This is a genomic window from Serratia grimesii (assembly GCF_900186025.1).
Taxonomy (GTDB): Bacteria; Pseudomonadota; Gammaproteobacteria; order Enterobacterales; family Enterobacteriaceae; genus Serratia; species Serratia grimesii.
Window position 1 is genome coordinate 4620323 of record NZ_LT883155.1, and the last position, 115343, is coordinate 4735665.

The following is a 115343-nucleotide window of genomic DNA, read 5'->3' on the forward strand; positions in this document are numbered from 1 at the left end:
GAAATCGAACTGCAGCTTACGTAGCAAGGCGTCGAAGCTCACCAAACGCAATAGCTGCCCAGCGCGCCCACCACCCATACTCTCGATCTCACCTTTGCCCATGTTGACCTTCAACGCACCGCTGAGGGTGCTCATTTGCGGTTTCCACGGTTGCCCATGCCAATACAGATCAAAATCAATGTCATAAGGCGCGCCTTTCAACGGCGTGGTGATGCCGAAGAAAGCGGCGGTTTCATCAATTTTTCCACCCAGCAGCTTGCCTTTCAGCGAGCTGCGTTCTTCCTGGGCGTTCTGCTTCCACAAGCCGCTGGCGGTCATGCGCCCTTTGCCGGTATCGACCAAGCCATGCTCCAGGGTCAGGGTATCACCCTGATTGGCCAGATCCGCCTCCACCTTGCCGAGGTTTTGCCCCATGACCCAGCACGACTTGCAGCGTAGCATCAACGACGGCCAGTCACGGAAAGAAACCTTTTCTGCCGTCGCCAGCGGGTTGGTCGCCGCCGCCGCCGTCCCTTTGCCATCGCTAAACTGCGGATTGTAATAGAGATAATTGATATCGGCACGCCACGGTCCACGATCCGTCACCCGCAGACTGCCGTCGACTTCTTCACCCTTGGCGCTGACCAGAGTGCCGCCGAGCTGTTTTTCGGCCGAGAGCGTCAGCTTGTGCCAGGCCTGGCCGCCCCACAGCAGTTGCGGTGTTTTCAGCGCTACGGTGGTCGGGAAGTTGAAGCCACCCACCTGGCCCGAGCCACCGCCTTGTTTTAACGCCGGTGCCATTAACCCCAGCCACTTTTCACCGTCCAGTGGCGGCAGGTTGAGCGTCAAAGATTTACCGGCCGGTAAAGGTGGCGTTCCACCGCCTTCGGTTTGCCATGCCGCTCGTGCCAGCGTCACCTGCTGTTTGGCAAAGGTCCATTCGCTGTTGAAATGGTTCTGCTTGCCGGCGCTGCCGGTCAGCATGAAGCCATTCAGGCCACCTTTCACTTTTACACTCAACGGCAGTGGCTCACCCGCCGGTTTATCTAGCGGAGAAGGTAAGTGACTGCTTACTTTTTTGAGGTCTGCATCAATGCCGATGTCATAGCTGGCGTTGCCCTTATGCGGCAAGGTAATGGCAATCTGGCCCTGCCAGGGCGCGCTGCCACTCAGGGCATCGGCGACTTCGTGCGGAATACCGGGGAATTTACCCGGCTGCCAGTCAGCCTTCAGACCCACATTGACCTTGTAGTCGCTTTGACCTTCCTGTGTGGTGAAGTTCACCGCAACCGGCTGCCCGAACCAGTTGGCCGACAGGCTATCACTGGTCAGGTTGCCGTTATCGAAGCGGAACTTGCCGCTGACTTTTTTCAACTCACTTTCGATCGGCTTAACCAGCAATGAGTTGTTGTTTAGCGCCACCTCACCCGTAGCGCGCACCAGCTCGCCGTTCAAGGGGATATCGAGATGTAAGCGCCCACTGACATTACCGCCAATCTGCAGCTCATTCAGTGCAGCGCCCAACGAATCATGCAGCGGTGTCTGCTCGAAATAGTCATGGATTTCCGCGCCCTGACCCGCCACGTCAGCGTCAACCAACAGGCGTTCCTTCAGGTAGTCCGGAATGACGGCGGTAACATTTTTGCCATCGACTTTACCCAGCTTGGTCTGTGGCGCATTCATCCACAGCCCTTCATTGGCAAAATCGAGATCGATAGCCAGGTCGGTCAATGCCGGCCAGTCCGGTTGGAATTGGAAGGTCGAATGGCGCAGCGGGACAAATACCTCAAACTGGCCTTCATGTTTACGGTAAGGGAAATGCTGCGGGTCACCGTTGTAGAGCAGCGTGGCGTTATCCACCTGCCCGCCCTGAATGGCACCGCTGAGGTAGTCCACCAGGTGCTTGCCCATCAAGGGTTCCGGGAAGTAACGCCAGGCGTCTGCGGCATCATACAGGCGGATACCGGCCAGAATGCTCAGCCACGGGTCGCCCTTGGCCGGCTGCTGGTAGCGGAAATCACCGTTCACCCACAGCGATTTGGCTTTCACATCCAGATTTTTACTTGCCAGCTCCCAGCCTTGTGGGTTATTCAGCCAGGTTAACGCACCGCGCGCGCTGCTGACTTCCAACGGGGCGCGGAACATGTCGCCGTACGGCAAGGTGCTGTCGTTGAGATCAAGCTGCAGGCGGCCATTTTCTACACCGCCACTCAGCGCGCCAGAGAAATGATTTATCCCCGGCAACAGTTTCCACGGCTGCCAACTGACGTCCTGCCAACGGGCCTGAAAACGGGTTTTTTCCGGCTGTTTCAACGGAATATCCAACGCCAATGCATTGACCTTGCCTTGCGGTTGCAAATCGTTCCAGCGCTCCAGCACGTCTGGGCTGAGGAACGAGAAGGTCGGCAGCAACGCCGCCAGCCGTTCTAGCTGAATATTGGTGGCGCGTACGCGCAGTTCTTCAGTCTGCCCCGGCCCCATAAACTCGGTGTTTTCGGGAAGCCACAACGAGGAAAGCCGGCCCTGCGGCCAAGCCTGACCGTCAGTGGTCAAATTGAGCTGTGGTACATCCACCTGCCAGCCGGTGCCCTGACGGCTTAGCGTTAATGCCAGGTTGTCCACGTCCAGTCGGTGTTGCTGGGCACCTACGCTCCAATTGGCCGCGCCTTGCTTCAACAATGCATTACCGCCGGCGATCTCACCGTTCTGGATCTGTAACCAGGCAGCCAAGCTAAAATCGGCGCTTTCCAAACCGGTATTGGCACGCAACCAGCGAGTAAACCAAGGTTTCATGTCGATATTATCGGCCTGCATATAGACCGTACCGGTATTCAATAATCCCTGATTATCACGCAGGTCCATACGCAGTTGCACCACGCCATGCTGCCCGTTCAGCGTCGACAGGCTGATCTGCCCTTCGGCACGGTGACGATCACGACCGTTAAGCCAGGTAAGCTGAGGGACTTCGAATTCGGCACGGGCACCAGCGGGTGTCAGGAATGAGAGACGGCTATCACGCAGGTCGAAATGATCCAACTGATGCAACAGCAGATCAGTAATCTTACCCGGTTCGATGGTGCTACCTTGATGTTCATCCCCACCCAGCGTGGTGTTCAGATCAAACTGGAGTTGGTAAAAGGTGAGATCGCGAAATTGCCAGCGCCAATGCAGCAGCGACTGCCACACGTCTAGCGCCAGCGTAACACGTTCAATATGCAGGTTACTTTTGGGCAACGTGGCACGCACGTTGCGCATTTCAAGCTGTGGGCCGAAGGTTTCCCAGCTCCCTTGCATGAAATCGACCTGCACAGGCACACCGGAAAGGCCTTCGACCTTTGCCAGTATTTGAGGGCGGTAGTTGTTCAGCTCAGGCAGTGCCAAACGTAATCCGCTGATCAGCAACGCCACGACTACAATCAGACTGGCGCCTGTAGCTAACAAAATCCCAGGCAGTCGCCTCACGCAGTTCTCCTTGCTTCCGCTGCCTGGCAACGGGAATATCTATGCACGGTGGGGCTCAGCATGCTGAGCCCCACCGATGCCGGACTTTGGCCACCAACAGGCGGACTACATCATGACAACGTCAAACTGTTCCTGGCTGTACAAGGGTTCGATCTGTACCTTCACCTGCTTGCCAACAAAGATTTCCACTTCCGCCAACGCATGAGATTCTTCGCTTTTCAGCGCTTCCCCCACCGCCGCAGACGCGTATACCAGAAAACGATCAGAATCATAAGCATGGTGCACGCGCACAATTTCACGCAAGATTTCGTAGCACACGGTTTCCACTGTTTTCAATGTGCCGCGTCCATGACAAGTAGGACAATCATGACACAGCACATGTTCAATGCTTTCACGTGTACGTTTACGCGTCATTTCAACTAAGCCTAGCTGAGAGAAGCCGTTAATCGTGGTTTTTACCCGATCTTTACTCAGTGCCAACTCCAGCGAATGCAATACCCGGCGCCGGTGTTCGTCATTGTTCATGTCAATGAAGTCAATGATGATTATGCCGCCCAAATTGCGCAGCCGCAGTTGGCGGGCAATAGCTTGCGTTGCTTCGATATTGGTATTGAAGATGGTTTCGTCGAGGTTACGATGGCCGACAAAAGCGCCGGTATTGATATCCACGGTGGTCATCGCCTCGGTCTGATCGATAATCAGATAACCGCCGGACTTCAGTTCCACCTTGCGCTCTAGTGCGCGCTGTATCTCATTTTCGACATCGTACAGGTCAAAGATTGGCTGGCTACCGGTATACAGCTCCAGCTTGGCAGTGATATCCGGGATGTACTCACCGGTAAACTCCACCAACAGATCGTGAGTCAGACGAGAATCCACGCGGATCCTATCCAGCGCCGCACCGGCGAAATCACGCAGAATGCGCTGCGCCAGGGCCAACTCACCATACAGTTTGTATTTGGTCTGGTTACGTTTTTTACGCTCCATCACCTTGGTCCACAGGCGCTTGAGGAAGGCAGCATCCTGCGACAGTTCTTCTTCACCAATACCTTCCGCCGCGGTGCGAATGATAAAACCACCCAGTTCATCGCAATAACCGGCAACGGCTTTTTTCAGGCGATCGCGCTCGGCTTCGCTTTCAATACGCTGCGAAACGCCAACGTGCGCTGCACCTGGCATAAACACCAGGTAACGCGAAGGTAAGGTAATGTCGGTAGTCAGGCGTGCGCCTTTAGTGCCTAGCGGATCTTTCACCACCTGCACCATCAGATCCTGCCCCTGGCGTACCAGTTCGGCAATATCCCGCACGTGGAAATTCTTCTGCTCATCACCAGCAACACATTCGGTGTGTGGCATGATATCGGAGGCGTGCAGGAAGGCCGCTTTATCCAGGCCGATATCGACGAAGGCCGCCTGCATGCCTGGTAACACGCGACTTACGCGCCCTTTATAAATATTGCCGACGATGCCGCGCTTGGATTCGCGCTCGATATGGATCTCTTGCAGGATGCCGCCATCAATATAGGCAACCCGCGTTTCAGACGGTGTGATATTAACCAGTAGCTCAGCTGTCATGCCCTCTCCTCAGAACCGGTCGATAATGGCAACACCCATCAACCGGTTCTTACATCACGTAATGCGACAAAATTACTGAGCAGCTCATGTGTTTCGACTAACGGCAAGCCCATCACTGCGTGATAACTGCCGGTTATCGTTCTGACGAAACAACCACCCTTTCCTTGAATTCCGTAGGCGCCCGCTTTATCCATCGGTTCGCCCGTTGCAATATAGTCGCAAATATCCTGCTGTGACAGGTTGCGGAATGTCACGTCTGTCACCACTAGCTGGCACAGAACATCATGGTGATCGGCGATCGCCACGGCGGTCATCACCTGATGTTGTTTACCCGACAACGCCGCCAGCATTTCTGCCGCATGCGCTTCGTCACGAGGTTTTTCCAACACCCGGCCATTGAGCACAACAATGGTATCAGCACCCAGTACCGGCCAATCTTTCTGCGCCAGTGCCACGCCCGCTCTGGCTTTATCCTGCGCCAAACGGCGCACATAGACTTCTGCTGCTTCCCCTTCACGCCGCTGTTCTTCTGTATCCGTCAGAATGATTTCAAACGGGACGCCCAAAAGGGTCAGTAATTCACGTCGACGGGGAGAACCGGAGGCCAGATAAAGCGAAGTCATTGATATACCCTTACTGTACGGCGAACTGACGGCGGATTTTGCGCATCAGCAGGAATAACCACGGCCACAGGATGCCGTTTACCACACTACTCCAGAACACCTCTGGGCGGAAAGAGACGTTGATCACTAAAAACTCGGCCCAGAACACCACAACGTCCATAGCCAGTGATAACAGCACGACAATCAGCGCCTGTTGCCAAAGCGCCATATTGCGGAATAACTGGAATTTGAATGCCACCAGGTAGGCAATGATCCCCAACGCCAGTGCGCGTACGCCCAACGTGGAGCCGAGGATCAAATCCATAATCAACCCCAGTACAAAACCTGTACCGACGTTAACCCGGTGTGGTAATGCCATCACCCAGTAGATCAGGATCAAAGCCAGCCAGGACGGTCGAAACATGTAGATCTGTTCCGGCCAGGGCATGATTTGCAGCACCAGAGCCACCAAAAATGACAGCCAGATTATCCAGCGCCCGTTGCTGCGGTAGCGGTTCATTGCGCAACTCCAGTGGCTGGTGCGGCAGCTTGCGGCACAGCAGCCCCTGTTGCCGGTGCCGGCACAGGCAACGGTGGCCCCATAGCATCAGCAGCTGGCAAAACCTGCGGCATCATTTGCATCAGGCGCTCATTGGCAACGCGATGCACTTCGTCCGGCGGCAACGGCATATCACCGTTGCGGTCAGCGCCCCATAACAACAGCAGATAGCGCAAACGTTGCAGGCCAGCTGTTGGCCGCGCCTGAATCACGGTATAGGCACGTTGATTATCCACTTTAACCGAGGACACAACGGCCACTGGGTAGCCTTCCGGGAAGCGTCCACCCAGGCCAGATGTGACTAACACATCACCCACGCGGATGTCAGTGTTGTTCGGCAAATGCTCAAGCTGTAAATCGTCTGCACAACCACTGCCTGCAGCGATAACGCGAATATCGTTACGCAGTACCTGGATCGGCAGCGCGTGTGAAGCATCACAGATGAGTAATACGCGACTGGTCACCTTCGCCACAGCAACGACTTGGCCAACAACACCTTTATCGCTGATGACAGGTTGGCCTTCATAAACGCCATTGTCCGAACCTTTGTCGATCACCACCTGATCGCTGTAAGGATCGGAACCAGTCGAGATCACCTGGGTGACCATTTTATGTTCGTCCTGGCGCAGCGGTGAGCCTAATAGCTCGCGCAAGCGGGCGTTTTCCTGCTTGAATTGACCAAGAAGAAGAATATCGCTGTTTTTCAGCAGCAGTTCCTGCCGCAGAGCTCGGTTTTCAAGCTCCAGCTGTTGGCGGGTAGCCAGCGTTTCTGAAACGCTGTCCAAAACTTTACGTGGCCCATTGGCCAGAAAATAGAAAGGGCTAACGGCCGTGTCCATGTAGTTACGTATTTTCACGAACGTACCGAGACGGCTATCAGCAACGATCAGGCAAATCGCCGCAATCACTGCCAAAAAAAGTCGTAGTTGCAGAGAAGGACCCCTGCTAAAAATCGGCTTCATAAATTATGCGTGTTCCTCGACAACAGAAAGAGGAACCGTACCTGATTTTCGCTTTGCGCAGTCATCCGATACGATTCCTCCTTCCTGGGGCTGACTATTCTTCGCTGAACAAATCGCCGCCATGCATGTCGATCATTTCCAACGCCTTGCCGCCGCCGCGAGCTACGCAGGTCAGCGGATCTTCTGCCACGACTACCGGAATACCGGTTTCTTCCATCAGCAGGCGATCCAGGTTACGCAACAGTGCGCCACCGCCGGTCAACACCATGCCACGTTCGGAAATGTCGGAAGCCAGCTCCGGCGGACACTGTTCCAGTGCCACCATCACCGCACTGACGATACCGGTCAACGGCTCTTGCAGGGCTTCGAGGATTTCATTGGAATTCAGGGTAAAGCCGCGTGGCACGCCCTCAGCCAGGTTACGGCCGCGAACTTCGATTTCATGCACTTCATCGCCTGGATAAGCAGAACCGATGCCGTGTTTGATACGTTCGGCGGTTGCTTCACCAATCAGTGAGCCATAGTTACGACGCACATAATTAATGATGGCTTCGTCGAAACGGTCACCACCAATACGCACAGAAGAGGAGTAGACGACACCGTTCAGTGAGATCACGGCCACTTCAGTGGTACCACCACCGATATCCACCACCATCGAACCTGTTGCTTCAGAAACCGGCAGACCTGCACCGATTGCCGCAGCCATAGGTTCTTCAATCAGAAACACCTCACGTGCACCAGCCCCTTGAGCGGATTCACGGATGGCACGGCGTTCAACCTGAGTTGCGCCGACCGGCACACACACCAGCACGCGCGGGCTTGGCCGCATGAAGCTGTTGCTGTGAACCTGTTTGATGAAATGCTGCAGCATTTTTTCTGTCACGAAGAAATCGGCAATAACGCCGTCTTTCATCGGACGAATAGCCGCGATATTGCCGGGTGTACGTCCCAGCATCTGTTTAGCCTCATGACCCACGGCCGCAACGCTCTTGGGTGAACCGGCACGATCCTGGCGAATGGCAACCACCGACGGTTCGTTCAGTACAATGCCTTGCCCTTTAACATAAATCAGGGTATTGGCGGTACCCAAGTCGATGGACAAGTCGTTGGAAAACATGCCACGAAATTTCTTAAACATAACTAAAGGATAATCCTGCAAGCTGGGGGCGGAAAATAAAATCCGCCTACTTTACCAACCACACGAAGCAGCGACAAGGCGCAAAAACGTTCTACTTCGGTGAAAAATAGTCTGTATTGTTTCTGCTCGAATGCACGGAAATTGGATGAGGCCTGAATTCCCTGAACAAAGGCTCAGTTTACCACCCTGTCAGCGCACGAAACGGCGTAACACAGCTCATAAAATCTAACATATTCCCTGATTGCCGCTGGTGGTAAGCACCTACCAACGCTCAACAGAAAAGGACTGACAAGAGCCTATATCAAATAGGCGTCATTGTCGCAGGCAGTTTGGGGATAATCCCAAAATGACAGATAAAATAGCCCAGATGAATTGGCGCTCATTCTACGTCAATTTTTGCCAGGCATTCAGGTTAAACGCGATAACGGCGTGAATATTTTTTACGCCCGACGTCTATTGGCTCTGGAGACGCGAAAAAGTCGCCCTGCCCACCGAGGATCCCGCGTTCTTTCAACGTTTGCCATTCGTTGCGCGTCCGCACACTCGCAGCAAAAACCTGAGCGCTGGTGCCTTCACAAGCGCCGGTCAGGCTCTGAACGAACAGCTGATTTTCATCACGCTTATCAATACTCCGCACCAGACCAGGGTGAAGCTTAACCAGCTCTACCGGTAAGGACTTGATATAAGAGGTACTGACCACGGTTAATCCCGCTTGAGAAACCACCAAACGGCAGCCCAATCCTGAGAGCAATCTCAGCACCGGGCGCAAACGGTCGATATGTTGACACACATCTGCCTCTGCAAGTTCAATCAGAATTCGCCGACGATGACTTTTTTCACACTGTAACAGGCTATCACGCAGCCAGCGCTGGAAAGTACGCTGCAATAATGAATCGACACACAGCGTAAATGCGAATGTTTCTTCAGGCCACAATGCCAACAAAGGAAGGATCCGGCTAATCAGCTGACGATCGTAACTTTCCGCCAGCCCCAACTGCTGCACTAACGGCATATATTCAGATGGCAGCAGTTCCTGAGTCCCGTCATAAATCCGACTCATGATCTCACGATGATGGACTTCCCCTTCCACCGTCACCGCCGGCTTCTGATACAAGCGCGGGCCGCCCTTCGCCAGCACTTGTTCCAACAGGGTCCGCCACTTGACGCTGCCGCGCCCTTTTTCCGGTACCTGGCTGTCGTAAACGTACCAGCCATTTTCCCCCTGCAGCGTGGCATGACGCGTCGCCTGTTCGGCGAAATCAATCACCTGTTCGGTAGTTTGCCCGCTACGGTACGCCACGATGCCTATGTGCAAAAACGCTTCGCGATCGATAAGTGCTGTTGAAGGTAAAGCATCAATCGCGTGAACCAGCTGCGAAGCAATACCATCCGCTTCTTTCAAGGTGCGGTGCGGTAAGAGAACGGTGAAATCACTGTGAAAATAGCGTGCCAATAGCGCCGCCGGGTAGCGCATCACGAAGGTCGACAGCAGGTTAACCAGTGAATACATCAGTTCTTGCACTGCACTGTTACCGTGAATTTCGCGCAACGTGTCGAAATCAGGTAACCGCACCATCATAACAATGCCGTGCGAGCCCACCTCCTCCAACTGGGTAGTGAGCTGGTTATCAAAGAACAATCGGTTGTTTAGTCCGGTTTTGGCATCCTGAGCGGCAAAGGCACGGATCAACGTATCAACACGGCTGCGTTCCTCGCGCGCTTCCGCCAGGTCCGCCAATAGACGATCGAGTGCACCGCTAACGTTCGCGGGCCACTCGCGCACATCACCTTGCATCACGCTCTCTCGTTCACCATTCAGAATGCGGCGTGCACGTCGCTCGAGCCGATCCTCGCCGTCGGCCTGTTCCCGCAGCCAACGCAGGCTGAACAGCAGGATCACGACCATTACGACAATCGACAGCGTCACTGCGGCAGTTGATTGCAGCGAACGCACGTCGCTGGCGAAAGGATCAACATACGTAATCGTCAGTGATGCACCAGGGTGCTGCATTAGGGGCTGGGTGACTTGCCGATAGCCGTTCAGCGGCTCCCAGGGCACTTTTACCGTGGGTAATTTATAAGAGAGAAGATTACTGCTACTGGTATCTACACTGACCGCCACAATACCGAGCGGGCGCATCACCAAAGGCAACCATTGTTTCTGCTCTTGGGGGGATTCACGCACCATCGCCTGATCGAGCGAGGTCATCAGTGAGTCGAAACGACGCTCCAGACGATCTTGGGTGACGTAGAAAAAGCTGTATGAGCAGCCCATCAGCATCAAAAACATCGCCAGAGCAACAAGCAGGGTGATCAATGCAGAGAGTTTGGTGGTGAATCGCATCCCTGTGCCTTGTCCGTTATGGTTACGTGAATTTTCACCTTTGGAAGTATAAAGGCCCCGAATCCTCTCAAATGAATCCAACACAATACCTTGATATTTTAATGAGTAACTGGCTCAACCCAAGGATATCCACCAGCCGATCTTGCCGCTCAAGCTATCAAGCATCGCCAACGAAGAAAACCTTCAATCATCATTTTTTGTCCTTTATCAGGACATAAATTTCTTATTATGCATATAGTCATTTAAATCTGATTCAGTCATCTATGGCAAAAATGCAAACGAGAGGAAGAGTGACATGCGCGCACTGTTATTGGAACAACAAGACGATCAAACTCTAGCTCACGTCAAAGATATCAGCAGCGATCAATTGCCCGACGGTGACGTGACGGTAAACGTCAATTGGTCCAGCATTAACTATAAAGATGCGTTGGCGATCACCGGTAAAGGCAAGATCGTGCGCAATTTCCCGATGGTGCCCGGCATCGACTTCGCCGGTACGGTGCATCATAGCCGCGACGATCGCTTTAAAGAGGGTCAAAGCGTGGTACTTACCGGCTGGGGCGTGGGTGAAAACCATTGGGGCGGCCTGGCAGAACAAGCGCGGGTCTCCGGCGAATGGTTGGTACCACTCCCAAACGGGTTAGATGAACGTAAAGCAATGATCCTTGGGACTGCCGGTTTTACCGCCATGCTGTGCGTGATGGCTCTGGAAGAAGGCGGTGTACATCCCGATGACGGCAACATTTTAGTTACCGGTGCCAGTGGCGGCGTAGGCAGCACAGCGATCGCCATTCTTGCAGCACTGGGCTATCACGTTACGGCGATCAGCGGCCGTGAAAGCAATATCGAATATTTGAAAGCGCTTGGCGCCAAAGAGGTGCTTTCACGCAGCGGCTATCTCGAAGCCCCGCGTCCACTCGAAAAGCAGCTGTGGGCGGGTGCTGTTGATACGGTGGGTGACACACTGCTGGCACGCGTGTTGGCGCAAATGAATTATAACGGTACGGTCGCCGCTTGCGGCCTGGCTGGGGGTTATCACCTGCCGACCACAGTGATGCCATTTATTTTGCGCAATGTTCGCCTGCAAGGTGTCGACTCGGTACACACACCGCTGCACCGCCGTCAAACCGCTTGGGAACGCCTGGCCGGTATCCTGCCAGACAGCTTCTATCAACAAGCGACTCAAGAAATCACGTTAGAACAGGCACCGGCTACCGCTGCCGCACTGCTGGCTAACCAAGTTACCGGCCGTACCCTGGTGAAAATCCGCTAACCCCAGTGCCCCTCCGGCAACGGAGGGGACATCCGCCTGCGAAATTTCATATTTTCCCGTGGCCCCTCGCATATGGCGTGCTTTCACGCCATGCTTACTCAATATATCCCCTATGAATGTCGAGTTGTTGCGTTGTTAACAGCCCCTTAAAAGCCATAGGGATGAGATGCGGAGAAAATGCCATGAATAAACAACGAAAATTAACCGAAGCCGATGTCACACCCGAAACCGTGTTTTATCAACGGCGTAAAGTGTTGCAGGCATTAGGCATCACCGCCGCTTCATTAGCCTTGCCCACCCATGCACGGGCTGATTTGCTGTCATGGTTCAAAGGCCACGATCGGCCAAAGGCACCACCGGGCAAACCGCTGACGTTCACCAAGCCCGCCGCCTGGCAAGCCCAACTGGCACTGACGCCGGAAGATAAAGTTTCCGGCTACAACAATTTCTACGAGTTCGGTCTCGACAAAGCCGATCCAGCCGCTAACGCTGGCGGGCTGAAAACCGAAGGCTGGAAAGTGCGCATCGACGGCGAAGTGGCTAAACCCATCACGTTGGACATCGACGATTTAATGAAGCGCTTCCCGTTGGAACAGCGTATCTACCGCATGCGTTGTGTGGAAGCCTGGTCAATGGTCGTGCCCTGGATCGGCTTTGAACTGGGTAAATTACTCAAGCTGGCGGAGCCAAACAGCAATGCTCGCTACGTCGCCTTCCAAACACTGTACGACCCGGAACAGATGCCGGGCCAGAAAGACCGGTTTATCGGCGGTGGTCTTAAGTATCCCTATGTCGAAGGGCTGCGTCTTGATGAGGCGATGAATCCACTGGCATTGCTGACTGTCGGCGTATACGGCAAGACACTGCCACCGCAAAACGGTGCACCACTACGACTCATTACCCCGTGGAAATACGGTTTTAAAGGTATTAAGTCCATTGTGCACATCCGTCTGGTGCGCGATCAACCGCCGACGACCTGGAATGAATCTGCACCAAATGAATACGGTTTCTACGCTAATGTGAATCCACATGTCGATCACCCACGTTGGTCGCAAGCCACCGAGCGCTTTATCGGTTCAGGCGGTATTTGGGACGTTAAACGCCAGCCGACACTTCTGTTTAATGGCTACGCCGATCAGGTCGCGTCGCTGTATCGTGGCTTGGATCTGCGGGAGAATTTCTAAGTGCGCTTGACCCTAACTCACATTAAATGGATCAAGGTCGGCATTTATCTGGCGGCATTTCTGCCTTTCCTCTGGCTGATGCTGTCGGTAGACCAAGGATGGTTCAGCGCCGATCCTGCCAAAGATATCCAGCATTTTACCGGCAGAATGACGCTAAAATTGCTGCTGGCAACCTTAGCGATCGCGCCGTTGGCACGCTACACCCGCCAACCGCTATTGATACGCTGCCGACGCTTGGTCGGACTGTGGTGTTTTGCCTGGGGCACACTGCATCTGATAAGCTACTCGACGCTTGAACTGGGGCTAAGCAATATCGGCCTGCTGGGGCGCGAACTGGTCACCCGTCCTTATTTGACACTCGGCATTATCAGTTGGTTGATCCTACTGTCGCTGGCCGCAACCTCAACGCTGTGGGCGATGCGCAAACTGGGCGCCAAATGGCAAATATTGCATAATTTGGTGTATCTGGTGGCCATTCTGGCACCGATTCACTACCTGTGGTCGGTCAAAACCTTTTCACCGCAGCCTTTCATTTATGCTCTGCTGGCGGTAATACTGCTGGCGTTGCGATACAAGAAATTCCGCAATTGGTGGCGTTAACAGGTGGAACTTTTCTGTGTTCTACCCCTCATAATGCGATAACGTCACCGTCAGTTTGCTGATTTAGGGTTGAATATCTTCGCTGATAAGACCAGTATTTAGCTGCGAATTGCTACGATATCGTTATAATGCCCGACCTTGTTCCTGTTCTCAGGGTGAATTTTCCCCTTAACAGGTGACAAATCGGTGACGTCGGGTTATTTTCTACGATGATGGTTTTATTGCCGGAGATACCAGCACAATGGCGGATAAGTTTCACATTTTGCTTCTAAACGGCCCCAATCTGAATCTGCTGGGGACGCGTGAGCCGGAGAAGTACGGCAGCACGACGCTAACAGAAATTGTTAACGGATTGGAAAACCAGGCATCCGCACTGGATATCACCCTGAGCCATCTGCAGTCTAACGCCGAATATGCGCTGATCGACCGCATACATGAGGCGCGCGGCAATACAGATTTTATTCTGATCAACCCTGCCGCGTTCACGCATACCAGCGTGGCGTTGCGTGATGCGTTGCTGGCGGTGCAGATCCCGTTTATCGAGATCCATTTGTCCAACGTGCATGCCCGCGAGCCTTTCCGCCATCACTCTTACCTTTCCGACATTGCGGTAGGTGTGATTTGCGGCCTCGGCGCGGATGGCTACACATTTGCTTTACAGGCAGCGGTTAACCGTCTGTCGAAAACCCACTAATTGCTACGCAAAAAGAGTACGGAATCACACTCATGGATATTCGTAAAATCAAGAAACTGATCGAACTGGTTGAAGAATCAGGTATTTCTGAACTGGAAATCTCTGAAGGCGAAGAGTCAGTTCGCATCAGCCGTGCCGCTCCGGTACAGGCTTACCCAATGATGCCGCAGGCATATGCAATGCCGGCACAGCAGCAGCCAGCTCTGGCTACCGCCGTTGCCAGCGCACCAGCTGAAACGCCTGCAGCACCAGCGGCCATGAGTGGCCACATCGTCCGTTCCCCAATGGTCGGCACTTTCTACCGCACGCCAAGCCCGGATGCGAAAGCCTTCATCGAAGTCGGCCAGAAAGTGAATGCAGGCGACACGCTGTGCATCGTTGAAGCCATGAAAATGATGAACCAGATCGAAGCGGACAAATCCGGCGTGGTGAAAGCCATTCTGGTAGAGAACGGCCAACCGGTAGAATTTGACGAGCCACTGGTCGTCATCGAATAACGAGGCGAACATGCTTGATAAAATTGTTATCGCCAACCGTGGCGAGATCGCGCTTCGTATCCTGCGTGCTTGTAAAGAGTTAGGCATCAAAACTGTTGCCGTACACTCCACAGCCGATCGCGATCTGAAACACGTACTGCTGGCTGACGAGACTGTGTGTATCGGTCCTGCGCCATCAGTTAAAAGCTATCTGAACATCCCGGCTATCATCTCTGCGGCGGAAATCACCGGCGCAGTGGCGATTCACCCGGGTTATGGCTTCTTGTCTGAAAATGCCGACTTCGCCGAGCAAATCGAGCGTTCTGGCTTTATCTTCATTGGCCCGAAAGCCGAAACTATCCGCCTGATGGGCGACAAAGTTTCTGCTATCAACGCCATGAAGAAAGCCGGCGTACCTTGTGTTCCTGGCTCCGATGGCCCGCTGACCGACGACATGGACAAAAACCGTGCCTTCGCTAAGCGTATCGGTTATCCGGTGATCATCAAGGCATCAGGCGGCGGCGGTGGCCGTGGCATGCGCGTTGTGCGCAGCGACAAAGACCTCGAGCAATCCATCACCATGACCAAAGCGGAAGCCAAAGCGGCTTTCAATAACGACATGGTTTACATGGAGAAATACCTGGAAAACCCACGCCATATCGAAATTCAGATTTTGGCTGACGGTCAGGGTAATGCCATCTATCTGGCCGAGCGCGACTGCTCCATGCAACGTCGCCACCAGAAAGTGGTTGAAGAGGCTCCGGCACCAGGCATCACCAGCGAAATGCGTCGTTATATCGGCGAGCGTTGTTCGAAGGCCTGTGTGGAAATCGGTTACCGCGGCGCAGGTACTTTCGAGTTCCTGTATGAAAACGGCGAGTTCTATTTCATCGAAATGAACACCCGTATTCAGGTTGAACACCCGGTTACTGAAATGATCACCGGTGTGGATCTGATCAAAGAGCAGCTGCGTATTGCTGCCGGTCAGCCACTGTCGATCAAACAGGACGAAGTGAAGGTGCACGGCCACGCGGTGGAATGCCGTATCAACGCCGAAGACCCGAACACCTTCCTGCCAAGCCCAGGCAAGATCACCCGTTTCCATGCACCAGGTGGTTTCGGCGTGCGTTGGGAATCTCATATTTACGCCGGTTATACCGTACCGCCGTACTATGATTCCATGATCGGCAAACTGATCACTTTCGGTGAAAACCGCGACGTGGCGATTGCCCGCATGAAGAACGCCCTGGCTGAGCTGATCATCGATGGCATCAAAACCAACGTTGAACTGCAACAAAAGATCATGAGCGACGAAAACTTCCAGCACGGTGGCACCAACATCCACTATCTGGAGAAGAAGCTGGGTCTGCAAGAAACCTAAGGCAGGCTTTTCGCATCGCCTGACAGAAGGCCGGCTAATCACCGGCCTTTTTCTTTTTCATCTCAGGCACGGTAACGGCTTGGCAAAATCCGGCCTTGCCGTAGAATTCCTTACCTTTGGCAAAACCATCACCGTAAACCTATGGGGAACACGGATGGACAAACGCTTTATTCAAGCCCACCGCGAAGCACGATGGGCACTCGGCCTGACGCTACTTTATCTGCTGGCCTGGTCGTTGGCGGCCTATCTACCCGATAACGCATCTGGCGTTACCGGTTTGCCACACTGGTTCGAAATGGCCTGCTTATTGGTACCGCTGTTGTTTATCGGCCTGTGCTGGCTGATGGTGCGTGGCATATTCCGTAATATTTCATTGGAGGACGGCGATGCAAACTGAAGTCATTCTGCCGCTGGTTGCCTATTTGCTTCTGGTGTTTGGGCTGTCGGTTTACGCCTACAGCCGACGCCAGACGGGCAATTTCCTCAGTGAATATTTCCTTGGCAGTCGATCGATGGGTGGCTTCGTACTGGCGATGACGTTAACAGCGACCTATATCAGCGCCAGTTCGTTTATCGGTGGCCCTGGTGCGGCTTATAAATATGGCCTTGGCTGGGTGCTACTGGCAATGATCCAACTGCCGGCCGTATGGTTATCGCTCGGTGTGCTGGGCAAGAAATTTGCCATTCTGGCGCGGCGCTACAACGCTATCACCCTCAATGACATGCTATACGGCCGTTACCAAAGTCGACTGTTGGTCTGGCTAGCCAGCCTGAGTCTGTTGGTGGCGTTCCTGGGCGCCATGACGGTGCAGTTTATCGGTGGTGCGCGTCTGCTGGAAACCGCTGCAGGTATCCCGTACGACACCGGCCTGCTGATCTTTGGCCTCAGCATCGCGCTGTACACCGCTTTTGGCGGTTTCCGCGCCAGTGTGCTAAATGACGCCATGCAAGGGTTGGTGATGTTGATCGGCACCGTGCTGTTGTTGATTGCCGTTATCCACGCCGCAGGTGGCCTGCACAGCGCCGTAGATAAACTGCACCAGATTGACCCGGCACTGGTGTCACCTCAGGGCGGTGAACAGATCCTTAGTCTGCCGTTTATGGCATCGTTCTGGATCCTGGTGTGCTTTGGTGTGATTGGCCTGCCACATACTGCGGTGCGCTGCATTTCGTACAAAGATAGCAAAGCAGTTCATCGTGGCATCATCCTCGGTACCATGGTGGTGGCGGTGCTGATGTTTGGTATGCACCTGGCCGGTGCGCTGGGACGTGCTGTGCTGCCGGATCTGAAAATCCCGGATCAGGTGATCCCAACGCTAATGATCACCGTGTTGCCGCCGTATGCTGCCGGTATTTTCTTGGCCGCGCCGATGGCGGCGATCATGTCGACCATTAACGCTCAACTGCTGCAATCTTCCGCCACTATTATTAAAGATCTCTACCTTGGTGTGCGTCCTCAACAAATGCAGAACGAGCGTTTGATCAAGCGTTTCTCCAGCCTGACTACGCTCGTACTTGGCCTGTTGGTGCTACTGGCGGCCTGGCGGCCACCAGAAATGATCATCTGGCTAAACCTGCTGGCGTTTGGTGGCCTGGAGGCGGTATTCCTGTGGCCGTTGGTATTGGGCCTGTACTGGGAACGCGCCAACGCGCAGGGTGCCCTTAGCTCAATGGTTACAGGTGCGGTATGCTATACGCTATTGGCCAGCTTCAAGCTGCAGTTGGCAGGGTTGCACCCTATCGTGCCTTCACTGCTACTGAGCTTGCTGGCGTTTTATATCGGTAACGTCGTCGGCGAAAAACGCCGAGTGGCGTCATCATTACCCTCTTAAAGAGAATTGTTATGCCTTGGATCCAACTCAAACTGAATACTACCGGCAGCCAGGCAGAAGACCTGAGCGATGCACTGGTTGAAAGCGGTGCGGTATCGGTGACCTTTCAGGACACCCACGACAACCCGGTGTTCGAACCGCTGCCAGGCGAGACCCTGCTGTGGGGCGATACCGATGTGATCGGGCTGTACGATGCTGAAACCGATATGACCGACGTGGTGGCAATGCTGGAACAGCATCCATTACTGGGGACCGGTTTCCACCACAAGATCGAACAACTGGAAGATAAGGACTGGGAACGCGAATGGATGGATAACTTCCACCCGATGCGCTTTGGTGAACGTCTGTGGATTTGCCCAAGCTGGCGTGATGTGCCCGATCCTGACGCGGTCAACGTGATGCTGGACCCAGGTCTGGCGTTCGGTACCGGCACCCACCCAACCACCGCGCTTTGCCTACAATGGCTGGATGGCCTCGATCTGGCCGGTAAGACTATTATCGACTTCGGCTGTGGTTCAGGCATCCTGGCGATTGCCGCCCTGAAGCTCGGTGCGGCGCGCGCTATCGGCATCGATATCGATCCCCAAGCCATTCAGGCCAGTCGTGATAACGCGCAGCGTAACGGCGTTTCAGAGCGTCTGGAACTATATCTGCCAAAAGACCAACCTGCCGATCTGCTGGCTGACGTCGTCGTCGCCAACATCCTGGCCGGCCCATTACGCGAATTAGCGCCACTGATCGGCTGTCTGCCGAAGTCCGGCGGCTATCTGGGGTTATCTGGCGTATTGGCCACGCAGGCTGCAAGCGTAGCTCAAGCCTATGAAGACAAGTTCACACTCGATCCGGTCGCAGAACGCGAAGAATGGTGCCGTATTACAGGCCAACGTAAGTAATTAAGCCTGTCGTCCTGATAAAAACCACCGATAACTTAGCGTGTTACGGTGGTTTTTTATTCTGTTCTACCACGAAGCAACCATGCTTTTATCCGCAAGTATTAGCACGGCGCTTCGCCGGAACCGCCAGACTCTTCGCCATAATGCCCAGTACGTAATCCCAGCATAATTAGGTCTATTCTCAACGGAATCCCCTGATAGATGCCGTATATTGCGGCCTATCTCTGGCTGAATCGAGACTCATTACAGATAAAATTCTGTTGTGTGGGGAATATTTTACAGCACACAAATTAAACGATTTTCGTCAACTCATTGTTAAATATATATAATATTTTTATTAATCCTGACGAGACGCATTTTGATTGCCGAATAACGGCCAATTGGTCAAAGTTTGGCCTTTCATCTCAACGCAAAAATGCGTAATATACGCGCCCTTGCGGACACAGTATGGTTACTCTTTGTCTATGCGCATTGGACACCACCAGCTTACAAATTGCCTGATTGCGGCCCCGATGGCCGGCATTACAGATCGCCCATTTAGAACCCTATGTCATGCAATGGGTGCTGGGATGGCTGTATCCGAAATGCTCTCCTCCAATCCGGAGGTGTGGCGGACGGATAAGTCGCGTCTGCGTATGGTACATAGCGATGAACCAGGGATCCGTTCCGTGCAGATTGCCGGATGCGACCCAGATGATATGGCTGCCGCTGCACGTATTAACGTGGCCAGTGGTGCGCAGATCATCGACATCAATATGGGATGCCCGGCCAAAAAAGTGAACCGGAAGCTTGCAGGGTCTGCATTACTGCAGTACCCGGACCTGGTTAAACAGATCCTCCACGCAGTGGTTAATGCTGTGGATGTGCCGGTTACGCTTAAGATTCGCACCGGCTGGGCGCCAGAACACCGTAACTGTGTAGAGATTGCCCAACTGGCCGAAGATTGTGGTATACAAGCCCTGACTATTCATGGCCGAACCCGTGCCTGCCTGTTCAACGGCAACGCGGAGTACGACAGCATTCGGGCAGTTAAGCAGAGTGTTTCCATTCCGATTATCGCGAATGGGGACATTACTGACCCGCATAAAGCCAGAGCAGTGCTCGACTACACTGGGGCTGATGCCCTGATGATAGGCCGTGCTGCTCAGGGGAGACCCTGGATCTTCCGGGAAATCCAGCATTATCTGGACACTGGGGAACTGCTGCCCCCTCTGCCACTTGGCGAGGTTAAGCGTTTGTTGATAGGGCATATTCGGGAATTGCACGGCTTTTATGGCCAAGGCAAGGGATTCCGGATTGCTCGTAAGCACGTATCCTGGTATCTCCAGGAGCACGCCCCGAATGACCAGTTTCGGCGCACATTCAACGCCATAGAGGATGCCAGCGAACAGCTGGAGGCGTTGGAGGCATATTTCGAAAATCTTGCGTAACAAAAAAGAGCTGACAGAACTATGTTCGAACAACGCGTAAATTCTGACGTACTGACCGTTTCAACCGTGAACTCACAGGATCAAGTGACTCAAAAGCCTCTGCGTGACTCGGTTAAACAAGCACTGAAGAACTATTTTGCTCAACTGAATGGTCAAGACGTTAACGACCTGTATGAGCTGGTATTGGCTGAAGTTGAACAGCCACTGTTGGACATGGTGATGCAATACACCCGTGGCAACCAGACCCGTGCCGCCCTGATGATGGGCATCAACCGTGGTACGCTGCGTAAGAAATTGAAAAAATACGGCATGAACTGATACTAGTCAGTTAGCATGTTGAAAAGGCGCAACCTCGAAAGAGGCGGCGCCTTTTTCTTATGTGGTGTTATATCAATCTTCTGTCAATACGAATGAGAATATTCGTATGCCACTCTACCTTTAGAGCTCGTATTGTGTGGTATAATACACATTCCTAGAGCCGCCTTCGCTGGCCTACAGCCATCCCTCCGAAGCCTGATAGCAGCGCGAACCGCCCTTCGAGTGTAAAGATTTAGTCAATTATGGAATCTGGCTAAACGATAGTGATGTCTGGGTGTCTGAGTGGTTGTATCGCAATTGAGTGGATCTTTATGCGTTACAGGTTGCTGCCCCTCTTAATGCATAAATGAGTTCATATGAAGCGTCCGCAAAAATTCAAATTGGCCCTGCTACATCCGCGCTACTGGTTTACGTGGTTCGGCCTGGCTTGCCTGTTCCTGCTGGTTCAACTCCCCTACCCGCTGCTGCACAAGCTTGGCGTGTGGATGGGACGTACCTCAATGCGGTTCCTGAAACGCCGGGTTTCTATTACCCGTCGTAACCTGGAACTGTGCTTCCCAGACATGGACGTGGCGCAGCGCGAGCGCAAAGTGGTCGGCAACTTCGAATCCCTCGGTATGGGCCTGCTGGAAACCGGCATGGCCTGGTTCTGGTCAGATAAGCGCGTCAAACGCTGGTTCAACGTTTCCGGTATCAACCACCTGAAAGTCGCACAGCAGAATCAGCGTGGCGTTCTGGTCATTGGTGTGCACTTTATGTCGCTGGAGCTGGGTGGCCGTGCCATGGGGCTCTGTCAGCCGATGATGGCAATGTATCGCCCGCATAATAATAAAGCGATGGAGTGGGCGCAAACCAAAGGCCGTATGCGTTCCAACAAGGCCATGCTCGATCGCAAAGATCTGCGTGGTATGGTTCAGGCCCTCAAACGCGGTGAAGCCGTGTGGTTCGCTCCGGATCAAGATTACGGCCCACGTGGCAGCGTGTTCGCACCTCTTTTTGCTGTCGATCAGGCGGCCACCACCAGCGGCACCTTTATGTTGGCACGTATGGCTAAACCCGCGCTAGTGCCGGTCGTATTGATTCGCCGTGAGAAAGGCCGTGGTTATGATTTGCTGATCCAACCCGCGCTGGAGAATTATCCTATTGGCGATGAGATCGCCGCAGCGGCTTACATGAATAAAGTGGTGGAGCAAGAGATCATGCGCGCTCCAGAACAGTATATGTGGCTACATCGTCGCTTCAAAACCCGGCCAGCCGGCGCCCCGTCGCTGTACTGAGCAAAACCTGATTTCCAAGCCCGGCCAACGCCGGGCTTTTTTGTGCGCCGCGTTTAAAAAACTGCGGATTGGCGATCGGCTTTACTGTAACCTCCTTTTTTACCCGCACAGGAAAAGGAAATGATGAAAGCTCAAGTTCGCATTGCTCTGGTCGGTGATTACCTTCCTCAGGCCGTCTCTCACCAGGCCATCCCTATTGCTCTCCAACTCACTGCTGCACACCTTGACGTCGATATTCAATCCCACTGGCTACCTACAGAGAGCATTACCGCTACCTCAGTACTGCAAGATTTTGATGCGATCTGGGTAGTCCCTGGTAGCCCGTACAATCATGATGACGGTGCCTTTATGGCTATCCGCTATGCACGTGAGCAAAACATCCCCTTCCTGGGTTCCTGCGGCGGATTCCAGTATGCCATTGTGGAATACGCCCGTAACGTCATGGGTTGGCATGATGCAGGCCATGCAGAGACTGATAGTGGCGGTCGATTGGTCATTGCCCCGCTGAGTTGTTCGTTAGTCGAAAAAAGCGGCACGATCATTTTCCAGCCGGATACGCTGGCTGCACGCACATATGGCAAGCTTGAAACGCACGAAGGCTATCACTGCAATTTTGGTGTTAATCCGGAGTTTGTCGCCGATCTACAGCAGCACCCACTCATTATCAGCGGCCACGACAGCGAAGGTGATGTGCGATCGGTAGAACTGCCAGGGCACCGTTTTTACGCCGCCACACTGTTCCAGTCCGAACGGGCCGCATTACGCAACGAACTGTCCCCGCTGGTCGTAGAACTGATCAAAACTGCCGCAACAATTTGATCGTCAAAGATTGAGATACCATGGGGCCACGCCATCGTGGCCCCATGAATAAGGGTATCTTCACAAAAAATTAGTAAATTGACTTATTATAAAAACATATTATTCATCCCAATTTAATTTAATTGTCATTTTTACGCCCACCGTTAAACTCGTGTATATAAACACCCACCAATAATTAAATAAGTAGATAAAACTCTTATTTATTACTAAATGATATATCATTAGCAACTCTGATACTTAAAGTGGCCTGGCAATCTATCGATGACAATTTGGCAAAATTTAAATAGAGAACCCGGTACGTACGCACACTTATCCTTACTGCAAAAAATCGAGATAAAGTCGAAATCTGGCATCACTGCACTGTTGACAAAACCTCATCCAAACACAGTACACACACCATAAAAAAATCTTAAAAAACAGATAAATACAAAACAAAAAGACGACATAATCGTCATCGCAACGGGATATTTATAAGATGATAAACCCTTTTTAATTGCTATTGATATTATGAAAATTAAAATACAAAAAATCCAAATCATTTAATTTAATATAAATTAAATTCAAATCATTTTCATAGACAATTAAAAATGTTTAATGTGAAATTGGGCGAATCTAATATCACCTCTTATAATGTTCGAGTACTTACCGACTACGCACCTATTTAAGTCGATTATTTCCTATATTTATGGAGGTGGTTCCGTGTCCGCTTATTCTCTCACGACGGTACAACAGGCCGTATGGTTAGATCAGACCTTAAACCCTGATATTCCAATGTATAATGTAGGATGCCTCTGGCGCGTGGATAAGGAGATTTCTTTCCCACTGTTTAAAGAAGCTATCCAGTATATTCAGCAACAGCATGATGCGTTACAAACCGCGCTGAAGGAAACACCACAAGGCGTCATTCAACACCCACTCAGTCAAAAATCCATTGAACTTCACTATAACGATTTTTCACAACAGAAAGATGCAGCCAGTCAGGCACAGAACCATCTGCGGGAAATATTTATCCAACCTTATCAACTCTATGAAGACCTGTTATGGCGTTGCCATTTAACCAAAATCGACGATTCAACAACGCTATGGTTATTAGCATCCCATCACCTGATTGCGGATGGTACGTCGATCTCGTTACTAAGCCGAATGATTATGGATCGGTATAAGCAGCTAAAACTGGGAGAGAAGAGTGAAATAAGTTACTCACGTTACAGTGATTTCGTGGTTAGCGATCTCGCCTATCTTCAGTCATCACGCTATCAGCGCGATCGGGATTGGTGGCTCGAACGTTTCGCAGCGGCTCCGCCATCCGTATTGGAACGCCGCCCCAATTACACCGAACAGCAAACCTATCCCAGCAGCCAAATCATAAAGCGTTTGCCACAAGAACGTTTCTTGCAGTTGGAGCGCTATGCCGCTCATCACGGCGGCTCGGCAATGCACTTCATGGTAGCTCTGCTTGCCAGTTGGTTCGCACGCATTTGGCAGGTGGATAATGTCACCATCGGGGTGCCAGTGCATAACCGCAGCACCAGCGATCATAAGCAAACGCTTGGCATGTTCTCCTCCATGATTCCGCTTAATATCAACGTTGACGTACAGCAACCCTTTTCCCACCTGTTGCAGCACATTGGCAGCGAACTGCGTAAATGCTACCGTCATCAGCGGTTCCCTATCGCCGAACTTAACCGCCAACTGAACCTGCATCAACAGGGAAGACGTCAGCTATTTGACGTCAGCTTTTCGCTGGAAGTCTTCCCGACTGACATTGAGCTGGAGGGGAGTCAGTTTAAAGTTGAGAACATGCATCATGGCTACGAACAATTGCCATTGGGCATCTACTTACGTCACTACCACCCAGGCGATGACCCAGTACTGGAGTTCAATCTCAATCAAGCCTGGTTTAGCCATGAAGACGCGGAGCGTATTGCCAACCGCGTGGTGCAAATGCTTGATACCTTGTTAGATGGCGAAGTTAATCTGCCACTGGGACAACTACCACTGTTACTGCCTGCCGAGCAGCAACATATTTTCCACGAATGGAATAATACGCAGCAATCCTGGGCTATGCCGCAGGGCATACATCAATTTCTAGAACAGCAGGTATTACGTACACCAAACGCACCTGCGCTGTGCTATGAGCAGCAGCAGATAAGCTATTTGCAGTTGAACCAGCAGGCAAATCAGTTTGCCGGGTATCTACGCCAGCAAGGGATACGGCCTGATGATCGCATCGCCGTTTGCGTCAATCGCAGCCCAGAAATGGTGATAGCACTGTATGCCATTTTGAAGTCTGGCGCGGCCTATGTCCCCATTGATCCCGATTACCCGCAAGATCGTTTGCGCCATATGCTGCAAGATTGTGGTGCGAAATACATCCTGATTGACCCGGCAGGCGAACAGGCATTGAATCCCATCCTTGATATCGCTATTCCACGGCTGCACCTACAACATGATAGCCATCTGTGGCAGCAGGAGCCCAAGGATAATCTTACGCCGCAAGTGTCTGACCCACAGCGCAGCCTGGCATATGTGATTTATACCTCCGGTTCGACCGGAAAACCCAAGGGTGTAATGAATGAACACCGCGGAGTTATCAATCGCCTGCTTTGGATGCAGCACGCGTATCCGCTGACGCACGACGATGTAGTATTGCAAAAAACGCCGTTCAGTTTTGATGTCTCGGTTTGGGAGTTCTTCTGGCCGCTCATGGTCGGCGCACAGTTAGCGATTGCCAAACCTGGCGGCCATCAAGACCCCGACTATCTCGGCAGCTGTATCGCACAACACCGCGTAACCACATTGCATTTTGTCCCATCAATGCTGCAACTGTTTCTGCGGCACGGCGAAATGGCGCAGTGCGGTTCCTTGCGCCGTATTATGTGCAGTGGCGAGGCATTGCCGCTTGCCACTGTGCACCGCTGCCTGCAACAGTTACCTCAGGCGGAATTGCACAATCTCTACGGACCAACGGAAGCCGCCGTGGATGTTTCCAGTTGGCAATGCCACCCTAATGACGAGCGGACATTGGTGCCTATTGGCAAACCAATTGCCAATACGCAGCTCCATATTTTGGATGCCCAGTTACAACCCCTTCCGCCTGGCGTAGCTGGCGAGTTACATATTGGTGGTATTCAGGTCGCACGCGGTTACCTGAATCGTCCAGAGTTAAACGCAGAACGTTTTATTGCCGATCCTTTCAATCCTGATCCTCAGGCACGTCTGTATAAAACGGGTGACCTCGCACGCTGGTTGCCGGATGGCAACATCGAATACTTGGGCAGAAATGATTTCCAGGTCAAGATCCATGGAGTGCGTATCGAACTGGGCGAAATCGAGCAGCAACTACGCCAATGTGAAGGCGTCGAGGATGCCGCAATACTGGCAAGAGAAGATGGGCACGGAGGAAAACGCCTGGTGGCTTATGTTGTCGCTCCGGATGAGGGCTCACATTCAACACAGTGGCGCCATCAGCTACAGCAACACCTGCCAGATTATATGGTGCCTTCTACCTTTGTCAGACTAAAAGCTCTACCACTCTCGCCCAACGGTAAGTTAGATCGCAAAGCCTTGCCGGCACCCGCAGCGACCACGCAGGTTTCGTTGCAATATGAAGCCCCTCAAACTGCATTAGAGCAACAGCTTGCCGCATTGTGGTCGGAACTGCTTGGCGTCGCGCAGATTGGTCTTGATGATGATTTCTTTGAACTCGGTGGGCATTCGCTGCATGCCATTCAACTTTTGGTCAAGCTGAAGCGCTGTGGCTATCCGGTGGTCATAAAAACCCTGTTTGCTCACCCAACGTTGCGCGCTCAAGCACGCGCATTGACGGCAGAAACGGTCTCTGATGCCACCGCCCCGATTTCTGCGGCTCCTCTGCAGCAGCTACTGGCGCGGCTAAATCAAACCAACTTTAACTTTAAACAGGTGATGCGTCTTAATCGGACCATTGCCGCCGACGATATCTGGATGGTTCATCCCGCGGTAACCGGATGCGATATTTACCATGATTTGGCTATCTCGCTAGAGGGCTCTTTCAACGTATTGGGGCTCAACAACCACAATTTGTTTATCCACCCGCATATCACCTCATTGCGCGAACTGGCATCCCATTATCTCGGTCATATGAAGCTGTCACCCACCCGCCCTGTGCGCCTTTTAGGTTGGTCGCTGGGAGGGCTCATTGCTCTGGAAATGGCCGCGCAGCTTGAAAGTCGAGGCTTCCGTGACATCCAGGTATTTTTGCTGGATACCTTCTATCAAACGGCCTTCCAGATACGCAGCGAGCCGGGTTTGCTGGCGGCTATGCTGGCTATGCTAGGCATTGAGGGTGACGCTGCGGCAAGGGCATTGCGTGCGGAGCCGACAGAACTCTCCCTGAATAAGGAAACGCTCAGCGCTCCCTTGCAACACGCGCGCATTACGCTCTTCAAGGCAACCGAAGACGTGAATTTGAGTATGACCGACCAGGGAGATGGGCAAGAGCTTTTGGCGATTGCGGACAATGGGCTATCTTCGATTAGTCATCATTTGCACATACAGCCTCTGGCCTGTAACCATCACTCCATTATTTTCAGCCATGACGAAATCGGCCGCGTGTTGCGTGAGTCTTCACGATCTCCCGCTATATCGACCGATATCCGTTGAACCTAACCTACCTGCGGCGCACGTTGCCGCAGGTTTACCACATCAGCTGTCCAATCAAAGGTGCGGCAATAACCGTAATAATCCCTGCTAACATCATCACCAGACTGGATACAACACCCTCTTCTTGTCCCATTTCATACGCCTTCGCCGTGCCGGCACCGTGCGATGATGCACCTAGCCCAGCTCCCTTCGCGAGGCTACTGCGTACAGCCAGCCGCAAAAATAGGATGTCGCCCACTGCCATGCCAAACACGCCGGTGATCACAACAAACAGTGCCACCAGATCCGGTTGGCCCCCCATTTGCTTGGCGGCCTCCAGCGCAAATGGTGTGGTTATGGAGCGCACAGCCAGACTGCGCTGAACCTCTTCCGGCAACGTTAGCACGCGAGCAAGCCATACCGAGCTGTAAACTGCAACCAACACTGCCGTCAGTACCCCAGCGCTGAGCGACAGCCAGTGACGACGGATAATATGCAAATTCTCGTATACCGGTACCGCAAAGGCGATAGTGGCGGGCCCCAACAACCACAGCAACCAGTGTGTTTCGCCAATGTAATCCTGATATGAGGTGTGGGTCACCACCAGCAACAGCACCAGGATCATCGGTGTCAGTACCAGCGGCATCAACAGCAGAGTACGGCGACGGCGATAAAGCTTTTTATTGGCGAAATAGAGCGCCAATGTCGCCAAAAAACAGACAATACTGAGGATAAAATCATTCATCGTGCTGCTTCCGGCGACGTAACCAGACCTCCAGCCGATAGACACGATCAACCACCAACCCCGTCGCTCCCAGCGTCAACATGGTACTAATCGCAATCACCAAAAAAATCTTCCAGCCTTCGACCATCAGCAATTGGGCATAGTTAACCACGGCGACCACTGCCGGTACGAAAAACAGCAACATCTCAGCCAGCAACCAGCGAGAACCGGCCTTGACCCAGTTCAATGGCAAAATGCGCAGCAGGATTAGCGCCAACATCATCAGCATGCCGACAATGTTGGCAGGCAGCGGCAGATGAAACTGTTGTACCAGCCGATCGGCGAGAAGAAATAACCCCGCATACAAAGCAACCTGGATTGGCACCTGTAGTCGATTCAACACGTTGGGGGCAGCATGGCGTAACGCCAGTAACATGGAAACTAACCTCAAACAAAAATTCACGGTTTACAGTATACGCAGCCAGGAAACCTAGCCTGAAATGAATTAAAATCATTAATATCATGCCATCAGGGAATAGTTTCCCGCCGGTATTGCCCCTGAGGAGAACCCAACGTGGATGTCCGCACTCTGCGCTACTTCGTGGAAGTCGTGCGCCAGCAAAGCTTTACCCGCGCAGCAGAAAAGCTGTTCGTCACCCAACCGACCATCAGCAAAATGCTACGTAATCTGGAAGAAGAGTTAGAGTGCACGCTGCTGATCCGTGAGGGGCGTAAACTGCATCTGACCGACAGCGGCCAAGCGGTATATCAGCGTGGGCTGGCAATCCTCGATGAGTTTCGCCAATTGGAAGCGGAGCTGGAAGACATTAGCTCGGTCAAAAAAGGCGTATTGAGACTGGGTATTCCGCCAATGGTTGGCCGACAGATCGCCGATTTGATCCGCCAGTTTCGTCAAACCTATCCCGGCATTGAGCTGAAAATCTCCGAGTTGGGTGGGTTGTCGGTTGAGCAAGCCGTGATGTCGGGTGAGTTGGATTTGGCGATGACCATATTGCCAGTCGATTCGGAACAACCATTGACGTTCTTACCGCTACTCGACCATCCGATGTGTGTCGTCACACCGCGTACCCCACATTGGCTTAATCGCACCAGCATCAATATCACTGAATTGGCCGAATGGCCGATCCTGATTTATAACGAAGACTTTTCACTCTACAAAATGCTGATGAAGGCTTTCCGTCAGGCGGGTTTTGAGCCACAAATTGCCGTCCGCAGCGGACAGTGGGATTTTCTTGCATCCATGGTACAGGCTGGGGTTGGCATCGCCACTCTACCGGAACCGGTCTGCCAATGGCTGGATAAGGAGAACCTGATCTGGCTGCCCCTGGAGCCGCGTATGGAATGGAAAGTCGGATTGATCTGGCGTCAGGGCAGTTACCTGTCGCACAGTGCCCAAGCGTGGATCGCCTGCTGTCGCGACTATTGGCCACCTGCTAAATAAAAAGGGCCGCTTCCGCGGCCCCGTTGGCATTACCCTTCGCGCTCTATCAGCAGCGCTTCCAGCAGGTCGAGATCGTGCAACAGCTTTTGCAGCGTCTCATTACTGATTTTCTGCGTGGCACGCAGGTGGTACAACTCACCCCGTTCCGCACGCAGCGCCGTCAGGCGGAAACGTCGCTCAAGGTTTTCCAGCATCAGCGCATTTTCGATATCGTCTTTGGTGGTAATACGCCGCCGCAGCGTCCCTACCACACGCGAACTGATCTCTTTCAACACCTGTGGATCAATGTTTTCTTCGGTATCAACAGCCAACCGTTCTTCCATTTTGTTGATACTTTCGATCGCCACTTCCGCCGCCATGGCAATCGCCATCCGTTCTTCACTCTTGCTGGCGCTCTTGTCCGCCACCTGTACCCCGCGCAATAACAATGGCAGCGCCATGACGCCGGCCATCAGTGAAAGCAAGATGACCCCGGCAGCAATAAACACCAGTTGGTAACGCGCCGGGAAAGCCGTTCCATCACTCAGTAACAGTGGAATCGACAGCACACCGGCTAACGTAATCGCCCCACGCACTCCGGCGAACGATGCGACCCACAGTTCACGGGTGGTGTAATCGCCAAACTGCAACGGCCGTTTTTTCATAAAGCGGCGGCTGGCGTTTTTCATCAACCATAGCCAGGTGAAACGCAGCACCAGTAACGCGGCGTAGATAATGGCGACATCGGCAAACAGGTACCAGGTCTGTATGGTCGGATCCAGCTCTGCCTGCAAGATAGAGGTTTCCAGGATCCCCGGCAGTTGCAAGCCCAACATGATGAAGACCATGCCGTTAAACACAAACTCCAGCATCGCCCAAACGCTGTTGGCGCGCAGGCGCATCGCCAGTGGGGCGTTGCGGATCACGCCAGATTGGCTGATGGTCATCCCCGCAGCAACAGCGGCCAAAATACCAGAGACGCCGATGTGTTCGGCAATCAAATAAGAGGCAAACGGTAATAACAGCAGGAATACGATTTGCGTCGCCGGGTCATCCCCACTCCAGCGGCTCATCACACGCAGTGATTTACTGTAGAGCCAAGTGACTGCAACCCCAGCCAATAGGCCGCCAATCGCCACTTTGAGGAATTCGAGCGTCGCTCCCCCCACGGTAAACACCATGGTCCCCATTGCCACTGCAATCGCAAACTTAAGTGACACCAGGCCGGACGCGTCATTCATCAGCGCCTCGCCTTCCAACACGCCCATGATCGGCTTCGGTATACGCCCTTTACCGACGATACCGGACAGCGCCACGGCATCGGTTGGTGACAGTACAGCAGCCAGCGCAAACGCTGCCACCAGCGGGATACCCGGTACCATGGCGTAAATCAGGTAACCGACGCCAACCACTGTAATCAGGACCAGCACCAGCGCCAGACCAAGGATTTCTCGTCCGTGGTGCAGGAATTCTCGCGTTGGGGTTTTCCAACCATCAGCAAACAGCAACGGTGGAATAAACAATACCAGGAACAATTCAGGGTCGAAATCGACGTGTAACCCGAAATGCGGCCAAGCCAGCAGGGCCCCGATACCGATTTGCATTAACGGTAGTGGTACCTGGAACGGCAACATGCGCGTTACCACCCCTGACAAGGAGACCACCAAAATTAAAATGAGGATTGTAAAAAAGATTTCCATGCTTTCCTTAGACTCTAGGGTTCAGACTACATCTCTGAGTATGCCCCGATAGTAGATCACTTTTTTTACAGCGGTTAAAGCTTGTTGTGCCTTTCAAATTGCAGCACAGGCAGAAGGAGACTTATCTGAAGCGGAGATAAAACATCCCCCGCCGAAACGACGGGGGAAACGACAATGCGATTAGATCGCCCAGCCGCCAGCATAGAACGCCACCAGGGCCACGGCGATCACGACGGTGCCAATATTCAGTCGGCGCCATTCGCCCGAGAAAATACGGCCAATGACCAATGCGCTAAAGCCCAACATGATGCCGGTCACGATGTTACAGGTCAGCACGATAAATACCGCACACAGAAGGCCGGACATGGCATCAACAAAGTCGTTGAAGTCCAGTTTGGTGACGTTGCTCAACATCAGCAGACCGACATACATCAGCGCTGGTGCGGTAGCATAAATCGGTACCAGATAAGACAACGGTGACAAGAACAAGATCAACAGGAACAACAGACCTACTACGGTCGCTGTCAGGCCGGTTTTACCGCCAGCCGCAGTGCCCGCAGCAGATTCGATATACACTGCCGCTGGCGCTGCACCCACCAGGCCGGAAAAAATGCTGCTCAGGGAGTCCGAGGTCAGCGCTTTACCACCGTTGATGATCTGCCCATCTTTATCCAGCAGGTTGGCCTGACCGGCCACCGCGCGAATAGTACCGGTTGCATCAAACACCGCCGTCATGACCAACGCCAACACGCTTGGCAATACCACAGGCTGCAATGCGCCCATAATATCAAGACTGAAGATCAATGACTTGCCGTTAGCATCCGTCAGACTAGGCATCGCGAACAGGCCCTGATATTTCACCGCCGGGTCAAACAGCAGACCGATGATCGAAATGGCGATAATCACCAGCAGGATACCGCCAGGTACGCGCAACTTTTCCAAACCGAAAATCACCGCCAGCCCGAGCAACGTCATCACAACCGGGAAAGAGGTAAATGCACCCAGCGCCACAGGCAAACCATCCAGCGGATTTTTCACCACCAGGCCCACGCCGTTAGCGGCGATCAGCAACAGGAACAGGCCAATACCGATACCGGTGCCGTGCGCCACGCCCATCGGCAAATTGCGCAGGATCCAGGCACGAATGCCGGTTACCGAGATAATGGTAAAGAGCACGCCCATCAGGAATACCGCGCCCAGCGCCACAGGAATGCTGATGTGCTGACCCAATACCAGACTAAAAGCGGTAAACGCGGTCAGTGAAATCGCACAACCGATAGCCATTGGCAAATTTGCCCACAGACCCATCAGTAACGATCCAAGACCCGCGACCAAACAGGTCGCGACAAACACCGCAGTTGGTGGGAAACCCGCCTTGCCGAGCATACTCGGCACGACAATCACCGAGTAAACCATCGCCAGGAAGGTGGTTAACCCCGCCACCACTTCCTGACGCACGGTGCTGCCACGCGCAGAAATATTAAAATAACCATCAAGCCCGCCTTTTGGTTTAACGGCGTTGTTCGCTTGAGAATTCGACATGTTGCTGTCCCCTGTGTTTCATTGCCAGCCCGTTTCAAAAGGCTTGTTATTCCGCCCACGCCTGTTCATTACGGTATCGTTTCCGTCACGTTTGCTTCATTGCTCTTCACTCATGTCGCCAATCGGCATTACATAAAAGGCAAACGTTTAACTCCCATTGCGTGGTGCGAGTGATTTATGGTGGTTTATTCAAGGCAAACGATTATCCAGCCTTCTATACCCTCTGATCAACCAAAGATCGCGGCAATTTATGCAAAAAGCATGGGGAACCATCATTATTGAAAATACGGTATTTGTCACATAGGTAAATCCGATGGGAACACCCCCCTATCGGGGGGCAAAAACAACTACTGAGTTCGCACTGCATTTTCATCCATGTACGTCAGTTCCCAGATATGTCCGTCCAGATCCTGGAAACCATGCCCATACATAAAGCCATAATCTTGCGGTTGATTATAGGTATTGCCACCCGCGGCGATGGCTTTGCGTACCAGAGCATCTACCGCCGCACGATTGGGTTGAGACAGACACACCAACACTTCAGTGGCCTTTCTGGCATCAGCAATCGGATTCGGGGTGAACATTTTGAATTTGTCATGGGTAAGCAGCATCACATAAATGCTGTCGCTTACTACCATGCAGGCGGCGGTGTCGTCGGTAAACTGTTGATTAAAGCTGAAGCCCAGCTGGGTGAAAAACGCAATAGATGCGGGCAGATCGCCCACCGGCAGGTTAACAAAAATTTGCGTAGCCATGGGCTACCTCCGATGAAGAGTGACCTCATCGAGTATAGCCCATCGCCTCAGTTCAGCAGATCATAAGGCCCACCCTGCTCCAGTGCGCGCTGATAGGCCGGACGTGAATGAATACGCTGCAGATAACCACGTAGTTTCGGGCAACCGTCCAGTGCGCCGCGTGCCGCCATCGCTTCCAGTGGGAAACTCATTTGGATATCTGCCGCACTGAACTCATTACCGACAAACCAGGTACTTTTACTCAGGTGCTGTTCCAAATAATCGCAGTGCGGGGCAATCTGTTTGTCCAGATATTCACGCTGCACGCCTTTGCCAATCGCGCCCGCGACTGGCCTTAACAGCCAGGGGATCGGTGGCTGACCCAAACGGCTGAACACCAATTTCATCACCAGCAACGGCATTAGCGAACCCTCGGCATAATGCAGCCAATACCGGTACTGCTGACGGGCATGATAGTCGGTGGGAATAAACTGCCCCTGCGCGTCGTAGGCTTCCTGCAGGTATTCAATAATGGCGCCGGATTCCGCCAGCGTCAGATCACCATCGACAATCACTGGCGACTTACCCAACGGATGGATCTTCTTCAAAGCCGGTGGTGCCAGCATAGTTTGTGGATCACGCTCATAGCGCTGTACCTGGTAGGGCACATCTAACTCTTCCAAAAACCACAGGATGCGCTGCGAGCGCGAGTTATTTAGATGGTGCACAATAATCATAAAGATTGCCCCTTTAAGGATTCTGCTGACTTAAAGGGTAGTGGCGATTTTTCCAGCGCGCCACCGCAAGCCGTACTGCGCAAAAATAAGTCAATTTATTTGACTGAGATACTCAAAACTCTCCGATTTTCTCTTCAAACATGTCGGCCTATTATCTAACACATCGAGAGGTAACAACCTCTCACCTAAAAAATACCCTGAGGATTGAATCATGAAAAACATCAAAATTTTTGCTACTGCTCTGCTGCTGACTACCGCTTCTTTCGCTAGCGTTGCCGCTGACCAACCAACCAGCCAACCTGCTGCCGACGCCCAGAAAATCGGTGTCGTATCCGTTAGCGGTGCTTCTAACCTGAGTGCATTGGAAAGTGAATTGGCTAACAAGGCTGCAGCATCAGGCGCTAACTCTTACCGCATCATTGCTGCCGGCGGCCAGAACAAACTTTACGGTACCGCAGAAATCTTCAACTGATCGTCAGACAGTTAACTGACGGAAGAAAGAAGCCCCGAAAGGGGCTTTTCTCGTTTTTAACGGGCGTCAAAACGTGTGGCCAGCTTCTGCTGCCGAAATTGTTCGGTAATATAATCGACGAATACTCGGGTTTTGGTTGGCAAGAATTTGGTGGTGGGAAAGTACAGACACAAACTACCGCGATCGACATACCAACCTGGCAATACCCGTACCAAGCGGCCACTTTCCAGGTAGGGCAAGGCATTTGGCATACTGATAAGTGCAATACCCAATCCCATTTCCGCCGCCTGGGCCGCCGCTTCCGGCTCATTCACCGTCATTTTTATCACCATTGCCGGTACCCGCTGTTCATTATCTGCGTTTCTCAACGGCAGGTTGCGAATTCGCCCTGTTTGCGGCGAACGGATAAAAATACCCGCATGTTCCACCAACTGCTCTGGCTGCTGAAGTCGTGGGTGGCGTTGCAGATACTCGACAGAAGCGACCAAAACGCCGTGTGCCGGTGCCAATTCGCGTGCGATCATGCCTTGCGCCAGCTCGATGCCGCCGCCCATCGCCACATCGAAATGCTCGCCGATCAGATCCACCTGACGATTATCAAAATGCCAGTCAGGAACAATAGCCGGATATCGCGCCAGAAATTCCGGCAACATTGGCAGCACAAAATGCAGACCAAAGGCGGTCCCCATACTGACCTTCAATGTCCCAACAGCGACTCCACCGCTGCTACTCAAACCTTTCAATGCGCACTGGATCGACAGTAATCCGCCGCTAACCTCCTGCAAAAAACGTTCACCCTCTTCAGTCAGAGTCAGCTTGCGCGTATTACGCTGAAATAGCCGTACGCCCACCAGCGTCTCCAGTTTGGTGACGTTCTTCCCCACCGCGGCAGAGCTGATACCCAGCTTACGACCGGCAGCGGAAAAACTACCACTCTCTGCACTGCTGACAAAACATTCCAGATGACCAAGCATGGTTTTCCCGCTGATTTCAAACCTATGGTTTAATCTGATTATAGCTCTTTTGGGCTAGTCACCGATCCGTGTTTCTCCGATACTGAAACGGTAGATTTTTTAACCTCATCCCCACCTTGGAGAAACATTATGTCCGCAACGCTCTCTTTGAAAGGCAAAGTCGCATTCGTTCAGGGCGGCTCACGTGGCATTGGTGCCGCCATTGCTAAACGTCTGGCACGCGAAGGTGCCGCCGTAGCATTAACCTACGTGGCCTCTGCCGACAAAGCCGATGCAGTGGTCCGTGACATCCTCGCCGCTGGCGGTAAAGCCCTGGCCATCAAGGCCGATAGCGCCGACGCTACCGCATTGCAACAAGCGGTACGCCAGGCCGTAAATAGCTTGGGCAATCTGGATATTCTGGTGAACAACGCCGGTGTGCTGGCGATGGGCAGTACCGAAGAACTGGCGCTGGAAGATCTGGACCGCACACTGGCAGTTAACGTGCGCAGCGTGTTTGTCGCCAGTCAGGAAGCAGCGCGCCACATGAATGAGGGCGGCCGTATCATCAATATTGGCAGTACCAATGCCGAACGTATGCCGTTTGCCGGCGGTGCTGTGTATGCCATGAGTAAATCCGCGCTGGTCGGCCTGACCAAAGGCATGGCACGCGATCTTGGGCCACGTGGCATTACCGTCAATAACGTGCAACCCGGTCCGGTGGATACCGATATGAATCCGGATGACGGTGATTTCGCCGATCAATTGAAAGCAATGATGGCCATCAACCGCTATGGCAAAGATGAAGAGATCGCCAGTTTCGTCGCCTACCTCGCCGGGCCCGAAGCCGGTTATATCACCGGTGCCAGCCTGAGCATTGACGGCGGGTTCTCGGCGTAATATTTCCACATAAGCGAAAAGCCCCGCTCGGGGCTTTTTTAGTTTGACTACAATGAAAAGATGCACCATTCGGAGTGTCCTCCATGAATGCTATCTCTTTTCATCGATTACTCATCGCCTGCTTCACTGCCCTACTGCTCGTTGGTTCAGTTCATGCTGCTACGGTGAAGGATAAGCCGCCGAAACAGGAAGAACGCGATACCCTGGAAGTCAACATGGACGACATCATGCAACCCTGGAAGGGGGACTTGCCGGGCATGCTCGATCGACGGGTGATCCGGGTGTTGACCACCTACAGCAAGACCTTCTTCTTCATCAACAAGGGGACTCAACGAGGTCTCACCCATGACATATTTTTGGAGTTCGAGCGCAACCTTAACCTTACGTTGATGAAGGAAAATAAGCTCAAACACCGTCACCTCAAGGTAAGGATCATCTTTGTACCGGTCGCACGCGATCAGCTCTTCAATGCGCTCAACGAAGGTAAAGGAGACATCGCGGCAGCCAACCTGACGATTACCCCAGCACGTCAGGAACTGGCGGCCTTCACTACCCCTCTCTATCCAAAAGTTAAGGAACTGCTGCTCTCCGGTCCTTCCTCACCCAAGGTAGAAAGTCTGGAGCAACTCTCCGGCAAGACAGTATTCGTGCGCCCTTCATCGAGCTATCACGAAAGCCTGGTGGCGCTGAATGCACACTTCGCCAAAGAATCTCTTCCTCCCGTGACCCTTGAAGCGGCGCCCGAAGCACTTGAGGATGAAGATCTGATTGAGATGCTGAACGCCGGTCTTATCCCCCTGATCGTGGTCGATCGGCACAAGGCTTTGTTCTGGAAACAAGTGTTCCCAAAAATTCAGATACACGAAGATGTGGTACTGCGTGACGATGCGAACATTGCCTGGGCCGTTCGCAAGAACAGCCCGCAGCTTCTCGCGTTGCTTAATAACTTCGTCAAGGATAACCGCCAGGGCAGCAAGTTAGGAAACACCATTCTGTTGCGCTACCTGAAGAACGCAAAATATGTCAAGAATGCCGCAGCAGAGAAGGAGCGCAGCAAGTTTCTGGCGATGGTGGACATATTCAGAAAATATGGCGATCAATATGATGTGGACTGGTTGCTGATGGTGGCCCAGGGCTACCAGGAATCACGCCTCAACCAATCGGTCCGTAGCCGGGTTGGCGCCATTGGTGTCATGCAGGTGATGCCAAGTACGGGCAAGGAACTGAAAGTCGGTGACATACGCAATCTGGATCCCAATATCAATGCCGGGGTTAAATATATGCGTTGGATGATCGACCGATACTACGCTGACGAACCTATGACACCTCTCGACAAGGTGCTCTTCTCATTCGCATCCTACAACGCCGGCCCGGCCCGTATTGCCCGCCTGCAAGCCGAAACCAAAAAACGCGGTTTTAACCCCAATGTCTGGTTCGGCAACGTGGAATACCTGGCCGCCGAGCGGATCGGTGCCGAAACAGTGACTTATGTCAGTAATATCTACAAATACTACATCGCTTATCGACTGATCATGGACGAGCGAGCGCGCAAACAGAAGGCGATGGATAACCCCAGAAGTACGCCTGCCCCAGAAAAAAAGGAAGGCGCTGCCGTTAAGCCATAAACGCGCCATTATCATTTGGCGCTGTCGATGCAGGCAGCGCCATTTTCCTCGGATCCCTCGGGAAAGTGACGGTCGAATTTCTCTTTCAGGTTTTCCAATGTGATTTCTGCAAAGCGAGCCAGTAATGCCTGCTCAGCCTCATCCAATACGTTTCCCAACGCCTGATTCACCGCTGCTTCAACCGCGCACTCCGGATGCTGCTCCCCGCCACCAATCGCGAAAAGCTGGTTAACCCCCACCGCGCGGTAAATATCGAGCAAACTGATATCCCGCAGATCGACGGCGATTCTCCAACCACCATGATGGCCTTTTTCTGATGTAACGAAACCCGCATCACGCAGGCCAGCCAGAGTACGTCTGACAACAGCACTGTTGGTGCCCAACATCACCGCAATCTGTTCCGACGTATAGACACTGTTGTGCCGCGCCATATGCAATAACACGTGCAGCATGCGCGAAAGCTTATTGTCCTGACGCATTTCAGCCCCCTTTCCCAATGCATTATTCATGTATCTTACAATGATACAAGATATTGACAACGGCAAATATCACGTGCTCTTATAAGTTACATAAGAGAGTCACCGTAATGACCCCTCTTGAAAAGCCTCGTTCCGTTACTCAACAACCCACAATGGGGAAAACATTATGACCGCCATATTGTCTTCGGACCTCTCGGTATGCCTGATGATTGCCCTGGCATCGGCCAGCATATCCATGACGGTGACCCAGACCGAACTTTTCGCCGCTCTGCGAGCATGGACAGCGAGAAAAAACGATCTACTGGGCCATCTTTTTAAGTGCTTCTACTGCATGAGTCACTGGGTAGTCATTGCGGGAATGCTGATTTACCGCCCCACGCTAATGAACAGTGACGTCGTTCTGATCGACTGGGTGATGACAGCTTTTATCGTACTCACCATCACGACCTTTATTAACGGTCTGCTGTTTAAAGCGTTTCAGGCGGCGATTCATACCCACGTGATGAAACATGAAGCACAACAACTCATGAACCCACATGAACAATGAGGTTTGGAGGATTTCGCGGGCCATCTGGCCAGTTGGCCCGCCAGCGAGTACTTGCCAGACAAACAACTCGAACTTAGGGGCAGTTAAAAGCACAATTTTGCGACAGGCTGCTATTGTCGCCGCCGACCAGCACCGAAAAACGTATCACTGACGTACGTCTTCCCCGACTGCAACGTTCCTCTCCGCCCTTGCTGATTCATGCCTGATGGCCGGAAAACCGTGGTTTTATTTGGCCTTATCCACTGTGCTGCAGGCATAAAAAAACCCGCATAAGCGGGTTTTTTACAACATATCCAAACCAAATCTTAGAAAGGAATGTCGTCGTCAAAATCCATTGGTGGTTCATTGCTGCTGGCTGCTGGTGCGTTATTCTGCGCTGGGCGAGCTTGCTGACCACCGCTGAACTGGTTGCCGCCCTGTGGCTGCTGAGGTTGGCCCCAACCGCCCTGGCCACCAGAAGCCTGGCCGCCGCCTGCAGGTGCACCGCCGCCTTGACGGCCGCCCAGCATTTGCATGGTGCCGCCAACGTTCACAACCACTTCGGTGGTGTATTTTTCTACGCCAGCCTGATCGGTCCATTTACGGGTTTGCAGAGCGCCCTCGATATAAACCTGGGAACCTTTACGCAGATATTCGCCCGCAACTTCAGCCAGCTTGCCGAACAACACCACACGGTGCCACTCGGTCTTTTCTTTCTGCTCGCCAGTCGCCTTGTCACGCCAGCTTTCGGAGGTTGCCAGGGTAATATTGGCCACTGCACCGCCATTCGGCATGTAACGGACTTCCGGGTCTTGGCCCAGATTCCCGACCAGAATTACTTTGTTTACGCCTCTGCTGGCCATGAGAACTCTCCTGATGATTGATTTTTACACAGTATAAACGAGTAAGTTTAACACGCTCAGCCTGAAACGACACCCGTGTTGATTACTGCGTATTGTATTCCAGAATTGTCCTTTCGATCGACCTGCTTGCATTCATGTACTGGATATTCATTCAGGTTTTTTTGTGTCATAATTATGCGTTTCGTACTGGCTGTGCCGGTTTTTTGCGCGTTCGATCACAAAACAACCTGTAAATAACCCAGACAGGCGCGGTGTATCATCAAGACGGGAAGTGTAAATGGATAATATCGAAGTTCGTGGTGCTCGAACCCATAATCTCAAAAACATCAACCTGATTATCCCGCGTGACAAGCTGATCGTCGTCACCGGCCTGTCCGGTTCAGGCAAGTCCTCGCTGGCCTTTGATACTCTGTATGCCGAAGGGCAGCGTCGCTATGTCGAATCGCTCTCCGCCTATGCACGCCAGTTCCTTTCGCTGATGGAAAAACCGGACGTCGACCACATTGAAGGTCTGTCACCGGCAATCTCCATCGAGCAGAAATCGACCTCACATAACCCACGATCTACGGTTGGTACCATCACCGAGATCCACGATTATCTGCGCCTGTTATTTGCCCGCGTCGGCGAACCACGCTGCCCGGATCACCATGTACCGCTGGCGGCACAAACCGTCAGCCAAATGGTGGACAACGTACTCAACCAGCCAGAAGGCAAACGCTTGATGCTGCTGGCGCCGGTGGTGAAAGACCGCAAGGGTGAGCACACCAAAACGTTGGAAAACCTGGCGAGCCAAGGCTACATCCGTGCGCGCATCGACGGTGAAGTGTGTGACCTGTCCGATCCGCCGAAGCTGGAATTACAGAAGAAACACACCATCGAAGTGGTCGTTGATCGCTTTAAGGTACGTGACGATCTGTCCCAGCGCCTGGCAGAGTCGTTCGAGACTGCACTGGAGCTGTCCGGCGGTACCGCGGTGGTCGCCGATATGGACGACGAAAAAGCGGATGAGCTGTTGTTCTCCGCCAACTTTGCCTGCCCAATCTGCGGTTACAGCATGCGTGAACTGGAACCCCGTCTGTTCTCGTTCAACAACCCAGCCGGTGCCTGCCCGACCTGCGATGGTCTGGGTGTACAACAGTTCTTCGATCCTGAGCGCGTGGTGCAAAATCCCGAGCTTTCGCTGGCCGGTGGTGCAATCCGCGGCTGGGATCGCCGTAATTTCTATTACTTCCAGATGCTGCGTTCATTAGCTGAGCATTACGCGTTCGACGTTGAAGCCCCCTTCAACAGCCTGGACGCTGACGTGCAAAAAGCAGTACTCAGCGGCTCCGGCAAAGAGTCGATCGAATTCAAATACATTAACGACCGCGGTGACACCACCGTGCGCCGCCATCCGTTCGAAGGCGTGCTGCACAACATGGAACGCCGCTATAAAGAGACCGAATCGAGCGCAGTACGTGAAGAGCTGGCGAAGTTTATCAGCAACCGTCCTTGCGCCTCGTGCCACGGTACTCGTCTGCGTGAAGAAGCACGCAACGTGTTCGTTGAAGACACTACGCTGCCGGAAATTTCCGATCTCAGCATCGGTCACGCAATGACTTTCTTCCAGAACATGAAGCTCAGCGGACAACGTGCCCAAATCGCAGAGAAAGTCCTGAAAGAAATTGGTGATCGCCTGAAGTTCCTGGTGAATGTTGGTCTGAACTACCTGTCACTGTCACGCTCAGCAGAAACCCTGTCCGGTGGTGAAGCACAGCGTATTCGTCTGGCCAGCCAGATTGGTGCTGGCCTGGTGGGTGTCATGTACGTGTTGGATGAACCGTCGATTGGCCTGCATCAGCGCGACAATGAGCGCCTGTTAGAAACCCTGATCCACCTGCGTAACTTGGGTAACACAGTGATCGTGGTAGAACATGACGAAGATGCCATCCGCGCTGCGGATCACGTGATCGATATCGGCCCCGGTGCCGGTGTGCACGGTGGTCAGGTAGTAGCGGAAGGCACTGTCGAAGACATCATGGCACAGCCGGAATCACTGACCGGCCAGTTCCTCAGCGGCAAACGTGAGATTGCTATTCCAGAACAACGCGTCCCTGCAGATCCAACCAAGGTGCTGAAGCTGAGCGGCGCACGTGGCAACAACCTGAAAGACGTGACGCTGACACTGCCAGTGGGACTGTTTACTTGCATTACCGGGGTTTCTGGCTCGGGCAAATCAACGCTGATCAATGACACGCTGTTCCCGATCGCCCAGCGTCAACTCAACGGAGCTACCATTGCCGAACCGGCCCCCTTCCGTGAGGTCAACGGTCTGGAGCATTTCGACAAGGTCATCGATATCGATCAAAGCCCGATCGGTCGTACCCCACGTTCCAACCCGGCAACCTACACCGGTATCTTTACCCCGGTGCGTGAGCTGTTCGCCGGCGTGCCGGAATCACGCAGCCGTGGCTACAACCCGGGCCGTTTCAGTTTTAACGTCAAAGGTGGCCGCTGCGAAGCCTGCCAGGGCGATGGTGTGATCAAGGTCGAAATGCACTTCCTGCCGGATATTTACGTGCCGTGCGACCAGTGCAAAGGCAAACGCTATAACCGTGAAACACTGGAAGTGAAGTACAAAGGCAAAAGCATCCACGAAGTGCTGGAAATGACCATCGAAGAAGCGCGTGATTTCTTCGACGCGGTGCCTGCACTGGCGCGCAAACTGCAAACCTTGATGGAAGTCGGCCTGTCGTATATTCGCCTTGGTCAATCAGCGACCACGCTGTCTGGCGGTGAGGCGCAGCGCGTCAAACTGGCGCGTGAGCTGTCGAAACGCGGTACCGGCCAAACACTGTATATTCTGGATGAACCGACGACCGGTCTGCACTTCGCCGATATTCAGCAACTGCTGGCGGTACTGCATCAACTGCGCGATCAGGGCAATACCATTGTGGTGATTGAGCACAACCTGGACGTGATTAAAACCGCGGACTGGATTGTCGACCTAGGGCCGGAAGGCGGCAGCGGCGGCGGTGAGATCCTGGTTGCCGGTACGCCGGAAACCGTGGCCAACTGTGAAGCATCCCATACCGCACGCTTCCTCAAGCCATTACTGAAGAAGAAGTAATCCCTGCCCGGCGGGCAGTCCCTGTGACGGCCCGCACTATTACCTGTTTCGCTCAAATTGAACAGAAACAGGCAAGATTTAGACATTTTCAGGCATTTCCCTCCTTGCTCGCAGCTTTTATCATCAATGTTCCCTCTGTGGCCCCTTGCTCTACTCAGGCCACGTCTCACCGGCATCCCACTGCCGGAAGCCGTTTCCCCCTACTCATTGATGACTGGAGTTACCATGAACATTACGCACGCCTATGCCGCGCACGACGCCACGTCAGCGCTAGTTCCTTTTGATTACACACCGCGCGCCCTGCGCGAACACGATGTGCAAATCAACGTTCTGTTCTGTGGCGTCTGCCATTCTGATTTGCATCAGGCCCGCAACGAATGGACCAATACCATTTTCCCGGTAGTACCTGGCCACGAAATCGTGGGGCGTGTAAGCGCCGTCGGCAGCCACGTTTCACGTTATCAGATCGGCGATTTAGTCGGTGTCGGTTGTATGGTCGACTCTTGTCGCAGTTGCCCAAGCTGTGACGAAGGGTTAGAGCAATACTGTGAAAACGGCTTTACGGGCACCTATAACGGCCAGGATCGACAAACCGGAGCTATCACCTACGGCGGCTACTCAACCGACATGGTAGTTGATCAGGACTTCGTGCTACGCGTACCGGAAAACCTCGATCCAGCCGGTGTAGCGCCGTTGCTGTGTGCGGGTATCACCACCTATTCACCACTGCGCCAATGGGGCGCCGGGCCGGGTAAAAAGGTGGGCATCGTCGGTCTCGGTGGTTTGGGGCATATGGGCGTCAAATTAGCCCGTGCGATGGGGGCACATGTGGTGCTGTTCACCACCTCAACATCTAAAGTCGAGGACGCCAAACGCCTCGGCGCTCATGAAGTGGTGATCTCGCGTAACCCGGACGAGATGGCGCAACACACGAACAGTTTCGACTTTATTCTTAACACCGTGGCGGCACAGCACGATCTGAACCCATTCCTCAACCTACTGCGCCGTGACGGTACATTGACGCTGGTCGGCGCACCGGAACACGATCACCCGTCACCGCAAGTGTTCAACCTGATCATGAAACGCCGCCGCATCGCCGGTTCGCTGATCGGCGGCATTGCCGAAACCCAGGAAATGCTGGATTTTTGCGGCCAACATGGCATTACCTCAGATATTGAACTGATCCCGATGCAGCACATCAACCAGGCCTTCGAACGGATGCTGAAAAGTGACGTGAAATACCGTTTCGTGGTAGACATCAATTCACTACGAGCCTAAGCACTGCGGGCGCCCATGGCGGCGCCCGGTTTTTCTTACAGTTGTTTAATGATTCGTGCCGGGTTGCCACCGACCACGCAGTTGGCTGGCACATCTTTAGTCACTACCGCACCGGATGCCACCACCACGTTATCCCCCAGCGTAACACCTGGATTTATCACCGCGCGACCGCCGATCCACACGTTATCGCCAATGCGTACCGGTTTGCCAAACTCTGCCCCGCCGACACGTGTTTCTGCATCCAGAGGATGGGTAGCGGTGTAAATATGGACGCCCGGTGCCAACATGCAATTATCACCAATGTGCACTTCACACACATCGAGGATCACGCAATCAAAATTAGCGTAGAAGTTTTTGCCCAGATAAATGTTGTAGCCGTAATCGCAGCGAAACGTCGGTTCGATGGTTCCCCCCTGATATTGACCCAGAAGTTCCGCCAGCCATTGTTTACGTAATCCCCCCTCATCCGGAGACGAGTGGTTGTAATGGTGTACCAACTGACGTGCACGCTTGCGCTCGCTGCGGAGTAACTCATCACCGGCGTCATACAATTCACCGGCAATCATCTTGCGTTTTTCTTCACTCGTGGCCATGTCATGACATCCTTTCGTCTTACGGCTTATTGATTAAATAAGCCTAGTCGTTTCAATCAAACATTAAAAAGGGAACGTTCCCAAAACCAAATTGAGTTCACAGTTTGGAAGATAAACTACAGAGAATGAGAAAACGAAGAAGGCAGGTGCGTACCTGCCCTCGAGATTTAAGCGCGCAGCTCTTGACGCACGTGATCAGGTAACCCTTGCAGCACAAGTTGATACGAGCTGTCGATCAAACTATAGAACTGGGAGTTCGGCAGGTTACCGTCGAGAAACACGGTATTCCAGTGAGCCTTGTTCAGCCGCTCGCAGGCAACAATCTCTGGATGGTGTTCCCGCAGGCTCTCCGCCAGTTCCGGGCTGGATTTTACCGCCAGCGCCGGACGCCCCTGCACCTCGCACACCATAGCGAACATCACGTCGCCGACCTTAATCTGACTTGCCTGCCACTGGTTCTGGTCGCTCTGTTCCGCGCCCGGCTTCGCCATGCAGTATTCCAGCAGTGCTGCGTTATTCATTGGGTTATTCCCCCTGTAAAGTGGCCACAATCCGGCGTGAACCGCCGTGGATGCGGTGCTCCCCCAGCCAAATTCCTTGCCATGTGCCCAGCATCAGTCGCCCGTGACCGACAGGCAGCGTCAAGGACGTGCCCAACAGAGAGGATTTGATGTGCGCCGGCATGTCGTCCGGCCCTTCATAGTCATGTTGATAGCGTGCGTTCTCTGGCACCTGACGCAGGAAATGCTGCTCCATATCGGCTCGCACCGTAGGATCACAGTTCTCATTCAGCGTCAGCGAAGCCGAGGTATGCTGCAACAACAGATGCAGCAGGCCAGTTTGCAGGCGGTGTAAGTGGGTTAGCTGGTCAGTAATTTCTTCAGTAACCAGATGAAAACCACGCGCTTTTGCGCTGAGGATTAGCGTTTGCTGATGCCACATGAGTGAGCGCCCCTCAATCAGTATATTCTCTATCCAGTTTGCGGCAACCCCGGCGGCAAACCGACAACAAAAAGGGAGCGATATCGCTATCGCTCCCTTGCGAACGTCAAACCCTAACAACATTATTGCACTGCGGCAAACGCCTCGGCCACCTGATGCACGTTGTTATGGTTCAGGCCGGCCATGCAGACACGGCCGCTGTGAATCAGGTACACACCGAACTCTTCACGCAGGCGATCGACCTGTGCTGCGCTGAAACCGGTGTAGCTGAACATACCGCGCTGTTCCAGCAGGTAATCGAAGTTACGCTGCGGCAGAGCAACTTTCAGCGCTTCCACCAGCGTTTTGCGCATCTCCAGGATGCGGGTGCGCATGGTTTCAACTTCTGCCAGCCACTGGGCTTTCAGCTGCGTATCGTTCAGTACCTTCGCCACCACCTGCGCACCGAAGTTCGGTGGGCTGGAGTAGTTGCGGCGAACCGTAGCCTTTAACTGGCCCAATACGCGCCCGGCCGCTTCTTCGCTTTCACACACCACCGACAGGCCGCCAACGCGTTCGCCGTACAGCGAGAAGATTTTCGAGAACGAATTACTCACCAGGCATGGCAAGCCCGCAGCAGCAATTGTGCGAATGGCGTAAGCGTCTTCGGTAATCCCGCCGCCAAAGCCCTGGTAGGCGATATCGAGGAACGGGATCAACTCACGTTCGGCGATCACTTTGACCACGTCATCCCACTGGGCATTTGTCAGATCAGAGCCCGTCGGGTTATGGCAGCATGGGTGCAGCAGCGCAATACTGTGTTTTGGCAGTTGTTTCAACGCGCTCAGCATGGCGTCAAATTTCACACCCAGGCTTTCGTTGTCGAAGTACGGATAGGTGTTCACTTTAAAACCGGCACCACCAAAGATAGCAATGTGGTTTTCCCAGGTCGGATCGCTGACCCACACCTGCGAATCCGGGAAGTAGCTTTTCAGGAAGTCTGCGCCGACTTTCAGCGCGCCAGAACCGCCCACGGTCTGAATGGTGGCGATACGGCCTTGTTGCAACATCGGGTGCTCAGCACCAAACAGCAAATGTTGAACCGCAGTACGGTAAGGGTGCAGGCCTTCCATCGGCAGATACACCGATGCGCCCTGATCCACCGCGTTCAACTGCGTTTCAGCTGCGGCAACTGCTTTCATCTGCGGGATAATGCCCTGCTCGTCATAGTAAAGGCCGATACTCAGGTTAACCTTGTGCGAACGGGGATCTTTTTTGAATTTTTCCATCAGCGACAGGATCGGGTCACCTGCATAGGCATCAACGTTCTGAAACACGGGGTTGTTCTCCTGGATTATTAGGGTTCGGGGGCACAGTATTACGCTCTAATATAGACGGAAAACGGCGATCGGTTTTAGCTTTATCTCGCAACAGGCAACAAACCGTTTTCCTTGATACGGTTGAGCACTACCGCCGTTTTGATATGTGCCACACTTTTATGCCGAGACAGCGTCTGGCTGATGAAATCGTCCAGCGCCGGCAGGTCCGCTACGGCGACTTTCAGCAGATAATCAGCATCGCCAGTGGTTTTATAGGCGTCAAGAATGGCGTCCACTTCTTCCAGCATCTGATGGAAACTGTCAATTTGCTCCTGCCCGTGCTGGGTTAGGCTTACTTCAATCAGCCCTACAAGCCCCAGTCCGACCGCCTCTGGTGCCAACCGTGCATGATAACCACGAATCAATTGCGCCTGCTCCAGGCTGATACGCCGCCGTGAACACTGGGAAGCAGACAGCCCAACCAGTTCGCTCAGTTCCTGATTGGTCAGACGGCCATTGGCCTGTAACAGCGTCAGGATTTTCATATCAAAATCGTCAATGTTGTACATAGCCACCTGTAAACTGTGTTAATAAATGTTGACGTTACAGCCTATCAGTTTTTTGACTGTGGATACCCTTCCCCCGCCGAGGTTGTGAAGCGCACAGCAGCAATGCCGAACGTTTCCACCAACTCATGGCATAAAAAGTGGGTAACTCGCGCAAGTCAGCAACAATTAACGGCTAAATAGCGCATAAAACCACGAATGTATAAAAAGGACGCCGATGAAAAAGCTATTACCTCTCGCACTGCTGGTTGCCGCCGGGAGCGCCAGCGCCCAATCACACCTGGATAAGGTTATTCAACAGGGCACGTTGGAAGTGTGCACGACTGGCGATTACAAGCCCTATACCTTCCTGAAAGAAGACGGCAGCTATGAAGGTATTGATATCACCATGGCGGAATCGCTGGCAAAGAGCCTGGGAGCCAAAGTGAAATGGGTGAAAACCAGTTGGAAAACCCTGACGCCTGATTTTGTCGCCGGTAAGTGCGACATCGCTATGGGCGGGATCTCCGTCACGCTGCAACGGCAGAGGCAAGTGTTCTTTGCCGATAAGCTGGATACGGACGGCAAAATCCCGTTAGTGCGCTGCACCGACGTGAAGAAATACCGCACCATCGACCAGATCAATAAACCGTCGGTACGCCTGCTTGAACCGGCGGGCGGCACCAACGAAGCCTTCGTTCACGCCTATCTGCCCAAAGCCAAGCTGACGCTAACCCATGATAATGTGGGAATTTTCCAGCAGTTAGTCGACAAGAAAGCCGATGTAATGATCACCGACGCTTCCGAAGCGTTATATCAGCAAAAACGCTATCCGAAGCTGTGCGCGGTAAACCCGAACAAACCGATGCAATACGGCGAAAAAGCCTACATGCTGCCGCGTGATGATTTGAGTTGGAAATTGTATGTGGATCAGTGGCTGCACCTGGCCAAAGCGACCGGTGAGTATCAAAGCATTATCGATCAATGGTTGGCAGTAAAGAAGTAACACGAACATGATCAGGGCCAGCACATGGTTGCTGGCCCCACGAGAAGCTATTCGCCGATATATTCCATCGCTACACGCTGTGTCAGCTTGGTAATCAGTTCATAAGCGCTGATGCCGGTGCAGGCTGCAATGCGTTCAACGGGCAACGCTTTCCCCCACAACACCACTTCATCGCCAACCTTATCCGTCGCATCAGGCCCCAGATCGACCGACATCATGTCCATCGACACGCGACCGACTATGGGGACTTCACGACCGTTGAGCCACACAGGGGTGCCGGAAGGTGCACTGCGCGGATAGCCGTCGCCATAGCCCATCGCCACCACGCCCAAGCGGGTATCCCCTTCACTCACCCAGGTGCCGCCGTAACCTACAGATTCACCGGCCTTGTGCTCACGTACCGCAATCAGGTTCGATTTCAGCGTCATGGCTGGTTGCAGATCGAACTGACAGCCATTAGAACCTTCCATCGGCGAAACACCGTATAGGATAATACCCGGACGAACCCATTCATTGTGTGCATCCGGCCACAGCAGAGTACCACCAGAGGCAGCGATCGAACGCTGGCCCGGCTTGCCACGGGCAAAGTTCTCAAAACACTGCATTTGCTTCAGCGTCGTGTCGGATTCAGGTTCATCGGCGCGGCTGAAGTGACTCATGATATTGACCGGCTGTACGACGTTACGGCAGGCACTCAAACGCTGATAGAAGGCCTCAGCCTGCTCCGGGCGTACGCCCAGGCGATGCATGCCGGTGTCCAACTTCATCCACACCGGCACCGGACGTGACAGCGTGGCCTGCTCCAGTGCTTCAAGCTGTTCAATACTATGCACGGCAGTTTCAATGTTATTGGCCACTAACACCGGCAGATCTTCGGCGGAGAAGAAGCCTTCCAACATCAGGATGGGTTTGACGATGCCACCAGAACGCAGCATCAGCGCTTCGCCAATGCGTGCCACGCCATAGCAGTCGGCATCTTGCAGGGTGTGCGCTGTTTCCAGCAGGCCATGTCCATAAGCGTTTGCTTTCACAACGGCAATCAGGCGGCTTTGTGGCGCCTGGCGGCGCACCTGTTGCAGATTATGTCGCAGAGCGCGGCGGTCGATTACAGCGGTTGCCGCTTTCATTTCAGTTCCTTAGCTGATTATTCGTCATCATATTGTGGCCCCGCGTAGTTATCGAAACGCGACCACTGGCCGTTAAAGGTCAGGCGCACGGAACCGATTGGGCCGTTACGTTGCTTACCTAAAATAATTTCGGCAATCCCTTTCAGATCGCTGTTCTCGTGATAAACCTCATCACGGTAGATGAACATAATCAGGTCGGCATCCTGCTCGATGGAGCCAGACTCACGCAGGTCGGAGTTGACCGGACGTTTGTCGGCACGCTGCTCCAGGCTTCGGTTCAACTGCGACAGCGCCACCACAGGCACCTGCAGCTCTTTCGCCAACGCTTTCAGTGAACGGGAGATTTCAGCAATCTCCAGCGTACGGTTGTCGGACAAAGAGGGCACACGCATCAACTGCAGGTAGTCAATCATGATCAGGCTAAGGCCATCATGCTCACGGAAAATACGACGCGCACGGGAACGTACTTCGGTTGGCGTCAGGCCGGAGGAGTCATCAATGTACATATTGCGCTTCTCCAGCAAAATGCCCATGGTGCTGGAAATACGCGCCCAGTCCTCGTCATCAAGCTGGCCGGTACGGATACGTGTTTGGTCAACGCGCGACAGCGACGCCAGCATACGCATCATGATCTGGTTGCCTGGCATTTCAAGGCTGAAGATCAGTACCGGTTTTTCCTGCGTCATCGCAGCGTGTTCGCACAAGTTCATGGCGAAGGTGGTTTTACCCATCGAAGGACGAGCGGCAACGATGATCAGATCCGACTTTTGCAAACCTGCGGTTTTCTTATTGAGATCCTGATAGCCGGTATCCACCCCGGTAACGCCATCATGCGGCTGCTGATACAACTGCTCAATGCGTGCAACCGTATCCTCCAGGATGCGTTCGATACCTTTCGGGCCTTCATCTTTGCTGGCGCGATTTTCCGCAATTTGGAATACACGTGATTCAGCCAGATCGAGCAAGTCTTCACTGCTGCGCCCTTGCGGATCATAACCGGCGTCAGCAATCTCATTAGCCACCGAGATCATCTCACGCACTACCGCACGTTCGCGTACGATATCTGCATAAGCGCCAATGTTGGCAGCACTTGGGGTATTTTTCGATAGCTCTGCCAAATAGGCGAAGCCACCGACAGAATCCAGCTCGCCCCGCTGTTCCAGTGACTCGGACAGCGTGATCAGATCGATCGGCCGGCTCATTTCCAGCAGGCGCTGCATCTCGGTAAAGATCAGACGGTGCGGGCGGCTGAAGAAGTCGTTGGCAACAACGCGTTCCGCCACGTTGTCCCAGCGTTCGTTATCCAGCATCAAACCGCCCAACACGGACTGTTCCGCCTCCAGCGAATGTGGCGGCATCTTCAGCCCTTCCATCTGGCGATCTCGTGGACGATCTCTGGCTTCGTCCGCGTTTGTTTTGTTGGTTGGTTTTTTTCCTGCCATGAAGCGTATTCTTTATCCGGTTGCGAATGGAGAATCCTGACGCGAGAGTATACGTGATTTTTATCTGTGATTCCTGCGGCATAACCGATGCAAAAAAGGTATCAATCTGCGCAAGGGCAAACTGGATCACCGATACTAAAACGCGTAGGGTGAAATTAGACACCCACACGAGGTAATGAAATGGCAAAGCGCATTCAATTCTCCGCCACCGGCGGCCCAGAAGTGTTGCAATACGTTGATTTTACACCCGTAGACCCAACCGCCGGTGAAGTGCAGGTCGAAAACAAAGCGATCGGCATCAACTATATCGACACCTACGTGCGTAGTGGGCTGTACCCACCGGCCACCCTGCCCAGTGGATTGGGTACCGAAGCCGCCGGCGTCGTCATTAAGGTCGGTGCGGGTGTCACCGCACTGAAGCCCGGTGACCGGGTGGTTTACGCTCAGTCGTCACTCGGTGCCTATAGTGAAGTGCACAACGTTGCGGTTGAAAAAGTGGCGATATTGCCGCACAACCTGAGCTTTGAGCAAGGCGCAGCCTCTTTCCTTAAAGGGCTGACGGTACACTATCTCTTGCGACAAACTCATGAAGTACAGCCAGGTGAAATATTCCTGTTCCATGCCGCCGCAGGTGGCGTCGGGTTGATTGCCTGCCAATGGGCCAAAGCGCTTGGGGCAAAATTGATTGGCAGCGTAGGTTCCGACGACAAAGCCGAGCTGGCAAAACGTGCCGGTGCGTGGGCAACCATCAATTACCATAAGGAAGACATCGCCCAGCGCGTGGCTGAACTGACGCAGGGGGAGAAAGTCGGTGTGGTGTATGACTCTGTTGGGCAAAGTACCTGGCAGAGCTCGCTCAATAGTCTGAAGCGACGTGGGTTGATGGTCAGTTTCGGCAATGCCTCCGGCCCGGTTACCGGTGTCGATTTGGCGCTGCTTAACCAAAAAGGTTCGCTGTATGTCACCCGCCCTTCCCTTAACGGCTACATTACCAATCGTGCTGAACTGCAGTTTGCCAGTAATGAACTGTTCTCACTGATCGGCAGCGGAGCCATCAAGGTCGACGTTAAAGAAGAACAGAAGTTTGCATTGGCCGACGCACAGCGCGCGCATCAGGTACTGGAAAGCCGCAACACCAGCGGTTCAAGCCTGCTGATTCCTGAGCGTTGAGATCGCCTACTGGATCGTTATGACAAATAAAAAGGGCTCCGTAAGGAGCCCTTTTTATTACTGCGTTTGTAGGGGTAGAGCAGAGTCCGCCAGAGACAGGGGTTGCTTGAGCAACACGCATATTTGGTATTACTGCCTCTTGCGGTGATGAAATAGGTCGCATCGCTGCATCGACAAACATCCTAACAGCCCGGAAACGCAAAAAACATGGCTAATGCGGCGCATTAGCATTTAAAGCGCCAAGCTGTGATCGCTGCCGCATTCAGAGCAAGTCTGTTGCGTATATTTCAGCGTGACCGACTGATTATTCGACAAAAAATCAATAACGCCGGATTTGTGGTTTCTGCATCGAACGGTATATCCACACACCCACAACAGCCAGAATCAGCCACGGCAACAGCTTAATCACCATCGCAAACAGACCGCCAATCAACATAAATGCCGCTGCCACCAGTAACGCGGCGAACACGCCCAACAGCGAAATCCCGGTCACCATCAGCATGACGACAAAACCGATAAGAAAGAAGAGTTCCAGCATGATTTTGCTCCTTCGCAAAACGAGGTATCTGCTGAGTTATTACAAAAAGCATGCCAGAAACACGACGGAACTAAGTGATTGAAATTAAAAAAAAGGCATGTCACAGCGCGCAACATGCCTGGTCAAAAAAACTAACTTTTAGTCAAATTTTATACCGATTCCGCCATCTCGGTACGCGGCAAACGCACTAAATTCAGCGCCTGCTCAACCACACGCGCATCGGCCCCTGGCTTATGTGCATTTTCGCTCAGGTGCCGGCGCCACTGACGTGCTCCCGGAACTCCCTGGAACAAACCTAGAATATGGCGGGTAATGTGACCCAAATAAGTGCCATTCGACAGCTCGCGTTCGATGTACGGATACAGCGACTCGATAATCGCTATACTGTCCATAACGTCTGTCTTCTTGCCAAACAGTTCACTGTCAACCCGCGCCAAAATACCCGGATTCTGATAGGCTTCGCGCCCCATCATTACGCCATCCAGATGCAGCAGGTGCTGTTTCGCCTCTTCCAGCGTTTTTACCCCACCGTTAATGGCCAAGGTCAGCGTTGGGAAATCACGTTTTAACTGGTACACACGTGGATAATCCAATGGCGGTACCTCACGGTTCTCTTTCGGGCTCAGACCTGAGAGCCAGGCTTTACGCGCATGAATCGTGAACATATCGCACTCGCCACGCCCGGCAACGGTGTCGATAAAATCACACAAAAATTCGTAACTGTCCTGGTCGTCGATGCCAATACGGGTTTTCACCGTCACGGGGATCGACACCACGTCGCGCATCGCCTTAATGCAATCAGCAACCAACGTTGCCTGCCCCATCAGGCAGGCCCCGAACATGCCATTCTGAACGCGATCGGATGGGCAACCGACATTGAGGTTGATCTCGTCATAACCGCGCTGCTCAGCCAGTTTGGCACAGTGCGCTAACGCAGCCGGATCGCTTCCGCCGAGTTGCAGTGCAACTGGATGTTCCTCTTCGCTATAAGCCAGATAGTCACCCTTACCGTGGATAATCGCCCCGGTAGTCACCATCTCGGTGTACAGCAGCGTTTCCTTGGTCAACAGGCGGTGAAAGTAACGGCAATGACGATCGGTCCAGTCGAGCATTGGCGCGATGGAGAAACGATTGGCGGCGTATTTTGAGGCGTTATTGTCTGTCGTCATGCTGGGCTACTGGCTACCTGATTCTGTCTGGGATTCAACAAACGGCGTACTGCCGCAAACGGCTATTATACCGACAATCGGTGGTATTGGGAAAACTGCCGCACCTATAGATTAAAAAATAATCAGAAAAAAACGAATAAACGGGCGCTTTTAGGTGTTCTCTCTGCAAGGGTGCAGCTCAGCACCCTCTCCCAATGAGGAAACAACCATGAACAATTTCGTCAAACGCCTGTTGCTACCCGTCATTGCCAGTTCTCTGTTGATTTCCGGTGCAGCATTAGCGATGGGGGGAGATGGCAGCGGCCAGACCACGCCAACCTGCCCGAAAGGTCAGATATACGATACAAAAACCAAGACGTGCATGGTGGATAAAAGCAGCATGATCAACGACAACGATCGAGCAAACTACGCTTATGCACTGGCAAAAAGCGGTCGCTATCAAGAAGCACTCGATGTACTTAACACCCTGAAGGATCCCAACACCGCCGTGGCGCTGAATTACCGAGGCTATGCCACCCGCAAGCTTGGCCGCACTGATGAAGGGATCAGCTACTATTTAAAATCAGTGGCGCTCGATCCTAACTACCCAAAAGTCCGCGAATACTTGGGCGAAGCTTATATGGTGAAGGGCCGCCAGGACTTGGCAAAAGAGCAGTTGAAGGTGATTCAATCACTGTGCGGCACCGGCTGTGAAGAGTACAAAGATCTGGCAGCCGCCATCGATCATCACCCAGAATCATGATGTAACAGAGCCTGGAGGCGCACATCAGCAGAGATGCGATTCGCAACGAAATCGGCCAGTACCTTTCCCGTCTGTGGCGCTATGGCCTGGTGCTTTCCCACCGACGGGATATTGCCGATGACTTGGTGCAAGCCACTTGTGTGCGTGCCCTTGAGCGCGCCGCACAGTTTGCTGAGGGAACGCGTATGGACCGCTGGTTATTTGCAATCCTTCATTCCATCTGGCTTAACGAGATCCGCGCTCAACATATCCGCCAGGGACAGGGTTTTGTCGATGTCGACGAACTGGCCAGTGCAGAAAATGGAGAGGAGCCCATATGGGCCAACGAGGTGATGCAGCGCGTTAATCAACTGCCCGAAGCACAGCGTAATACACTTTTCCTGGTATACGTGGAGGAGCTTTCCTACCGTGAAGCAGCCGAGGTGTTAGGTGTACCTGTTGGCACCATAATGAGCCGTTTGGCCGCTGCGCGACTGAGGTTGGCGAACGATAGCGTGCTGCAAACCCGCTCGCCGCAGGCAAAAGGAGAACAATCATGAGCTCAACCTATGCTGCGGATGAACTGCTGGTCGCCTATTTGGACAATCAGTTAGACCCACAACAACGCCAACAGCTGGAGCAACGCCTGGCTGGCGAACCGGCATTAGCCGAGCGTTTGTCATTGCTGGAACGCAGCAGTCTGCCTTTTAAACAAGCATTCGCCCCTTTACTTGATGAAGCACCAGTACAACGATTAAGGGGCGCATGGCCACTCACCGCAATGACGCCACAGCCGGGCGTCAGTCGTCGTGGACTCATTGCCGCCGCCGTTAGTTTCTTGGCTCTCGGGATTGCAGGCGATCGCGTCTATATACAGTTAAGCCAGCCGGAGGACAATTGGCGCAGCTTAGTCGCCCAATATATGGCGCTGTATACGCCGGAAACGCTGGCCGATGTTGATGTTAATGAATCAGCAACGCAAATTGCCGTTCAATTACAGCAAACCGGCGATCGACTGGGCATTACCCTCCCGGCAAAACAGTTGGTGTTAAACGGTGCTGAACTGAAAAACGCCCGCGTACTGGCTTACGACGATCGACGCATAGCTCAATTGACCTGGCTAGATGCGCAGTATGGTGCACTGGCGCTATGCATTATCCAGCAAACGGGCAAACGACAACCCGCCGAAAACGAACGCCGCCAAGGAATGAACGTAGTCTATTGGTCTGATAGCAGCCACGCTTTTATGCTGATTGGCCATAATCCAACGGGTGAAATGACCGCATTGGCAGCCCGCTTACAACGTGCCTTATCTCCCTGACACCGGTGTTCTTCCCGCCAACCGCTGAGACAAATTGTGAATAGCATCACATTTCGGGTTAAGTGCCAGTGGCCAACCGAACGATTAATGCGCCATCTCAGAGGAAAAGGGGCCGACTCTCGGCGATTTGGCTGAACCATGGTAAAATCGGCTTTTTTACGTACCGGGAAATTTGCCATGAACTCAAGCACCCAGGAAAAACTGCTGGCGCAGGCTGAACAACTCTGTCAGCAACGCAATGTGCGACTGACACCGCAGCGGCTGGAAGTGTTACGCCTGATGGCACAACAGCCCGGTGCCATCAGCGCTTATGACCTGCTCGATCTGCTGCGCGTCGCTGAACCCCAAGCCAAACCGCCAACGGTTTACCGTGCGCTGGACTTCCTGTTGGAACAAGGCTTCATTCACCGGGTCGAGTCAGCCAACAGCTACGTGCTGTGTCATCACTTTGAACAACCGATGCATACTTCCGCGCTGTTTATTTGTGATCGCTGCGGTCAGGTGACAGAACGCACGACTGAAGGGATCGAAGATACGCTGCAAAAACTGGCTAAAGAGTCGGGTTTTGTCCTGCGTCATAGCGTAGTGGAAGCACACGGTCTGTGCGTCGCCTGCGTTGAAGTAGAAGCTTGCGACAGCAAGCATGATTGCGGCGAACATGACCATAGCATTGCTATCAAGAAGAAATAAGCGGGGTTAGCAGGCACCTCCCTGTGTCTGCAGACTTGGCGTCAAGGGGGGAGACACCAAGCTTCTGGCCGCAATCTGCTGCTGCCTATCGCTCTACCAGCGATATTTGTTGTGATCTTCCCAAGACTTCACTTCTTTTTCGGCCGCCTCTTTCTGGTAGCCATAACGCTCTTGGATTTTACCGACAAGCTGTTCGCGTTTCCCTTCGATGACCGTCAGATCGTCATCGGTCAGCTTGCCCCATTTTTCCTTCACTTTCCCTTTAAACTGCTTCCAGTTACCGTCGGCTTGATCTTTGTTCATAGTATCTCCGTTAACCTGTGGTGAATCAGTTTCAGATCCTGCTGGCCGAGGAGAATCCCCGTTCACTTCGCCAGCCACATGATTAATTATAGAAGCAGATAGCGACAAACAAATAAAAACCAGAATTAAAATCCATTTTTAAATCAAAAATAAGAAAAAAACGCCAACAAACAACTTCCTATGCGACATTATTCGCAGGCGATAATATGTAACAAAATACAAATTAAAACATAAATGAATTTTATGTTTTAGTGAGAAAATCACATCATTGCGCGGTTGAAAACCAGCTGCCGCGCAGCCTGTGACGGTGCCAAATCCATCCAAGCGCGATGCCACGCAGCGCAAGAAAGACCGCCAGCGCCAACCATAATCCATGGTTGCCCAAGACAGGCACGCTTAACAGCGTCAAGCCGTAGCCCGCAGCCGCTACGGCCATGCTGTTACGCATTTCTGCGCCGCGAGTTGCACCAATGAACATGCCATCCAGTAAATAGCACCACACCCCTACCAGCGGGAGCACCACCTGCCAAGGCAGATAGTCTCTCGCCATCGCGCGCAGTTCTGGCAGCGAGGTCAATGCCGCAATGATTTGCTGCCCGGCAAACGCATAAACCACACCAAAGGCCAGCGCCACCAAACAGGCCTGTCGGCAAGCAGCCCGCCACACCTTGCGCAATTGGCTATCATCGCGTGCGCCATAGGCATGACCAGAGTGCGCTTCTACCGCGTAGGCAAAACCATCAAGCGCATAAGCGGTAAAGGTCAGTAAATTCATCAGTACCGCATTGACTGCCACTACGTCACCGCCAAGTCTGGCACCGAAGATAGTCAACGATGCCAAGCACAGCTGCAGCAACAGTGAGCGCAACATAATATCGCGGTTCAGCGCGAGCAGACGCCGGAGGTTTCCGCGCCAGGCATGGCGCAACATGGGTACCGAAATACCGCGTATGCGCATTACACGCCAGGACAGCCATAGCCCCAGCAGCAGCGTGGCATATTCAGACAAAGCCGTCGCTGTCGCCGCCCCCTGAACATTCCACCCCAGCCCCATCACCAGCCAGATATCCAGTACGATATTTAATAGATTACCGACAATCAGCAGAACGACCGGCGCCCGCACGTATTGCACGCCAAGCAACCAGCCCAAGATCACCATATTTGCCAATGCCGCTGGCGCGCTCAGCCAACGGATTTCAAGAAACAACCGTGCCTGCTCAAGCACCGCGTTATCGCCGCCGACAATATGCAGTGCCGTATTGATCAACGGATGGCGTAGCAACACGATAGCGACACCGGCCAATACCGCCAGCAACAGCGGTTGCATAAAGGCGCGTGCCAATCCCTGCGGGTTTTGTGCGCCCAACGCCTGTGCCGTCAACCCGGTGGTACTCATGCGCAAGAACAGCAGCAGCATAAACAGGAAGCTGGTGGCCATCGCGCCAACCGCCACGCCCCCCAAGTAAATCGGACTATCCAGGTGGCCAATGACCGCTGTGTCGACCAACCCAAGCAGTGGCACAGTGATATTGGAAAAGATCATCGGTAGCGCAAGACGCCACAAGGCTTTATCGGTATCGCTGGTAAAAGCAGAAATCAGGCGCATAGTGAAATGTTCCCGTGGCAGTGCGGTTTTAATCAGTCAGAAATGACATCGCCCCAGAGCTGGGGCGATTTAAATCAGAGAACGATGTTCGGGCGTGGGGATTAAACCCAGTCGCCATTGCGGATCACACCGACCGCCAGACCTTCAATGGTGAAATTCTGCTGGCGCAGATCAACCACAATCGGTTGGAACTCACTGTTTTCTGGCAGCAGTTCAACGACATTGCCGTGTTTTTTCAGACGCTTAACTGTGACTTCGTCTTCAATACGCGCCACAACGACCTGGCCGTTACGTACGTCCTGAGTTTTATGTACCGCCAGCAGGTCGCCGTCGAGAATACCGATATCACGCATCGACATACCGTTAACCCGCAGCAAGAAATCTGCACTCGGTTTGAATAAGGAAGGATCCACTTTGTAGTGCCCTTCGATATGCTGTTGCGCCAACAGCGGCTCACCAGCGGCCACGCGGCCAATCAGCGGTAAACCTTCTTCATCTTCCATCAGCAAACGAATGCCGCGCGACGCACCAGAGACGATCTCGATGACGCCTTTACGCGCCAATGCTTTCAGGTGTTCTTCTGCAGCATTTGGCGAGCGGAACCCCAGACGCATGGCGATTTCGGCGCGCGTTGGCGGCATGCCAGTGGACGAAATATGATCGCGAATCAGATCATAGACCTCTTGCTGTCTGGTAGTTAGTGCTTTCATTCCGCCCCCTGTTTGTTTATACAGTCTTGCTGTGAGTATATACAGGTAAGTGCGGCTTGGGAACCGAAGAATGAATAAAAATCAGGGATTAGCGACCCATGTCGCAACAGGGCCACCCCACTCAGGCAAAGTGCTGCCAGAGTACCGAGCCCCAGACAAACAGTGCCAAAATAATTGCCAGTGAAACTGCCGCCGACCCCATATCTTTCGACCGGCCCGAAAGCTCATGATGTTCAGTACCCACCCGATCGACAATCGCCTCAATCGCGCTGTTGAGCATCTCGACGATCATCACCAGCAGCACCGATCCGATCAGTAAAATGCGTGCTATCGCACCCACGTCCAGCCAAATCGCCAGTATGATAGCCAGCACGGTCGCCACCAGTTCTTGGCGGAATGCAGCTTCATGCTGCCAGGCAGCGGAAAAGCCTTTATAAGAGTAGCCGGCGGCTTTAATAATACGGGTCAGGCCGGTTGCTTGGTTTGCCATGTTTTTTAGTGCCTTTCACAGAGGTAAGTCATAATTAAAGAGTCTAGGCCAGGAAATGCTTCCGGCTCTCGGTTTTCCAACACCACAGATCTGCTACCCGGTTTCTGGTATGCTTGCGGCGCATTGCTAACAAGAGGCTTCACGTTGTTATGTCAGGTTGGCGTAAAATTTATTATAAACTATTGAATTTACCACTCAAATTGTTGGTAAGAAGTAAGGTTATCCCTTCAGATCCGGTCACGGAGTTAGGGTTGGATCCCTCACGGCCGATTTTGTATGTTTTACCTTATAATTCCAAGGCGGATTTACTGACGCTACGCACCCAGTGCCTGGCGCAGGATCTGCCCGATCCCCTCAATCCGCTGGAGATAGACGGTACCGTGCTGCCTAGCCACGTGTTTATTCACGACGGCCCGCGCGTATTCCGCTACTACACACCGAAAGAAGAGTCAGTAAAACTGTTTCACGACTATCTGGATCTGCACCGCAGTAATCCGGATCTCGATATTCAGATGCTGCCTGTTTCAGTGATGTTTGGTCGTTCTCCAGGCCGCGAAGGCCATGGCACGCCGCATCTGCGCCTGCTTAACGGTGTACAGAAGTTCTTTGCCGTGTTGTGGCTCGGCCGCGACAGCTTTGTGCGTTTCTCCAACACCGTTTCGCTGCGTCGCATGGCGACGGAACACGGCACGGACAAAACCATCGCACAAAAACTGGCGCGCGTAGCACGAATGCACTTCTCGCGTCAGCGTCTGGCAGCCGTTGGCCCAAGCCTGCCGGCCCGTCAGGACCTGTTCAACAAACTGTTGGCGTCCAAAGCGATCGAGAAAGCAGTCGAAGACGAAGCGCGCAGCAAGAAAATTTCCCATGAGAAAGCCCAGCAGAACGCCATTGCGCTGATGGAAGAAATCGCTGCTGACTTCTCATATGAAACTGTGCGCCTTTCCGACCGCGTGTTGAGCTGGACCTGGAACCGGTTATATCAAGGTATCAACGTCACCAACGCCGAACGCGTGCGTCAGTTGGCACAAGACGGCCATGAGATCGTTTATGTGCCCTGCCACCGCAGCCACATGGACTACCTGCTGCTTTCTTACGTCCTGTATCACCAGGGCCTGGTGCCGCCACACATTGCCGCCGGTATTAACCTCAACTTCTGGCCGGCTGGCCCGATCTTCCGCCGCCTGGGTGCCTTCTTTATCCGCCGGACGTTCAAAGGCAACAAACTGTATTCGACGGTGTTCCGCGAATACCTCGGCGAACTCTTTAGCCGTGGTTACTCAGTGGAGTACTTTGTCGAAGGTGGTCGTTCTCGTACCGGACGTCTGCTGGAACCGAAGACCGGCACTCTGTCGATGACCATTCAGGCAATGCTGCGCGGCGGTTCTCGCCCGATCACACTGGTGCCGATCTACATCGGTTACGAGCACGTGATGGAGGTGGGCACCTACGCTAAAGAATTGCGTGGCGCGACCAAGGAAAAAGAGAGCCTGCTGCAGATGCTGCGTGGTCTGCGCAAGCTGCGTAATCTCGGCCAGGGTTATGTCAACTTCGGTGATCCACTGCCGTTGACCACTTACCTGAACCAGAACGTGCCTCAATGGCGTGAATCGATTGATCCTATCGAATCCCAACGCCCAAGCTGGTTGACGCCGACGGTTAACGATCTGGCGGCCAAGATCATGGTGCGCATCAACAATGCCGCCGCGGCTAACGCCATGAACTTGTGCTCCACGGCGCTACTGGCTTCACGCCAACGCTCGCTGACCCGTGAGCAGTTGCTGGAGCAGCTTGAATGCTATCTGCAACTGATGCGCAATGTGCCTTATGCCAGCGATGTCACCGTACCGACCCAGACGCCAGATGAGCTGCTGGATCACGCGCTGAACATGAATAAGTTTGAGGTCGAGAAGGATAATATCGGCGATATCATCATCCTGCCACGCGAGCAGGCAGTCCTGATGACCTATTACCGCAATAATATCCATCATCTGCTGGTGCTACCTTCACTGATAGCCACGATCGTGATGCATCATCGCCGCGTTTCTCGCACCGAACTGCTGCGTCAGATTGGGTTGATTTACCCAATGCTGAAGGCTGAGCTGTTCTTGCACAACGACAAGGAACAACTGTCCGAAGTGCTGCGACCACTGATCGAGGAAATGATCCGTCAGCAACTGATCTGCGATAAGGGTGACGAACTGGTTCTGAATCCAGCACGCATCCGACCATTGCAATTGTTGGCCGCCGGTATCCGCGAAACGCTGCAACGCTACGCCATAACCATGTCGATCCTCAGTGCGAATCCGAGCATTAATCGCGGTGCACTGGAGAAAGAGAGTCGGATTATGGCCCAGCGTCTGTCGGTATTGCACGGCATCAACGCGCCAGAGTTCTTCGACAAAGCAGTGTTCTCAACCCTGGTGGCAACGCTGCGTGAAGAAGGCTATATCAACGATATTGGCGATGCAGTTCGTGAGCACACCATGGAGGTGTACAGCATGCTGAGCGATTTGATCACCCCAGAGATCAAATTGACCATTGAGAGTGTCAGCATGCCAGCGGAAACCAACGCGCCGTCGGTTGCACTCGAAGAAGTTGAAGAAAAAGACGAGTAATCCGTTGTTACGGAAACGAAAAAGGCACCCTCGGGTGCCTTTTTTATTGCCAGTGGCCCGTTAAGCCTGCCAGTAACTCAGCGCGATACCAATAAACAGCACTAACCCAACGTAGTTGTTGTCCAGGAATGCCTTGAAGCAGGCCTCGCGCTCACGGGTCGCGATCTGCTTTTGCTGGTGGATAAACAGCGCACCTGCCAGCAGTAACGACCAGTAAAATGCCCCGCTCAACTGAGCCAGATAGCCAACCCAGACTAACAACAACAGCGTGGCCAGTTGCAGTAAGCCAACGATCAGTTTGTCGTAACGCCCAAACAAAATGGCCGTGGATTTAACACCAATCTTCAAGTCATCATCACGGTCAACCATGGCGTACAGCGTGTCATAAGCCACTGTCCAGCAGATATTGGCCAGCAATAGCAGCCAGCAGCTCAGAGGCAGCGACTCACTCACAGCAGCATAAGCCATGGGAATGCCCCAACCAAAGGCAGCACCCAGTACGAACTGCGGTAGATGCGTGACCCGCTTCATAAACGGATAAGCCCATGCCAATGCCAACGCGGCCAGTGACAACCAAATGGTCATTGAATTCAGCGTCAGCACCAGCCCGAATGAGATCAGTACCAATACCACAAACAGAATTTTGGCTTCTTTCTCGCTAACTCTGCCGCTTGGCATCGGACGCCCGGCAGTCCGCTTTACGTGGCCGTCGACGGCGCGATCGGCATAGTCATTCACCACGCAACCGGCTGCACGCATCAGGAAGACCCCAACCACAAACACCAACAGGATAGACAGCGATGGCACGCCCTGCCCCGCCAGCCACAGCGCCCACAGAGTTGGCCACAGCAACAACAAGGTGCCAATCGGTTTATCAATGCGCATCAGATGGCTATAAGCCTGCCACTTGCTTTGAATCACGCTTCCCTCCAAGGTATTTCCTCTCCTCATCATTCTGGGTCCGTACTTTCTGCCGCATACAGTGGCGAAGCTGGTAAAAACAGTTCCGTCAGCAACAGCGGTTTACCCGCCAGTCTCAGGCGGGAGCGACGCGCCCACAAGCTCTCTTGCCGCCCCATGTGAATATAATCGCGGGTTAGCTCATTGCTGCTAAACAGATAACGCCCCAGTGGCAGCGTACCCAAATCCACCAGCGCCAAATCCGGGCCAGTGAGCGTTTCCTGAGGGATCACCGTACGCCCCAGCAACCAAGGCTGGTTGTCGCCCAATAACACGATTTCACGTAGCCAGTAACGCGGGCTGTCCGGCAAGTGTTCAGCCTCTTCACCCAGTTGATCGCGGGTAACAAAACATTCGCGCTGTGGTTCAACGTGCACACGCCCACAGTGACGCTCAAAACGGCGAGTCATCGACCCTAGCTCCATCAGCCAGTCGCTTACAGCGGCGGGTACCGGAGGATGTTGCACAGATAACCACTCCAGCGGCGGCAAGATGGAATCCCTATTGCCAGACATTGCTCTACTCCATGCCTGACGCCGCGCCCTGCGGCCGCGCCAGACCATACAAACTGTTAACAGAGAGCCATTGTAACGCAGAAATTCAAAAGCGGCAGGCAGATTCGTGGGATAGCACGTAGCAAACTCAACAGTAAAAAAGTGCCGTAATGTCATTTTTCTGCCATCTGTTTTCTTTACCTTCGTTCCCCGGAGCGATGGGGATTCTGTGATCGTCCGCAAACTTTCACCTTTGTTGCATTGTTTTATCTACGCGCGTAGATACTCTTGCATCGCAGCGTTGAATCGCCATTTGTCCGACATTTTCGTCAGCAAACCTTCTTGCCGACACCAGGGAACTCACTGCAGCAAAACAGAGGATATCAATACAATGAGCGAAACAACGCTTGCAACCCCACAGGCCGCCAGTGAAACGCTGGCGGCCGATGAACGTTTAGCCACCAAAGAGGGGCGTGGTCAATTCTGGCGCGCCACTTTCTCATGCTGGCTCGGCACCGCCATGGAGTATGTCGATTTTGCCCTGTATGGTCTGGCAGCGGGCATGGTGTTCGGCGACGTGTTCTTCCCCGAAGCCACCCCAATGGTCGCGCTATTGGCAAGCTTCGCCACCTATTCCGTCGGTTTTATTGCCCGGCCTATCGGCGCGTTGGTTTTCGGCTGGATTGGCGACCGTAAGGGCCGCCGCGTGGTGTTGCTCACAACAGTTGCACTGATGGGCGTTTCCACAACGCTGATCGGGCTGATCCCTTCCTATGCCCAAATTGGCGTCTGGGCCCCCACCTGTCTGGTGATCCTGCGTTTTGCTCAGGGCTTCGGTGCTGGTGCAGAACTTTCCGGCGGCGCCGTCATGCTGGCAGAATACGCACCGGCCAAACGGCGTGGCCTGGTCGCCTCGATCATTGCTATCGGCTCTAACAGTGGAACGCTATTGGCCTCGCTGGTGTGGCTGCTGGTCTTGCAGTTGGATAAAGCTGATCTGATCGCTTGGGGCTGGCGTATTCCGTTCCTCGCCAGCATCTTGATCGCCGGAGGGGCGCTGTACCTGCGCCGCCACGTACGTGAAACACCGGTGTTTGAACGCGAACTGCAACAAAACCGTCAGCGGATGCTGGACAACACGCCTGCTACACCAGATAACCGCAGCTATCTGCAACGCACTAAAGCCTTCTGGATCATGCTGGGCCTGCGTATTGGCGAGAACGGCCCATCCTATCTGTGCCAGGGCTTTATCGTGGGTTACGTTGCCAAGGTGCTGATGGTGGATAAGTCAGTGCCGGCACTGGCAGTGATGATTGCCTCACTGTGCGGTTTCCTGGTGATCCCTCTCGCGGGTTGGCTTTCTGACCGCTTTGGCCGCCGCGTTACCTACCGTTGGTTCTGCCTGTTGCTAGTGCTGTATGCCTTCCCGGCATTCTGGCTGCTCGACAGCCGCGAACCAGCAATAGTGATTTCGGTGATTGTGGTCGGCATGTGCATTGCTTCATTGGGTATTTTTGGCGTGCAGGCCGCCTACGGCGTGGAACTGTTTGGCGTCAAAAATCGCTACTCAAAAATGGCATTTGCCAAAGAGCTGGGGTCGATCCTGTCCGGCGGTACCGCACCGCTGATTGCTACCGCCCTGCTGGCCGGCTTCGGTCACTGGTGGCCTGTTGCCTGCTATTTTGTTGTAATGGCGGGCATTGGCTTAATCACCACCTTCTTTGCACCGGAAACCCGCGGCCGCGATCTTAACTTGCCGCAGGACGCGGTGTAATCAGGGCGTACAGGAACCCAACTTGGATAATCAATCCGCGCGGCGTATCACCCGCGCCGACGTCGCCCGCGTAGCGGGCACCTCGGTCGCGGTCGTCAGTTATGTGATTAACAACGGCCCGCGGCCGGTGGCAGAAGCCACCCGTTTGCGGGTACTGGCCGCGATCGAACAAACCGGTTACCGGCCGAACGACATTGCCCGCGCACTGGCTTCAGGTAATACCCTGACTTACGGTTTAGTAGTGCCTGACATTTCCAACCCCTTTTTTGCCACACTGGCACGGGCGCTGCAACGCGAGGCATTCAGCCACGGACGCGTACTGCTGTTAGGTGACGCCGGCGACGACCGGCAGCGCGAACACGACCTGATTAATCATCTGCTGCGCCGTCAGGTTGACGGACTGCTGTACATCAGTGTCGATCGCCATCCCTGGTTTGATCTGATCCGCAATTCCGGTACCCCTTGCGTGATGATCGACACCATCGACAACCATGCCGGTATTTGCGCCATTCGCGTAGACGAACGTGATGCTGCCTGCCAGGCAACACGCCATCTGCTACAACACGGCTACCGGGAAATTGGCATTTTTGTAGGCCCACTGAGCATGCTCAACGCACAGGATCGCCTAAATGGCTGGCGTGATGCTCTGATTGAGGCGGGCATTACACCGCATAAGGAATGGATTTTTGAAGCCCCCTACACACGTCAGGGCGGCTATCAGGCCAGTCAAAGAATGCTGCAAGGACCGCGCCCACGAGCCATATTCACATCCAACGAGCAACAGGCGCTCGGTTGTTTGTCGGCACTGGCGGAACACCGGCTGCACGTACCGGACGACCTGGCTATCATTTGCTTTAATGGCACCCAGCAATCCGAATTCAGCATTCCGCCCCTCAGCGCGGTCGAACAGCCGATTGACGCCATGGCGAAACGGGCAATCGCCATGCTGGCTGCCGGTGCGGCGCAACCGGAGCTGCATGAATTCGCCTTCCAGCTACATATCCGCCGATCGTGCGGCTGCTAGTTTATTGATTTAGGTAACTGCTATGCGTTTGATTATTGATTGCGATCCCGGTAACGGCATCCCCGGTGCCAACGTCGACGACGGGTTGGCGCTGGCATTAGCTCTGGCGGCCAGACCGCAGCTCTCGCTGGAGTTGATCAGCATCGTAGCGGGCAATACGCCACGTGACGTCGGCTTCGCCGTGGCCCATCATCTATTGCAACAAACCGGCTATCAGGTGCCGGTGGTGGCTGGCGCCACCTGTGCCTTGAGTGAACCACCAGAGCCCTGGCGTGCCCATTTGGATCGTGCCATTACCGATCCGGATTTAGCCAGCCTGTGGCGCGAAACGCCTTGCCCACATGCCACAATAACAACAACACCGAATGCCGCAGTGGCAATCGGCGAGCTTATCTGCAATAACCCCGGCGAAATCACCCTGGCAGCGATCGGCCCACTCACCAACGTCGCGCATGCTTTGCAGTTGTATCCACAAATGGCTCAAGCCGTGAAGGAAATCGTGATTATGGGCGGGGTTTTCAACGTCGAAGGCTACATTAAGGACACCAATTTTGGATTGGATCCTGAAGCCGCCCGGCGGGTGCTGACTAGCGGCGCTCACATCACGCTCGCCCCATTAGACGTCACGACAAAGACGATGTTGACTCAGGCAGACCTGGCGCACATGACCCAACCGGATACGCCGCTGTGTCGCTATCTGCTGGCGACGACCCGACCCTGGATCGATTATTCCCGCCATACGCGCCATCTACCAGGCTGTTGGATTCATGATGCGCTGGTGATTGCCTGGCTGTTAGAGCCGGAGCTGGTGACAACAGAAGAATATTATGTGGATGTTGCACTGGAGGGAGCCATGACACGCGGCAGTTCACGGCGCTGGCGGCCAGACAGTTTGCGCCTGACCGTCGGCATGCCGGAGCCCACGGGCAAACCTGTGCGGGTGATGCAACAGGTCGATAATCCCCGTCTACTGGCGTTGATCGGCCAAACGCTGGCCCGCGAATGAAAAAAGGTGCGCCGAGGCGCACCAATCATTGAGCCAGCATCGGCAGCGTCGGGTACTACCCCTTGCCTTTCACGCTGCTAATAAACGTTTCACGTGCTGTGGTGGAACCCAGTTTTTCCGCCTCATTCATCAGCTTCAGCGCTTTATCGATGTCTCCCGCCTTCACTGCCTGTTTGATGCCATTGTTAAAGTAGGTTTCTGTGTCATTCAACATCGGTTCCGCCGGCTTGCTTGGCACCTGAGCCGGTGCTGCTGCGACTGCAGCAGTAGATCCCACAACCACTGGCGTCGCCGCCGGTGCCGGTTGCAGCATGCCAATCATAATATTGCCGCTACCCTGTTCTGCAGTGACCTTCAGTTTGATGGTGCCACTGGTGCTATGGCTAGCGATAGGATCCGGAATATCCGGCACTGCGTTACCCACACCCTGCGCATATGCTTTTGCCGGGTTGGTCAGTTGGGTGGTTTTTGCCAGATCCTGACGGGTGGTGTACACCAGCAGATAGATTTGTTTCTGACCCAGAGCTGGGGTCAGTTTCAGCGTTCCCTCTAAGCGATCCGACGACATCGCGCCAGGTGGCTGATAAGGGAAGTAGCTGCTCGGGTAATAGGCAGCCGGACGCAGGTGCTCATCGAGCACCAGTACGCTTGGCGCATAAATTGAGTTGTTCTTGCTGATGCTGCTCAGCGTAACTTCCAGCGAGCCGCGATCGGCTGGCAGCGTATAGGCGGCAATAGCGCCCTGAATATCGCCCTGATTGATTTGCGGGCTGACATTATCCAGTTTCACGTCTTGGCTAACCGGCGGTACCAGCGGTTGCCATGGCAGGCTTTGCAGCGTGCTGGCACTAATGGCTGGTGCGATGGAGACATTAGCCGGCGTATCAGCATTGGCCGCCAATGGCGCACCAAGGGTAAGCGCCAGTGACAAGCAGAGTGACAGCAGATTCTTTTTCATTGTTATACCCCATTGTATCCGACGCGCCTCAGGCAAGAGAGTCAGTGTCGGCGAATACAGGTTGGGGAGAACACCTGGCTCTCCCCGTTATCACATTACCACCAGATTTCCATCTGAGCGCCGAAGGTGACTTCATCGTCATTACCGCGGCTGAAAGTGTGCATGCTGGTGTCGTTATACGCGGTACCTGAGGTGTAACCGGCGCCGGAATCGCTGTTAGCGTAGCCCCATTTCTCATCCCACTTGGCGTAGGTAGCAAATACGCGGATAGCCGGACGTGACCAGATGCTGTTGCCCGCCTGCCACTGTTGCGCCAGGGTGACTTTGTATTGGCCGTTGCGATCGCCGGTACGCTGGGATTTCACGTTGTCATAACCGGCTTCCAGCAGGGTACTCATGATAGGCGTCCATTTGTACATTGGACGCACACCCACGGTGTACCAAGTGGTGCCGTTGTTATTGTCGCGATCAATGTCCTGGAACATAGCGACATACATCATCGCCCATTTATCGTTGAAGTCGATGGCACCGTGATCCAACACGCGAATCATCTTGCCATTGTTGTCGATAGTGGCGCCTTGGCTACGGCCATTGTTCTGGGAGGTCATTGAATCAGTGGCATATTGCAGTACAAACTTGTTGTAACCGCTCAGAATACTTTGGGTATGTTCGGCAGTGATCAACCAGCCATCTTTGCTGGCGCCGTCGGCCAAACTATAGCCATCTTGTGCATTCGCGCGACCGTAGTCTACGCCCAGTTCCAGAGTCCCACCAGGATTGAGCTCCAGACCCGCCAAGCGCACGTCAAAGGTATCGTTGACGGTTGGGCGCTGCTTCCATTCATTATCCAGATAACCGTAAGAACCACCGGATTCAGAGTTACGGGTGACGGCAGCAGAAAGCTTACCGAAGCCCAGATCGATATTTTCCAGACCGGCACCTGGGCCAGAGATATCCCAGTAGTAGAAGTCAATCATGTGAACATCATGACGCTGATAGAAGCGCTTACCGGCCCACATGGTGGAGCCCGGCAGCCAGTCGATCAGGTTTTTACCCTGCACATTCACTTCACGGAAGCCTGGGGTCACGTCTTCCCAGTCAGAACGTTGTGAAACGGAATAGGCCAGATTGGTATCGAAATAGAAGCTTTTATCGCCTTCTTTCCACACTTCCTGACCCAGCTTCAGTTCGGCGTAAGTTTCACATTCGTTACCGAGACGGTATTTGCTGTCAGCACCGGTGGCTTTGAAGCACTGTTGCTCACCACCGCTACCGGTCCAGCCGATACCAGAACGGGCGTAACCTTTAAAATCCACGGCCATCGCCTGAGTTGTGAGAACACCAGCGGCGATTGCCAGTGCCAGAGGAAGTTTGCGCAAGGTAGTCATCATTATTCTCCTGTTATACAGACTGTGATGCTTTAAACGCCCGGCTCCTGGTGCAGCCGTTTACATGCCGTACCGTCTTCACGGAACAGATGGCAGCGGTGAGGCGGCAGGCCTATAGCGAATGTTGCACCTTCTTCTACCAGCACCACGTCGTTCTGGCGGTAAACCAGGTTTTGACGAATTGCCGGGATTTGGATGTGGATTTGCGTCTCGTTACCGAGTTGCTCCACCACCTGTACGTCGCCGGTCAGGCGAACTTCAGAGGCATCGCCAGGCAACAGATGCTCTGGACGAATACCTAATGACATGTTCGAACCGGCCTGAACCTGCGTACCTTCCACCGGTAACCACACCAGTTGACGGTTAGGCAGTTCGACCTGGACTTGTTGCGGTTCCACAGCGGTCACTTTGACCGGCAGGAAGTTCATTTTCGGCGACCCAATGAAACCGGCGACAAAACGGTTGGCCGGATAGTGGTACAGCTCCAGCGGCTTACCGACCTGGGCTACACGCCCGGCGTCCAGTACCACGATCTTGTCGGCCAGCGTCATCGCTTCGACCTGATCGTGAGTGACGTAAATCATGGTGCGCTGTAGGCGCTTATGGAGACGGGAAATCTCAATGCGCATTTGCACTCGCAGTGCGGCGTCGAGGTTAGATAGCGGTTCGTCGAGCAGGAACACATCCGGTTCCGCCACCAACGTACGACCGATCGCCACACGCTGACGTTGCCCACCGGACAACGCTTTAGGTCGTCGATCGAGCAAATGGGCCAGTTGCAGCACTTCCGAAACTTGGTTAACCCGCTGGTTGATTTCTGCTTTCTTGGCACCCGCCAGCTTCAGGCCAAATGACATGTTGTCGGCCACTGACAGGTGTGGATACAGCGCATAAGACTGGAAGACCATGCCGATACCGCGCTCAGACGGCGGAACCTCATTCATGCGTTTATCGCCAATCATCAGGTCACCGGAAGTAATGTCCTCCAACCCCGCGATCATGCGCAGCAGCGTAGATTTGCCGCAGCCCGATGGCCCGACAAACACCACAAACTCACCGTCATCTATTGTCAGATTGACGTCTTTGGAAATCACAGCTTCGCCGAAGGCCTTATAAACGCTGCGCAATGTGACGCTAGCCATGCGTTACTCCCCTGCTTTCGCAGTTAACATTTCGTGTAAAAATGGCGGACGCAAAACCCGCCAAAACCCATTGATGACCCTCTTGCTGCGCACCGTGCTGCCATGCCAGTGGCAAGGTCGCCTCAGACGGCGCGGCCGCCTGAGTATAAGGCTGCAGGTTAATCAGCGCTTCAAGGCATTGATCCTGATGGGTAATAATTAAGCGCACGACGCCATTACGCTGGCTAACGATGCTCAGTTCTCCCTGTTGGATAACCGGAAGCCGGCGTAATGCCAGCAGGGACTGGCAGTAACGTAAGGTGGATTGGTTGTCATACTGCTGGCGGCTGATGGCCAGCGCGCGGTGTTCGATCGCCACCTGCTGGTACCAGTGAATTTCGCCAGAGGTCACCTGTTCTGGCGCTTCATGCCAAGGCATCGGCGTTTGCGCACCAAGAGGATCCTGCAGACCAGCGGCGTGCGGCAGTCCCAATTCTTCGCCTTGATACAAGCAAATAGGTGCAGGCAACATCGCCAACAGCGTTAAAAAAGCATCAGCGGAGCGTAAGTTGCCTTGCCCCCAGTGGCTGACCACGCGAGGTTGATCGGCATCACCGGTACTCCACAGGCTATCTGCCAGGGTGACGCGGCGGTCATTCAATACCTCAACCAGCTTTTCCACGCTGAAGGGCACGACCTCTAACGCTAATGGGCTGCGGAGATACTGTTGCTGCGCAGCGGTGGCACGACGAATGTGGTTTGGCCCGTCGCAATACCACAACGTCAGCCCTTGGGTTGCGACCGTGGCTTCATCTTGTGCCGCCAACGCTTGCGGCAGTACCAAACCGTCAATCGACAGCGTGCTCAAGTACGGTAATGCCGCAATCATGCCGTGAGCGTCACCCACACCGTCCCCGTTTCCATCACGGAAACTGACCGGATGGATCCGGTACAGGGTTGGCTGAGTGGCGATAGGCATTGGCGACATAAATCCGATTCCCTGCTGCACGTGGCGATAAAAATCAATGTGGCCGATAGTGCGGTAAACCCCACAAAGGGTAATCATCCGTAACAGAATTTTTCATGGGGGAGGAGATGGGAGGATGAGAGAACGACCGTAGCGGTGAGAAGTTCCACGCTTAAGACAAATCTGTGATCTGCCTGGCAAAAATCGTCCCCCTATTTTGTGTCTGACGCCACAGAATAGAGAGCAATGTTAACTGGATCACACTACGCAGGTATGGGGCGTAGAAGGGGGGAGGATGAGAATGTGTCGCTTTGTGACCCACTATTACCGCGAAACCTCTCTCCTTGATTTACGTGCCCACAAAAAAGAAGGATTGGATTATGACTCGCAGCTTTACCACCGCCCGTACGCTGGTACTTTCGGCTCTGACCACGTTGGTGCTCTCTTCTTCCGCCTTTGCCAAGATCGAGGAAGGGAAACTGGTTATCTGGATCAACGGCGATAAAGGCTATAACGGCCTGGCCGAAGTCGGCAAAAAATTTGAGAAAGACACCGGTATCAAAGTCACCATCGAACATCCGGACAAGCTGGAAGAGAAATACCCGCAGGTTGCGGCAACCGGCGACGGCCCGGACATCATCTTCTGGGCTCATGACCGTTTTGGTGGTTACGCGCAGTCTGGCCTGCTGGCCGAGATCCATCCTTCCAAAGCTTTCCAGGACAAGTTGTTCCCGTTCACCTGGGATGCAGTACGTTATGACGGCAAGTTGATCGGTTACCCGATCGCCGTTGAAGCGTTATCGCTGATTTATAACAAAGACCTGATCAAGCAAGCACCGAAAACCTGGGAAGAAATTCCGGCGCTGGACAAAGAACTGCGCGCCAAAGGCAAGAGTGCCATCATGTGGAACCTGCAAGAACCCTACTTCACCTGGCCAATTATTGCCGCCGACGGCGGTTATGCCTTCAAGTATGAGAATGGCAAGTACAACATCAAGGACGTAGGTGTCGCCAATGCCGGTTCCCAGGCTGGCCTGCAATTCATCGTCGATTTGGTGAAAAACAAACACATCAACGCCGATACCGACTACTCGATTGCCGAAGCTGCGTTCAACAAAGGCCAGACCGCCATGACCATCAATGGCCCGTGGGCATGGTCAAACATCGAGCAAAGCAAAATTAACTACGGCGTGACCCTGCTGCCGACCTTTAAAGGCAAGCCATCCAAACCTTTCGTCGGCGTACTGACCGCAGGGATCAACGCCGCTAGCCCAAACAAAGAGCTGGCGACCGAATTCCTTGAGAACTACCTGCTGACCAACGAAGGGCTGGCGGACGTCAACAAAGACAAGCCTCTGGGCGCTGTCGCACTGAAGTCTTACCAGGAACAACTGGCGAAAGATCCGAAGATTGCCGCCACCATGGAAAACTCCCAGAACGGCGAAATCATGCCTAACATCCCGCAGATGAGCGCCTTCTGGTACGCCGAACGCAGTGCGGTAATCAACGCCGTCAGCGGCCGTCAGACGGTGAAAGCCGCACTGGATGACGTACAGACCCGTATCACCAAGTAACACACTATGTTGTGCGGGGTGCAGACAGGCACCCCGCTGTGGCTTCACAGAAAGGAACGCCCTATGCAATTAGCTCACGCCGGTTCACCTGCGCGCAAAAAGTCGAAGTGGTGGCAGAGTGACATCCTGAAATGGCTGGTCATCGGCCTGTTCAGCCTGGTTACCTGCTATCTGATTGTGTTGATGTATGCACAGGGTGAATACCTGTTTGCCATTCTGACGTTGATTCTGGTCAGCGCCGGGCTTTACGTCTTCGCCAACCGTCGCGCCTACGCCTGGCGCTACGTTTACCCTGGCATCGCCGGCATGGGGCTATTCGTCCTGTTTCCGCTGATTTGCACCATCGCCATCGCCTTTACCAACTACAGCAGTACCAATCAGCTCACCTTTGAGCGCGCACAGTCGGTGCTGATGCAGCGTCAGTTCCAGACCGGCAAGACCTTTACCTTCAGTCTGTACCCAGCGGACAACCAGCGCTGGCGTCTGCAGTTAACCCACCCGGACAGCGGCCAACCGCTGATTTCCCAGCCTTTCAGCTTTGATGCCAACGCACCGCAAACGCTGAAGCTGGTCGAAGAAAGCGCCGAACCGGCGGGCGAACGTGCCACGTTGCGAGTGATCACTCAAAACCGTCAGGCGTTGAGCCAACTGGTTGCACAGTTACCGGATGGCGGTGAGCTGCGCATGAGCTCCCTACGCCAGTTTTCCGGTACCACCCCGCTTTATGCGCTGGATAAGGACAGCAATACGCTGACCGACCAACAAACCCATATTCAATACCGGCCGAACCCGGAAATTGGCTTCTATCAGGCCGTAAATGCTGACGGAAACTGGGCCAAAGAAACGCTTAGTCCGGGCTACACCGTCACCATCGGTGGAAAAAACTTCCTGCGCGTCCTGCAGGATGAAGGCATCAAGAAACCGTTCGTGTCGATCTTTATCTGGACCATTGTGTTCTCGGTGATGACCGTGATCCTCACCGTAGCGGTAGGCATGGTGCTAGCCTGCGTGGTGCAGTGGGAAGCGCTGAAGGGCAAAGCGGTGTATCGCGTAATGTTGATATTGCCCTACGCGGTGCCGTCGTTTATTTCGATTCTGATTTTCAAGGGGTTGTTCAACCAAAGCTTCGGTGAAATCAACATGATGCTCAGCCATCTGTTCGGTATCAAACCGGCCTGGTTCAGCGACCCTATCACCGCCAAAAGCATGATTTTGATCGTCAATACCTGGCTGGGCTATCCGTACATGATGATCCTGTGCATGGGGCTGCTGAAAGCCATCCCGGATGACCTGTACGAGGCTTCGGCGATGGACGGCGCCACCCCGATGCAGAACTTTTTCCGCATCACTTTGCCGCTGCTGATTAAACCGCTGACACCGCTGATGATCGCCAGTTTCGCCTTCAACTTTAATAACTTCGTGCTGATCCAACTGTTGACCAACGGCGGGCCGGACATGATTGGCACCACCACGCCAGCCGGTTATACCGACCTGCTGGTCAGCTACACCTACCGTATTGCCTTCGAAGGCGGCGGTGGACAGGACTTTGGGCTGGCGGCGGCAATTGCCACGCTGATCTTCTTGTTGGTAGGCGCCCTGGCGATCCTGAATCTGAAAGCCAGCAAGATGAACTTCGACTAGGGAGAAAAATAATGGCTATGGTCCAACCCAAATCCCAGCGTCTGCGCCTGTGGATGACTCATACACTGATGTTGTGCTTTATCGCCCTGATCATGTTCCCGCTGCTGATGGTCGTCACTATCTCACTGCGCTCCGGTAACTTTGCTACAGGCAGCCTGATACCGGAGCAAATTTCCTGGGATCACTGGCGGTTGGCGCTCGGCATGAGCGTGACACACGCCGACGGCAGCGTCACCCCACCGCCGTTCCCGGTCCTGTTGTGGTTGTGGAATTCAATTAAGATCGCGGTGATCACCGCCATCGGCATCGTTACATTGTCCACGACCTGTGCTTATGCCTTTGCTCGCATGCGTTTTCGCGGCAAAAGCACACTGCTGAAAAGCATGCTGATTTTCCAGATGTTCCCGGCAGTGTTGTCATTGGTGGCACTGTACGCGTTGTTCGATCGGCTGGGCCAATACATTCCATTTATCGGTTTGAACACGCATGGCGGTGTAATCTTCGCTTATATGGGCGGTATCGCGCTGCACGTCTGGACTATCAAAGGCTATTTCGAAACCATCGATAATTCGCTGGAAGAAGCGGCAGCACTGGACGGCGCCAGCCCGTGGCAAGCCTTCCGTTTAGTGTTACTGCCGCTGTCGGTACCGATTCTTGCCGTAGTATTTATTCTGTCTTTCATCGCTGCCATCACCGAGGTGCCGGTGGCCTCACTGCTATTACGCGACGTCAACAGCTATACGCTGGCGGTTGGGATGCAGCAATATCTAAACCCGCAGAACTATCTGTGGGGAGACTTTGCCGCTGCGGCGGTGCTGTCAGCGATTCCGATTACCGCCGTCTTCTTGCTGGCGCAGCGCTGGCTGGTCGGTGGCCTGACGGCTGGCGGCGTGAAAGGTTAGTTTTGTGCCACTGCAATGCGATTGATGTACTTCGTTCTATTTCTTTACCCTATGGATTTCAAGTTACAGCTAGGCGACCAGCTCGCCCATCCTCAGGCGCTTACTTTAGTAAGTAACTGAGATGGGCGAGTACAGTTAACAACGCTTGCAGCTTGAAAGGTGGCGGGTAATCAATACCTGTGTCTTCGGCGGCCTCTCCGGGCCGCCTTTTTTATTGATATACCCCAAATAATTGGAGTTGCAGCAAGGCGGCCAACGTGTAAATCCCCAGGAGCTTACTCAACGTAAGTGACTGGGGTGCGCACGTGCAGCAAACGCCGCCGCAGCTTCAAGTATGACGGGTATTTATTCGCGCTTTAATCGGTCGGTATTAGCCAGATAAAGCGTCACCACCAGCAACAATATCGCCGCAGAATAAATTAGCGTATCTATTGGATTTTCATGATCCACAATGATCAAACGGATAATCGCGGTGATACCGATATAAATAAAGTAACGTAAAGGAAAGTGATAGCCCGACTCGAAATACTTCACAATCAAGGCAATAAACTCAAAATAGAGGAAATAGATGACAATTCCCTCAATCAGAAGATAAGACGTCGACTCTTCGTTGTTTACAAATAAGACTTTCGCCAAATGAATGGTTTCTTTCACTAAAAAGACGATCAGGATCGCCGCTAGCAGCAGCAGCCCAACGTTCAACACCCGTTGTAACCCTTTCGCCACCATCACTGAGCGGGAGGTTTTTGCCATACATATTCCCCATTAACACCACTGAAATTATCCGCGAATCCTACCATAGGCATTATCTTAAAAATTAACATATCCAAAAAAGCATAAAAAAATAAATATTATTCAACCGGTTACATTTAAATGTTTCATATGGATATATTTGTAGCAAATTGAAATGTCCACTATGATGGGTCATAGATCTTTACATAAAACAAACAACTCGAATTAACAAGGGAATATTTATGCGCGCTAAGCTTAACGGACTGGTCGCCGCGGGCCTGTTTACCTGTGCATTGAGCAGCCATGCCAGCGGATTGGTCACCCCTGATAATGACCTGCGTAATGACCTCGCCTGGCTGTCCGACCGTGGCGTCATCAACGTCAGTCTGTCCACTTGGCCACTGAGCCAGGAAGAAATCAGCTCGGTTATCTCACAAGCCAAACCAGTCACGAATACCGAGAAAAATGTCATCGACCGTGTTCAACGCCGTGTCGGGGAACTGAAAGCCAATATCCGTGTGAGTGGCTATGCTTCCACCGACAAACCTGGCACGCCACAGGGCTTTGGTCAAAACGAATATGCCGACGATCGCCTCACTATTGGCGCAGGCGCAAACGGTGAGTTCTGGGACGTGCGCGTTCAGGGTTCTGTCGAAGGCGATCAGCGTGTTAGCGACGGTTCCAAATTCAATATGCAAGGCTCTTACGGTGCGGTGAAAATCTGGAACCAATGGCTGTCCTTTGGTGAAGTATCCCAATGGTGGGGCCCAGGTTATGACGGCAGTCTGATCCGCTCAGACGCAGCACGTCCGGTCGCAGGTTTCATGCTCCAACGCGCTGACCAATCGCCGTTTGAAACACCTTGGTTGTCGTGGATTGGCCGCTGGCAGTATCAAATTACCGCTGGCCAGTTGTCGCAATATACTGCTGTACCACACACCAAACTGATTGGCGGTCGTTTTACCATGATGCCAACCAACTTCCTTGAGTTGGGTGCATCGCGCATCATGCAATGGGGTGGTGAAGGTCGTCCGCAGTCGTGGAGTTCCTTCTGGGATGCCTTTACAGGTAAAGACAACGATGATTCGGGTCAAGGCAACGATCCGGGTAACCAGCTCGCCGGTTTCGACTTCAAGCTGAAAATGCAGCCACTGATTGGCTTACCTGTCAGCCTGTACGGTCAGTTGGTCGGTGAAGATGAGGCCGGTTTCCTGCCTTCACAAAACACCTACCTGTTAGGTTTAGAAGGTCATCCGGAATGGGGCCCAACTACCATCAACTGGTCTATCGAAGGGGCGGATACCCGCTCAGACATGAGCCGTAAAAACTATGTTTACACCCATTACACTTATAAAGGTGGCTACTACCAGCAGGGTTACCCGCTGGGCCACGCGATGGGTGGTGACGGCCAAATGCTGTCTGGCCGCGTAGAAATGGTGCTGGACGATGGCCAACGCTGGAGCACTCGCTTGGTATACGCCAAAGTGAATCCAAACAGCCAGTCAATTAACCAGGCATTCCCAAAATCTGACACGCTGAAAGGCATTCAGTTGGGTTGGGGCTACAACTTCGACTCACAGGTCAAGTTTGATACCAGCCTGTGGTACACCGATAACAACGCCAGCACCGCCGATGACGTGGGCGCAGGCATCAGTTTCGAAGTGCCAATCAATCTGTAATCCTCCAGACATAAAAAAACCCGCCGCGGCGGGTTTTTTATTGGCATCAATTCAAGCTGCGATTAACGCCATTCTTTGAAGCGGTTGATCAGCGCATTGGTTGAGCTGTCATGGCTACTTACCGCTTCGTCACCCGCCAGTTCAGGCAGAATACGGTTAGCCAGCTGCTTACCCAGCTCCACGCCCCATTGGTCGAAGGTGAAGATGTTCAGGATCGCGCCCTGGGTAAAGATCTTGTGTTCATACAGGGCGATCAGGCTGCCCAAGCTGAACGGCGTGATCTCACGCAGCAGGATAGAGTTGGTCGGGCGGTTGCCTTCAAATACCTTGAATGGCGCCACGTGCTTGACCTCTTCCGGCGTTTTACCCTGTGCCGCAAACTCGGCCTCTACCACTTCCAGCGATTTGCCAAACGCCAGCGCTTCGGTCTGTGCGAAGAAGTTCGACAGCAGTTTGGCGTGGTGGTCGCTCAGCGGGTTGTGGCTGATGGCCGGTGCGATAAAGTCGCAAGGCACCAGTTTGGTCCCCTGATGGATCAACTGGTAAAACGCGTGCTGGCCGTTGGTGCCTGGCTCGCCCCAGATGATCGGGCCGGTCTGGTAATCCACTGGGTTACCGTTGCGATCGACATACTTACCGTTGGACTCCATGTTGCCCTGCTGGAAGTAAGCAGCAAAACGGTGCATGTATTGGTCATACGGCAGGATGGCTTCGGTTTCTGCGCCGAAGAAATTGTTGTACCAGATACCGATAAGTGCCAGCAGCACCGGCAGGTTTTTCTCTGCTGGCGTTTGCGCGAAATGCTTGTCCATCTCATGCGCACCGCTCAGCAACTGCTCGAAGTTTTCATAACCCACGGACAGCGCAATCGACAGACCTATTGCAGACCATAGAGAATAACGGCCACCAACCCAGTCCCAGAATTCGAACATATTGGCAGTATCGATGCCGAATTCACCCACCGCTTTGCCGTTGGTGGACAACGCCGCGAAGTGTTTCGCCACGTGTTTTTGATCGCCGGCAGTCTTCAGGAACCAGTCACGCGCGCTGTGGGCGTTGGTCATGGTTTCCTGCGTGGTGAAGGTTTTTGACGCCACCAGGAACAAAGTCGTTTCCGGATTGAGCGCTTTGAGCGTTTCGGCGATATGGGTGCCGTCAACGTTAGAAACAAAGTGCATATTCAGGTGGTTTTTGTACGGACGCAATGCCTCGGTCACCATATAAGGGCCAAGGTCCGAGCCGCCGATACCAATGTTCACCACGTCAGTAATGGCTTTACCGGTGTAACCTTTCCAGTCACCGCCAATCACGCGGTCACAGAACTGTTTCATTTTGGCCAGCACCGCATTCACTTCCGGCATCACATCTTTGCCGTCAACGATAATCGGGCTGTTGCTACGGTTGCGCAGGGCAACATGCAGCACCGCACGGTCTTCGGTACGGTTAATTTTCTCACCGGCAAACATGGATTTGATCGCACTTTGCAGATCAGTCTCTTTCGCCAGTGCCTGCAGCTTCTCCAAGGTTTCCGCGGTAATGCGGTTTTTAGAGTAATCCACCAGCATCTGATCGTTGAAGGTGGCGGAAAATTTGGAGAAACGCTTACTGTCCTGAGCAAACAGATCGCTGATCTGTACGTCTTTCATCTGTTCAAAATGTTGCTGCAGGGCTTGCCAAGCAGCGGTTTGACTAGGATTGATATTTTTCATAGCAACACTCTTAGGCTTGAGAATAAATGTGACGTGGTTGTCCGATTGTAGCCTGTTCGACTGTGATTATGATCTCTTTTCTTGCGATAGGTGCTAACTGTTAAACGCAGCCGCATCGTTTCAGCTCTTCCCCTATACTTTTGGATAATAGCCTGTTATCAGGGTTACTTAACTGTCACTAAACTGTGTCAGATTATCACCACGTCATTGACGTAATTAGGCTAAGGATGCGCGGCCAACCAGGCTGTAGTTTGAAAGACGAAGGACATTACTATGGAATTATCTGCCCCGTTGATGTTGGTGGTTATTGGATTAAGTTCGTTATTAGCACAGTGGTTAGCCTGGTTATTACGCTTGCCGGCCATTTTGCCACTGCTGGTATTTGGCATCGTGCTAGGACCGGTGGTGCACCTGGTACAGCCGGATGCGCTGTTCGGCGATCTTCTGTTCCCGCTGGTGTCGCTGTCGGTCGCCATTATTCTGTTTGAAGGAGCGCTGACACTACGCGTCGAGGAGATACGTGGTCTCGGCGGCGTGGTGCGCAATCTGGTCACCATCGGTATGCTGATCACATTCCTGGTGATCGGTGTGGCCTGCTGGTGGCTGCTGGACTTTCCGCCGGAACTGGCTGCGCTGATCGGCGCAGTCACCGTCGTCACCGGTCCAACAGTCATTGCCCCGCTGATGCGTGTAGTGCGGCCAAATGCCAATATCAACCAGGTACTGCGCTGGGAAGGCATCGTGATCGACCCGGTCGGCGCTATCTTTACGCTGCTGGTGTTTGAATTTATCGTGCTGAAGCAGCATTCAGAATCCTATACTCACCTGTTCTACACTCTGGGCATTACCGCCGCTGTCGGCCTGGTCGCTGGCGCATTATTCGGTTACCTGCTGGGCCTGGCACTACGCCGTGTTTGGCTACCACGCTACCTGCAAAACCTTGCAGTACTGGCAATTATGCTTACCGCCTTTGGCGTGTCTAATGCCATTGCCGACGAATCCGGCCTGCTGACCGTCACGGTGATGGGTATCTGGCTGGCCAATATGCGTGATGTGGATACCAGTGACATACTGGCCTTTAAAGAAGAACTGTCGGCAATCCTGATTTCGGCGCTGTTTATCATCTTGGCCGCGCGGCTTGATGTCCAGGCACTGTGGAACATGGGCTGGCCGCTGCTGGGTCTGCTTCTGGTGGTGCAGTTTATCGCCCGTCCACTGTGTATTGCTGTGTCAACCTGGCGCTCGTCCTTGCACTGGCGCGATCGCCTGCTGCTGTGTTGGATAGCTCCACGCGGCATCGTCGCCGCTGCGGTGAGTTCATTATTCGCCCTGACATTGCAACGCAGCGGTTACCCAGGCGCCGATCGTCTGGTGACCGTGGTATTTGCCGTGATCATTGGTACTGTGGTGCTACAAAGCCTGACCAGTGGCATGATGGCGCGCTGGTTGCGGGTTCAGCAGCAAAAACCACGTGGGGTGCTGATCGTCGGAGCCAATAGCGTGGCACGCATGCTGGCACAGGCACTGATGAAAATGAATATCCCGGTGATTGTTACTGACAGTAGCTGGGAATATTACCGCCAGGCACGAATGGACGGCATTCCCGCGTATTATGGACATGCTTACTCCGAACACGCCGAGAACTTCCTTGATCTTAGCGATACTGCGCAAGTGCTGGCACTGTCGCCCAACCGCCATCAGAATGCACTGGCGGTCTATCACTTCGGCCATATTTTTGGCGACGGGCAGGTGTTCGCTATCCGCTCCGGTGCCCCACTGAAAGGTCGCGGCAACAGTGGCGAAAGCTCACGCTTCCGTCGACATGAAGTTTTGTTTAATCAAGAGGCCACCTACGGGCGGTTAAGCAGCCTGATCGCTCACGGGGCGACCATCAAAGCCACCAAACTAAACGAGAACTTTGGCTGGCTGGAGTATCTTGAGAAACATCAGGGTGTTATTCCGCTATTCAGTCAGCGGGAGGACGGCACACTGCAGCCGATCGGTTCCGGTTTCGTCCCAGCGATGCCCTGTACGCTGATTGCACTGGTACAAGATGAAAATCCCTCAACGTCTGGACGTTGACAGCAGCGCGATTACCGGCTATTCCTAACAGCCTACTTGCACACCCCGTGTGCAAGCCAGAAGAGGTGCGTCGCCCAGGTAGAGTGTCAGAGGAGCCGTTCTCCAATGACGACGCTTGAGGGGGAGCGACGCCGAGGTAAGGTGATGCGCGGCATTCATCATATCGGCTACAGGGGCTGAATCCCCTGAGTTGTCACCAGGGATTGTCCGTAAGGGCAGTCAGCAAGGTGGGGCGCTTCTGGGTGTATCGTAGCGTTAACCTCTACGCCTGCCCCCTGTTTATCGCTCCTCCCTTGTGCCAAGGCTATGAAAAAAGCGCTCTCTGAATAGAGCCACCCTGACACGAGGTTTTTACATGAACCAAGCAGCACCCCAGAATTCCACCGTTGTCGCCAAATTCGGCGGCACCAGCGTTGCTGATTATGAAGCCATGAATCGCAGCGCCGACGTCGTCCTATCCAATCCGGACGTACGTCTGGTGGTCTTGTCCGCTTCCGCGGGCGTCACCAATCTGTTGGTGGCTCTGGCCGAAGGCAGTGATGCCGACAAGCGCACTTACCAGCTCGATGAAATTCGCCGCATCCAATACGCCATCCTTGATCGTCTCGACAACCCGGCCGTGATCCGCGATGAAATCGACCGCATGTTGGAAAATATCGCCATGCTGTCTGAAGCAGCGGCACTGGCGACCTCAACAGCGCTGACCGACGAACTGGTCAGCCACGGCGAATTGATGTCTACCCTGCTGTTCGTTGAGATCCTTCGCGCTCGCAACGTGCAGGCAGAATGGTTTGACGTACGTAAAGTCATGCACACCGATGACCATTTCGGGCGCGCCACACCGGACAGCGCAGCGCTGAGTCAATTAGCCCAAACGTTACTCAAGCCGCGTCTGCAGGAAGCGTTGGTGGTCACTCAAGGCTTTATCGGCAGCGAGCCAAAAGGCCGCACAACTACGCTAGGCCGCGGCGGCAGCGATTACACTGCGGCACTGCTGGGCGAAGCGCTAAGTGCCAGTCGCGTGGATATCTGGACCGACGTGCCGGGCATCTACACCACCGATCCACGCGTAGTACCCGCAGCAAAACGCATTGATAAAATCGGTTTCGAAGAAGCTGCGGAAATGGCGACCTTTGGTGCAAAAGTTCTGCACCCAGCGACTCTGTTGCCAGCTGTTCGCAGCGATATCCCTGTGTTTGTCGGCTCAAGTAAAGACCCTTCCGCCGGGGGCACCTTGGTGTGTAACACAACCGAGAACCCACCGCTGTTCCGCGCACTGGCACTGCGCCGTAAGCAAACCCTGCTGACACTGCACAGCCTTAACATGCTGCACGCACGCGGTTTTCTGGCCGAAGTGTTCAACATTCTGGCACGTCATAATATCTCGGTGGATTTGATTACCACTTCCGAAGTCAGCGTCGCACTGACAATGGATACAACGGGTTCAACCTCAACGGGTGGTAGCCTGTTAACGACCTCACTGCTGACCGAGCTGTCGTCTCTATGTCGGGTGGAAGTAGAAGAAAATCTGGCTCTGGTAGCGCTGATCGGCAATAAGCTTTCCCAGGCCTGCGGCGTGGGTAAAGAGGTGTTCGGCGTACTCGACCCATTCAATATCCGCATGATTTGCTACGGCGCCAGCAGCTATAACCTGTGCTTCCTGGTTCCAGGTAACGACGCCGAGCAAGTAGTACGCACCCTGCATCACAATCTGTTCGAATAAACTATTATCATCCCTTGCGGGCGCAGCATGCTGCGCCCCTACATCTAAAAAATCAGTTCATAACCGTAGGGGTTCAGTCCGCTGAACTCGCAAAAAAACACAACTCCACCCCATCGTTCTATTTGGCTAAGGAAAACCTCATTCATGCTGGCAAAATTTACCCGATTATTCCCCCTGTGGGCGGTGTTGCTCGCCGTCGCCGCCTACTTCACACCCACCACCTTTACCGGTATCGGCCCCTTCGTCAGCCCGCTGCTGATGCTGATTATGTTCGCCATGGGCGTCACGCTGCGGCTGGATGACTTTAAGCGCGTGTTATCTCGTCCTGGTCCAGTGGCGGCGGGGATCTTTCTGCATTACCTGATCATGCCTCTGGCGGCCTGGCTGCTGGCGATGCTGTTCCATATGCCACCGGATCTTTCCGCTGGCATGGTGTTGGTCGGTAGCGTCGCCAGCGGGACCGCTTCCAACGTCATGATCTATCTGGCAAAAGGCGATGTTGCGCTGTCCGTGACCATCTCAGCGGTTTCTACGTTGGTCGGCGTCTTCGCAACGCCACTGCTGACCCGCTTATACGTTGATACCGAGATCAGCGTCGACGTCATGGGTATGCTACTCAGTATTCTGCAGATCGTGGTGATCCCTATCGGTCTGGGGTTGATCGTCCATCACACCTTCACCAAAACGGTCAAACGTATTGAGCCTATCCTGCCGGCGCTGTCGATGATCTGTATTTTGGCCATCATCAGTGCCGTAGTGGCAGGCAGCCAAAGTCATATCGCCTCGGTTGGGCTGGTGGTGATCATCGCGGTGATCCTGCATAACGCCATCGGGCTGTTGAGCGGTTACTGGGGCGGCAAGCTGTTTGGCTTTGACGAGTCCACCTGCCGTACGCTGGCGATTGAGGTGGGTATGCAAAACTCCGGGTTGGCGGCCACATTGGGCAAAATCTACTTCTCACCACTGGCTGCACTGCCGGGTGCCCTGTTCTCTGTGTGGCATAACCTGTCCGGTTCGCTGCTGGCGGGTTACTGGTCCGGTCGGCCGATCAACAAAAAATAATTTCACTCCGGGGCGCAAATGACTGCGCCCCATCTTTCTACGAAATTTCGTATTTCCCACTGGTCGGATTGTCAGAATAATCCCCATCCTCTATTATCCCACCGATAAATAAAAACTCAGATTCTTCTTATAACTGCCGATAACCGCCTATAACGACAAGAGCGGGAAAAACAATTAATTTACTTTTTTAATTACCTCCTTGTGATTAATAAACGCAGGTTTATTAGAAATAAAAACAAGCAGACTAATTATTATTTAGAAAAATAAAAACCCACATTCTTATTTGCCACAAGCAAAAAAGAACCCCGCAATGTGATCGTCGCTCGCTGTTTCGGGCCGGCTGCTGGCCGTCCGTTTATTGACCTCATGGATTGAGTTGGCCGTTTTTCGGCTTCTCATAATGGATTGTAATGATTAAAAAAACCGCTGCCCTGGTGATGCTGTTCAGCACCGCAATACCTGCTGCAACCCTGCCGGAAATGGAACATTTCTCGCCGATGGGTGAATCACGTCGTGCCCTGCAAGACGGTACGCGTGAAGTGAATCAACAGATAGAACAACGACGCTACCAACAGCTTAAGCAGCAGCAATTACTGGCAGAGCCCGAGCCTGCTGTACCCGCTCTACCGCGATCTGCCCAATGCTTGCCAATCGCCGGGGTGTATCTGCAGGGTATTATCTTACTGTCAGAGAAAGATTTGGCGTCGCTGACCGCACTACCACAGCGTTGTATCAGCAGTAATGACATCAACCTGCTGACGCGCGAATTAACCCGTTTATACCTTGATAAAGGCTATATCACTGCCCGCGTACAATTTATTCGCCCCACTGCTGAAGGAGAGTTAGGACTACGGGTTACCGAAGGATTTATCGAGAAAATAGAAGGCGGCGATCGCTGGGTTAACAGCCAATTATTATTTCCTGGGTTGGAAGGGAAACCACTGAAATTAACCCAACTTGATCAGGGGTTGGATCAAGCCAATCGTTTGCAATCGAATAAAACCCGATTAGATATATTACCGGGCAGTCAAACCGGCGGTTCAATTATTCGGTTGCAAAACCGACATACCAAGCCTTGGCTGCTATCAGCCACACTAGACAATTACGGCCAAAAAAATACCGGCCAGTGGTTGGCACGTAGCACGGCAACGCTCGACAGCCCATTCGGCTTGTCAGACTTTGTGAGTCTCAATGTTGCCGGTACGCTGAAAGATCCGTCGCAACGTTATAATCGCGCCTATACCCTGCTCTATTCCCTACCCTACGGTGCTTTTACCTTCAGCGGCTTTGCCAGCTATTCACAATACATGAACCGCCAACAACTGGTGTTCAACAGCTATAAACTGCACGGCCAGACCCAACAATATGGCCTGCGCAGCGATTATGTGTTCTACCGCGATCGCGATCAGATTAACGCTCTGAGCGGTCAGCTGACCCATAAGCGTATTAACAACTATTTTGACACCGTCCGTATCAACCTCGGTAGCCCGACGCTCAGTCTGTTCGAGCTAGGGGTCAACCATCTGCAAATCTTACCCAGCGGCCTGATCAGCGCCAACCTTAGCGTAGAGCAAGGTTTACCTTGGTTTGGTGCCGACCGTCGCGGCGGTACCGGGCTACCCGATCCTCAATTTACCAAAGGCAAGCTGTTCGCCAACCTCACTCAACGTTTCACGTTGGCCGGCTCCAATTACCAGCTGAGTCACCTGCTGTACGGGCAATACAGTCGCGATCGCTTACCCGGTGTGGAATGGCTCAGCCTGACAGACCGTAGCGCGATCCGTGGCTTCAGTCGCAGCACGTTGTCCGGCGATAACGGCTGGTATCTGCAAAATACCTTGTCCCGCAGCTTCAACCTGGGCCAAAGCACGCTTACCCCACGCATCGGCGGCGATGTCGGCCGGGTGCTACCGCGTGACAATCGGCCATCGGGCTGGCAAAGCAGCGCCGGTTTGAGTGCCGGTGCCACCCTTCGCTATCAGCGAGCGACTCTCGACGTCGAAGCCAGCCGTGGTTGGTTATTGTCCAGCCACGCAATGCCGGACGATCCGATCCAGGTGCTGGCACGCTTCTCGTACACATTTTAATCAGTAGTTTTGCAGTAACACAGCGATATACGGAGATACATGGATGAAAAATAATAACTTCAGGCTTTCGGCGGCGGGTAAGTTGGCCGCTTCACTGGCGATCATTCTCGCCTCACTCAGCGCCAGTTATGCCGGAGAGATCGTGGCGGCTAACGGAGCTAACGGCCCTGGTGTTTCCACTGCGGGTAACGGTGCGCAGGTAGTCAATATTGTGACGCCCAATGATCACGGGTTGTCACACAACCAATATCAGGATTTCAATGTTAACCAACCCGGTGCAGTGCTGAATAACTCACTCGACGCAGGGCTGTCTCAGCTGGCAGGCCAATTGGGTGCCAACCCCAATCTGGCGGGCCGTGAGGCCAGCGTCATCCTTAACGAAGTTATCAGCCGTAACCCGTCTCTGTTACATGGCCAGCAAGAAATTTTTGGTATGGCAGCCGACTATGTGTTGGCCAACCCGAATGGGATCAGTTGCAGTGGTTGCGGCTTTATCAATACCAGCCGTTCATCACTGGTGGTAGGTAACCCGCTGGTGGAAAATGGCATGCTGCAGGGTTACAGCACCCTGGGCAATCGCAACACCCTGAGTCTGGACGGCACACTGAACGCCGGTGGCGTGCTGGATTTGATCGCACCGCGCATCGACAGCCGCGGTGAGGTGATTGTCACCCCGGTATTCGATAAGAAAAGCGGGAAAATGGTGTCGGATATCAACGCCATCAGCGGACATAACCGCGTATCGCGCGATGCGCAGGTGCTCAGCAGCGAACAACCGATAAGTGCATTGGACAGCTACTATCTTGGCAGCATGCAGGCCGGGCGCATCAACATCATCAACACGGCGGCCGGCAGCGGCGTGAAACTGGCAGGCAAACTGTTGGGCAGCGATGAGATCCGGGTGAAAGCCTACGACATCCGTGCAGAAAGCCAGATTCGTGATGACAGCAGCAACCGCAACAGCGGTGAGAACTACCAAAACTATCGCGGCGGTATCTATATCAACGACCGCAGCACTAGCCAAAAACTGGTCCGTACTGAGCTCAAAGGCAAAAACATCAGTCTGCTGGCTGATAACAGCAACCACCTGACTGCGACCGATATTCGTGGCGAGGAGGTCAAATTACAAGGTGCCAATCTGACGCTCGACGGTCAGCAATTAAAGCAGACTCAGGGCCACACCAACGATCAATGGTTCTACTCTTGGCAATACGATGTCACCCGTGAAAATGAGCAGCATCAACAAGCCGGCAGCAGCATCAACGCCAGCAAAAATGCCACGCTGACCGCCACCGAACAGGATGTGAAGCTGTTGGGTGCCAGTGTTACGGCAGGCGACGCGCTAAACATCGAAGCCAAGCGCGATGTACAGCTGAGCGGGTTGGTCGAGCGGGATAAAACCAGCGAACGGGGGTATCAGCGTAATCATACCTCCAGTCTACGCACCGGCAGTTGGAGCAACAGCAACGAAACCGAAAGTTTGAAGGGCAGCGACTTACGTGCCGGTGGCGATCTGACGCTGACGGCTGGCAACATGCTGGAGACCCAGGGAGCCAAAGCGCATGCGGGACGTAACTTGACGGCAAACGCCAACGATCGCATCAATATCAACGTACAAAAGACTGCCAATGCGAAGACCGTTCGTGACAACAAAACCTCATGGGGTGGTATTGGCGGTGGCAATAACCAAGACAACAGCAACCGTAGCGAAGTCAGTAACGCCTCCGAATTGACCGCCGACGGTACTCTGCGACTGAACGGTCAACAGGGCGTAACCATTACCGGCAGCAAAGTAAGAGGTAAGCAAGGTGGTTTTGTCGAAGCCACTTCAGGCGGCCTGCGGATCGACAATGCCCTCAGCACCACGGTTGATAAGGTTGATGCCCGTACCGGCACCGTCTTCAACATCACCAGCAGTTCGCAGAAGTCCAATAACAGCCATCAACAATCCACCGCCAGTGAGCTGGTTTCCGATACCAACCTGCAGTTGGTCAGTAAACAAGATACGGATGTGGTAGGCAGCAAGGTGACCAGTACCGGTAAGCTCGACATCAACGCCGGTGGCAATATCAATGTCAGTTCTGGGGAACAGCAACAACGCATTGATGAACAGAAAACCGCACTCGCCATTAACGGCTATGCCAATGAGAAAGGTGATAAGCAATACCGCGCCGGTTTCCGCATCGAACACACCAGCGACAATGAAAAAACCACCCGCAATGAGCAACAGTCGTCGACATTGAGCGGTAGCAGCGTAGCGCTGAAAGCAGATAAAGACGTCACCTTCAGCGGATCCAAACTGGTAACTACCCAAGGTGACGCCAGCATCAGCGGCGATAACGTCTCCTTCCTGGCGGCGGAGAACAAAACCACCAGCGACACTGAACAAACCAAAGTTGGCGGAGGGTTCTACTACACCGGCGGTATCGACAAAGTCGGTTCCGGTATCGAAGGGGGTTATGAGAACAGCAAGACTCACGCGCAAAACAGTAAAGCCGTGACATCAGCCAGCGACGTCAAAGGCAATCTGACGATTAATGCCAAAGACAAGCTGACTCAGCAAGGTGCGCAACACCAGGTTGGCGGTAAGTATCAGGAAAATGCCAACAGCGTTGCCCATCTGGCCGCCACCGACAGCGAAAGCAGCAGCACCCGTAAAACAGATGTCGGTGTAGACATCGGTGCCAACGTGGATTACAGCGCTATCAGCCGCCCTGTAGAGCGTGCCGTGGGTAAGGTGGCCAAGTTGGACGTCAACGGTGCGATTAATGATATTGGCAGCATCGGCTTACCTAATGTGGGCATCGATGTCGGTGCCAACGGCGGTACCAGTGAGAAAAGTAGCAGCAGCTCACAAGCCGTAGTCAGCACCATTACCGCTGGCGAGATTGATGTTAAAACCCCCGGTGAACTGCTGGATCGTGGAACAAAATATCAGGCAACCCAAGGCGCAGTGACGCTGGCAGCGGACAGCCACCGCAGCGAAGCAGCGGAAAACAGCCAACAGGAAAGCCAACGTGACACTCGCGGCAATGCCAACGTTCGTGTCTATACCAACACCGGTAACGATCTTAACGTCGATGCCAAAGGTGACGGCGGTAATAAACGCAGTGAAAACACCGGCAATCAGGCGGTCACAGGCGGTATCACCGCAGCCAATGGCATCAACATTAACGTCAAGCAAGACGCCGTTTATCAGGGGATTTCACTGGATGCCGGCACGGGTAAAGCGCAGGTGACGGCTGAAAACGGCAACATCCGTTTCGACCAGGCGACCGATCGCAGCCATGAAAGCCACAACGACTTCAATGTCAAAGTGTCGGCCAAAGGCGGATCCACTCCGGAAACCAAAAACTTCGGCGGTGGGCTGGGCGGCGGTCGCAGCGTGGGTGAAAGCGACAGCAGCAACGCACAGGTCAGCAGCATCGGCGGCCAACAAGGCGTGGAGCTGGAGGCCGGTCGTGGGTTGACGCTGCAAGGCAGCAATGTCACCAGTCAGGGCGACATCACGTTGAAAGCCGGTGATAAGGTCGCGGTGCAAGCGGCAAAATCACACCAGACACGCAAGGACGATACGCTGTCTGGCAATATCGATATCGGCGGTAACAGCACCGATAATGACAAAAAGAGCGCGGGTGGCATTTCCTTCGGTGGTGCATTTGATATCGCCAAAGTGGATGAATCTTCCACAACCCAGCAAGGTGGTAAAATCACCAGCGGCGGAGCCGTAAACATTACCGCCAAGGGCAAAGACGAGCAGGCTTTACATCTACAGGGGACCGAGATCAAAGGCAGCAGTGTCGTCTTGAACGCCGAACAGGGTGGCGTGATATTGGAGTCGACACAAAACCAGGAACAGAAAAACAACTGGAATCTGGGGCTGAAGGCTAATGCTAAAGGCGGCCAATCTTTCAACAAGGATGCAAACGGCAAGATCGACGCCACCAGCGGCAGCGACACCCATACTCTGGGGGCTGGGGTGAAGGTCGGCGTGGATAAACTACAAAAAACCACCCAAGGCAATAGCGTGATCAGTGCTGGAGAAGTGACGCTCAACAGTGGCAAAGATACCACCTTGGCCGGTGCTCAGGTCAATGCTGACCGTGTACAAGGCAATATTGGCGGCGATCTGCATGTCGAGAGCCGCAAAGATAGCGAGAGCAGCGTGAAGGTCAATGTGGATGTCGGTCTTAACCACACCAATGATCCAGCCAGTAGTATCACCTCCAAGTTGTCCAAAGTGGGTACGCCGCGCTATGCCGGTAAAGTGAAAGAGAAATTGGAAGGCGGTATCGACAAGATTGCGGATGCCACCACTGACAAGTACAACAGCGTGGCTCGTCGTCTCGATCCGAAGCAGGATACCACCGGAGCCGTCAGTTTCAGCAAGGCCGACGGGGGTAAGGTCACTCTACCGGAAACCTTGGTAGGTGAAAAAGAAAAGGCACCACTATGGGATCGCGGCGCTCGCTTCCTCGGCAACAAGTCCAAGGAGAGCCTGACCGGTCCTGCCGGACTGCAAGGCCAATTCAAGGTGAACGCCGATGTCGTCAATAACGATGCAGTTGGCGTGAAATCCTCCATTAACGGAAAAAATGACGTGGCACTGAATGTTCAGGGCACGACCCATTTGACCGGCGGCGAAATCCGCAGCCAACAAGGCGAAGTAACTCTGGGTAACGGTAAGCTTGAACAGCAGGATGTGACAGGCAATCGCTATCAGGGTGGCGGCCATCTTGATGCCGCAGCCTCTGTCGGCGGACTGTTGGGTATCGCGGGTAAAAGCGTGGTGAACCTGGAAACGCCGATCGGCGGCTACGGCAATAGCCAAGCTGCCGATGCTAAGGCTGGCGTCTTTTCAGGTAAGTAGTTTACGGTAATTAACCTGAGTCATGCCCCCGGCTAAACCGGGGGCATTTTTTACAGCGTGCTCGGCGTATCCTCCCATTCACGCTCATCATCCTTTTCATCCTGATCCAGCACGTTATACGCCACGGCACAGAACAGTGAGTTCAGGCGTTTCATATCCCCCAGCAGCCCAAGATGCAGTGAACTGGTTTCGATGCTCTGTACGTTTTGTTGGTGCAGACGGTCAACGTGCGCATGCGCATAGCGACGGTCCAAAATGCGGAAACGATGTTTTGAACGGCGCAACCGCTTGGCGCTGGTAACATCACCCGACAGGAACACCGACAGGCCGAGCCGTAGATTGGCGATCAGCCGCTCATGCAATGCGTCCAATTCCGCCAAGCCTTCCGTCGAGAACGCGCGCCGAGCCGCATGTGATTTCGCCCCTACATCACCGGCCATGCGTTCGATAATGTCGCCCGCTTGCTCCAGATTAAGCGCCATCTCGATGATTTCAGCCCAGCGGCGGGAATCTTCTTCGCCCAAATCCTCCTTCTGGATCTGCGCCAAATACAGCTTGATGGCGGTATACAGTACATCGACATCGTCGTCGAGCCGCCGCACCTCTTTATCCTGCCCTTGCTTACCGTGCAGCACTTCGCGCTGCAGAATCATCATGTGTTCCACCACGTCTCCCATGCGCAAGGTTTCTCGCGCCGCATTGGCCAATGCCAACGTCGGCGTATCCAGCGCGCTGGCGTCGAGGTGTCGCGGTCGCAATCGGGGATCATCGGCGGCCACGTCCGCGATCAACGTTTCGCATAAACGCGCCATCGGTTCCGCTAACGGGATCAACACCAGGCAACGGATCAGGTTATAAAAAACGTGAAAATAGATAACCAGCTCTTCGTTCTCTCCTGGCAGCCGGGTCATGATGTCTGCCAGATAAGAGACAAAGGGTAACACCAGCACGCAACCGATCAGCTTAAATAACAGACTGCCAAGCGCTACCCGACGCCCGGCCGCATTCTGGCCACTGGTATTGATCACCGCCAGTAGGCCGCTACCAAGATTGGCACCGATCACCAGACACAGAGCTACCTTCAACGAGATCACGCCTGATGCCGTCAGCGTCGCCGTCAGCAATACCGCCGCCAGGCTGGAATAGCTGATAATAGCGAACAACGCACCGGTCAGGGCATCCAGCATCACATCACCGGTCAGTGATGAAAATAGCACCTTCACCCCAGCCCCTTGGGTGATTGGCGTAGCTGCAGCGACGATCAGTTCCAACGCCAGTACAATCAGCCCGAGACCAATGCACACCCGGCCCATTTGGCCTACCCGCGTTTGTTTGCGGCTGAGGAACAAAAATACGCCGACCAGGATCAGCAACGGTGATAACCAGGAAAGATCGAAAGTCAGTATTCGCGCCATCAGCGCAGTACCGACGTCGGCGCCGAGCATAATCACCAGTGCAGGCGTTAGCCCCACCAGCCCCTGCGCGACAAAAGATGTAACCAGCAGCGCGGTGGCGTTACTGCTTTGCACTAACGCGGTTACGCCAATACCGGCAACAAACGCCAGCGGTTTTTTCTCCACGCTGTCGCTCAATACCCGACGCAGATTAGCGCCGTAGACCCGCATGATCCCGGTGCGCACGATGTGGGTGCCCCACACCAACAGCGCCACAGAGGAAAGCAGGTGAAGAAGGGTCAACACGGAAAATACGCTCCATTAACGCCAGCAGGAGTAAATAAAAGCTATACCCGCTTAATCTTTGGCTGCAAGACGATGGCCAGCGGAGAAGTCCTCAGGAGCTTATTCAAGAAAGTACCTGAGGGTGAGACCGCGCAGTCAACACACCTACAGCATGAAAAGCGACGGGGATAGCAGGCTATCCTGCCTGCCGGGCGTGAATAAAGCAGGAAAGCGGCAACGGATTGCAGACTGCCGCTTAGGGGAAGAGAAATCCCGCTTATCAGCGTGAAAATGTCATGCAACTTCCCGTAATGTAACAGTTTCTAAGTGTAGTCCAATTTCGCTACCGTCAGCATGCAAATCAGCCACTGAACGGTTAAGCACATCCACCAGCAGTTCAACACCACGTACCTGCACGCGATAACGTACTACGTTGCCCAGCAGGCTGTGGTTGAGGATAACCGCAGCAATTCCCTGCCCTGCTGGGAGTATGCCAATGGATTCGGGACGAACAGCTACCTTACCGTGGTATGGGCTGCCGGTCAAAACCGACGCCTGTTCGGCACTCAGCAGGTTGTAGTTGCCAATAAACCCGGCGGCGAAGACGTCGGCCGGCTGGGTATACAGGGTTTCTGCATCACCACTTTGCACGATTTGCCCTTTGTTCATCAGCACAATGCGATCCGACAGCGTTAGCGCCTCTTCCTGATCGTGGGTGACGAAGATCGCCGTCAGGTTCAGTTCGCGCTGGATCCGACGGATCTGTTCACGCAGATGTTTACGGATCCTGGCATCCAGTGCCGAGAGTGGCTCGTCAAGCAGCAGCAAACGCGGACGCGTCACCAACGAGCGCGCCAGCGCCACCCGTTGGCACTGGCCGCCGGAAAGCTGATGCGGATAACGATTGGCTAACTCGGTCAGCTCCACCAGCGCCAGGACCTCCTGCACCCGCTGTTGGATTTGCGCCCCACCCAGCTTTTGCATTTTCAAGCCAAACGCCACGTTGCCCTCAACAGTCATGTTCGGAAACAACGCATAACTCTGGAACACCATGCCAATACCGCGCTTTTGCGGCGGCATTGGAACCAGATCCTGACCTTGCAACAATATCTGTCCGCTGTCGACCGACGTCAGCCCAGCCAGGCAGCGCAATAGCGTGGATTTCCCGCAACCACTCGGGCCGAGCAGCGTGACAAATTCCCCTTCCTCAGCGGTGAAGTCGATGTCCTGAAACACTTGGGTTTGGCCGTAGTGTTTATTGAGTCGGGTGACGTTGAGATAAGCCATGCGGTTAACCCTTAGTTTTATTCAGCAAATTCGCCAACCAGGTGACGATCAGCACCACGGCGAAATAAGAAATGACCAGTGCGCTGGTGAAATGGCCGCTGCCATTACGCATGTTATAGAGGTAGACCTGCAGCGTTTCATATTGACTGCCCACTAACAGGTTGGCGAAAACAAACTCGCCAATCAGGAAAGAGAATGACAGCAGGACGGCAATCATGCCGCCTTTGCGCAAATTCGGCAGCACCACCAGCAGTGCGGCTTGCCAGGTACTGGCACCCAACAGATGGGCAGCGTCCATCAGATCGCGCAGGTTAATCGCCTGCATGTTGTTGCTGACGGCACGGTAAATAAACGGCAGTGCAATGGCGAAGTAACAACCGATCAGGATCCACGGCGTTCCGAGCAGCGGCAGTGGATCGGTGGCAAACAGTTGCATCAACCCGACGGCGGACACCACCGGTGGGACAGCGAACGGCAACAAAATTAGCACGTTCATCACGGCATCTAATTTTGGGAAGTAGTAAGCAATGACAAACATCATCGGCAAAATCACCACCACTGCCAGCACCAGGGTGCCGAAACAGATCAGTAGCGAGTGCCACAACGCCAACAGGAAGCGCGGATCGCTCCACAACGCGACCAACCATTTCAGGGTAAAGCCATCCGGCAGGATGGTTGCGCCCCATTGGGTGGCCAGTGCATAAATCAGCGTCGCCGCCAGCGGCAACAGCAGGATCAGCAACAGTAAGCAGCTCACCACACGGTGATAACCGGTTTCAAAACGGGACATGTCGGCCCTCCACAACGTTATGAGCGTGCATTGAGGTAGCTCCGACGCAGTAGCCATTGATGAATCAAGGTGATGAACGCCATCATCGCCACCAGCAGCATCGCCAGCGCGCTAGCCAGATTAGGATCGAGGGAAATATCCCCCGCCACCAATGCCGAAATACGGATCGGTATGACGTTAAAATTACCGGTGGTCAGTGCGTATACCGTGGCATAGGCGCCCAGGGCGTTGGCCAGCAGAATGACGAAAGTGCCCATCAATGCCGGTGCCAGTACCGGCAGGCCAATATGCCGCCAATAGTGCCACGGGCTGGCACCCAGCAACGACGCTGATTCGCGCCAATCTTCACGCAATGCGTCAAATGCCGGGTACAACAACAGGACACCCAATGGAATCTGGAAATAGGTGTACAACACGATAAGCCCGGTTTTGGAATAAAGGTTAAACCCCTCCATCAAACCGTATTTACGGAGCAACAGCGTGAGGCAACCATTTAGCCCCAGCAAGATGACAAAGGCGAACGCCAACGGCACACCTGCGAAGTTGCTGGTCATATTGGTAAACGACATCACAAAATCATGGAACCGTGTCTGGCCCAGTTGACGCAGTGAGTAACTGCCCACCAGGGCGATCAACAAGCCGTAAACGCTCGACCAGAGGGAAATTTCCAACGAGAACTGAAACGCCTGCAAGTAGAACGGCGAAGTCAGCACATCAACATAGTTGCCCAGCCCCCAGCCACTGCTCTGGCTGAAAAAGCTGCTGACCGCAATCCATACCAGCGGTGCGATTTGGAACGCGCCGAACAACAGGATGAACGGCAGCAGGCACAGCGCGGCAATCCACTTAGCTTTCATTTTATGCGCCCTTATACCAACAACGCACGACAGCGCGGCTTGTCGTGTGCCACTTGCAGCACCTCACACAACGTTCCGCACAGGTCGGTCTGCTGCGGGTTAGCATCGTTCTGGCTGAATGCACTGCCAAAGACAAACAGCGGCACCTGACGTTCTTCAGGCAAGACACCGCCGTGGCTGCGGTCGTCATTCATGCCGTGATCGGCGGTGACCATGACCTGATACCCCTCAGCCAACCAGTCTGCCAAATAACGCGACAACACACCGTCAGCATGACGTGCCGAATTGCGGTATTGCGGCGAAGACAGACCAAAGCGATGGCCAGCGTCGTCGATGTTCATCGGGTGGATCAGTAAAAAGTCGGGTTGATGACGGCGGCGTAAGCTTTCGGCGTCGTCAAATAAATGAGAGTCCGGGTAGCGGTCGTCATAATAAAAATGGCCGTGCTGGATCGGTAACTCAGCATTATCGGTATGGCGATCGCGGGCAGCGTCGAACGGGGTACGGTTATATAACTCACTGAACCAATGGTAGGCGGCCGCAGCGGTCGTCAGGCCAGCAGCACGCGCGTAATGGAACACGCTTTGCTGATGCGACAAACGCGACACCTGGTTATGCACTACACCGCTTTCCACTGGCGGGACGCCGGTGAGGATGCATTCATACAGAGGTCGGGAGAGCGAGGGTAACTCGCTCTCCACTTGATACAACCGTCCGCGTCCTGCCGCACATTCAGCCTGCAGATAGCCCATAGCGTCATGCGCCACCTGATAGTTCAGACCGTCTAACAGCACGAGGATCGTTTTCATGATGGTTTAACTCACTGCTGCATAAACATAATGACATTTTCCTGCCACTGACGCGGCAGCGTTTTGGCGCTTTGTTCCCAGGCAGCCGGATCGGCGATTGGGTGGGCATTTTTATACTGTTCTGCTGGTAGCAGTTTGGCTTTAACATCGTCCGGCAGTGTCAGATGTTCCGCACGGATCGGACGAGCATAGCCGCGTGCCAGGTTGATTTGACCAGCGTCAGAGAAAATGTATTCACGTGCCAGCTTGGCAGCGTTCGGGTGCTTGGCGTACTTGTTGATGATGGTGGTATAGCCAGAAGTGATGGAGCCGTCAGACGGGATCAACACTTCAAAACGGGTCTTGTCGATCTGATCGCGGTAGTTAAGGCCGTTAAAGTCCCATACCACGCCAACCTGCACTTCGCCTTTTTCCAGCGAGGCGATCACCGGGTTAGTCAGGCTCAAACGCCCTGCCTTAGCCAGCTTGCCGAAGAATTCCAGGCCCGGCTTCAGGTTCTTCTCATTGCCGCCCATGGCGTAAGTAGCTGCCAATACGCCGCTTGCCGCCTGTGAGGCAGTGCCGACATCACCGATAGTGACCTGATAAGTTCCCTTCAGCAGATCAGCCCAGCTATGCGGGATCTCTTTTACTTGTTGTTTATTGATAATAAAAGCGATAGTGCCTGTGTAAGCCAGCGCCCAGTGGCCATCTTTGTCCTTCGCCCAGTCCGGTACCTGAGCCCAGGTAGACGGTTTGTACGGCTGCGTCACGCCTTTCTGGACCGCAATCGGACCGAATGCTGCGCCCACATCACCAATATCCGCAGTGGCGTTACCCTTCTCTGCATCGAACTTAGCGATTTCCTGTGCCGAACTCATGTCGGTATCGACATGCTTCAGGCCATATTTGCTCAACAAGTCTTGCCAGGTGCCTTTCCAGTTTGCCCAGCTGTCCGGCATGCCGACACTGTTAACTTCACCTTCTTTCTTAGCTGCCTGCTCCAGCGCCGCCAGATCGGTATCCGCGGCCCAGCTCATCTGGCTGGTCAGTACAATGGCACTGCTTAACACAGAAGCGCACAAACGTTTCATAACTGATGCTCCGGGTGGTAGTGTGTAGAGGCGCTGGACTAGTCCAGCAAGAACCAAGCCAATCTAACGGACGAATGTGATAATTATATGTCAGTCTAAAAAAGCAGCATTTTTATTGCGTTCGGACGTCACCGAAGCTTCCTCTGGTCTACCTTAACTGGGGCGATAAGCACTGAAATGGGGCAACTGTTGCATGAGTGAAGGAACAACAACCGTGGCGACCATTTGCCAGACTCTGGCTAGCCGTATCGCCGAAGGGGAGTTCAACGCCGACGGCAAACTGCCTTCCGAGAGAGCCCTGAGCGAACAGTTTTCTACCACCCGCATTACACTGCAGGAAGCGCTAGGCCAGTTGGAGGCGCAGGGAGTGATTTACCGTCAGGTCAGACGTGGCTGGTTTATCTCGCCGCCTCGCCTGGTGTATAACCCGTTACAACGCAGCCATTTTCATGCCATGGCGCAGCAACAGGGGCGTGATGCCCATACTGAGGTCATCGACGCAGCTACCGTGCCGTTGTGTGCAGCCTTGAGTCAAAAGCTCACTTTGCCGCCCGGCACCGAGGTCTATCGCATTCGGCGGCTACGCTATATCGACGGCCGCGCAGTGCTGTACTGCGAGCATTACCTCAATCCCGCCTACTTTGCCGGTATTTTGGACGAAGACTTAACCCAATCACTTACAGGGCTGTATGCCGAGCACTATGGGATTCGTTATGGGCGAGTTCGTTTCGATATGCTGCCGACACTGCTGCCGCAAGAAGCCGCAAACATGCTGAAAGTGACCTACGGTAGCCCGGCGCTATTTATTACCCGGGTTAACCGCGATCAGCACGATCGGGTGATTGATTGTGATTTGGAGTACTGGCGTTACGACGCGCTGCACATCGACGTGGAAGTAGTGGCGAATGACGAGGGATAAAAAAGGGGCCAACGTGTTGGCCCCTGCGAGAGAAATTAGCCGGTAGGGGCACCGCATGCGACGCCCTCACTGATTTAGTCGGCGTCATAGCCAAGGTTAGGCGCCAACCAGCGTTCAACCTCACTGACGCTCATGCCTTTACGTGCTGCATAATCCTCCACCTGATCGCGTTGAATCTGCGCCACCGCAAAATACTTGCTCTGCGGATGGCTAAAGTACCAGCCGGACACTGCAGCCCCTGGCCACATCGCGAAGGATTCGGTCAACACCATACCGGTATGGCGGTTAACGTCCAGCAAACGCCAGATTTCCGCTTTCTCGGTGTGTTCCGGACAGGCAGGATAGCCCGGCGCCGGGCGGATGCCCTGATAATTTTCGCGGATCAGTTCTTCGTTGCTCAGGTTCTCTTCGGTAGCAAAACCCCAGTGCAGCTTACGCACCTGTTCGTGCAAGTATTCAGCGAACGCCTCCGCCAAACGATCCGACAATGCTTTCACCATGATTTTATTGTAATCATCGTGCTGTGCATCATAGGCCGCCGCCAGCTCATCTTCTTCCAGACCGCCGGTCACCGCGAAGGCACCGAAGTAGTCGGCCTTGCCGCTGCTTTTCGGCGCGACAAAGTCCGCCAGACAGTAGTTCGGGAAGTCGGTTTTTTCCGTCTGCTGGCGCAGGTGTCGGCTGACCACCAACACCTCGTCACGGTTTTCGTCACGATACACTTCCACGTCGTCGCCGACGCGGTTGGCCGGGAACAGACCGTACACACCGCGCGGGTTGAGGCTACCGTTAGCAGCCAACATGTCCAGCATCTGATTGGCGTCGGCGAACAACCGCTTAGCTTCTTCACCCACCACTTCATCTTCCAGAATGCGCGGATATTTGCCTGCCAGCGACCAGGTCATGAAGAATGGCGTCCAGTCGATGTAATGACGCAGCGTTTCAATACTGGCTTCAACCGGATAAACCCCCAACTGTTTCGGCACCGGTGGCTGGTAATTTTCCCAGTCCAGCGGCATGGCGTTATCACGTGCTTTCTGTAGATCAACTGGCGGCGTGCGCGGCTTTTTGCGCGCATGCTGAATGCGCACGGTTTCATATTCTTTACGGGTACGCGCCACAAAATCGTCGCGCTGGGTATCGGAAAGCAGGGCCGACACCACGCCAACGGTACGGGATGCGTTCTGTACGTAGGTGGTCGAGCCACTGTAGTTCTGCTCGATCTTGACGGCAGTATGCGCTTTGGAGGTCGTAGCACCACCGATCAACAACGGCAGAGTAAAGCCCTGACGCTCCATCTCTTTCGCCACGTTGACCATCTCATCCAGCGACGGGGTAATCAGCCCCGACAGGCCGATGATATCCACGTTCTGCTCACGCGCAGTCTTCAGGATTTTCTCCGTCGGCACCATCACGCCCAGATCGACAATTTCATAGTTGTTGCATTGCAGCACCACGCCAACGATGTTTTTGCCGATGTCGTGCACGTCGCCCTTAACCGTCGCCAGCAGGATTTTTCCTGCCGTAGAGCCTTTCTGCTTGCTGGCCTCAATGTACGGCTCAAGATAGGCCACCGCCTGTTTCATCACTCGGGCGGATTTCACCACCTGCGGCAGGAACATCTTGCCTTCGCCGAACAGATCGCCGACTACGTTCATACCCGCCATTAACGGCCCTTCGATCACTTCGATCGGACGATCTGCTCTCTGCCGGGCCTCTTCGGTATCCAGCTCGATAAACTCGGTGATGCCTTTCACCAACGAGTATTCCAACCGTTTCTCGACCGGCCAACCGCGCCATTCCGCCTGCTGTACCGCTACTTCATTGTCTTTACTGCCGCGGTATTTTTCCGCCAAGTCCAACAACCGCTCGGTACCGTCGTCGCGTCGGTTGAGGATCACGTCCTCTACCGCATCACGCAGCTCTGCCGTCAGATCATCGTAGATCGCCAATTGCCCGGCGTTAACGATCCCCATATCCATGCCATTGCGGATCGCGTGATACAGGAACACCGCGTGGATCGCCTCACGTACAGGATCGTTGCCACGGAATGAAAATGACACGTTGGACACACCGCCGGAAATCATCGCGTGCGGCAGATGAGTTTTAATATCGGCGCAGGCTTCGATAAAGTCGACGGCGTAGTTGTTATGCTCTTCAATACCGGTGGCAACGGCAAAAATATTCGGGTCGAAAATGATGTCTTCTGGCGGGAAACCGACGCGCTCGGTTAGAATTTTATAGGCGCGGCGGCAAATCTCGAATTTGCGTTCACGTGTATCAGCCTGGCCCACTTCGTCAAATGCCATCACCACTACCGCGGCACCATAACGGCGCACCAGCTTCGCGTGGTGAATAAAGGCCTCTTCGCCCTCTTTCATCGAGATCGAGTTAACGATGCCTTTGCCCTGAATGCACTTCAGGCCTTTTTCGATCACCGACCATTTAGAGGAGTCGATCATGATCGGCACGCGGGCGATATCTGGCTCGCCAGCGATCAGGTTGAGAAAACGCACCATCGCCGCTTCAGCGTCGAGCATCCCCTCATCCATGTTGATGTCAATAATCTGGGCGCCGCTTTCCACCTGTTGACGGGCAACCGCGAGCGCTTCACTGTACTTTTCTTCTTTGATCAATCGCTTGAAGCGCGCTGAACCGGTGACGTTGGTACGCTCACCTACGTTGACGAACAGTGTTTTGGCGTCGATATTCAACGGTTCGAGACCCGCCAAGCGGCATGCTACCGGGATCTCCGGCAGCTGGCGCGGTGGCACATCCGCCACGGCCTTGACCATAGCGGCAATATGCTCCGGCGTGGTGCCGCAGCAGCCGCCGATAATATTCAGGAAACCGGCGTGCGCCCACTCCCCGACCTGCTTCGCCATTTCTTGCGCATCCAGATCGTATTCACCGAATGCATTAGGTAAACCGGCGTTAGGGTGTGCTGTGACGTAACTCTCCGAAATACGTGACAGTTCGGCAACGTATTGCCGCAGTTCATCCGGACCCAGCGCGCAGTTCAGACCAAAACTCAACGGCTTGACGTGGCGCATCGAGTTATAAAAAGCTTCGGTAGTCTGGCCGGATAAGGTTCGGCCAGAGGCGTCGGTGATGGTGCCGGAAATCATGATCGGCAGTGCGACACCGAGGGCTTCGAATTCAGTTTCTACCGCAAAGGCGGCGGCTTTGGCATTTAGGGTATCGAAGATGGTTTCGATCATGATGAGGTCGACACCGCCTTCCACCAGCGCACGTGTCGATTCACGGTAGGCATCTACCAGCTCATCGAAAGAAACATTACGGAACGCCGGATCATTGACGTTCGGTGAAATAGAGGCGGTGCGGTTAGTCGGCCCCAGCACGCCAGCCACGTAGCGTGGTTTTTCTGGGGTGCGAGCCGTCCATTCATCAGCGCAGGCACGTGCCAGGCAAGCGGCCTGATAGTTAATCTCGGCAGACAACGACTCCATGTGGTAGTCGGCCATGGCGATCGAGGTAGAGTTGAAGGTATTGGTTTCGAGGATGTCGGCCCCTGCTTCCAGGTAGCCGTAGTGAATGGCGGTGATCACTTCAGGCTTGGTCAACACCAGCAGGTCGTTATTACCTTTCAGATCGCTCTGCCAATCAGCAAAACGTTCGCCGCGAAAGTCGCTTTCTTCCAAACGGTAGCTCTGGATCATGGTGCCCATACCGCCGTCCAACACTAAAATGCGCTGCGCTAACTGCCGGCGCAGTTGCTCTACTCGATTTGTCACTGTAACCCCTTCAATTGCCATCCAGCCCATCGCCCAACTGCTGCAAAAACCAACGAGCCATCCTAGCACAGGTTGTGCGGATAAAGCCGTGAGCGGTAATTGAGAGTTTTTCAGGTTGCCAGGCAACAGATCCGATGAGCTGATTGACGGCTTGCAATTCATACGCAAAAAACGAAAATGAATTCCATCATACGGAAAAAGGAATGTGGATTATGGTCACCCCTGCTCCCGCCAAGCGTGGCAAAAAGCCCCGTGCTGCATCCCCGACCGCCACTGCGGCTACCGGCCAGGTGCAGTCGTTAACCCGTGGCCTGAAATTATTGGAATATATTGCCGAAGCTCAGGGCAACGTCGCGTTGACCGATCTGGCCCAACAAGCCGGGTTGCCGAACTCCACAACACATCGGTTACTCACGACCATGCAGCAACAAGGATTTGTTCGGCAGGTCGGTGATTTGGGCCTATGGACCCTCGGTTCTCATGCCTTTGTCGTCGGCAGCAGCTTCTTGCAGAGCCGCAATCTCCTGGCCATGGTACACCCAACACTGCGCCGCCTGATGGAAGAGTCCGGCGAAACCGTCAACCTGGCTGTGCTCGATACCAGCGAGTACCAGGCAATTATTATCGATCAGGTCCAATGCACCGCGCTGATGCGTATGTCCGCGCCGATCGGCGGCAAACTGCCTATGCACGCCTCCGGTGCCGGTAAAGCCTTTCTTTCTACTCTACCGGATGAGCAGGTCACCCAACTGCTGCATAAGAAGGGTATGCAAACCTATACTCAGCACACCCTGACACCACACAACCTGAAGGAAGGATTGGCGCAAATCCGCAAACAAGGCTTTTCCTTTGACGATGAAGAGCATGCACTTGGCCTGCGTTGTGTAGCGGCCTGTATCTTCGATGAACACCACGAAGCCTTTGCCGCTATCTCTATTTCCGGTCCGGTGTCACGCATCACCGACAACCGTGTGATCGAACTGGGTGCATTAGTGATCCACGCAGCAAAAGAAATCAGCCTGGAGTACGGCGGCGTGCGTTAAGCATAAATCCCGGCGCTTGGGCGCAGCTTCTGCGCCCATTATTTTCTCGCTGTTGTCAGCATGTAAAACGCTGTCCCAATCCTGTTTCTCCCGCCCCGTAAAAACTTGAAGTCGATCACAGTTAACGATCCTGCCTGTTAAAGCCGATTGCAACTGGCGAAACTTCCTTCGACAATGTTACCGATAACATGTTACCGGTAACAATGAATGCACGGTAACGCCACGTGTCGTTTTGGAGCTAAGCCATGACCAATAATCAAAACCGTATTTACGTCATCATGGGCGTTTCCGGCAGCGGTAAGTCCGCCGTGGCCGCCGCCGCTGCCCGCCAACTGTCTGCCGGGTTCCTCGACGGTGATTTTCTGCATCCGCGCAGCAATATCCTAAAAATGGCCGCGGGCGAGCCACTGAACGATGACGACCGTGCTCCTTGGCTGGCCGCACTCAACGACGCCGCTTTCGCCATGCAACGTACTAATAATGTTTCGGTTATCGTCTGTTCAGCGCTGAAAAAACACTACCGCGATCGCCTTCGCGCCGGTAATGGCAATTTGTCGTTCATCTACTTGCACGGCGACTTCCCGGTCATCGAGGCCCGTCTGGCAGCGCGTAATGGCCACTTCTTTAAACCACAGATGCTGGTGACACAGTTTGCCGCGCTGGAACAACCGGGCGCTGATGAGAGCGACGTGATGTCCGTCGACATCAACCAACCATTGGAAGGCGTTATCGCCGATACCGTGAAGCACATTCAGAGCTTCCTGCCACAGGACGTCTGCGCGTGAATACTGTAACGCTGGTCGGTACTGCAGTCGGCTCGGTTCTATTACTGCTGTTTTTGGTGATGAAGGCGCGTATGCACGCCTTCGTCGCGTTAATGTTGGTTTCTATTGCCGCGGGTATTTTCTCCGGCATGCCGCTGGACCGCATCGCCGATACCATGCAAAAAGGTATGGGCGACACCCTGGGCTTCCTGGCTATTGTCGTCGCGTTGGGTGCAATGTTCGGCAAAATACTGCATGAAGTTGGTGCGTTGGATCAAATTGCGGCGCATTTGCTGAAACGTTTCGGCCAAAGCAAGGCACACTACGCGCTCGGCATTGCCGGTTTGATCTGTGCTCTTCCGCTGTTCTTTGACGTGGCCGTGGTGCTACTGATCGGCATCGTGTTTGCCGTAGCACGCCGCACCGACGGCAACATCGTTAAGCTCGCCATCCCACTGTTTGCCGGTGTCGCCGCCGCCGCTTCATTCTTGCTGCCGGGTCCGGTACCGATGCTGTTGGCTTCGCAAATGAAGGCCGACTTTGGCTGGATGATTGCCATCGGTCTGGTCGCAGCTGTCCTCGGCATGCTGATTGCAGGCCCGTTATACGGCAGCTTTATCAGCCGCTATGTTAACTGGTCAATGCCAGCGGATGAAAACGAACCGACATTGAACACCGCCAACCTGCCGTCATTTGGCCTGAGTCTGGCGCTGGTACTCTGCCCCTTGGTGCTGGTCGGCATGAAGACCATTGGTGCCCGTCTGGTCACACCTGGCTCACAGTTACAACAGTGGCTGGAGTTTATTGGTCACCCGTTTATCGCCATTTTAGTCGCCTGTTTGATCGTGATTTATGGCCTGGCAAAACCACGCGGCATGACCAACGAGCAAACGCTGGCCATCTGCTCAGCGGCAGTCCAGCCTGCCGGGATCATCCTGCTGATGACCGGTGCCGGGGGCGTATTCAAACAGATTTTGGTGGATTCCGGCGTCGGCCCGGCATTGGGTGACGCCATGATCGGTACCGGTCTGCCGATTGCCGTCGCGGCCTTTGTGCTGTCCGCCATGGTACGCGTGATCCAGGGATCTGCCACCGTGGCCTGTCTGACTACCGTCGGCCTGGTGCTACCGGTAACCAGCCAACTGGGCCTCGGCGGCGGGCAACTGGCTGCACTGGCTATTTGTATTGCTGGCGGGTCTATCGTCCTCAGCCACGTCAACGATGCCGGTTTCTGGCTGTTCGGCAAATTTACCGGTGCCAATGAGCTGCAAACGCTGAAAACCTGGACGGTGATGGAAACCATTCTGGGTAGCGTGGGCGGGATTATCGGCATGATTGCTTTCACCCTGTTTTAAAACACCATAACGACATAACAGCGCCCCCGGCCTTGCACATCAGGGCTGCAATTCACCACCGGGGGCACCGCCACAGGCGGCGTCTATAACAATAGCATGTGAGGAAGGTATGATTAATCCAACCCTATCCCGTGTCACACAACGCATCATCGACCGTTCCAAATCGAGCCGCGCCGCCTACCTGGCACGCATTGATGCGGCTCGCTCTCAAACCGTACACCGTGCACAACTGGCCTGCGGCAATCTGGCGCACGGCTTCGCCGCCTGCCAGCCGGATGACAAAACTGCGCTGAAAAATATGGTTCGCAGCGATATCGCCATCATTACCGCTTATAACGACATGTTGTCGGCCCACCAGCCCTATGAAAACTATCCGCAGCAGTTGAAGAAGGCGTTACACGCGGTGGGCGCTGTCGGACAGGTCGCCGGTGGCGTACCGGCGATGTGCGACGGCGTGACCCAGGGGCAAGACGGTATGGAACTGTCGCTGATGAGCCGCGACGTGATCGCCATGTCTTCCGCCATCGGCCTGTCACACAATATGTTCGACGGCGCCTTGTTCCTCGGCATTTGCGATAAAATCGTGCCGGGGCTGGTGATGTCCGCCCTGTCCTTCGGCCATTTGCCGTCGCTGTTTGTTCCCGCCGGCCCAATGAGCAGCGGCTTGCCAAACAAAGAGAAAGTGCGCGTACGGCAGCTGTACGCCGAAGGCAAAGCCGACCGTCTGGCATTGCTGGAGGCCGAGGCCGCTTCTTATCACGGCATCGGCACTTGTACCTTCTACGGTACCGCCAACACCAACCAGATGGTCATGGAAGTGATGGGCCTGCACCTGCCGGGCGCCTCCTTTGTTCACCCGGATACGCCGCTGCGCAATGCGCTGACCGATGCCGCCGCACGTCAGGTAACCCGCCTGACCGAAACCGCCGGCAACTACCTGCCGATCGGCCGACTGGTGGATGAGAAGGTGGTGGTGAACGGTATCGTTGCGTTGTTGGCTACCGGTGGCTCCACCAATCTGACCATGCACATGGTGGCAATGGCTCGCGCCGCCGGCATCATTATCAACTGGAATGATTTCTCCGAGCTGTCGGACGCGGTGCCATTGTTATGTCGTATCTACCCGAACGGCCCGGCGGACATCAACCAATTCCAGGCCTCGGGCGGCGTAGCCCTGGTGGTACGCGAACTGTTGAAACACGGCCTGCTGCACGAAGACGTACATACCGTGGCCGGTTTTGGCCTGACACGCTACACCCAGGAACCCTGGCTGGATAACGGCCAACTGGCCTGGCGTGAGGGCACGGAAACGTCGCTCGACGCCAAGGTTATCGCCAGCGTGGCCGAGCCTTTCGAGCACCACGGCGGGACCAAGGTGCTGGCCGGTAATCTCGGTCGGGCGGTGATGAAAACCTCGGCGGTACCGGCGGACAACCAGATTATCGAAGCACCGGCAGTCGTATTTGAAAGCCAGCATGACATCGTACCGGCATTCGAAGCCGGTAAGCTGGATCGCGATTGTGTGGTGGTCGTACGCTTCCAGGGGCCGCAGGCTAATGGCATGCCTGAGTTGCACAAGCTGATGCCGCCATTGGGTGTGCTGATGGACCGCGGATTTAAAGTCGCGCTGGTGACCGATGGCCGCCTGTCCGGCGCATCCGGCAAAGTGCCATCCGCCATCCATGTCACCCCGGAAGCCTACACCGGCGGAATGCTCGCCAAGGTACAAAACGGTGACGTAATCCGCGTCAATGGCCGCACCGGTGAGTTGGCATTGTTGGTCGATGCCGACATTTTGGCTGAGCGTGCGCCTTATCAACCTGATCTGAGTGCGGAACATATCGGCTGTGGCCGTGAACTGTTCAGCGCCTTACGCAGCCAGCTTTCCGGTGCCGAACAAGGCGCCTGCTGCATTAAATTCTAACCCGTCGCATGGCCGTGCAGCCCAACGGCGGCGGCCAAACTGGAGAAAACCGTTAATGAATAATTGGAAAACAAGCGCAGAGCAGATCCTGATGGCTGGACCGGTCGTGCCGGTGATCGTCATCAACAAGCTGGAACATGCAGTACCTTTGGCGAAAGCTCTGGTAGCCGGTGGTGTGCGGGTTTTGGAAGTGACACTGCGCACCGCCTGCGCGATGGACGCGATCCGTGCCATTGCCAAAGAAGTGCCGGACGCGATTATCGGTGCAGGTACCGTCATTAATCCGCAGCAGTTGCAAGACGTGACCGACGCTGGCGCACAGTTCGCTATCAGCCCGGGACTGACCGCCGATTTGCTGAAGGCAGCTACTGCCGGTTCAATTCCGTTAATTCCCGGCATCTGCACCGTATCAGAACTGATGTTGGGTATGGACTATGGCCTGCGTGAGTTTAAATTCTTCCCTGCGGAAGCCAATGGTGGCGTAAAAGCTCTACAAGCGATCAGCGGCCCATTCCCGCAAGTGCGCTTCTGCCCAACTGGCGGGATTTCACCGAGCAACTACCGTGACTATTTGGCACTGAAAAGCGTGTTGTGCATTGGCGGCTCCTGGTTGGTGCCGGCAGATGCCTTAGAAAATAGCGACTACGCACGTATCACCGAATTGGCGCGTACCGCCGTTGCTGGTGCGAAAGCCTAACCGTACCGGGCGCGGTACTCCGCGCCCTTACGCCGTTGCCGATGTCGCGGGCAGCGCCGCACCGCTACGTTGGCTAAAACGCCGTTTTTTGCGGTAAGCGAAGACATCCTCCACATGACCATCGCGGATACGTTGCTGCAACCCGCGCCAATAGTCGGCCTCAAACAGATCGCTGTGCATCTCTTCAAACACCTGCCGTATACGCCGGTCACCGCACAGGAAATGCCTGAACTCTTCCGGAAACACATCATTCGGTGACACGCTGTACCATGGCTCGTTAGCCAGTTCGTCTTCCGGGTAACGCGGCGGCGGTATATCGCGGAAGTTCACCTCGGTCATGTAGCAAATCTCATCATAATCGTAGAACACCACCCGCCCGTGTCGGGTCACGCCGAAGTTCTTGAACAGCATATCGCCGGGGAAAATATTGGCAGCGGCTAATTGCTTGATCGCATTACCATATTCCTCAATCGCGTCGCGCATCTGTTGTTCATTAGCCTGCTCAAGATACAAATTCAGCGGCGTCATGCGCCGTTCCATGTACAGATGTTTGATCACGATGCGATCACCCAGATCCTCCAGCTTGTCCGGGACCTCTCGTTGTAATTCGGCCAATAGATCGGGACTGAGACGCGCCTTGTCGACAACAAAATTTTCGTACTCTTGGGTATCCGCCATGCGCCCTACGCGATCGTGCTCTTTTACCAACTGGTAGCAGGCCATGACCTGTGCCTGCGTGACCTCTTTTTGCGGCGCAAACTCATCCTTGATCACCTTAAATACCCGATCAAACGACGGCAGGGTAAATACCAGCATCACCATACCTTTGACCCCCGGGGCAATAATAAACTGCTCCTGAGAACCCGCCATAAATGTCAGATATTCACGGTAACATTCTGTTTTTCCGTGTTTCTGGCAGCCGATTGCCATATACAACTCGGCGGTCGTCTTGCCCGGTAGGATCTCACGCAACCATTCCACCATGGCGGCGGGCAAAGGTGCGTAAACCATAAAATAAGATCGGGCAAAACCAAACACGATACTGGCTTCAGCCTTGCTGGTCAGGCAGGTATCGATAAACAACGCGCCAGAATCACTGTGATGGATCGGCAGCAGAAAAGGATAGACTGTATCCGCCACGCGCAATTTCCCGACCAGCCAAGCTGCCTTGTTACGGTAAAACAGCTCATTGGCAATCTGGAACGTTGCGCTAGCCAATTGCTGCGCACTGAAGCTCTGCTGCAACGCCAACGTAATGTAATCAATGTCGCGCGATAAGTTTTCCCACGGCAGGCGCAAAGGCAAATCGGTCAGCAGGTTATATAACATCTCTGACACGTCGCCATTGGCGGTGAAATCACGCGATAACGGGCGTGGGATATCGCGAAAGCGCCCTTCGGGCTGAGAACTGAATACAAACAGCTTTTCCGGCGTCAGATCACGGTGCCTGAATAGCCGACAGTAGACTGAATTGAAGAAGCTTTCAGCGATCTCAAAACGTGGGTATTCCGGCAACAGATCGGTATATACCGCCTTCACCCGACTCGGGAAATCTTCATCAAAGTACTTTTGCCCGGTGATGCACTTCAACTGCTCCACCACCAGACCCACATGATGGTCATATAGGTGGATACGCTTTTTCATCGCCAGTTGCACTGCCGACCAATCAGCCCGTTCAAAACGTTGCTGCGCACCGGCGGTCACTTCCAGGAAGCGGCCATATTGTGCATCAAAGCCCTGTAGAATCGTCTGTGCGATCAACAGTTCCAGTTTTGCCGCCATCCTTACCTCCCGCCAGGAAACAGAGCCTGCATAAGCAGGCTCTGGGGTACCTATTATCAGCGTGATTGCATCAGAACTGCTGTTCTTCCGTCGAACCGGTTAATGCCGTCACTGAGGAAGCGCCGCCCTGAATAATGGTGGTTACCTTGTCGAAGTAACCGGTGCCCACTTCCTGTTGGTGTGAGGCAAAGGTATAACCGCGAGCCACGGCATCGAACTCCGGCTGCTGGACTTTCTCGACGTAGTGCTTCATGCCTTCGCCCTGTGCATAAGCGTGAGCCAGGTCAAACATGTTGAACCACATGCTGTGAATGCCTGCCAGCGTGATGAATTGATACTTGTAGCCCATCGCCGACAGCTCTTGCTGGAAGCGAGCAATCGTCTGATCGTCCAGATTCTTTTTCCAGTTGAACGACGGTGAGCAGTTGTACGCCAGCAGTTTTCCTGGGAACTTGGCATGAATTGCATCGGCAAAACGCTTGGCTGCCTGCAAATCCGGGGTCGAGGTTTCGCACCACACCAGATCAGCGTACGGGCAGTACGCCAGACCACGACTGATCGCCTGTTCAATACCTGCATGGGTACGGAAGAAGCCTTCGGCAGTACGCTCGCCGGACACAAACTCGCTGTCGTAAGGATCGCAGTCAGAGGTCAGCAAATCTGCGGCATCCGCATCAGTACGCGCGATGACCAGCGTCGGCACACCGAGCACGTCTGCAGCCAAACGGGCAGCAACCAGTTTTTGGATCGCCTCCTGGGTTGGCACCAGCACTTTACCGCCCATATGACCGCACTTCTTCACCGCAGCCAGCTGATCTTCAAAATGCACCCCGGCAGCACCGGCTTCGATCATCGCTTTCATCAATTCAAAAGCATTTAGCACGCCACCAAACCCGGCTTCGGCATCGGCGACAATCGGCAGGAAATAGTCGGTATAACCCTTGCTGCCCGGCTCAATTTTATTGGCCCATTGGATCTGATCCGCCCGGCGGAAAGTATTGTTGATACGTTCAACCACTGCCGGCACGGAATCAACCGGATACAGCGATTGGTCCGGATACATCGCAGACGCAGTATTAGCATCCGCCGCCACCTGCCAGCCAGACAGGTAGATTGCCTCAATACCCGCCTTGGCCTGTTGCAACGCCTGGCCGCCGGTCAGCGCACCCAGGCTGTTGACATAACCCTTGCGTGCTTTACCGTGAAGCAGCTCCCACAGCTTAGCGGCACCGTTTTGCGCCAGTGTACAAGCCGGGTTTACCGAACCACGTAGATTAATGACATCTTCTGCACTGTACGGGCGGGTGATACCCTCCCAGCGGGCCGATTTCCATTCCTGTTCCAGTTGTTGAATCTGTTGAGCACGAGAGGTAGACATAATTTTTATCCTTTTCAATAATGTAGGGTTAATGGTCAGGAACGGATTTAGGCCAGGAGCTCATAGCCAGGTAAAGTCAGGAAATCGATTAGCTCGTCTTGTGTCGTAATACGCTCCATCAGGTGTGCAGCTTCTTCAAATCGGCCTGCGTTAAAACGCGCCTCACCGACTTCTTCACGTATCACAAGCATTTCTTCTTTCAGCATCTGACGGAACAGCGCCTTGGTCACCAGTTGACCATCACTTAAACTCTTTTCGTGATGGATCCATTGCCAGATCGACGTACGTGAGATTTCCGCCGTTGCCGCATCTTCCATCAGACCGTAAATCGGCACACAACCGTTGCCAGAGATCCAGGCCTCGATGTATTGCACCGCCACGCGGATGTTGGCACGCATACCAGCCTCAGTTCGCTCCCCGTCGCAGGGTTCCAGCAACTGCGCAGCACTGATAGGCGCATCATTTTCACGCAGCACCTCCAGTTGGTTGCGGCGCTCGCCGAGTACCCGGCTGAACACGTCCATCACGGTGTCAGCCAACCCCGGATGGGCCACCCAAGTACCGTCATGCCCGTTAGTAGCTTCCAGTTCTTTATCTGCTCGTACCTTATTCAGCACCCAGGCATTTTTCTCAGCGTCTTTGCTAGGGATAAACGCCGCCATACCGCCCATGGCAAAGGCACCACGCTTGTGGCAAGTCTTGATCAGCAATCGGGAATAGGCGCTGAGGAAAGATTTATCCATGGTGACCGACTGACGATCCGGCAATACCCGGTCACCATGATTTTTCAACGTTTTGATATAGCTGAAGATGTAATCCCAGCGGCCGCAGTTCAGCCCAACAATATGATCACGCAGGTGATACAGGATCTCGTCCATTTGGAACACCGCCGGCAGTGTTTCGATCAGCACCGTCGCCTTAATGGTGCCACGCGGTAGTTCAAAACGATCTTCAGTGAAGCTGAAGACCTCACTCCACCAAGCGGCTTCCTGCCAAGACTGGGTTTTTGGCAGATAGAAATAAGGTCCGCTGCCTTTGGCCAGCAATTGGCGGTAGTTGTGGAAGAAATACAGAGCGAAGTCGAACAGACCGCCGGGGATAGCTTCGCCCTGCCACAGCACGTGTTTTTCCGGCAAGTGCAAGCCGCGCACCCGGGCAATCAATACTGCTGGGTTAGGCTTCAACTGATAAATTTTGCCAGCGTCGTTGGTATAAGAGATGGTACCGTTCACCGCGTCATGAAGATTAATCTGGCCGTCGATAACTTTGTCCCAGCTCGGTGCCAACGAATCTTCAAAATCCGCCATAAACACCTTCACATTGGCATTCAGGGCATTGATCACCATCTTGCGTTCAACAGGGCCGGTAATTTCTACCCGGCGATCACGCAGATCATCGGGGATACCTCGGATCCTCCAATCGCCATTACGAATGGAATCAGTTTCCGAAATGAAATCAGGAAGATCACCATGATCGATCTTCTGCTGCCAGCAGGCGCGCGCAGCCAATAGTTTGTTGCGCTGTGGAGTAAATTTACTCACCAGTTCCGCCAGGAATTCGACCGCGTCATCCGTCAACACCTGTCGCTCAGCAGCAGTGAAACCCTGCGTAAACGTTAACTCCGTGCCTACTATCTGTTGCGTCATTGTCTTGCTCCTTCCCATCGTTGCGCGCTACCGTTGTTGTTAAGCCAGCGCATCTTCGTCAGAAATCAGTGTGGATCGGTGCATATAAAACGATCCTTAACTGGTCAGATCTCTTCTCTCTGGATCTAAGAATACTCAACTAAAAATAAAAATCAAAAACGATTTCCATTTTATTATTAAATATTTTATTAACCTTTTATTATCAATTGGTTAATGAAAATAACAATAACCCCAGGTAAGGAAACCGGTTCCATTAGTGTTAATAAATAGAATTAAGTGATTGTTATAGAATGATTTTCACTGAAATAGGGAGGGTACAAAGGAAGATGCTTCGGGTAGGCATGACGTCGGCGGCCTCGATTCAGCCGCCGCTTTAGGAAGAAGTGTTACTCGAGGGTCGGGTTCATATGACGCAGATCGTACGGGGTGATCTGGTAAACATAGTAGTTGAGCCAGTTAGTGAACAACAGATGTCCATGGCTACGCCAAGAGGCTTTTGGTGTGAGTTCAGGATTATCATCGGGGAAGTAATTCAGTGGCACTACAGGATTAAGACCGGCATCGTTATCACGACAATACTCACCAGCCAGCGTTAAAGCATCATATTCTGGATGACCGGTTACAAATGCCAGCCGTTTATCTTTGCTGGCAAATAGGTAAGCCCCCGTTTGCTCCGACTCTGCCAAGATATCCAGATCCGTGTACTGCCGGATAATTTCCGTAGGGAAGTCCGCATAGCGTGAATGAGGAGCCAGGAAGGTATCATCAAAGCCACGGGTTAGCAGTGCATGCTGCTGTAGTGTTTGATGCTGATAAACACCGGAGAGTTTCACCTCTCGCGTCATCTTCGGGATACCATACAGAATGTTCAATGCAGCCTGGACCGCCCAACACACGAACAACGTGGATGTCACGTGGTTCTTAGCCCAATCGATGACCCGTTCAATCTGGGGCCAATAAGCCACATCACAAAAATCAACCAGTCCTAACGGGGCGCCCGTTACAATCAGACCATCAAAGTTCTCATCCTGAATGTCTT

94 protein-coding genes and 1 riboswitch (2 of these 95 running past the window's edge) are annotated in these 115343 nt (G+C 53.8%); of the genes, 46 read left to right on the forward strand and 48 right to left on the reverse strand.

Translation table 11 applies throughout. From position 1 onward, the window contains the following. The 7 genes from yhdP to csrD all read right to left on the reverse strand — a co-directional run. On the reverse strand, positions 1-3441 hold the 5' portion of the coding sequence (yhdP, locus tag SGBXF1_RS21565) for an AsmA2 domain-containing protein YhdP (protein ID WP_186427525.1). It extends 375 nt beyond the left edge of the window; only the first 3441 of its 3816 coding nucleotides appear in the window; it begins with the start codon at positions 3439-3441; its stop codon lies beyond the left edge, outside the window. Positions 3442-3546: 105 nt separating this feature from the next. Further along, on the reverse strand, positions 3547-5016 hold the full coding sequence (rng, locus tag SGBXF1_RS21570) for a ribonuclease G (RefSeq protein WP_012147102.1): 1470 nt from the start codon (positions 5014-5016) through the stop codon (positions 3547-3549). Between the two features lie 38 nt (positions 5017-5054). Beyond that, positions 5055-5639, reverse strand: a complete 585-nt coding sequence (locus tag SGBXF1_RS21575) for a Maf family protein (protein ID WP_037416225.1) — start codon at positions 5637-5639, stop codon at positions 5055-5057. Between the two features lie 10 nt (positions 5640-5649). Continuing rightward, positions 5650-6138, reverse strand: a complete 489-nt coding sequence (mreD, locus tag SGBXF1_RS21580) for a rod shape-determining protein MreD (protein ID WP_012147104.1) — start codon at positions 6136-6138, stop codon at positions 5650-5652. Beyond that, positions 6135-7139: a rod shape-determining protein MreC gene (gene mreC, locus SGBXF1_RS21585; protein ID WP_037416222.1), complete on the reverse strand. Its 1005-nt coding sequence runs from the start codon at positions 7137-7139 to the stop codon at positions 6135-6137. The genes mreD and mreC overlap by 4 nt, the downstream gene beginning before the upstream one ends. A gap of 94 nt (positions 7140-7233) precedes the next feature. After that, entirely contained in the window at positions 7234-8277 is a 1044-nt protein-coding gene (mreB, locus tag SGBXF1_RS21590) for a rod shape-determining protein MreB (protein ID WP_012147106.1), read from the reverse strand. 412 nt (positions 8278-8689) lie between these two features. After that, positions 8690-10621, reverse strand: coding sequence for an RNase E specificity factor CsrD (gene csrD, locus SGBXF1_RS21595; protein WP_061807807.1), 1932 nt, complete (start codon positions 10619-10621; stop codon positions 8690-8692). Positions 10622-10916: 295 nt separating this feature from the next. Between csrD and acuI the strand changes: the two genes are divergently transcribed. The 14 genes from acuI to SGBXF1_RS21665 all read left to right on the forward strand — a co-directional run bounded on the left by acuI (position 10917) and on the right by SGBXF1_RS21665 (position 27442). Continuing rightward, positions 10917-11894 (forward strand): acrylyl-CoA reductase (NADPH), encoded by a 978-nt coding sequence (acuI, locus tag SGBXF1_RS21600; protein ID WP_186427526.1) that lies wholly within the window; start codon positions 10917-10919, stop codon positions 11892-11894. 182 nt (positions 11895-12076) lie between these two features. Beyond that, complete coding sequence (msrP, locus tag SGBXF1_RS21605; RefSeq protein WP_186427527.1) at positions 12077-13078, forward strand: protein-methionine-sulfoxide reductase catalytic subunit MsrP; 1002 nt, start codon at positions 12077-12079, stop codon at positions 13076-13078. Then, complete coding sequence (gene msrQ, locus SGBXF1_RS21610) at positions 13079-13678, forward strand: protein-methionine-sulfoxide reductase heme-binding subunit MsrQ (protein WP_186427528.1); 600 nt, start codon at positions 13079-13081, stop codon at positions 13676-13678. It abuts the gene before it with no gap. A gap of 241 nt (positions 13679-13919) precedes the next feature. Continuing rightward, on the forward strand, positions 13920-14372 hold the full coding sequence (aroQ, locus tag SGBXF1_RS21615) for a type II 3-dehydroquinate dehydratase (protein WP_037416212.1): 453 nt from the start codon (positions 13920-13922) through the stop codon (positions 14370-14372). A 32-nt stretch (positions 14373-14404) separates the two neighbouring features. Beyond that, positions 14405-14869 (forward strand): acetyl-CoA carboxylase biotin carboxyl carrier protein, encoded by a 465-nt coding sequence (accB, locus tag SGBXF1_RS21620; RefSeq protein WP_037416209.1) that lies wholly within the window; start codon positions 14405-14407, stop codon positions 14867-14869. A gap of 10 nt (positions 14870-14879) precedes the next feature. Next, positions 14880-16229: an acetyl-CoA carboxylase biotin carboxylase subunit gene (accC, locus tag SGBXF1_RS21625; RefSeq protein WP_037416206.1), complete on the forward strand. Its 1350-nt coding sequence runs from the start codon at positions 14880-14882 to the stop codon at positions 16227-16229. 154 nt (positions 16230-16383) lie between these two features. Next, positions 16384-16626, forward strand: coding sequence for a YhdT family protein (locus SGBXF1_RS21630; protein ID WP_061807804.1), 243 nt, complete (start codon positions 16384-16386; stop codon positions 16624-16626). Next, positions 16616-18061 carry a sodium/pantothenate symporter gene (gene panF, locus SGBXF1_RS21635; RefSeq protein ID WP_186427529.1) on the forward strand — a complete coding sequence of 482 codons (1446 nt, stop codon included), beginning with the start codon at positions 16616-16618 and terminating at the stop codon, positions 18059-18061. The genes SGBXF1_RS21630 and panF overlap by 11 nt, the downstream gene beginning before the upstream one ends. 11 nt (positions 18062-18072) lie before the next feature. After that, entirely contained in the window at positions 18073-18954 is an 882-nt protein-coding gene (gene prmA, locus SGBXF1_RS21640) for a 50S ribosomal protein L11 methyltransferase (protein ID WP_061807802.1), read from the forward strand. A 464-nt stretch (positions 18955-19418) separates the two neighbouring features. Continuing rightward, the gene (gene dusB / locus SGBXF1_RS21645) at positions 19419-20384 is read left to right on the forward strand and encodes a tRNA dihydrouridine synthase DusB (RefSeq protein ID WP_037416196.1); all 966 of its coding nucleotides are present in this window, start codon (positions 19419-19421) and stop codon (positions 20382-20384) included. Positions 20385-20405: 21 nt separating this feature from the next. Then, positions 20406-20702, forward strand: a complete 297-nt coding sequence (fis, locus tag SGBXF1_RS21650) for a DNA-binding transcriptional regulator Fis (protein WP_000462905.1) — start codon at positions 20406-20408, stop codon at positions 20700-20702. A 356-nt stretch (positions 20703-21058) separates the two neighbouring features. After that, positions 21059-21979, forward strand: a complete 921-nt coding sequence (gene lpxP / locus SGBXF1_RS21655) for a kdo(2)-lipid IV(A) palmitoleoyltransferase (RefSeq protein ID WP_037416193.1) — start codon at positions 21059-21061, stop codon at positions 21977-21979. A gap of 120 nt (positions 21980-22099) precedes the next feature. Continuing rightward, positions 22100-22798, forward strand: a complete 699-nt coding sequence (locus SGBXF1_RS21660) for a CTP synthase C-terminal region-related (seleno)protein (protein ID WP_423826058.1) — start codon at positions 22100-22102, stop codon at positions 22796-22798. Between the two features lie 699 nt (positions 22799-23497). Beyond that, complete coding sequence (locus SGBXF1_RS21665) at positions 23498-27442, forward strand: non-ribosomal peptide synthetase (RefSeq protein WP_186427530.1); 3945 nt, start codon at positions 23498-23500, stop codon at positions 27440-27442. Between the two features lie 34 nt (positions 27443-27476). Here SGBXF1_RS21665 and SGBXF1_RS21670 read toward each other — a convergent pair whose 3' ends face one another. Together SGBXF1_RS21670 and SGBXF1_RS21675 are read right to left on the reverse strand one after the other, a co-directional pair. Further along, entirely contained in the window at positions 27477-28166 is a 690-nt protein-coding gene (locus tag SGBXF1_RS21670) for an LrgB family protein (protein ID WP_037416187.1), read from the reverse strand. Further along, positions 28159-28581, reverse strand: a complete 423-nt coding sequence (locus SGBXF1_RS21675) for a CidA/LrgA family protein (protein ID WP_037416184.1) — start codon at positions 28579-28581, stop codon at positions 28159-28161. Before SGBXF1_RS21675 ends, SGBXF1_RS21670 begins: the two co-directional genes overlap by 8 nt. Positions 28582-28719: 138 nt before the next feature. Here SGBXF1_RS21675 and SGBXF1_RS21680 point away from each other — a divergent pair, with 138 nt between their 5' ends. After that, positions 28720-29607 carry a LysR family transcriptional regulator gene (locus SGBXF1_RS21680; protein ID WP_037416180.1) on the forward strand — a complete coding sequence of 296 codons (888 nt, stop codon included), beginning with the start codon at positions 28720-28722 and terminating at the stop codon, positions 29605-29607. A gap of 29 nt (positions 29608-29636) precedes the next feature. Here SGBXF1_RS21680 and SGBXF1_RS21685 read toward each other — a convergent pair whose 3' ends face one another. The 4 genes from SGBXF1_RS21685 to SGBXF1_RS21700 all read right to left on the reverse strand — a co-directional run bounded on the left by SGBXF1_RS21685 (position 29637) and on the right by SGBXF1_RS21700 (position 34299). Continuing rightward, positions 29637-31286 (reverse strand): Na+/H+ antiporter, encoded by a 1650-nt coding sequence (locus tag SGBXF1_RS21685; RefSeq protein ID WP_037416177.1) that lies wholly within the window; start codon positions 31284-31286, stop codon positions 29637-29639. A gap of 180 nt (positions 31287-31466) precedes the next feature. Next, a complete protein-coding gene (locus tag SGBXF1_RS21690; RefSeq protein WP_037416174.1) occupies positions 31467-32828 on the reverse strand; it encodes an NCS2 family permease in 1362 nt (453 codons plus the stop codon). Positions 32829-33175: 347 nt separating this feature from the next. Then, complete coding sequence (locus tag SGBXF1_RS21695; RefSeq protein ID WP_037416171.1) at positions 33176-33583, reverse strand: VOC family protein; 408 nt, start codon at positions 33581-33583, stop codon at positions 33176-33178. A gap of 47 nt (positions 33584-33630) precedes the next feature. Then, a complete protein-coding gene (locus SGBXF1_RS21700; RefSeq protein ID WP_186427531.1) occupies positions 33631-34299 on the reverse strand; it encodes a glutathione S-transferase family protein in 669 nt (222 codons plus the stop codon). A gap of 211 nt (positions 34300-34510) precedes the next feature. Here SGBXF1_RS21700 and bhsA point away from each other — a divergent pair, with 211 nt between their 5' ends. Continuing rightward, the gene (gene bhsA, locus SGBXF1_RS21705) at positions 34511-34771 is read left to right on the forward strand and encodes a multiple stress resistance protein BhsA (RefSeq protein WP_037416166.1); all 261 of its coding nucleotides are present in this window, start codon (positions 34511-34513) and stop codon (positions 34769-34771) included. A 56-nt stretch (positions 34772-34827) separates the two neighbouring features. On the opposite strand, the gene SGBXF1_RS21710 is transcribed toward bhsA, so the two are convergent. Continuing rightward, complete coding sequence (locus SGBXF1_RS21710; protein WP_037416163.1) at positions 34828-35745, reverse strand: LysR family transcriptional regulator; 918 nt, start codon at positions 35743-35745, stop codon at positions 34828-34830. Between the two features lie 129 nt (positions 35746-35874). Between SGBXF1_RS21710 and SGBXF1_RS21715 the strand changes: the two genes are divergently transcribed. Next, entirely contained in the window at positions 35875-36624 is a 750-nt protein-coding gene (locus SGBXF1_RS21715) for a 3-oxoacyl-ACP reductase family protein (protein WP_186427532.1), read from the forward strand. 83 nt (positions 36625-36707) lie between these two features. Further along, complete coding sequence (locus tag SGBXF1_RS21720; RefSeq protein WP_186427533.1) at positions 36708-38249, forward strand: MltF family protein; 1542 nt, start codon at positions 36708-36710, stop codon at positions 38247-38249. Between the two features lie 11 nt (positions 38250-38260). Here the strand turns inward: SGBXF1_RS21720 and SGBXF1_RS21725 are convergent, their stop codons facing one another. Next, a complete protein-coding gene (locus tag SGBXF1_RS21725) occupies positions 38261-38728 on the reverse strand; it encodes an RrF2 family transcriptional regulator (RefSeq protein WP_037416155.1) in 468 nt (155 codons plus the stop codon). 166 nt (positions 38729-38894) lie between these two features. Here SGBXF1_RS21725 and SGBXF1_RS21730 point away from each other — a divergent pair, with 166 nt between their 5' ends. Continuing rightward, positions 38895-39275 (forward strand): DUF1360 domain-containing protein, encoded by a 381-nt coding sequence (locus tag SGBXF1_RS21730; RefSeq protein WP_186427534.1) that lies wholly within the window; start codon positions 38895-38897, stop codon positions 39273-39275. A 305-nt stretch (positions 39276-39580) separates the two neighbouring features. On the opposite strand, the gene ssb1 is transcribed toward SGBXF1_RS21730, so the two are convergent. Next, complete coding sequence (gene ssb1 / locus SGBXF1_RS21735; protein WP_020837150.1) at positions 39581-40117, reverse strand: single-stranded DNA-binding protein SSB1; 537 nt, start codon at positions 40115-40117, stop codon at positions 39581-39583. Positions 40118-40394: 277 nt separating this feature from the next. Here ssb1 and uvrA point away from each other — a divergent pair, with 277 nt between their 5' ends. Continuing rightward, positions 40395-43226: an excinuclease ABC subunit UvrA gene (uvrA, locus tag SGBXF1_RS21740; RefSeq protein ID WP_061807796.1), complete on the forward strand. Its 2832-nt coding sequence runs from the start codon at positions 40395-40397 to the stop codon at positions 43224-43226. Positions 43227-43451: 225 nt separating this feature from the next. Further along, positions 43452-44504, forward strand: a complete 1053-nt coding sequence (locus SGBXF1_RS21745; RefSeq protein ID WP_061807795.1) for an NAD(P)-dependent alcohol dehydrogenase — start codon at positions 43452-43454, stop codon at positions 44502-44504. Positions 44505-44539: 35 nt separating this feature from the next. On the opposite strand, the gene maa is transcribed toward SGBXF1_RS21745, so the two are convergent. The 5 genes from maa to SGBXF1_RS21770 form a co-directional block, all read right to left on the reverse strand. Next, positions 44540-45097, reverse strand: a complete 558-nt coding sequence (gene maa, locus SGBXF1_RS21750; RefSeq protein WP_037416149.1) for a maltose O-acetyltransferase — start codon at positions 45095-45097, stop codon at positions 44540-44542. A gap of 167 nt (positions 45098-45264) precedes the next feature. Further along, complete coding sequence (locus SGBXF1_RS21755; protein WP_037416147.1) at positions 45265-45618, reverse strand: MmcQ/YjbR family DNA-binding protein; 354 nt, start codon at positions 45616-45618, stop codon at positions 45265-45267. A gap of 4 nt (positions 45619-45622) precedes the next feature. Beyond that, on the reverse strand, positions 45623-46039 hold the full coding sequence (locus SGBXF1_RS21760; protein ID WP_186427535.1) for a secondary thiamine-phosphate synthase enzyme YjbQ: 417 nt from the start codon (positions 46037-46039) through the stop codon (positions 45623-45625). Between the two features lie 122 nt (positions 46040-46161). After that, the gene (locus SGBXF1_RS21765) at positions 46162-47355 is read right to left on the reverse strand and encodes an amino acid aminotransferase (protein ID WP_186427536.1); all 1194 of its coding nucleotides are present in this window, start codon (positions 47353-47355) and stop codon (positions 46162-46164) included. A gap of 83 nt (positions 47356-47438) precedes the next feature. After that, positions 47439-47906 carry an Lrp/AsnC family transcriptional regulator gene (locus SGBXF1_RS21770; RefSeq protein WP_037416143.1) on the reverse strand — a complete coding sequence of 156 codons (468 nt, stop codon included), beginning with the start codon at positions 47904-47906 and terminating at the stop codon, positions 47439-47441. 214 nt (positions 47907-48120) lie between these two features. Here SGBXF1_RS21770 and SGBXF1_RS21775 point away from each other — a divergent pair, with 214 nt between their 5' ends. Then, positions 48121-48888 carry a transporter substrate-binding domain-containing protein gene (locus tag SGBXF1_RS21775; protein WP_037416141.1) on the forward strand — a complete coding sequence of 256 codons (768 nt, stop codon included), beginning with the start codon at positions 48121-48123 and terminating at the stop codon, positions 48886-48888. 47 nt (positions 48889-48935) lie between these two features. On the opposite strand, the gene alr is transcribed toward SGBXF1_RS21775, so the two are convergent. Both alr and dnaB read right to left on the reverse strand, forming a co-directional pair. Further along, the gene (gene alr / locus SGBXF1_RS21780; RefSeq protein WP_037416139.1) at positions 48936-50015 is read right to left on the reverse strand and encodes an alanine racemase; all 1080 of its coding nucleotides are present in this window, start codon (positions 50013-50015) and stop codon (positions 48936-48938) included. 17 nt (positions 50016-50032) lie between these two features. Beyond that, a complete protein-coding gene (gene dnaB, locus SGBXF1_RS21785) occupies positions 50033-51457 on the reverse strand; it encodes a replicative DNA helicase (protein WP_061807792.1) in 1425 nt (474 codons plus the stop codon). Between the two features lie 180 nt (positions 51458-51637). Here dnaB and SGBXF1_RS21790 point away from each other — a divergent pair, with 180 nt between their 5' ends. Next, on the forward strand, positions 51638-52627 hold the full coding sequence (locus tag SGBXF1_RS21790) for a quinone oxidoreductase (RefSeq protein ID WP_186427537.1): 990 nt from the start codon (positions 51638-51640) through the stop codon (positions 52625-52627). A gap of 319 nt (positions 52628-52946) precedes the next feature. On the opposite strand, the gene pspG is transcribed toward SGBXF1_RS21790, so the two are convergent. After that, positions 52947-53165, reverse strand: a complete 219-nt coding sequence (pspG, locus tag SGBXF1_RS21795) for an envelope stress response protein PspG (RefSeq protein ID WP_037416133.1) — start codon at positions 53163-53165, stop codon at positions 52947-52949. A gap of 149 nt (positions 53166-53314) precedes the next feature. Beyond that, on the reverse strand, positions 53315-54334 hold the full coding sequence (gene dusA / locus SGBXF1_RS21800; RefSeq protein WP_037416131.1) for a tRNA dihydrouridine(20/20a) synthase DusA: 1020 nt from the start codon (positions 54332-54334) through the stop codon (positions 53315-53317). A gap of 208 nt (positions 54335-54542) precedes the next feature. Here dusA and SGBXF1_RS21805 point away from each other — a divergent pair, with 208 nt between their 5' ends. From SGBXF1_RS21805 to zur, 4 genes are all read left to right on the forward strand, one after another. Next, positions 54543-55076 (forward strand): tetratricopeptide repeat protein, encoded by a 534-nt coding sequence (locus SGBXF1_RS21805; RefSeq protein WP_037416128.1) that lies wholly within the window; start codon positions 54543-54545, stop codon positions 55074-55076. Between the two features lie 89 nt (positions 55077-55165). Continuing rightward, entirely contained in the window at positions 55166-55615 is a 450-nt protein-coding gene (locus SGBXF1_RS21810; RefSeq protein ID WP_235189114.1) for an RNA polymerase sigma factor, read from the forward strand. After that, a complete protein-coding gene (locus SGBXF1_RS21815; RefSeq protein ID WP_186427538.1) occupies positions 55612-56376 on the forward strand; it encodes an anti-sigma factor family protein in 765 nt (254 codons plus the stop codon). The genes SGBXF1_RS21810 and SGBXF1_RS21815 overlap by 4 nt, the downstream gene beginning before the upstream one ends. Positions 56377-56553: 177 nt before the next feature. Then, positions 56554-57066, forward strand: coding sequence for a zinc uptake transcriptional repressor Zur (gene zur / locus SGBXF1_RS21820; protein ID WP_037416859.1), 513 nt, complete (start codon positions 56554-56556; stop codon positions 57064-57066). Between the two features lie 93 nt (positions 57067-57159). Here zur and SGBXF1_RS21825 read toward each other — a convergent pair whose 3' ends face one another. The 4 genes from SGBXF1_RS21825 to SGBXF1_RS21840 form a co-directional block, all read right to left on the reverse strand. After that, entirely contained in the window at positions 57160-57369 is a 210-nt protein-coding gene (locus SGBXF1_RS21825) for a CsbD family protein (RefSeq protein WP_017894203.1), read from the reverse strand. Positions 57370-57634: 265 nt separating this feature from the next. Further along, the gene (gene dinF / locus SGBXF1_RS21830) at positions 57635-58975 is read right to left on the reverse strand and encodes an MATE family efflux transporter DinF (RefSeq protein WP_186427539.1); all 1341 of its coding nucleotides are present in this window, start codon (positions 58973-58975) and stop codon (positions 57635-57637) included. 101 nt (positions 58976-59076) lie between these two features. After that, the gene (lexA, locus tag SGBXF1_RS21835; protein WP_037416119.1) at positions 59077-59685 is read right to left on the reverse strand and encodes a transcriptional repressor LexA; all 609 of its coding nucleotides are present in this window, start codon (positions 59683-59685) and stop codon (positions 59077-59079) included. Between the two features lie 121 nt (positions 59686-59806). Next, on the reverse strand, positions 59807-60175 hold the full coding sequence (locus SGBXF1_RS21840) for a diacylglycerol kinase (RefSeq protein WP_061807784.1): 369 nt from the start codon (positions 60173-60175) through the stop codon (positions 59807-59809). 149 nt (positions 60176-60324) lie between these two features. Here SGBXF1_RS21840 and plsB point away from each other — a divergent pair, with 149 nt between their 5' ends. Continuing rightward, on the forward strand, positions 60325-62793 hold the full coding sequence (gene plsB / locus SGBXF1_RS21845; protein WP_037416113.1) for a glycerol-3-phosphate 1-O-acyltransferase PlsB: 2469 nt from the start codon (positions 60325-60327) through the stop codon (positions 62791-62793). Positions 62794-62853: 60 nt separating this feature from the next. Here plsB and ubiA read toward each other — a convergent pair whose 3' ends face one another. Together ubiA and ubiC are read right to left on the reverse strand one after the other, a co-directional pair. After that, positions 62854-63747 (reverse strand): 4-hydroxybenzoate octaprenyltransferase, encoded by an 894-nt coding sequence (gene ubiA / locus SGBXF1_RS21850; protein WP_037416110.1) that lies wholly within the window; start codon positions 63745-63747, stop codon positions 62854-62856. Continuing rightward, positions 63744-64268, reverse strand: coding sequence for a chorismate lyase (gene ubiC / locus SGBXF1_RS21855; RefSeq protein ID WP_061807783.1), 525 nt, complete (start codon positions 64266-64268; stop codon positions 63744-63746). The genes ubiA and ubiC overlap by 4 nt, the downstream gene beginning before the upstream one ends. Before the next feature lie 370 nt (positions 64269-64638). Between ubiC and SGBXF1_RS21860 the strand changes: the two genes are divergently transcribed. From SGBXF1_RS21860 to SGBXF1_RS21870, 3 genes are read left to right on the forward strand one after another with little or no spacing between them, the layout of a single operon-like run. Then, entirely contained in the window at positions 64639-66021 is a 1383-nt protein-coding gene (locus SGBXF1_RS21860) for an MFS transporter (RefSeq protein WP_186427540.1), read from the forward strand. Positions 66022-66043: 22 nt separating this feature from the next. Then, positions 66044-67045, forward strand: a complete 1002-nt coding sequence (locus tag SGBXF1_RS21865) for a LacI family DNA-binding transcriptional regulator (RefSeq protein ID WP_186427541.1) — start codon at positions 66044-66046, stop codon at positions 67043-67045. Positions 67046-67067: 22 nt separating this feature from the next. Beyond that, positions 67068-68051, forward strand: coding sequence for a nucleoside hydrolase (locus SGBXF1_RS21870; protein ID WP_186427542.1), 984 nt, complete (start codon positions 67068-67070; stop codon positions 68049-68051). Positions 68052-68106: 55 nt separating this feature from the next. Here SGBXF1_RS21870 and malM read toward each other — a convergent pair whose 3' ends face one another. The 4 genes from malM to SGBXF1_RS24005 form a co-directional block, all read right to left on the reverse strand. Continuing rightward, complete coding sequence (malM, locus tag SGBXF1_RS21875; protein ID WP_130382205.1) at positions 68107-69009, reverse strand: maltose operon protein MalM; 903 nt, start codon at positions 69007-69009, stop codon at positions 68107-68109. Between the two features lie 95 nt (positions 69010-69104). Continuing rightward, a complete protein-coding gene (locus tag SGBXF1_RS21880) occupies positions 69105-70400 on the reverse strand; it encodes a maltoporin (RefSeq protein ID WP_147284278.1) in 1296 nt (431 codons plus the stop codon). Between the two features lie 29 nt (positions 70401-70429). Continuing rightward, positions 70430-71539, reverse strand: coding sequence for a maltose/maltodextrin ABC transporter ATP-binding protein MalK (malK, locus tag SGBXF1_RS21885; RefSeq protein WP_037416091.1), 1110 nt, complete (start codon positions 71537-71539; stop codon positions 70430-70432). Continuing rightward, the gene (locus tag SGBXF1_RS24005; protein ID WP_186427543.1) at positions 71532-72506 is read right to left on the reverse strand and encodes an alpha-amylase family glycosyl hydrolase; all 975 of its coding nucleotides are present in this window, start codon (positions 72504-72506) and stop codon (positions 71532-71534) included. The genes malK and SGBXF1_RS24005 overlap by 8 nt, the downstream gene beginning before the upstream one ends. Positions 72507-72865: 359 nt before the next feature. Between SGBXF1_RS24005 and malE the strand changes: the two genes are divergently transcribed. The 3 genes from malE to malG all read left to right on the forward strand — a co-directional run bounded on the left by malE (position 72866) and on the right by malG (position 76602). After that, positions 72866-74059, forward strand: a complete 1194-nt coding sequence (malE, locus tag SGBXF1_RS21895) for a maltose/maltodextrin ABC transporter substrate-binding protein MalE (protein ID WP_037416088.1) — start codon at positions 72866-72868, stop codon at positions 74057-74059. Between the two features lie 63 nt (positions 74060-74122). Then, positions 74123-75700, forward strand: a complete 1578-nt coding sequence (malF, locus tag SGBXF1_RS21900) for a maltose ABC transporter permease MalF (protein ID WP_186427544.1) — start codon at positions 74123-74125, stop codon at positions 75698-75700. Positions 75701-75711: 11 nt separating this feature from the next. Next, positions 75712-76602 (forward strand): maltose ABC transporter permease MalG, encoded by an 891-nt coding sequence (malG, locus tag SGBXF1_RS21905; RefSeq protein WP_004948829.1) that lies wholly within the window; start codon positions 75712-75714, stop codon positions 76600-76602. 345 nt (positions 76603-76947) lie between these two features. On the opposite strand, the gene psiE is transcribed toward malG, so the two are convergent. Next, positions 76948-77355 (reverse strand): phosphate-starvation-inducible protein PsiE, encoded by a 408-nt coding sequence (gene psiE / locus SGBXF1_RS21910; RefSeq protein ID WP_020837183.1) that lies wholly within the window; start codon positions 77353-77355, stop codon positions 76948-76950. A gap of 221 nt (positions 77356-77576) precedes the next feature. On the opposite strand from psiE, the gene SGBXF1_RS21915 reads away from it, so the two are divergent. Further along, positions 77577-79013, forward strand: coding sequence for a capsule assembly Wzi family protein (locus SGBXF1_RS21915; protein WP_130382213.1), 1437 nt, complete (start codon positions 77577-77579; stop codon positions 79011-79013). A 62-nt stretch (positions 79014-79075) separates the two neighbouring features. On the opposite strand, the gene pgi is transcribed toward SGBXF1_RS21915, so the two are convergent. Further along, positions 79076-80722 carry a glucose-6-phosphate isomerase gene (gene pgi, locus SGBXF1_RS21920; protein WP_186427545.1) on the reverse strand — a complete coding sequence of 549 codons (1647 nt, stop codon included), beginning with the start codon at positions 80720-80722 and terminating at the stop codon, positions 79076-79078. Positions 80723-80995: 273 nt separating this feature from the next. Here pgi and SGBXF1_RS21925 point away from each other — a divergent pair, with 273 nt between their 5' ends. The 5 genes from SGBXF1_RS21925 to SGBXF1_RS21945 all read left to right on the forward strand — a co-directional run bounded on the left by SGBXF1_RS21925 (position 80996) and on the right by SGBXF1_RS21945 (position 92546). Next, complete coding sequence (locus SGBXF1_RS21925; protein ID WP_037416079.1) at positions 80996-82804, forward strand: cation:proton antiporter; 1809 nt, start codon at positions 80996-80998, stop codon at positions 82802-82804. 52 nt (positions 82805-82856) lie between these two features. Next, a riboswitch (Lysine riboswitch) is annotated at positions 82857-83050 on the forward strand. A gap of 109 nt (positions 83051-83159) precedes the next feature. Beyond that, positions 83160-84527 carry a lysine-sensitive aspartokinase 3 gene (gene lysC, locus SGBXF1_RS21930; RefSeq protein WP_037416076.1) on the forward strand — a complete coding sequence of 456 codons (1368 nt, stop codon included), beginning with the start codon at positions 83160-83162 and terminating at the stop codon, positions 84525-84527. A 144-nt stretch (positions 84528-84671) separates the two neighbouring features. Beyond that, complete coding sequence (gene panS, locus SGBXF1_RS21935) at positions 84672-85589, forward strand: ketopantoate/pantoate/pantothenate transporter PanS (protein ID WP_186427546.1); 918 nt, start codon at positions 84672-84674, stop codon at positions 85587-85589. A 410-nt stretch (positions 85590-85999) separates the two neighbouring features. Continuing rightward, the gene (locus tag SGBXF1_RS21940) at positions 86000-87676 is read left to right on the forward strand and encodes a ShlB/FhaC/HecB family hemolysin secretion/activation protein (RefSeq protein ID WP_186427547.1); all 1677 of its coding nucleotides are present in this window, start codon (positions 86000-86002) and stop codon (positions 87674-87676) included. 43 nt (positions 87677-87719) lie between these two features. Then, on the forward strand, positions 87720-92546 hold the full coding sequence (locus SGBXF1_RS21945; RefSeq protein WP_186427548.1) for a hemagglutinin repeat-containing protein: 4827 nt from the start codon (positions 87720-87722) through the stop codon (positions 92544-92546). Between the two features lie 50 nt (positions 92547-92596). Here the strand turns inward: SGBXF1_RS21945 and SGBXF1_RS21950 are convergent, their stop codons facing one another. The 6 genes from SGBXF1_RS21950 to SGBXF1_RS21975 form a co-directional block, all read right to left on the reverse strand. Continuing rightward, positions 92597-94246 carry a Na/Pi cotransporter family protein gene (locus SGBXF1_RS21950; RefSeq protein WP_186427549.1) on the reverse strand — a complete coding sequence of 550 codons (1650 nt, stop codon included), beginning with the start codon at positions 94244-94246 and terminating at the stop codon, positions 92597-92599. Positions 94247-94519: 273 nt separating this feature from the next. Continuing rightward, complete coding sequence (locus SGBXF1_RS21955) at positions 94520-95512, reverse strand: ABC transporter ATP-binding protein (RefSeq protein ID WP_186427550.1); 993 nt, start codon at positions 95510-95512, stop codon at positions 94520-94522. A 4-nt stretch (positions 95513-95516) separates the two neighbouring features. Then, a complete protein-coding gene (locus SGBXF1_RS21960) occupies positions 95517-96302 on the reverse strand; it encodes an ABC transporter permease (RefSeq protein WP_186427551.1) in 786 nt (261 codons plus the stop codon). Between the two features lie 17 nt (positions 96303-96319). Further along, positions 96320-97159, reverse strand: coding sequence for an ABC transporter permease (locus SGBXF1_RS21965; protein WP_037416061.1), 840 nt, complete (start codon positions 97157-97159; stop codon positions 96320-96322). Between the two features lie 11 nt (positions 97160-97170). Further along, positions 97171-97968 (reverse strand): alkaline phosphatase family protein, encoded by a 798-nt coding sequence (locus tag SGBXF1_RS21970; protein WP_037416057.1) that lies wholly within the window; start codon positions 97966-97968, stop codon positions 97171-97173. 11 nt (positions 97969-97979) lie between these two features. Continuing rightward, complete coding sequence (locus tag SGBXF1_RS21975) at positions 97980-99041, reverse strand: ABC transporter substrate-binding protein (RefSeq protein WP_061807772.1); 1062 nt, start codon at positions 99039-99041, stop codon at positions 97980-97982. 193 nt (positions 99042-99234) lie between these two features. Here SGBXF1_RS21975 and SGBXF1_RS21980 point away from each other — a divergent pair, with 193 nt between their 5' ends. Further along, the gene (locus SGBXF1_RS21980) at positions 99235-99960 is read left to right on the forward strand and encodes a UTRA domain-containing protein (RefSeq protein WP_061807771.1); all 726 of its coding nucleotides are present in this window, start codon (positions 99235-99237) and stop codon (positions 99958-99960) included. Between the two features lie 74 nt (positions 99961-100034). On the opposite strand, the gene metH is transcribed toward SGBXF1_RS21980, so the two are convergent. Beyond that, the gene (metH, locus tag SGBXF1_RS21985) at positions 100035-103745 is read right to left on the reverse strand and encodes a methionine synthase (RefSeq protein WP_115185231.1); all 3711 of its coding nucleotides are present in this window, start codon (positions 103743-103745) and stop codon (positions 100035-100037) included. 182 nt (positions 103746-103927) lie between these two features. On the opposite strand from metH, the gene iclR reads away from it, so the two are divergent. The 5 genes from iclR (at position 103928) to SGBXF1_RS22010 (ending at position 109498) form a co-directional block, all read left to right on the forward strand. Further along, complete coding sequence (iclR, locus tag SGBXF1_RS21990; protein WP_061807951.1) at positions 103928-104758, forward strand: glyoxylate bypass operon transcriptional repressor IclR; 831 nt, start codon at positions 103928-103930, stop codon at positions 104756-104758. A gap of 245 nt (positions 104759-105003) precedes the next feature. Next, entirely contained in the window at positions 105004-105543 is a 540-nt protein-coding gene (gntK, locus tag SGBXF1_RS21995) for a gluconokinase (protein WP_037426661.1), read from the forward strand. Next, positions 105540-106877 carry a gluconate transporter gene (gene gntU, locus SGBXF1_RS22000; RefSeq protein WP_061807770.1) on the forward strand — a complete coding sequence of 446 codons (1338 nt, stop codon included), beginning with the start codon at positions 105540-105542 and terminating at the stop codon, positions 106875-106877. The genes gntK and gntU overlap by 4 nt, the downstream gene beginning before the upstream one ends. A 109-nt stretch (positions 106878-106986) precedes the next feature. Then, entirely contained in the window at positions 106987-108801 is a 1815-nt protein-coding gene (gene edd / locus SGBXF1_RS22005) for a phosphogluconate dehydratase (protein ID WP_186427552.1), read from the forward strand. 55 nt (positions 108802-108856) lie between these two features. Then, positions 108857-109498, forward strand: coding sequence for a bifunctional 4-hydroxy-2-oxoglutarate aldolase/2-dehydro-3-deoxy-phosphogluconate aldolase (locus SGBXF1_RS22010; protein ID WP_037426655.1), 642 nt, complete (start codon positions 108857-108859; stop codon positions 109496-109498). A gap of 27 nt (positions 109499-109525) precedes the next feature. Here SGBXF1_RS22010 and aceK read toward each other — a convergent pair whose 3' ends face one another. The 4 genes from aceK to metA form a co-directional block, all read right to left on the reverse strand. After that, on the reverse strand, positions 109526-111280 hold the full coding sequence (gene aceK / locus SGBXF1_RS22015; RefSeq protein ID WP_186427553.1) for a bifunctional isocitrate dehydrogenase kinase/phosphatase: 1755 nt from the start codon (positions 111278-111280) through the stop codon (positions 109526-109528). A 70-nt stretch (positions 111281-111350) separates the two neighbouring features. Beyond that, positions 111351-112658 (reverse strand): isocitrate lyase, encoded by a 1308-nt coding sequence (gene aceA / locus SGBXF1_RS22020; protein WP_037426651.1) that lies wholly within the window; start codon positions 112656-112658, stop codon positions 111351-111353. A gap of 47 nt (positions 112659-112705) precedes the next feature. Further along, on the reverse strand, positions 112706-114304 hold the full coding sequence (gene aceB / locus SGBXF1_RS22025) for a malate synthase A (protein WP_037426649.1): 1599 nt from the start codon (positions 114302-114304) through the stop codon (positions 112706-112708). Between the two features lie 386 nt (positions 114305-114690). Continuing rightward, positions 114691-115343, reverse strand: partial view of a homoserine O-acetyltransferase MetA gene (gene metA / locus SGBXF1_RS22030; protein WP_037426647.1) — the 3' portion only. It continues 277 nt past the right edge of the window; only the last 653 of its 930 coding nucleotides appear in the window; the start codon falls outside the window, past its right edge — the gene reads right to left on this strand; the stop codon is at positions 114691-114693.

Excerpts from the sequence above, each read along its gene's own strand:
- rng (WP_012147102.1), bottom strand. The coding sequence starts at position 5,016 with ATGACAGCTGAGCTACTGGTTAATATCACACCGTCTGAAACGCGGGTT.
- SGBXF1_RS21575 (WP_037416225.1), bottom strand. The coding sequence starts at position 5,639 with ATGACTTCGCTTTATCTGGCCTCCGGTTCTCCCCGTCGACGTGAATTA.
- mreD (WP_012147104.1), bottom strand. The coding sequence starts at position 6,138 with ATGAACCGCTACCGCAGCAACGGGCGCTGGATAATCTGGCTGTCATTT.
- mreC (WP_037416222.1), bottom strand. The coding sequence starts at position 7,139 with ATGAAGCCGATTTTTAGCAGGGGTCCTTCTCTGCAACTACGACTTTTT.
- mreB (WP_012147106.1), bottom strand. The coding sequence starts at position 8,277 with ATGTTTAAGAAATTTCGTGGCATGTTTTCCAACGACTTGTCCATCGAC.
- csrD (WP_061807807.1), bottom strand. The coding sequence starts at position 10,621 with ATGCGATTCACCACCAAACTCTCTGCATTGATCACCCTGCTTGTTGCT.
- acuI (WP_186427526.1), top strand. The coding sequence starts at position 10,917 with ATGCGCGCACTGTTATTGGAACAACAAGACGATCAAACTCTAGCTCAC.
- msrP (WP_186427527.1), top strand. The coding sequence starts at position 12,077 with ATGAATAAACAACGAAAATTAACCGAAGCCGATGTCACACCCGAAACC.
- aroQ (WP_037416212.1), top strand. The coding sequence starts at position 13,920 with ATGGCGGATAAGTTTCACATTTTGCTTCTAAACGGCCCCAATCTGAAT.
- accB (WP_037416209.1), top strand. The coding sequence starts at position 14,405 with ATGGATATTCGTAAAATCAAGAAACTGATCGAACTGGTTGAAGAATCA.
- accC (WP_037416206.1), top strand. The coding sequence starts at position 14,880 with ATGCTTGATAAAATTGTTATCGCCAACCGTGGCGAGATCGCGCTTCGT.
- SGBXF1_RS21630 (WP_061807804.1), top strand. The coding sequence starts at position 16,384 with ATGGACAAACGCTTTATTCAAGCCCACCGCGAAGCACGATGGGCACTC.
- panF (WP_186427529.1), top strand. The coding sequence starts at position 16,616 with ATGCAAACTGAAGTCATTCTGCCGCTGGTTGCCTATTTGCTTCTGGTG.
- prmA (WP_061807802.1), top strand. The coding sequence starts at position 18,073 with ATGCCTTGGATCCAACTCAAACTGAATACTACCGGCAGCCAGGCAGAA.
- dusB (WP_037416196.1), top strand. The coding sequence starts at position 19,419 with ATGCGCATTGGACACCACCAGCTTACAAATTGCCTGATTGCGGCCCCG.
- fis (WP_000462905.1), top strand. The coding sequence starts at position 20,406 with ATGTTCGAACAACGCGTAAATTCTGACGTACTGACCGTTTCAACCGTG.
- lpxP (WP_037416193.1), top strand. The coding sequence starts at position 21,059 with ATGAAGCGTCCGCAAAAATTCAAATTGGCCCTGCTACATCCGCGCTAC.
- SGBXF1_RS21660 (WP_423826058.1), top strand. The coding sequence starts at position 22,100 with ATGATGAAAGCTCAAGTTCGCATTGCTCTGGTCGGTGATTACCTTCCT.
- SGBXF1_RS21670 (WP_037416187.1), bottom strand. The coding sequence starts at position 28,166 with ATGAATGATTTTATCCTCAGTATTGTCTGTTTTTTGGCGACATTGGCG.
- SGBXF1_RS21675 (WP_037416184.1), bottom strand. The coding sequence starts at position 28,581 with ATGTTACTGGCGTTACGCCATGCTGCCCCCAACGTGTTGAATCGACTA.
- SGBXF1_RS21685 (WP_037416177.1), bottom strand. The coding sequence starts at position 31,286 with ATGGAAATCTTTTTTACAATCCTCATTTTAATTTTGGTGGTCTCCTTG.
- SGBXF1_RS21690 (WP_037416174.1), bottom strand. The coding sequence starts at position 32,828 with ATGTCGAATTCTCAAGCGAACAACGCCGTTAAACCAAAAGGCGGGCTT.
- SGBXF1_RS21695 (WP_037416171.1), bottom strand. The coding sequence starts at position 33,583 with ATGGCTACGCAAATTTTTGTTAACCTGCCGGTGGGCGATCTGCCCGCA.
- SGBXF1_RS21700 (WP_186427531.1), bottom strand. The coding sequence starts at position 34,299 with ATGATTATTGTGCACCATCTAAATAACTCGCGCTCGCAGCGCATCCTG.
- bhsA (WP_037416166.1), top strand. The coding sequence starts at position 34,511 with ATGAAAAACATCAAAATTTTTGCTACTGCTCTGCTGCTGACTACCGCT.
- SGBXF1_RS21710 (WP_037416163.1), bottom strand. The coding sequence starts at position 35,745 with ATGCTTGGTCATCTGGAATGTTTTGTCAGCAGTGCAGAGAGTGGTAGT.
- SGBXF1_RS21715 (WP_186427532.1), top strand. The coding sequence starts at position 35,875 with ATGTCCGCAACGCTCTCTTTGAAAGGCAAAGTCGCATTCGTTCAGGGC.
- SGBXF1_RS21720 (WP_186427533.1), top strand. The coding sequence starts at position 36,708 with ATGAATGCTATCTCTTTTCATCGATTACTCATCGCCTGCTTCACTGCC.
- SGBXF1_RS21725 (WP_037416155.1), bottom strand. The coding sequence starts at position 38,728 with ATGCGTCAGGACAATAAGCTTTCGCGCATGCTGCACGTGTTATTGCAT.
- SGBXF1_RS21730 (WP_186427534.1), top strand. The coding sequence starts at position 38,895 with ATGACCGCCATATTGTCTTCGGACCTCTCGGTATGCCTGATGATTGCC.
- ssb1 (WP_020837150.1), bottom strand. The coding sequence starts at position 40,117 with ATGGCCAGCAGAGGCGTAAACAAAGTAATTCTGGTCGGGAATCTGGGC.
- uvrA (WP_061807796.1), top strand. The coding sequence starts at position 40,395 with ATGGATAATATCGAAGTTCGTGGTGCTCGAACCCATAATCTCAAAAAC.
- SGBXF1_RS21745 (WP_061807795.1), top strand. The coding sequence starts at position 43,452 with ATGAACATTACGCACGCCTATGCCGCGCACGACGCCACGTCAGCGCTA.
- maa (WP_037416149.1), bottom strand. The coding sequence starts at position 45,097 with ATGGCCACGAGTGAAGAAAAACGCAAGATGATTGCCGGTGAATTGTAT.
- SGBXF1_RS21755 (WP_037416147.1), bottom strand. The coding sequence starts at position 45,618 with ATGAATAACGCAGCACTGCTGGAATACTGCATGGCGAAGCCGGGCGCG.
- SGBXF1_RS21760 (WP_186427535.1), bottom strand. The coding sequence starts at position 46,039 with ATGTGGCATCAGCAAACGCTAATCCTCAGCGCAAAAGCGCGTGGTTTT.
- SGBXF1_RS21770 (WP_037416143.1), bottom strand. The coding sequence starts at position 47,906 with ATGTACAACATTGACGATTTTGATATGAAAATCCTGACGCTGTTACAG.
- SGBXF1_RS21775 (WP_037416141.1), top strand. The coding sequence starts at position 48,121 with ATGAAAAAGCTATTACCTCTCGCACTGCTGGTTGCCGCCGGGAGCGCC.
- alr (WP_037416139.1), bottom strand. The coding sequence starts at position 50,015 with ATGAAAGCGGCAACCGCTGTAATCGACCGCCGCGCTCTGCGACATAAT.
- dnaB (WP_061807792.1), bottom strand. The coding sequence starts at position 51,457 with ATGGCAGGAAAAAAACCAACCAACAAAACAAACGCGGACGAAGCCAGA.
- SGBXF1_RS21790 (WP_186427537.1), top strand. The coding sequence starts at position 51,638 with ATGGCAAAGCGCATTCAATTCTCCGCCACCGGCGGCCCAGAAGTGTTG.
- pspG (WP_037416133.1), bottom strand. The coding sequence starts at position 53,165 with ATGCTGGAACTCTTCTTTCTTATCGGTTTTGTCGTCATGCTGATGGTG.
- dusA (WP_037416131.1), bottom strand. The coding sequence starts at position 54,334 with ATGACGACAGACAATAACGCCTCAAAATACGCCGCCAATCGTTTCTCC.
- SGBXF1_RS21805 (WP_037416128.1), top strand. The coding sequence starts at position 54,543 with ATGAACAATTTCGTCAAACGCCTGTTGCTACCCGTCATTGCCAGTTCT.
- SGBXF1_RS21815 (WP_186427538.1), top strand. The coding sequence starts at position 55,612 with ATGAGCTCAACCTATGCTGCGGATGAACTGCTGGTCGCCTATTTGGAC.
- zur (WP_037416859.1), top strand. The coding sequence starts at position 56,554 with ATGAACTCAAGCACCCAGGAAAAACTGCTGGCGCAGGCTGAACAACTC.
- SGBXF1_RS21825 (WP_017894203.1), bottom strand. The coding sequence starts at position 57,369 with ATGAACAAAGATCAAGCCGACGGTAACTGGAAGCAGTTTAAAGGGAAA.
- dinF (WP_186427539.1), bottom strand. The coding sequence starts at position 58,975 with ATGCGCCTGATTTCTGCTTTTACCAGCGATACCGATAAAGCCTTGTGG.
- lexA (WP_037416119.1), bottom strand. The coding sequence starts at position 59,685 with ATGAAAGCACTAACTACCAGACAGCAAGAGGTCTATGATCTGATTCGC.
- SGBXF1_RS21840 (WP_061807784.1), bottom strand. The coding sequence starts at position 60,175 with ATGGCAAACCAAGCAACCGGCCTGACCCGTATTATTAAAGCCGCCGGC.
- plsB (WP_037416113.1), top strand. The coding sequence starts at position 60,325 with ATGTCAGGTTGGCGTAAAATTTATTATAAACTATTGAATTTACCACTC.
- ubiA (WP_037416110.1), bottom strand. The coding sequence starts at position 63,747 with ATGATGAGGAGAGGAAATACCTTGGAGGGAAGCGTGATTCAAAGCAAG.
- ubiC (WP_061807783.1), bottom strand. The coding sequence starts at position 64,268 with ATGTCTGGCAATAGGGATTCCATCTTGCCGCCGCTGGAGTGGTTATCT.
- SGBXF1_RS21860 (WP_186427540.1), top strand. The coding sequence starts at position 64,639 with ATGAGCGAAACAACGCTTGCAACCCCACAGGCCGCCAGTGAAACGCTG.
- SGBXF1_RS21870 (WP_186427542.1), top strand. The coding sequence starts at position 67,068 with ATGCGTTTGATTATTGATTGCGATCCCGGTAACGGCATCCCCGGTGCC.
- malM (WP_130382205.1), bottom strand. The coding sequence starts at position 69,009 with ATGAAAAAGAATCTGCTGTCACTCTGCTTGTCACTGGCGCTTACCCTT.
- SGBXF1_RS21880 (WP_147284278.1), bottom strand. The coding sequence starts at position 70,400 with ATGATGACTACCTTGCGCAAACTTCCTCTGGCACTGGCAATCGCCGCT.
- malK (WP_037416091.1), bottom strand. The coding sequence starts at position 71,539 with ATGGCTAGCGTCACATTGCGCAGCGTTTATAAGGCCTTCGGCGAAGCT.
- SGBXF1_RS24005 (WP_186427543.1), bottom strand. The coding sequence starts at position 72,506 with ATGTCGCCAATGCCTATCGCCACTCAGCCAACCCTGTACCGGATCCAT.
- malE (WP_037416088.1), top strand. The coding sequence starts at position 72,866 with ATGACTCGCAGCTTTACCACCGCCCGTACGCTGGTACTTTCGGCTCTG.
- malF (WP_186427544.1), top strand. The coding sequence starts at position 74,123 with ATGCAATTAGCTCACGCCGGTTCACCTGCGCGCAAAAAGTCGAAGTGG.
- malG (WP_004948829.1), top strand. The coding sequence starts at position 75,712 with ATGGCTATGGTCCAACCCAAATCCCAGCGTCTGCGCCTGTGGATGACT.
- psiE (WP_020837183.1), bottom strand. The coding sequence starts at position 77,355 with ATGGCAAAAACCTCCCGCTCAGTGATGGTGGCGAAAGGGTTACAACGG.
- SGBXF1_RS21915 (WP_130382213.1), top strand. The coding sequence starts at position 77,577 with ATGCGCGCTAAGCTTAACGGACTGGTCGCCGCGGGCCTGTTTACCTGT.
- pgi (WP_186427545.1), bottom strand. The coding sequence starts at position 80,722 with ATGAAAAATATCAATCCTAGTCAAACCGCTGCTTGGCAAGCCCTGCAG.
- SGBXF1_RS21925 (WP_037416079.1), top strand. The coding sequence starts at position 80,996 with ATGGAATTATCTGCCCCGTTGATGTTGGTGGTTATTGGATTAAGTTCG.
- lysC (WP_037416076.1), top strand. The coding sequence starts at position 83,160 with ATGAACCAAGCAGCACCCCAGAATTCCACCGTTGTCGCCAAATTCGGC.
- panS (WP_186427546.1), top strand. The coding sequence starts at position 84,672 with ATGCTGGCAAAATTTACCCGATTATTCCCCCTGTGGGCGGTGTTGCTC.
- SGBXF1_RS21940 (WP_186427547.1), top strand. The coding sequence starts at position 86,000 with ATGATTAAAAAAACCGCTGCCCTGGTGATGCTGTTCAGCACCGCAATA.
- SGBXF1_RS21945 (WP_186427548.1), top strand. The coding sequence starts at position 87,720 with ATGAAAAATAATAACTTCAGGCTTTCGGCGGCGGGTAAGTTGGCCGCT.
- SGBXF1_RS21955 (WP_186427550.1), bottom strand. The coding sequence starts at position 95,512 with ATGGCTTATCTCAACGTCACCCGACTCAATAAACACTACGGCCAAACC.
- SGBXF1_RS21960 (WP_186427551.1), bottom strand. The coding sequence starts at position 96,302 with ATGTCCCGTTTTGAAACCGGTTATCACCGTGTGGTGAGCTGCTTACTG.
- SGBXF1_RS21965 (WP_037416061.1), bottom strand. The coding sequence starts at position 97,159 with ATGAAAGCTAAGTGGATTGCCGCGCTGTGCCTGCTGCCGTTCATCCTG.
- SGBXF1_RS21970 (WP_037416057.1), bottom strand. The coding sequence starts at position 97,968 with ATGAAAACGATCCTCGTGCTGTTAGACGGTCTGAACTATCAGGTGGCG.
- SGBXF1_RS21975 (WP_061807772.1), bottom strand. The coding sequence starts at position 99,041 with ATGAAACGTTTGTGCGCTTCTGTGTTAAGCAGTGCCATTGTACTGACC.
- SGBXF1_RS21980 (WP_061807771.1), top strand. The coding sequence starts at position 99,235 with ATGAGTGAAGGAACAACAACCGTGGCGACCATTTGCCAGACTCTGGCT.
- metH (WP_115185231.1), bottom strand. The coding sequence starts at position 103,745 with ATGGGCTGGATGGCAATTGAAGGGGTTACAGTGACAAATCGAGTAGAG.
- iclR (WP_061807951.1), top strand. The coding sequence starts at position 103,928 with ATGGTCACCCCTGCTCCCGCCAAGCGTGGCAAAAAGCCCCGTGCTGCA.
- gntK (WP_037426661.1), top strand. The coding sequence starts at position 105,004 with ATGACCAATAATCAAAACCGTATTTACGTCATCATGGGCGTTTCCGGC.
- edd (WP_186427552.1), top strand. The coding sequence starts at position 106,987 with ATGATTAATCCAACCCTATCCCGTGTCACACAACGCATCATCGACCGT.
- SGBXF1_RS22010 (WP_037426655.1), top strand. The coding sequence starts at position 108,857 with ATGAATAATTGGAAAACAAGCGCAGAGCAGATCCTGATGGCTGGACCG.
- aceK (WP_186427553.1), bottom strand. The coding sequence starts at position 111,280 with ATGGCGGCAAAACTGGAACTGTTGATCGCACAGACGATTCTACAGGGC.
- aceA (WP_037426651.1), bottom strand. The coding sequence starts at position 112,658 with ATGTCTACCTCTCGTGCTCAACAGATTCAACAACTGGAACAGGAATGG.
- aceB (WP_037426649.1), bottom strand. The coding sequence starts at position 114,304 with ATGACGCAACAGATAGTAGGCACGGAGTTAACGTTTACGCAGGGTTTC.